68 protein-coding genes, 1 tRNA gene and 2 pseudogenes are annotated in these 84,300 nt (G+C 70.6%); 34 read left to right on the forward strand and 37 right to left on the reverse strand.

The annotated features are described in order from the left end of the window. Nucleotides 1-31 precede the first annotated feature (31 nt). The 4 genes from IE317_RS02130 to IE317_RS02145 all read right to left on the reverse strand — a co-directional run bounded on the left by IE317_RS02130 (nt 32) and on the right by IE317_RS02145 (nt 4,821). Nucleotides 32-1,450, reverse strand: a complete 1,419-nt coding sequence (locus IE317_RS02130; RefSeq protein WP_191306302.1) for a pyridoxal phosphate-dependent decarboxylase family protein — start codon at nt 1,448-1,450, stop codon at nt 32-34. After that, entirely contained in the window at nt 1,437-2,750 is a 1,314-nt protein-coding gene (locus IE317_RS02135; protein WP_191306303.1) for an MFS transporter, read from the reverse strand. The genes IE317_RS02130 and IE317_RS02135 overlap by 14 nt, the downstream gene beginning before the upstream one ends. A gap of 118 nt (nt 2,751-2,868) precedes the next feature. After that, on the reverse strand, nt 2,869-3,894 hold the full coding sequence (locus IE317_RS02140) for an LLM class F420-dependent oxidoreductase (RefSeq protein WP_191306304.1): 1,026 nt from the start codon (nt 3,892-3,894) through the stop codon (nt 2,869-2,871). A gap of 9 nt (nt 3,895-3,903) precedes the next feature. Continuing rightward, the gene (locus IE317_RS02145; protein WP_191306305.1) at nt 3,904-4,821 is read right to left on the reverse strand and encodes an oxygenase MpaB family protein; all 918 of its coding nucleotides are present in this window, start codon (nt 4,819-4,821) and stop codon (nt 3,904-3,906) included. A gap of 86 nt (nt 4,822-4,907) precedes the next feature. Between IE317_RS02145 and IE317_RS02150 the strand changes: the two genes are divergently transcribed. From IE317_RS02150 to IE317_RS02170, 5 genes are all read left to right on the forward strand, one after another. Further along, on the forward strand, nt 4,908-5,498 hold the full coding sequence (locus IE317_RS02150; RefSeq protein ID WP_086849543.1) for a TetR/AcrR family transcriptional regulator: 591 nt from the start codon (nt 4,908-4,910) through the stop codon (nt 5,496-5,498). A gap of 50 nt (nt 5,499-5,548) precedes the next feature. Beyond that, the gene (locus IE317_RS02155; RefSeq protein WP_191306306.1) at nt 5,549-6,322 is read left to right on the forward strand and encodes an IclR family transcriptional regulator; all 774 of its coding nucleotides are present in this window, start codon (nt 5,549-5,551) and stop codon (nt 6,320-6,322) included. A gap of 62 nt (nt 6,323-6,384) precedes the next feature. Then, nucleotides 6,385-8,409, forward strand: coding sequence for a glycosyl transferase (locus IE317_RS02160; RefSeq protein WP_229902407.1), 2,025 nt, complete (start codon nt 6,385-6,387; stop codon nt 8,407-8,409). A gap of 10 nt (nt 8,410-8,419) precedes the next feature. Next, nucleotides 8,420-9,424 carry a GlxA family transcriptional regulator gene (locus tag IE317_RS02165; protein ID WP_191306307.1) on the forward strand — a complete coding sequence of 335 codons (1,005 nt, stop codon included), beginning with the start codon at nt 8,420-8,422 and terminating at the stop codon, nt 9,422-9,424. Beyond that, nucleotides 9,421-10,176, forward strand: coding sequence for a DJ-1/PfpI family protein (locus IE317_RS02170; protein WP_191306308.1), 756 nt, complete (start codon nt 9,421-9,423; stop codon nt 10,174-10,176). Before IE317_RS02165 ends, IE317_RS02170 begins: the two co-directional genes overlap by 4 nt. Here IE317_RS02170 and IE317_RS02175 read toward each other — a convergent pair. From IE317_RS02175 to IE317_RS02200, 6 genes are all read right to left on the reverse strand, one after another. Further along, nucleotides 10,133-11,305 carry an LLM class flavin-dependent oxidoreductase gene (locus tag IE317_RS02175; protein WP_191306309.1) on the reverse strand — a complete coding sequence of 391 codons (1,173 nt, stop codon included), beginning with the start codon at nt 11,303-11,305 and terminating at the stop codon, nt 10,133-10,135. The two genes, IE317_RS02170 and IE317_RS02175, sit on opposite strands and share 44 nt — an antisense overlap. Next, nucleotides 11,302-12,312 (reverse strand): ABC transporter substrate-binding protein, encoded by a 1,011-nt coding sequence (locus tag IE317_RS02180; protein WP_191306310.1) that lies wholly within the window; start codon nt 12,310-12,312, stop codon nt 11,302-11,304. The genes IE317_RS02175 and IE317_RS02180 overlap by 4 nt, the downstream gene beginning before the upstream one ends. Then, complete coding sequence (locus IE317_RS02185; protein WP_191306311.1) at nt 12,299-13,003, reverse strand: ABC transporter ATP-binding protein; 705 nt, start codon at nt 13,001-13,003, stop codon at nt 12,299-12,301. Before IE317_RS02185 ends, IE317_RS02180 begins: the two co-directional genes overlap by 14 nt. Further along, nucleotides 12,988-13,806: an ABC transporter permease gene (locus IE317_RS02190; protein ID WP_191306312.1), complete on the reverse strand. Its 819-nt coding sequence runs from the start codon at nt 13,804-13,806 to the stop codon at nt 12,988-12,990. Before IE317_RS02190 ends, IE317_RS02185 begins: the two co-directional genes overlap by 16 nt. Before the next feature lie 125 nt (nt 13,807-13,931). Continuing rightward, a complete protein-coding gene (locus IE317_RS02195; protein WP_191306313.1) occupies nt 13,932-14,642 on the reverse strand; it encodes an MBL fold metallo-hydrolase in 711 nt (236 codons plus the stop codon). Nucleotides 14,643-14,652: 10 nt separating this feature from the next. Then, nucleotides 14,653-15,534 carry a LysR family transcriptional regulator gene (locus IE317_RS02200; protein ID WP_191306314.1) on the reverse strand — a complete coding sequence of 294 codons (882 nt, stop codon included), beginning with the start codon at nt 15,532-15,534 and terminating at the stop codon, nt 14,653-14,655. A 102-nt stretch (nt 15,535-15,636) separates the two neighbouring features. Here IE317_RS02200 and IE317_RS02205 point away from each other — a divergent pair, with 102 nt between their 5' ends. Beyond that, nucleotides 15,637-16,248: a dihydrofolate reductase family protein gene (locus IE317_RS02205; RefSeq protein WP_191306315.1), complete on the forward strand. Its 612-nt coding sequence runs from the start codon at nt 15,637-15,639 to the stop codon at nt 16,246-16,248. On the opposite strand, the gene srmL is transcribed toward IE317_RS02205, so the two are convergent. Continuing rightward, nucleotides 16,217-17,338 (reverse strand): PheS-related mystery ligase SrmL, encoded by a 1,122-nt coding sequence (gene srmL / locus IE317_RS02210; protein ID WP_191306316.1) that lies wholly within the window; start codon nt 17,336-17,338, stop codon nt 16,217-16,219. The two genes, IE317_RS02205 and srmL, sit on opposite strands and share 32 nt — an antisense overlap. Nucleotides 17,339-17,814: 476 nt before the next feature. After that, entirely contained in the window at nt 17,815-18,327 is a 513-nt protein-coding gene (locus tag IE317_RS02215) for a DinB family protein (protein WP_191306317.1), read from the reverse strand. Between the two features lie 45 nt (nt 18,328-18,372). Between IE317_RS02215 and IE317_RS02220 the strand changes: the two genes are divergently transcribed. The 3 genes from IE317_RS02220 to IE317_RS02230 are packed head-to-tail and all read left to right on the forward strand — an operon-like array spanning nt 18,373 to nt 22,705. Further along, the gene (locus IE317_RS02220) at nt 18,373-19,233 is read left to right on the forward strand and encodes a hypothetical protein (RefSeq protein WP_191306318.1); all 861 of its coding nucleotides are present in this window, start codon (nt 18,373-18,375) and stop codon (nt 19,231-19,233) included. A gap of 53 nt (nt 19,234-19,286) precedes the next feature. Further along, nucleotides 19,287-20,957: an ABC transporter ATP-binding protein gene (locus IE317_RS02225; protein WP_191306319.1), complete on the forward strand. Its 1,671-nt coding sequence runs from the start codon at nt 19,287-19,289 to the stop codon at nt 20,955-20,957. Beyond that, complete coding sequence (locus IE317_RS02230; RefSeq protein ID WP_191306320.1) at nt 20,954-22,705, forward strand: ABC transporter ATP-binding protein; 1,752 nt, start codon at nt 20,954-20,956, stop codon at nt 22,703-22,705. The genes IE317_RS02225 and IE317_RS02230 overlap by 4 nt, the downstream gene beginning before the upstream one ends. Nucleotides 22,706-22,747: 42 nt before the next feature. Here the strand turns inward: IE317_RS02230 and IE317_RS02235 are convergent, their stop codons facing one another. The 5 genes from IE317_RS02235 to IE317_RS02255 all read right to left on the reverse strand — a co-directional run bounded on the left by IE317_RS02235 (nt 22,748) and on the right by IE317_RS02255 (nt 43,475). After that, the gene (locus IE317_RS02235; protein WP_191306321.1) at nt 22,748-23,632 is read right to left on the reverse strand and encodes an RICIN domain-containing protein; all 885 of its coding nucleotides are present in this window, start codon (nt 23,630-23,632) and stop codon (nt 22,748-22,750) included. A gap of 117 nt (nt 23,633-23,749) precedes the next feature. Next, entirely contained in the window at nt 23,750-23,959 is a 210-nt protein-coding gene (locus tag IE317_RS02240) for an MbtH family protein (RefSeq protein ID WP_191306322.1), read from the reverse strand. Between the two features lie 10 nt (nt 23,960-23,969). Continuing rightward, entirely contained in the window at nt 23,970-24,992 is a 1,023-nt protein-coding gene (locus tag IE317_RS02245) for an ABC transporter substrate-binding protein (RefSeq protein WP_191306323.1), read from the reverse strand. Between the two features lie 67 nt (nt 24,993-25,059). After that, nucleotides 25,060-25,473, reverse strand: a complete 414-nt coding sequence (gene panD / locus IE317_RS02250) for an aspartate 1-decarboxylase (protein ID WP_191306324.1) — start codon at nt 25,471-25,473, stop codon at nt 25,060-25,062. Further along, entirely contained in the window at nt 25,458-43,475 is an 18,018-nt protein-coding gene (locus tag IE317_RS02255) for a non-ribosomal peptide synthetase (RefSeq protein ID WP_191306325.1), read from the reverse strand. The genes panD and IE317_RS02255 overlap by 16 nt, the downstream gene beginning before the upstream one ends. Before the next feature lie 135 nt (nt 43,476-43,610). On the opposite strand from IE317_RS02255, the gene IE317_RS02260 reads away from it, so the two are divergent. The 5 genes from IE317_RS02260 to IE317_RS02280 are packed head-to-tail and all read left to right on the forward strand — an operon-like array spanning nt 43,611 to nt 47,426. Then, nucleotides 43,611-44,648: a FecCD family ABC transporter permease gene (locus IE317_RS02260; RefSeq protein WP_191306326.1), complete on the forward strand. Its 1,038-nt coding sequence runs from the start codon at nt 43,611-43,613 to the stop codon at nt 44,646-44,648. Further along, nucleotides 44,648-45,706 (forward strand): FecCD family ABC transporter permease, encoded by a 1,059-nt coding sequence (locus IE317_RS02265; RefSeq protein ID WP_191306327.1) that lies wholly within the window; start codon nt 44,648-44,650, stop codon nt 45,704-45,706. The genes IE317_RS02260 and IE317_RS02265 overlap by 1 nt, the downstream gene beginning before the upstream one ends. A 4-nt stretch (nt 45,707-45,710) precedes the next feature. Further along, on the forward strand, nt 45,711-46,520 hold the full coding sequence (locus tag IE317_RS02270) for an ABC transporter ATP-binding protein (RefSeq protein ID WP_191306328.1): 810 nt from the start codon (nt 45,711-45,713) through the stop codon (nt 46,518-46,520). Nucleotides 46,521-46,540: 20 nt separating this feature from the next. After that, entirely contained in the window at nt 46,541-47,029 is a 489-nt protein-coding gene (locus IE317_RS02275) for a DinB family protein (protein ID WP_191306329.1), read from the forward strand. A 4-nt stretch (nt 47,030-47,033) separates the two neighbouring features. Continuing rightward, on the forward strand, nt 47,034-47,426 hold the full coding sequence (locus tag IE317_RS02280) for a hypothetical protein (RefSeq protein WP_191306330.1): 393 nt from the start codon (nt 47,034-47,036) through the stop codon (nt 47,424-47,426). On the opposite strand, the gene IE317_RS02285 is transcribed toward IE317_RS02280, so the two are convergent. Beyond that, nucleotides 47,413-48,711 carry a lysine N(6)-hydroxylase/L-ornithine N(5)-oxygenase family protein gene (locus IE317_RS02285; RefSeq protein WP_191306331.1) on the reverse strand — a complete coding sequence of 433 codons (1,299 nt, stop codon included), beginning with the start codon at nt 48,709-48,711 and terminating at the stop codon, nt 47,413-47,415. The genes IE317_RS02280 and IE317_RS02285 overlap by 14 nt on opposite strands. Nucleotides 48,712-48,822: 111 nt before the next feature. On the opposite strand from IE317_RS02285, the gene IE317_RS02290 reads away from it, so the two are divergent. Continuing rightward, entirely contained in the window at nt 48,823-49,779 is a 957-nt protein-coding gene (locus tag IE317_RS02290; protein ID WP_191306332.1) for a methionyl-tRNA formyltransferase, read from the forward strand. Between the two features lie 47 nt (nt 49,780-49,826). Here the strand turns inward: IE317_RS02290 and IE317_RS02295 are convergent, their stop codons facing one another. Further along, nucleotides 49,827-50,777 (reverse strand): hypothetical protein, encoded by a 951-nt coding sequence (locus IE317_RS02295; RefSeq protein ID WP_191306333.1) that lies wholly within the window; start codon nt 50,775-50,777, stop codon nt 49,827-49,829. A 281-nt stretch (nt 50,778-51,058) separates the two neighbouring features. Between IE317_RS02295 and IE317_RS02300 the strand changes: the two genes are divergently transcribed. The 4 genes from IE317_RS02300 to IE317_RS02315 all read left to right on the forward strand — a co-directional run bounded on the left by IE317_RS02300 (nt 51,059) and on the right by IE317_RS02315 (nt 56,301). Further along, nucleotides 51,059-53,149: an alpha-galactosidase gene (locus IE317_RS02300; RefSeq protein ID WP_191306334.1), complete on the forward strand. Its 2,091-nt coding sequence runs from the start codon at nt 51,059-51,061 to the stop codon at nt 53,147-53,149. A gap of 112 nt (nt 53,150-53,261) precedes the next feature. After that, nucleotides 53,262-54,533 carry an extracellular solute-binding protein gene (locus IE317_RS02305; protein WP_191306335.1) on the forward strand — a complete coding sequence of 424 codons (1,272 nt, stop codon included), beginning with the start codon at nt 53,262-53,264 and terminating at the stop codon, nt 54,531-54,533. After that, complete coding sequence (locus tag IE317_RS02310) at nt 54,515-55,477, forward strand: carbohydrate ABC transporter permease (RefSeq protein ID WP_191306336.1); 963 nt, start codon at nt 54,515-54,517, stop codon at nt 55,475-55,477. Before IE317_RS02305 ends, IE317_RS02310 begins: the two co-directional genes overlap by 19 nt. Next, nucleotides 55,474-56,301 carry a carbohydrate ABC transporter permease gene (locus IE317_RS02315; protein WP_191306337.1) on the forward strand — a complete coding sequence of 276 codons (828 nt, stop codon included), beginning with the start codon at nt 55,474-55,476 and terminating at the stop codon, nt 56,299-56,301. The genes IE317_RS02310 and IE317_RS02315 overlap by 4 nt, the downstream gene beginning before the upstream one ends. A 533-nt stretch (nt 56,302-56,834) precedes the next feature. On the opposite strand, the gene IE317_RS02320 is transcribed toward IE317_RS02315, so the two are convergent. Both IE317_RS02320 and IE317_RS02325 read right to left on the reverse strand, forming a co-directional pair. Next, entirely contained in the window at nt 56,835-57,317 is a 483-nt protein-coding gene (locus tag IE317_RS02320; RefSeq protein ID WP_229902410.1) for a GNAT family N-acetyltransferase, read from the reverse strand. Further along, nucleotides 57,314-58,951 carry an ABC-F family ATP-binding cassette domain-containing protein gene (locus tag IE317_RS02325; protein ID WP_191306338.1) on the reverse strand — a complete coding sequence of 546 codons (1,638 nt, stop codon included), beginning with the start codon at nt 58,949-58,951 and terminating at the stop codon, nt 57,314-57,316. Before IE317_RS02325 ends, IE317_RS02320 begins: the two co-directional genes overlap by 4 nt. A 163-nt stretch (nt 58,952-59,114) precedes the next feature. Between IE317_RS02325 and IE317_RS02330 the strand changes: the two genes are divergently transcribed. From IE317_RS02330 to IE317_RS02345, 4 genes are all read left to right on the forward strand, one after another. Continuing rightward, entirely contained in the window at nt 59,115-60,026 is a 912-nt protein-coding gene (locus IE317_RS02330) for a PaaX family transcriptional regulator (protein WP_191306387.1), read from the forward strand. 2 nt (nt 60,027-60,028) lie between these two features. Continuing rightward, the gene (locus tag IE317_RS02335; RefSeq protein WP_191306339.1) at nt 60,029-60,808 is read left to right on the forward strand and encodes an enoyl-CoA hydratase/isomerase family protein; all 780 of its coding nucleotides are present in this window, start codon (nt 60,029-60,031) and stop codon (nt 60,806-60,808) included. A 161-nt stretch (nt 60,809-60,969) separates the two neighbouring features. Continuing rightward, nucleotides 60,970-63,183 carry a glycosyl hydrolase family 18 protein gene (locus IE317_RS02340; RefSeq protein ID WP_191306388.1) on the forward strand — a complete coding sequence of 738 codons (2,214 nt, stop codon included), beginning with the start codon at nt 60,970-60,972 and terminating at the stop codon, nt 63,181-63,183. A gap of 319 nt (nt 63,184-63,502) precedes the next feature. Continuing rightward, nucleotides 63,503-63,576 (forward strand) — tRNA-Pro (locus IE317_RS02345). A 275-nt stretch (nt 63,577-63,851) separates the two neighbouring features. Here the strand turns inward: IE317_RS02345 and IE317_RS02350 are convergent. The 10 genes from IE317_RS02350 to IE317_RS02395 form a co-directional block, all read right to left on the reverse strand. Continuing rightward, nucleotides 63,852-64,016: a YegP family protein gene (locus tag IE317_RS02350; RefSeq protein WP_191306340.1), complete on the reverse strand. Its 165-nt coding sequence runs from the start codon at nt 64,014-64,016 to the stop codon at nt 63,852-63,854. Nucleotides 64,017-64,366: 350 nt separating this feature from the next. Further along, nucleotides 64,367-65,479, reverse strand: a complete 1,113-nt coding sequence (locus IE317_RS02355) for a tyrosine-type recombinase/integrase (protein WP_229902411.1) — start codon at nt 65,477-65,479, stop codon at nt 64,367-64,369. Nucleotides 65,480-65,568: 89 nt separating this feature from the next. Continuing rightward, nucleotides 65,569-65,787, reverse strand: coding sequence for a helix-turn-helix transcriptional regulator (locus IE317_RS02360; RefSeq protein ID WP_191306342.1), 219 nt, complete (start codon nt 65,785-65,787; stop codon nt 65,569-65,571). A gap of 13 nt (nt 65,788-65,800) precedes the next feature. Then, entirely contained in the window at nt 65,801-67,396 is a 1,596-nt protein-coding gene (locus IE317_RS02365) for a replication initiator (RefSeq protein WP_191306343.1), read from the reverse strand. Further along, nucleotides 67,396-67,782 carry a hypothetical protein gene (locus IE317_RS02370; RefSeq protein ID WP_191306344.1) on the reverse strand — a complete coding sequence of 129 codons (387 nt, stop codon included), beginning with the start codon at nt 67,780-67,782 and terminating at the stop codon, nt 67,396-67,398. Before IE317_RS02370 ends, IE317_RS02365 begins: the two co-directional genes overlap by 1 nt. Further along, entirely contained in the window at nt 67,779-69,332 is a 1,554-nt protein-coding gene (locus IE317_RS02375; protein WP_191306345.1) for an FtsK/SpoIIIE domain-containing protein, read from the reverse strand. Before IE317_RS02375 ends, IE317_RS02370 begins: the two co-directional genes overlap by 4 nt. Before the next feature lie 334 nt (nt 69,333-69,666). Continuing rightward, on the reverse strand, nt 69,667-69,912 hold the full coding sequence (locus IE317_RS02380) for an AMED_5909 family protein (protein ID WP_229902425.1): 246 nt from the start codon (nt 69,910-69,912) through the stop codon (nt 69,667-69,669). Further along, nucleotides 69,899-70,165 carry a hypothetical protein gene (locus IE317_RS02385; RefSeq protein ID WP_191306347.1) on the reverse strand — a complete coding sequence of 89 codons (267 nt, stop codon included), beginning with the start codon at nt 70,163-70,165 and terminating at the stop codon, nt 69,899-69,901. The genes IE317_RS02380 and IE317_RS02385 overlap by 14 nt, the downstream gene beginning before the upstream one ends. A 246-nt stretch (nt 70,166-70,411) precedes the next feature. Continuing rightward, the gene (locus IE317_RS02390; protein ID WP_191306348.1) at nt 70,412-70,867 is read right to left on the reverse strand and encodes a hypothetical protein; all 456 of its coding nucleotides are present in this window, start codon (nt 70,865-70,867) and stop codon (nt 70,412-70,414) included. Nucleotides 70,868-70,889: 22 nt separating this feature from the next. Continuing rightward, the gene (locus tag IE317_RS02395) at nt 70,890-71,114 is read right to left on the reverse strand and encodes a hypothetical protein (protein ID WP_191306349.1); all 225 of its coding nucleotides are present in this window, start codon (nt 71,112-71,114) and stop codon (nt 70,890-70,892) included. A 237-nt stretch (nt 71,115-71,351) separates the two neighbouring features. Here IE317_RS02395 and IE317_RS02400 point away from each other — a divergent pair, with 237 nt between their 5' ends. Next, on the forward strand, nt 71,352-72,095 hold the full coding sequence (locus tag IE317_RS02400; protein ID WP_191306350.1) for a DUF5919 domain-containing protein: 744 nt from the start codon (nt 71,352-71,354) through the stop codon (nt 72,093-72,095). 8 nt (nt 72,096-72,103) lie between these two features. Further along, nucleotides 72,104-72,574 (forward strand): NUDIX hydrolase, encoded by a 471-nt coding sequence (locus tag IE317_RS02405; protein WP_191306351.1) that lies wholly within the window; start codon nt 72,104-72,106, stop codon nt 72,572-72,574. 7 nt (nt 72,575-72,581) lie between these two features. Here the strand turns inward: IE317_RS02405 and IE317_RS02410 are convergent, their stop codons facing one another. Next, on the reverse strand, nt 72,582-73,445 hold the full coding sequence (locus tag IE317_RS02410; protein WP_191306352.1) for an SIR2 family protein: 864 nt from the start codon (nt 73,443-73,445) through the stop codon (nt 72,582-72,584). After that, nucleotides 73,442-74,428: a ParA family protein gene (locus IE317_RS02415; RefSeq protein ID WP_191306353.1), complete on the reverse strand. Its 987-nt coding sequence runs from the start codon at nt 74,426-74,428 to the stop codon at nt 73,442-73,444. The genes IE317_RS02410 and IE317_RS02415 overlap by 4 nt, the downstream gene beginning before the upstream one ends. 883 nt (nt 74,429-75,311) lie before the next feature. Here IE317_RS02415 and IE317_RS02420 point away from each other — a divergent pair. Continuing rightward, complete coding sequence (locus IE317_RS02420) at nt 75,312-76,262, forward strand: tyrosine-type recombinase/integrase (protein WP_229902412.1); 951 nt, start codon at nt 75,312-75,314, stop codon at nt 76,260-76,262. A 596-nt stretch (nt 76,263-76,858) separates the two neighbouring features. Here IE317_RS02420 and IE317_RS02425 read toward each other — a convergent pair. Continuing rightward, a protein-coding gene (locus IE317_RS02425; RefSeq protein ID WP_373308954.1) for an IS5 family transposase occupies nt 76,859-77,727 on the reverse strand; the annotation gives its coding sequence in 2 pieces (ribosomal slippage) (nt 76,859-77,353 and nt 77,356-77,727; 867 coding nt in all). A 79-nt stretch (nt 77,728-77,806) separates the two neighbouring features. Between IE317_RS02425 and IE317_RS02430 the strand changes: the two genes are divergently transcribed. The 7 genes and pseudogenes from IE317_RS02430 (at nt 77,807) to IE317_RS02460 (ending at nt 81,878) form a co-directional block, all read left to right on the forward strand. After that, on the forward strand, nt 77,807-78,205 hold the full coding sequence (locus IE317_RS02430) for an SRPBCC family protein (protein WP_191306355.1): 399 nt from the start codon (nt 77,807-77,809) through the stop codon (nt 78,203-78,205). Between the two features lie 31 nt (nt 78,206-78,236). Then, nucleotides 78,237-78,530 (forward strand): hypothetical protein, encoded by a 294-nt coding sequence (locus tag IE317_RS02435; protein ID WP_191306356.1) that lies wholly within the window; start codon nt 78,237-78,239, stop codon nt 78,528-78,530. Nucleotides 78,531-79,095: 565 nt separating this feature from the next. After that, on the forward strand, nt 79,096-79,569 hold the full coding sequence (locus IE317_RS02440) for a hypothetical protein (RefSeq protein WP_229902414.1): 474 nt from the start codon (nt 79,096-79,098) through the stop codon (nt 79,567-79,569). A 4-nt stretch (nt 79,570-79,573) separates the two neighbouring features. Further along, nucleotides 79,574-80,020 carry a DUF2255 family protein gene (locus IE317_RS45020; protein WP_191306358.1) on the forward strand — a complete coding sequence of 149 codons (447 nt, stop codon included), beginning with the start codon at nt 79,574-79,576 and terminating at the stop codon, nt 80,018-80,020. Between the two features lie 2 nt (nt 80,021-80,022). Next, the gene (locus tag IE317_RS02450; protein ID WP_191306359.1) at nt 80,023-80,445 is read left to right on the forward strand and encodes a (R)-mandelonitrile lyase; all 423 of its coding nucleotides are present in this window, start codon (nt 80,023-80,025) and stop codon (nt 80,443-80,445) included. A gap of 102 nt (nt 80,446-80,547) precedes the next feature. Next, nucleotides 80,548-80,973 (forward strand): annotated as a pseudogene (locus IE317_RS45365) (SDR family NAD(P)-dependent oxidoreductase); the annotation flags it as partial. After that, a complete protein-coding gene (locus IE317_RS02460; protein WP_191306360.1) occupies nt 80,970-81,878 on the forward strand; it encodes an aldo/keto reductase in 909 nt (302 codons plus the stop codon). The pseudogene IE317_RS45365 and the gene IE317_RS02460, both read left to right, overlap by 4 nt. A gap of 343 nt (nt 81,879-82,221) precedes the next feature. Here IE317_RS02460 and IE317_RS44225 read toward each other — a convergent pair whose 3' ends face one another. Together IE317_RS44225 and IE317_RS45370 are read right to left on the reverse strand one after the other, a co-directional pair. Further along, nucleotides 82,222-82,551, reverse strand: coding sequence for a hypothetical protein (locus tag IE317_RS44225; protein WP_229902416.1), 330 nt, complete (start codon nt 82,549-82,551; stop codon nt 82,222-82,224). A 217-nt stretch (nt 82,552-82,768) separates the two neighbouring features. Further along, a pseudogene (locus tag IE317_RS45370) lies at nt 82,769-83,044 on the reverse strand (Leg1-related protein); the annotation flags it as partial. On the opposite strand from IE317_RS45370, the gene IE317_RS44230 reads away from it, so the two are divergent. After that, on the forward strand, nt 82,925-83,488 hold the full coding sequence (locus IE317_RS44230) for a hypothetical protein (RefSeq protein ID WP_229902417.1): 564 nt from the start codon (nt 82,925-82,927) through the stop codon (nt 83,486-83,488). The pseudogene IE317_RS45370 and the gene IE317_RS44230 sit on opposite strands and share 120 nt — an antisense overlap. Here the strand turns inward: IE317_RS44230 and IE317_RS02470 are convergent. Further along, on the reverse strand, nt 83,462-83,887 hold the full coding sequence (locus IE317_RS02470) for a hypothetical protein (RefSeq protein ID WP_191306361.1): 426 nt from the start codon (nt 83,885-83,887) through the stop codon (nt 83,462-83,464). The genes IE317_RS44230 and IE317_RS02470 overlap by 27 nt on opposite strands. Nucleotides 83,888-84,300 lie beyond the last annotated feature (413 nt).

An 84,300-nucleotide genomic window follows, 5' to 3' on the forward strand; every position in this document is an offset into this window, starting at 1 on the left:
TGAGAAACAGTGTTCTAACACTGTTTCTCACTCACGAGGGGGTGTAGAGCGCGCCGAGGAATTCGAGCAGGAGCCGCTCCCGCAACGGTGCCGGTGCCGTGGCGAGGAGCGCGTTGATCGGGGCCATCCGCTCCGGGAGGCCCGCGCCACCACCGAGACCCGCCGCGGCGAGCAGGCCCGCGAACTGCTCCGAGGTGAGCGTCGCCGGGTCGAGGGCCGCGACGAACTCCGCCACGGCCGGGTCGACGACCACCGGGCCGGAAGCGCGGGCCGCGTCGACCGAAGCCGCGAGGTCGGCCAGGAACTCCTTCTCGCCGCCGTGGTTGGCCGCCGTCACCGTCAGGTGGAGGTTGACCGGGGACGACTCAAAAGCGAACTGCGGCTGGACGTACCAGCCGCGCGTCTTCATCTCGTCCGCCACCGTGAACAGGTCGAAACCGTCGTCGCCGGTGAACGCGATCAACGTCGACACCGGATCGCCCAGCACCCGCAGGCCGGGCAGCTCCTCGATGCCGGAACGGATGCGGGACACAGCCTCGCGCGCGGCGGACGCCAGCTTCAGGTAGCCCTCGGAACCCAGGTGGTTCACCACCGCCCACGCCGCCGCGAGGGGCCCGCCCGAGCGGGTGCTCTGGATCGTCGTGTTCAGCATCGTGTAGCCCGGCCAGGCCGCGCTCGCGAAGTGGTGCGTGCGCCGCAGCTCCGCCGAGGCGTGCAGCAGCACCGACGTCCCCTTCGGGCAGTACGCGTACTTGTGCAGGTCCACCGAGATGCTCGTGACGCCGGGGACGCGGAAGTCGAACGGCGGGACGTCCGCGCCGAGCTTCGCGAAGTACGGCAGCACCCAGCCGCCGATGCAGGCGTCGACGTGCATCCGGACGCCGCGCTCGAGAGCCGAAGCCGCGATCGAAGCGATCGGGTCGAGCACGCCGTGGGCGTACGACGGCGCGCTCGCCACGACCAGGACCGTCGAGTCGTCGATCGCCGCGGCCATCGCCTCGGGGTCGGCGCGGAAGGTCACCGGGTCGACCGGGACGTCGATCCGCCGCAGCCCGAACAGGTGCGCCGCCTTGTGGAACGCCGCGTGCGCGGTCGTCGGGAGCACCAGGGACGGCGAAGCGATCGAGGGGTTCGCGTCCCGCGCGGCGAGCACCGCCAGCAGACACGATTCCGTGCCGCCGGACGTCACCGAGCCGACCACGCCGGGCACCGAACCGAGCAGCGCGGAGGCCGCGGAGACGAGGTCGTTCTCCATGCGCAGCAGGCTCGGGAACGCCGTCGGGTCGAGGCCGTTGGCCGACGACGCCAGCGCGTGCGCCGCCGCCCCCAGGGAGTCCACTTCGGACAGGCCGCTGTCGTAGACGTAGGCCAGGGTCCGGCCGCCGTGCGTCGGCAGGTCGCCCGCCCGCAGCTCCCGCAGCGCCGCCAGGACGTCCTCAGGCGGGTTCATGGCGCGGCTCCAGCACCTTGCGCCGCAGCAGCGGCAGGGCCAGCGCGATCAGCACGCCGGGGATGATCGACGACCCGACCAGGATCGCCACGATCGCGCTGTGCGGCTGGAAGGCCGTCGCGTCGGTGCTCGAGACGTACCCGCCGAACGCGAGGATCAGCGCCCAGAGCCCGCCGCCGAAGGCCAGCCCCAAGGTCTCCCCCGCGGTCCACACCCCCGCCGCGATCCCGGCGCGGGTCTCGCCGGTGCGCTCCTCCTCGGCGGTGATCAGGTCGGGCAGGATCGCCAGCGGGAACACCGAAATCCCGGCGTAGCCGACACCGCACAGCGCCACGAAGACGAACGAGACGACCAGCGGGATCGACTGGGCGAACACGAGACCCAGCAGCCCGATCGCGAACGCCGCCGTCGCCAGGCGGAAGCCGTTGAGCTTGCCGACCCGGTCGCCCAGCCGCGGCCACAGCGGCATGGTGATCAGCGCCGGGCCGACGAAGATGACGAACAGGACGGTGCCGTAGGCGTCGTCGCCGAGGATGCGCTGGGCGAAGAACGGGATCGCGGCGAGCACCGTGCCGATGCCCAGTGCCTGGATGAAGTACGTGCCGAGCAGCCAGCGGAACGGCCGCCAGCCGGCCAGCGTGCGGACGAGTTCCTTCAGGTTCACCGTGTTCGGCCGCAGCGAGCCGACCGGCGCGTCCTTGAGCCCGAAGTAGACCAGCAGCGTCGCGGCCAGCACGATCAGCCCGATCACCACGGCCATGATCCGGTAGCCGGCGACCCCCTCGAACCCGGAGGTGATCGCCGGGGCGCCGCCGCCGCAGACCAGGATCGTCACGGCGAGCACACCGATGCGGACGCTGGTGAGCTTCGTGCGCTCGGTCGCCGACTCGGTCAGCTCGGCGGGCAGCGCGTTGAACGGCACCTGGAACAGCGCGTACGCCGTGGCGCAGGCGGCGAACGTGATCGCCACGTACAGCGCGTCCGGCAGCGGGCCGCCGAACCCCGGGTGGGCGAACATCGCCGCGAACAGGATCGCCACGCCGATGCCGCCGATCAGCAGGAACCGGCGGCGGCTGCCGGTCTTGATCAGGTCGGCGTCGGACAGCCGGCCCGCGATCGGGTTGAACAGCACGTCCCAGGCCTTGGGCACGAACACGATCGCCGCCGCCCAGCCCGCGGGCACGGCCATCGTGTCGGTCAGGTACTTCACCAGCACCAGGCCGGGGACGGTGCCGAAGGACCCGGTGACGAACGAGCCGAGCGAATAGCGGAACCTCGTCCGGCCGGACAGCGTCGCCATGGTCCTCCTCGAAGGCGTACCGGGTGCCCGCATGAGTATTCGATCTCGGCGGACACCCGGTAGGGGTCGAGGGGAATCGTGCCATCGTCGTGACCTGGAGCACGGAGCGACCCGCCGGTCAGCCCAGGGCGCGGGCGATCTTCTCCAGCGTCGCGGCGTCCCCGCGCAGGAGCAGCTGCGTGACCACGGTGTCCTCCCAGGCCTTCAGCTCGTCGCGGATCTTCTCCGCCGGCCCGATCAGCGAGGTGTCCTCCACCAGCGACGTCGGGATCGCCGCGGCCGCCTCCTCCTTGCGGCCGGCGAGGAAGAGCTCCTGGACCCGGTCGGCGACGTCGCCGTAGCCGAGCCGCGCGTACACGTCGTGGTGGAAGTTGACGCTTTTCGCGCCCATCCCGCCGATGTACAACGCCAGCGACGGCTTGATCCAGCTCGCCGCCTCCTCGACGTCGTCGTGCACGATCACCGGCAGGGAGCACGGGACCTCGAACGTGTCGAAGGTGTGCCGCGCGCCCGGCCGCGAGAAACCCTCTTCGAGGGCGGCCTTGTAGAAGTCGTTGCTCTTGGGCGAGAAGAACAGCGGCAGCCAGCCGTCGGCGATCTCCGCGGCGAGGGCCACGTTCTTGGGGCCTTCGGCGGCCAGGTGGATGGGGATGTCCTTGCGCAGCGGGTGCACCGTCGGCTTCAGCGGCTTGCCGAGCCCGGTACCGCCCCGGTACGGCAGCTGGAAGTGCTCGCCGTCGAGGGTCACCGGCGCCTCGCGGGCGATCACCTGCCGGACGATGTCGACGTACTCGCGCGTCCGGGCCAGGGGCTTCGGGTACGGCTGGCCGTACCAGCCCTCGACGACCTGCGGGCCCGACGCGCCGAGCCCGAGCACCATCCGGCCGCCGGAGAGGTGGTCGAGGGTCAGCGCGCTCATCGCCGTCGCCGTCGGGGTCCGGGCGGCCATCTGGACGATGTTCGTGCCGAGCCGGATCCGGCTGGTCGAAGCGCCGTACCAGGCCAGCGGCGTGAACGCGTCCGAGCCGTACGCCTCCGCCGTCCACACCGAGTCGAAGCCGAGCTCCTCGGCCTTGAGGACGGCTTCCAGCGCACCCGGGGTCGGGCCGCTCTGCCAGTACCCGACGTGGAATCCCAGCTTCACGAATGCCTCCTAGACGTTCGGCGCGTAGTGCTCGGGCTTGCCCCGCTCGGACAGCGGCGGCAGGTTCCTGGGTGGAGTCTCGACCAAGGGCGCGTCCGGAGCCACCTCCCCGCGCTCGCGGCGCCAGCCGGCGCGGGCGCGCGGGTGGTAGCGGCGGTCGTGCGGGACGAGCTTGAAGACGGCGTTGACGAGCTTCCCGAACCGCCGGTGCCGGCGTGCGTCGCGCTCGGTCCAGCGGAAGCCGAGCAGGTCGCGGACCTCGCGGTCGTACAACCCGATCGTCAGCCAGACGAAGTGGCGCGCGATCACCCGCTGGGCCGGCCGCCACAGCGCGTCCGGCAGCCACGGCAGGAACGGCGGCTTGCCGAGCCCGCGGATGTCCAGGACGTCCCGGGTGGCCGTGTTGTCCTCGAGGACGTCGGTGCACATGTGCTTCCAGTAGCGCTGGAAGTCCTCCCAGCTCTCCGGCACCGGCCGCATGCTCATGTCGTACATCCGCCACCACCGGACGTGCTCGTCGAACAGCTGCCGCTTCCCGGCTTCGCCGATGCCGCCCATGAAGTGGTCGGCGATGAGGATGGTGCTGACGAAGAAGGTCGCGTGCGCCCAGTAGAAGGTGCCGGGGTCGAGCGCGTGGTAGCGGCGGCCCCGGGCGTCGACGCCCTTGATGCGGTCGTGGTAGCCGCGGACTTCGAGGGCGGTCGCGTGGGCGCGCGGGCCGTCGTAGACCACGCCGCCGATCGGGTAGAGCGAGCGGAACAGCCGCTGCCAGCGTTCTTCGAAGAACCGCGAGTGCTGCTCGACGCCCGCGCCGAGGCCCGGGTGCATGTTCTGCATGGATCCGGCCCAGAGGCCGATGAGCAGGCCGCGCCAGTCGCCGAAGTACTTCCACGTCAGCGAGTCGGGACCCAGCGGCTGGGGCGTCATCGGCGGCTCCTCGTCGAGTCCGGAACTGACTACGGCTGTTGTCAGGCTAGGATCTGACAACAGTTGTAGTCAACCGAGGAGCCGCCATGCCGGGCCGCACGTGGGCGGGCACGACGCTGGACGACCGGAAGGCGCTCCGGCGCGGGCAGCTCGTGGCCGCCGGCCTGGAACTGCTGGGCACCGAAGGCTCGGCCGGGACGAGCGTCCGCGCGGTGTGCCGGCACGCGAAGCTGACCGAGCGCTACTTCTACGAGAGCTTCGCCGACCGCGAAGAGCTCGTCGCGGCCGTGTACGAGCACGTCGGCGAAGAGGCGCGGCAGGCCCTCGTCGACGCGGTGCGGGACGCGCCCACCCCGGTGTCGCGGGCCGAGCACGCCGTGCGCGCGTTCGTCGAGCTGATCGTCGACGACCCCCGCAAGGGCCGGGTCCTGCTGCTGGCCCCGCTGACCGACCCCGCGCTGACCCGCCGCGGCCTGCACCTGCTGCCGGTGTTCGCCGCGCTCGTCGGCGAGCAGCTGTCCCACGGCGACGAGACCGAACGCCGGATGGTCGCCGTCGGCCTGGTCGGCGCGCTGAGCAACGTGTTCATCGCCTACCTCGACGGGTCGCTGAAGGTCTCGCGCGAGCGGCTCGTCGCGCACTGCGTGAAACTCGTCCTCGGCGCCGACAGCCACTGACCTCACCTCCGCTGCTGACACTCGCCCTGCCGATCGGGCACACTCAACCCATGCGTACCGCTGGGCGGAACGACGGCGTGAGCGGCGACGGCCTCGTCGCGGCCCGGCTGGCCGCGCTCCTGGAGGCCTTCCGGCCGGGTGACGAGGTCCTCGGCGTCTCCGAGCTGGCCCGCCGGACCGGGCTGGCGAAGACGACCGTGCACCGGCTCGTCGGGCACCTGACGGAGACCGGCCTGCTCGAACGCGAGTCCGGCGCGGTGCGGCTCGGCCTGCGCCTGTTCGAGATCGGCCAGCTCGCCTCGCCGCGGCGCGGGCTGGTCGAGGCGGCCCGGCCGTACCTGGCCGACCTGCGCGAAGCCACCCGCAACACGGTCCACCTGGCGATCCTCGAAGGCACCGAAGTGGTGTACCTCGACGTGCTGCGCGGGCCGGACGCACCGACGCTCCCCTCCCGCATCGGCGGCCGGTTCCCGGCGCACGCCACCGGCGTCGGCAAGGCGATCCTGGCGTTCTCGCCGGAATCCGTGGTGAACCAGGTGATCGACGCCGGCCTGCCGCGGATGAGCGCGCGGACGATCACCGCACCCGGGCTGCTCCGCCGTCAGCTCACCCGCGTCCGGGAGGACGGGATCGCGTTGGAGCGCGAGGAATCCGGGGTCGGCGTGGTGTGCGCGGCCAGCCCGCTGCTCGACGCCGGCGGCGTCGCGGTGGCGGCGGTGTCGATCTCCGGCTGGGCCAACCGGATGCGGACCGAACGGGTCGCCCCGGCCGTCCGGACGGTGGCGCTCGCGCTGACCCGGACACTCTCCGGCGACCGGAGATAATCTTGCCGGACAAGGGATCCCTGCACTCGGCGGGGCGGTGAGGACCCGCTACAGTCCGTGCAATGGTCCAGCACCGCCCGGTTTCCGCCGCGCACCGGTTGCTGTCGCTCGACATCGTGCTCGCGCTGCTGGCGCTGGCCGGCGGGCTGCGGGTGCTCTTCCTCGCCGCGCCCGGGCCGGCCCTGCCCGCGGAGGCGGCGACCGTCGCCCACGTCTACGCGCTGGGCAACCTGACTTCGTTTGCCGACGCGGGCGGGGCCGGGGTGAGCCCCTTCGGCTGGCTCCAGCTGGCGGCGGCGACGATGGTCTCGGACGCGTTCGGCCGCTCGGCCACGGCGCTGGCCGCGGTCCGCGAGACCGTGCTCGTCGCCGCGCTCGCCGGCGTGGTGCTGTCGTGGTTCCTGGCGCGCCGCCTGGGCCTGAACCGCTGGGCTTCGGCCGCGGCAGTGCTGCTTCTCGCGGCCTCACCGCTGGCGCTCGGGCTGCAGCGGCTGGTCGTCGTGGAGCACCTGGCGGCCGCGTGGGCGCTGGGGGCGCTGGTCCTGATCACCCGCCGGCGCCCCCGCATCCGCCACGACATCGCGGCGGCGGTGTGCCTGCTGGCGGCGGTGCTCACCTCGCCGCTGGCGCTGTTCTTCCTGCCCGCGGCGGGCTGGCTGCTGGCGCGCCGGGCACCGGTCCGGGCGGCGCTGGTGGCGGTGGTGCTGAACCTGGGGCTGGGCATCGCGTTCGGCCCGGCGGCCGCGGTGCTCCGCCCGCACCTGGCCGCGGCCACCCGCCCGTCGGTCGCCGACTGGGCGGCGCTGGATCCGGTGTGGGTGGCACTGTCGGCGGTCGCCTTGGCCGCCGCACTCGGCGTGCAGGCGATGCGGCCCATCGCGCTGACGGGCTTGCTGCTCGCGGCGGCGCTGCTGGTGCCGGGCGTGCCGGCCACGGCGGTGCTGGCGCTGCTGGTGCCGGTGACCCCGCTGCTGCTGGCCGGAGCAGCCCAGGCGGTGTTCCGGCGGCGGCGCCTGCCCCGCCACGGCAGCGCAGGCCGGCCGCCCAGCCGCTTCGCCGTTCCGCAGCCCTTCCCTGCGCAGGGTCAACAGGAAACCGAGACTCCATCGGCCGACGCCATCCACACCGCCACTCCGCGGCCCTTCCCCGCACAGCGTCATCAAGAGACCGAGGCTTCACCGGCCGATCCCGCCTGCACCGCCCACCGCCCGCCCCCCACGCTCCGCAGCGACACACCCCGGCCCGGCCGAGCCGCAACCTCGCCCGCCCCCGCGCCTTTCCCCAGCCGCGCAACCCGCCGCGTCCGGACCGTGCCCCTCCTCGGCGCCGCCGCCGTTCTCACCGCGTTCACCCTCAGCTGGAGCGCCGGCTACCCCGCCCTCCGCCCCACCGTCGACCGCGGCAGCCCCCTTTCCGCCGCCCGGGATTGGCTGCACGGCAACGCTTCCGGCTCCCGTCTCCTCGTCGACGACGCCGCCTGGGCCGAACTCGCCGAGACCGGCTGGCCGACCGGCCTGCTCGCTCCGCCCGCCAGCTGTTCCGTCGCCTGCCCGCCCGCCGAGTGGGCCGTCTTCGGCAGCGACGAGATCCCCCTCCGGAACCAGTACCCCGCCCTGGACAGCGCCTTCACCGGCGCCGGACCCACCGCCGTCTTCGGCTCGGGTGACACGCGGGTCACCGTCTGGCGCCTCGGCCTGCCCCCGCCCGATCCCGCCGCGCCGCCGGAAACCCCCGCCCGGGCCCACGCCGGCCAAGCACTGGCGGCCTCGGCCCGGATCACCCTGTCCCCCGAAGCCGCCGGTGTGCTCCGGGACGGCTGTGCCGATCCGCGGCTCATCGCGACCCTCGCCGCGCTCGCCGCCGTCCAGCCCGTCGACGTCGCCTCCTTCCCCGAAATCCCCGGCGAGGACGCCGCCGGGCAGCCGCGCCGCCGGGTGCTGCTCACCGGCGGCGAAGACGGCACCACCGCCTTCTACACCGGCCAGCGCGAGCTCTTCCGCCCCGCGTCGGTCGTCCGCACCGCGGGCGGCGTCCTCGTCACCTACCCGCTGTTCGCGCCGCCCGGGCTCCTGCCCCGGACCCGGTAGATTCCGGGGCATGGGGCCGGAACGGCGGGTCGTCATCGCCGCCTACGACCAGGTTCAGATCCTCGACGTCGCCTGCCCGAGCGGCGCGCTCGAGCTGGCGAACTCGCACGGCGCCACGCCGCGGTACCGCGTCGAGCTGGCCACCGTGACCGGGCAGGGCGCGCGCAGCTCGGCGGGGATCGTGCTCGCCGGGGCCCGGCGCCTCGCCGCGATCACCGGGCCGCTGGACACGCTGATGGTCGTCGGCGGGGCCGGGACGCGCGCGGCCGTCCTCGACGAGCCGCTGCTGGCCCAGATCCGCCGGCTGGCCGGGCGCAGCCGCCGGATCGCTTCGGTGTGCACGGGCACGTTCGTGCTCGCCGCGGCCGGGCTGCTCGACGGGCGGCGGGTCACCACGCACTGGGGCTACGGCGAACTGCTCGCGGCCGCCTTCCCCGCCGTGACGGTCGACCCGGCCCCGCTGTACCTGCGCGACGGCAACGTCTACACCTCGGCCGGGGTCACCAGCGCGCTCGACCTGACCCTCGCGCTCGTCGAAGCCGACCACGGCCCGACGCTGGCCCGGGAAGTCGCCCGCGAGCTCGTGACCTACCTGCACCGCCCCGCGGACCAGGCGCAGATCAGCATGTTCCTCGCCGCCCCCGCGCCGGGGAACGGGGTCGTGCGGGACCTGCTCGGGTACATCGCCGGCCACCTGGCCGAGGACCTGAGCCCGCCGGCGCTGGCGGCCAGGGCGGGGGTGACGGCGCGGCACCTGACCCGGCTGTTCGCCACCCACGTCGGCACCACCCCGGCCCGCGCGGTCCGTGCGGTGCGCACCGAAGCCGCCGCGTACCTCGTGCGCGGCAGCGAACTGCCGATGGCCGCCGTCGCCCGCCGGTGCGGGTTCGGCTCGGCCGAGACCCTGCGGCAGGCGTTCCTCGACCACTTCGGCGTCACCGGGGACACGCTTCGCAGGATGACGGACATGCCCCGGCCGCCGGGCGCGGCGGCCGTCCAGACTCCGGGGGCATGACCACCACACAGACGACCCGCCGGACGGTGCTGGGCGGGCTGGCCGCGGCCGCCGCGCTGGCGCTCCCGGCCGCCACCGGCACCGCGGCCGCCGCGACCGGCCGTCCCGGCCCGCGGATCGGCATCCTGCTCTACGACGGCTTCAGCCTGCTCGACCCGACCGGTCCGGCGGAACTGCTGTCCCGGCTCCCGGGCGCGACGGTCACCATGATCGGCGAGCACCGCGGCCCGGTGCGCACCGACACCGGCCGCACAGCCGTGTTCGCCGACCGCGCGGTGTCCGAAGTGGACCGGCTCGACGTGCTGCTGGTGCCCGGCGCGGGCAACCGCGGCACGGTCGCCGCGATGAACAACCCGGTGCTGCTCGACTGGATCCGCCGCATCGACCGCCACACGACCTGGACGACGTCGGTGTGCACCGGCGCCTTGGTCCTCGGCTCGGCGGGCCTGCTGCGCGAGCGGGCCACGACCTACTGGGCCGCGGCGCCCTACCTGGAGGCCACCTTCGGCGTCGAGTACGTGCCCGAGCGGTACGTCCGGGTGGGCAAGGTGATCACCGCGGCGGGCGTCTCCGCGGGCATCGACCTGGCGCTGTTCCTGGCGAGCGAGCTCGCCGGCGACGAGGTCGCCCGGGCGGTCCAGCTGGCCGTGGAGTACGACCCGCAGCCGCCGTTCGACGCGGGCGACGCGGCGACGGCGAGCCCGCAGCTCAAGGAACTGGCGCTGCGGCTGCTCGCCGAATCACAGGTGTAGCGCCCGGCGCCGGCCGGGGCCGCGCCGGGACGCCGGCCAGCAGGCCGCGCCGGGCCAGCTCCGGCCGCACGCCGTCGCCGAACCAGTACGCCTCCTCCAGGTGCGGGTAGCCCGACAGCACGAACTCGCTCACGCCGACGCCGTGGTACTCCTCGATCAGGTCCGCGACCTCTTCGTGGCTGCCGACCAGCGCGGTGCCCGCGCCGCCGCGGACCAGGCCGACGCCCGCCCACAGGTTCGGGTGGATCTCCAGCCCGCGGACACCGCCGTCGGTCCGGCCGCCGTGCAGCGCGACCATCCGCTGCTGCCCCACCGACTCGCTCGCGGCCAGCTGTGCCTGGGCTTTGGCGACCTGCTCGGGGCTCAGCGCGTCGAGCAGCTTCTGCGCCTCCGCCCACGCCTCGGCCGAGGTGTCGCGCGAGATCGTGTGCAGCCGGACGCCGAACCGGATCGGCCGGTCGCCGGCCAGCTCGCGGACCTTGCCGATCTTCTCCGCGACCTGCGCGGGCGGCTCGCCCCAGGTCAGGTAGACGTCGGCGTGCCGGGCCGCGACCGGCAGCGCGGCCGGTGACGAGCCGCCGAAGTAGATCGGCGGTACGGGGTCCGGCGCGGCGAGGGTCGTCGCGCCTTCGACCCGCAGGTGCTCGCCTGCGAAGCTGAACGGCTCGCCGGACCAGACCCCGCGCACGATGGTCAGGAACTCGTCGGTGCGGGCGTACCGGGCGTCGTGGTCGTGCCAGTCGCCGAAGCGGCGCTGTTCCACCGCGTCGCCGCCGGTGACGATGTTGAGCAGCACGCGGCCGCCGGACAGCCGTTGGAAGGTCCCGGCCATCTGCGCGGCCAGCGTCGGCGAGATGACGCCCGGGCGGAACGCGACCAGGAACTTCAGCTTGGTCGTCTCCCGGATCAGGGCGGCCGTGGTGAGCCACGCGTCCTCGCACCACGTGCCGGTCGGCGTCAGGACTCCTTCGAAACCTTGGCGCTCGGCCGCGCGGGCGACCTGGGCGAGGTAGCCGAGGTCCGGGTCGCGCTGGGCGGCCGGGCCCGCGGACCGGTTGGCGTGGAAGCGTTCCACGATCGTGCGGCCGTCGCCGCTGGTGGGCAGGAACCAGTGCAGCCTGATGCTCATCCGTTGCTCCTCGCCTGGTCCAAGTCGGGACCGAACCGCCGGTCGACGAAGGCGGCGAAGTCCACCTTGCCCGGCAGAGTCTTCTCGTCGGTGAAGGCGTCCGCGAGCTGCTGTTCGGACGCCACCACGGCGTCGTCCAGGACGATCGGCAGGTCACGGCCCGCCTCGACGGCCTTTTGCGCGACTTCGAGCTTCAGCCCGGTTTCCTTGGCCCACGCCTGCGCCCACTCCCCGCGGTGCGTGTCGGCCCACATCTGCGCCTTGACCACGCGCACCGCGAAGTCGCGCAGCGCCGAGTTCTTGCCCGGATCGCCGAGCGCGGCGGTACTCGCGGTCAGGAAGCCGAGGCCGTTCGACGCACCCCGGCCGTCGGCCAGCACCCGCGCGTGCGCCTCGATCTGCGCCTGTGCGGTGTAGGGGTCCCAGATCGCCCAGGCGTCGATGGTGTGCTGCGTGAACGCCGCGTAGGCCTCCGACGGCTGCAGGAAGCTCAGCTTGACGTCCTTCGTGGACAGTCCGTTGTTGTGCAGTGTGTTCAGCAGCTGCCCGTGCGCCGAGGTGCCCTTGGCGACGCCGATCGTCTTTCCCTTGAGGGAAGCGACGTTCTGCAGCGGCGAGTCCGGCGGGACGAGGACGGCCTCCCGCTCGACGTTGCTGCGCGACACGCTGATCACCTTGATCTTCGCCTTCGCGGCGGCCGCGAAGATCGGCGGCGTGTTGCCGACGCGCCCCGCGTCGATCGCGCCCGCCGAGGCGGCCTCGAGCAGCGGCGGCCCCGACGTGAACGTCGCCCATTCGATCCGGTACGGCGTCCCTTGCAGAAGGTTCGCCGCGGTGAGCAACGACTTGACGCCGCCCTTCTGGTCGCCCACCTTGAGCGTCACCTTCGCCAGGTCGGCCGCGCCCACCGCGGCCGGCACGGCAGCCGGGCCGTCGCCGCTCGCCGTCCCGCACGCGGACACGGCGAGGACCGCCGCGACCGCGATGGTTCCCTTACGCCACAGCATCTTCTGTCACTCCCAGGTCGGCCAGCACGCGGCGGCGGAGGTTGTCGTGGTCGTCGGCTTCGCGCGGCCGGTGCGCGGCCACGATCCGGCCGCCGTCGAGCACCAGGACGCGGTCGGCGAGCCGCAGGGCTTCGTCGACGTCGTGGGTCACCAGCAGCACGCCCGGCCGGTGCCGCCGCCAGAGGTCCTGCACCAGGCCGTGCATGGAAATCCGTGTCAGCGCGTCCAGGGCACCGAACGGCTCGTCGAGCAGCAGCAGGTCGGGTTCGCGGACCAGCGCGCGGGCCAGCGACACGCGCTGGGCCTCGCCGCCGGACAGCGTGAGCGGCCAGTCGTCGGCGTGCTCGGCCAGGTGCACTTCGGTCAGGGCTTTCTCGGCCAGCGCGCGGTTGCGGGACTTCGCGACGCCGTCCTGGCGCAGGCCGAGGACGACGTTGCGCCAGACCTTCCGCCAGGGCAGCAGTCTCGGCTGCTGGAACGCGACCGAGACGGTGCCGGTGACTTCGGCGCGGCCGTCGACGTCGTCGTCGAGGCCCGCGAGGACCCGCAGCAGCGTCGACTTGCCGGACCCGCTGCGGCCGAGCAGGGCGACGAATTCGCCGCGTCCGACGGTCAGCTCGAGTCCGTCGAGGACGGTCCGGTCGCCGAACCGCTTGGTCAGGCCGCGGACCTCGGCTACCGGGTTCGCCACCGCAGCACCTTCCGTTCGAGCAGCCGGACCAGCGCGTCGGTGACCAGGCCGAGCAGGGCGTACAGGACCAGGCCGACGACCACGACGTCGGTGCGCAGGAATTCGCGGGCGTTGTTGATGAGGTAGCCGACACCGGCGTCGGCGTTGACCGTCTCGCCGACGATCAGCGCGAGCCAGGCGAGGCCGAGCGACTGCCGCAGCCCGACGAGCGCCTGCGGCAGCGCGCCGGGCAGGACGACGTGCCAGAGCCGTTCCGCGCGGCTGAACCCGAGCGCCCGCGAGGCTTCGACCAGCGCCGGGTCGGCGCCGCGGATTCCCGAGTGGACGTTGAGGTAGAGCGGGAAGGCCACGCCGAGGGCGACCAGCACGATCTTCGTCTCTTCACCGATGCCGAACCACAGGATGAACAGCGGGATCAGGCCGAGGAACGGCAGCGTGCGCAGCATCTGCACCGGCGGGTCGACGAGGGCTTCGCCCCAGCGCGACAGCCCGGAGACGATGCCGAGCAGGACGCCGGCGGCGGCGCCGAGCGCGAAACCGGCGCCGACCCGGCCGAGTGAGACGGCGAAGGCGTCACCGAGTTCGCCGCTGCGCGCGGCTTCGAGGCCGGCCTGCACGACCGTCCACGGCGCACTGAGCTTGTCGGGCGGCAGCACGCCGGCGGCGCTGGCGATCTGCCAGGCGGCGAGCAGCACGACCGGGCTGATCCAGCGCCGCAGATCGGGCCGCCGCACGGCTTTGCGCGGCGGCTCGTCGGCGCGTTTCCGGGCGCGGGTGAGCACGCCCGTGGTGGAAATCGACACGGATTTCTCCCGGGGACGGGGACGTTCGGGATGGCGTGGTCCCGACCTTCCGGGGAGTGGGAAGCGAAGTCAATCCGCGCCCACTCCGTGAACGCCCCGTGTTTCACCCCGTGGACGCACTTGGCTCAGCCGCCGAACATGACCTTCCATTCGTCGAGCGACCGCGGCCGGTAGACGAAATTGGAGCGCTTGACTTCGGACAGCGCGGCCGACGGCTCGGCCGAGTACTGGTGGCCGGGGTAGACGACCGGGTCGCCGGGCAGGCCCGCGAGCGCCTGCAGGCTGCGGTAGATCTCTTCGGCGTCCCCGCCCGGGAAGTCGGTGCGGCCACAGCCTTCCAGGAAGAGCGTGTCGCCGGAGACGAGCTTGTCCTCCACGAGGAAGCACTGGCTGCCCGGCGTGTGCCCGGGCGTGTGCAGCAGCCGGATCGGGATGGCCCCGACCTCGAGGACGTCGTCGTGGTCGTGGGCGCGCAGGTCGGTGCCGGAGACGCCGGTGACCCGCTTGACCCATTCGGTCTCGGCGCCGTTGACGTGGATCGGCACCTGTTCGACGGCGAGGAGCTCGGCGATGCCGGGCAGGGAGAAGCCGAGCATCTCGCCGCCGACGTGGTCGGGGTGGTGGTGCGTGGCGAGCACGCCGGTGAGCCGCATCCCGTCCTGCGCGAGGACGTCGAGCAGATCCCGCACGGCGTAGGCCGGGTCGACGATGACGGCGTCGCCGGTCTCGCGGTCGCCGATCAGGTAGGCGAAGTTCACCATCTGCGTCGCGACGGGATCCCCGACGGCGAAGTCACGCCCGGCGAGCAGCTGCCGGAAGTAGAGCCGATCAGTCATGCCGGACACCCTACGGTCCGCTCGGCCCCGGCGCGGCGGCCCGGGTGAGGGCGGCCAGGACGGCGGCCACCGCGGGCGGGTCCGGCGGGTCGCCGTAAGTGGCCGCCTGGATGCGGCGGTGGGCGCCGGGGAGTTCGGTCGCGTGGATGCCGGGGTGGCGATGCGCTTCGAGCGCGAGCCCGGGCAGGGTCGCGACCCCCAGGCCGGCCGCGACCAGGGACTGCACGACGACCATGTCGTCGCTGAACGAGCCGAGGCGCGGGCTGAAACCCGCCCCCGCGCAGAGGGTGGTGAGCTCCTCGCGGCACCGGGGGCAGCCGCCGATCCAGGCCGAGCCGCGGTGGTCGGCCAGGTTGTCGCCCGGCTGCCGGCTGATCAGGTGGATCGGGTCGTCGGCGAGGTGGCGGAACCGGAAGCCGTCGCCCTCGAGCGGGGCGCCGGCGTGCTGGAACACGAGCGCGACGTCGAGTTCGCCGCGGCGCAGCATGTCCAGCGCTTCGACGGGGTGCCGGTCGACCAGGCTCAGCTCGAGTCCCGGGTGCACCTGGGCCAGCGACGCCGCCGCTTTCGGCACGAGGGTGCTCAGCGCGGACGCGTTGGCGGCCAGCCGGACGCGCCCGGCCCGCAGGCCGACCTGCGCGGCCAGCTCTTCGGCCGCCGCGTCCACGCGACCGGCGATTTCGGCGGCGCGATCGGCCAGCAGCCGGCCTTCCGGCGTCAGGCGGATCCCGCGGCCGGCCCGCTGCACGAGCCGGGCGCCGGTGGCCGCTTCCAGGCGGGCCAGGTGGTGGCTCACCGACGGCTGCGAGTAGTGGAGTTCCCGCGCCGCCTCGGTCACCGACCCGTGCCGCGCGACCGCCGCCAGGACCTTGAGCTGGACCAGGTTCAGCATTCATCAAGAATATCAATGCTTCGTCGGCTTGATTGGCATTGGACGTCATGTCCGGCCCGGTCCATTCTGGATGTCGCAACAGCCGACGAGGAGGAGACGACCATGACCGGCACGGTGACCTGCGACCTCACGATCACCCTCGACGGGTACGCAGCCGGGCACCACCAGACCGAGCAGCGCCCGTTCGGCGACGACGGTGGTGACGGCTGGGGAGACAAGCTGCACGCCTGGTACGGCGAAGGCCGCGACGAACACCCCGCCGAGTTCGACCGGATGATGACGGCCAAGGCGTTCATCATGGGGCGCAACATGTTCGGCCCGGTGCGCGGCGAGTGGGACCGGCCGTGGACGGGCTGGTGGGGCGACAACCCGCCGTACCACGGGCCGGTCTTCGTGCTCACCCACCACCCGCGCGAGCCGCAGCCGATGGCGGGCGGCACCACGTTCCACTTCGTCACCGACGGCATCGAGGCCGCGATGGCCCGCGCCCGCGAGGCGGCGGGCGACGGCGGGATCTCCGTCCACGGCGGCCCGAGCACCGTCAACCAGTACCTCGCCGCCGGCTTGATCGACGAGGTGCGGCTGCACGTGGCGCCGTACACGCTCGGCGGCGGCGTCCGGCTGTTCGACGGCGTCCCGCCGCTGAACCTCGAGCAGATCGACGCGCGGGCCACGGGCTCGGTCACGCACCTGCGGTACCGCGTGGTCCGGTGAGTCCGGCCCAGTGGTGGACGTTCCCCCGGTGCAGGGCGGCGTAGGCCCGGTCCCGCAGGACGTTCGCCTCGTGATCGGACAGCGTCCGGTCCAGGGGCCGGAGGACCAGGCGGACGAGCAGGTTCTTCTGGTCCGGCGTCGCGCCGAGCCGGGCCCGGGCCTGCGCCGGCAGCCGGGCGTACGGCGTCTCCTGCAGGATCTCGACCGACTCGACGACGTCTTCGCCCAGGGCCTCCCGGACCCGGTCGCCGAGGTCCTCGGCCCGGTCGTCGGCGTCGACGGCGATCGAGAGGTCGCGCCGGACCGGCGGCAGGGCGGAGACCGGCCGGTAGGGCGCGAGGTCCGTCAGCTGCGCCGCGACGGCCGGCTCGGTGGAGCGCAGTAGCCGGATGTCCGGGATGCCCTTGCGCAGCATGACCATCCGATCGAGGCCCATGCCGAGCGCCAGGCCGGACCAGCCGTTCCCGAGTCCGGCCCGCGCGAGGACGGCCGGGGAGGCGAGCCCGCACTCGGCGACCTCGACCCAGCGCCCGTCGTGCCGGACGTCGAGCTGCGCACCGTCCACAGTGTACGGATGGCGGCGCGGTTCGAGCCGCCGTTCCCCCTCCGGCACGAGGGCGGCGACCATGTCCTCGAGGTCGGCCCGGGTGACGGTCCCGCGGACGATCCGCCAGAGGTCGAGCTGGTGCGGAGTGCCGCTGTGCAGCCGGTCGATGCTGTCGCGGCGGTAGACGAGGCCGGGACAGACGAGCAGCACGTCGTCGGCGGGGTTCGCGGCGAGCGCGCGCAGGGCCGCGGGGATCATCGCGGTGGAGTGGCTGCGCAGGACGTGCCCGGCGTCGACGTACCGGGTGTAGCGGGCGTCGCGCGTGACGTCGGCGGGGTCGTAGCCGAGGTGGTCGTAGTTGTCGGCGACGGTGACGACGCGCTCGCCGGGGTGCCGCCGGACCGCACAGGACCACAGGCCGGCGAGGGCTTCGACGGCTTGGTCGACGACGAACTGGACGGCGTGCGGCCCGGCGGCGGGATCGGTGAGATCACGGACGGCGAGGTCGCGGGCGAGCTGGGCGGGGGTGAGGGTGGCGGGCATGGTGGAACCTCCGGGGTCGGGATGGTCGGGGTGGTTCCCCCTGGCCCGGGCGCCCGGTGAGGTTCAGGCAGTGTCGACTGTGGACATGGCACCGGAACCCCGCTGGCTGGAAACGGCCAGGGGGCCGGTAAATCGGCGGGCTTCCGCAACGACGGCCACGGATCCAGGGTAACGGCGCTTGTCATCCGGTTTCCGCTGGACTTTTCCCGGGCACGGCTCTCTGAGGTCGCCGCGGCGGGCCCTGGCTGCCGGGTTGGGCCGTCGGAGGGCGCGGGTCATGCCATGAATGACCCATTCCTGGCGTCGGAGGTAAGGAATGAGTCATTCACGACACCGCAGCCGCCTGCCACCGCACCGCAAAGCCGCCCAACTCGTGGCTGCCAGCCACCGCCTCGGGCCGATGCCGAAACCCGACTGCCGGAACCTCTCCCCTCCCCCTCGCCCACCCACCGCCACCGCCGCCCGTCACTCGCCCGTCACTCGCCCACCTCCCCGTCGGCCAGCTCGCGCAGCACGTCCAGGTGCCCGACGTGCCGTGCCGTCTCCTGGACCACGTGGGTGACCACCCACCGGACGGTGAACTCCGACCGCCGCCGGGTGCGGTCGTCGGGGCTCAGCCCGCGCAGGGCCTTGTCCACCCGGGCCCACTCCGCCTTGTACGCCGCCGCCACCGAGGCCGGGGTGTCGTGCGGCCCGATGTCCCAGCTCGGGTCCGGGCTGCCCGCCCACAGCGACGGCAGGTCCGCCCCGCCCGCCTCGATCGACAGCCACCAGCGCTCCACCGCCGTGAGGTGCTTCACCACCCCCAGCGCGCTCATCCGCGGCGAAGCCGGCAACGGTGTCGCCACCGCCTGCGCGACCGTCAGCCCCGCCAGTTTGTTCACCGCCGTCGCGCGCAGGAACTGCAGGAAATCCAGCAGCAGACGCAGCTCGTCGGACGCCAGGGGCGCGGGCCACTGGCGGTGCGTCTTCGAACTCGTGTTCGACATGCCCGGCACCGTACCCCACGGGTCCGACAAAATAGAGTGACCGGCATGTGGTGGGGACTGCTCTGCGCCCTGGGCGCGGCATGCGCGTACGGGGTGGCTTCGGTGATGCAGTCGGTCGCCGCGCGGGCCACGGACACCGGCGCGGCCGGCGTCGACCCGAAACTGCTGGTCCGCGTGCTCGGCCAGGGGAAGTTCGTGCTCGGGCTGGCGCTCGACGTGCTCGGGTTCGTCGCGCAGATCGCGGCCCTGCACGTGCTGCCCCTGTTCGTCGTCCAGGCCGCGCTCGCCGCCAGCCTCGCCGTGACCGCCGTCTGCGCGCGGTTCCTCGGCGTGCGGCTCGGCCGGCGGGAGTGGGTCGCGGTCGGGGTCGTCTGCGCCGGGCTCGCGCTGCTCGGCGCCGCCGCCGAAAGCGAGGGCTCCGATCCCGTCGGGCTCGGCTTCCGGCTCGGCCTGATCGGCGCGGTCGCCGTCCTCGCCGTGGCCGGGATCGCCGCCGGCAAGGCGAGCCGCCGGATCCGGACGCCGGCGCTCGGGCTCGTCGCCGGGCTGTGCTTCGGCGTCGTCGCCATCGCCGGGCGGATCATCCCCAGCCTCGCGCCGCTCGACCTGCTCACCGACCCGGCGACCTACACCGTCGCGGTCGCGGGCGGGATGGCGATGCTGTTCTACGCGACGGCGTTGCAGCGCGGGAGCGTCACCACCGCGACCGCGATGATGGTCCTCGGCGAGACGGTGTTCCCGTCACTGGTCGGTGTGCTGGTACTCGGCGACCGCACCCGGCCCGGCTTCGCGGTCGTCGCCGTCGCCGGGTTCGTCCTCGCCGTGGTGGCCGCGCTCGCGCTGGCCCGGTTCGGCGAACCGGCGACCGAACCGCGGGCCGACCCGAAGCCGACCGTGTTCCCCTGACTCTTTTACTTAGACTAGCCTTACCTTCCCCAGCTCTGGAGAGGGAGGCGCGGGTGAGCGCGACGGGACGGCAGGTCCTCCGCCGGTCGATCGCCGGGCAACGACGACCGGTGGCGCTCGCGGCGTTGCTGGCCGCGAGCCACCAAGGCGGCGAAGCACTGGTCCCGGTGGTGATCGGCGTGGTCATCGACCAGGCCGTCGCGGGCGGCTCGGTGGGCACGCTGCTGGTCTGGCTGGCGGTGCTGGGCGTGCTCTTCGCCGCGCTGTCGAACAGCTACCGCCTCGGCGCCCGCTTCGGCGAGCGCGCCGCCGAACGCGCGGCCCACGGCCTGCGCATCGACATCGCCCGCCGGGTCCTGGATCCCGGCGGCGTCGCCGACTCCGGCACGCTCGCCGGCGAGCTGGTGAGCATCGGGACGTCCGACGCCAAGCGCGTCGGCACCGTCAACAGCGTCCTCCCCTTCGGCGTCGCCGGCCTGGCCGGGCTGCTGGTCAGCGCCGTGGCGCTGCTCACCATGTCGCTGCCGCTCGGGTTGCTCGTGCTGCTCGGCACGCCGCCGATGCTCTACCTGGCGCACCTGATCGGGAAGCCCCTCGAGCGCCGCAGCGAGGCCGAGCAGGAGCGGTCGGCGTTCGCTTCCGGGGTCGCCACCGATCTCGTCGCCGGGCTGCGCGTGCTGAAGGGCGTCGGCGCCGAACGCGCCGCCGTCGACCGCTACCGGCGCACCAGCCAGGACTCGCTGCGGGCGACGCTGCGCGCCGCCCGCGCCCAGGCCTGGCACAACGGCGCGCTGCTCGCGCTCACCGGCATCTTCATCGCCCTGGTCGCGCTGGTCGGTGGCAACCTCGCCGCGGCGGGCGGGATCAGCGTCGGTGACCTGGTCGCCGCGGTCGGCCTCGCGCAGTACCTGATCACTCCGTTCACGCTCTTCTCGTGGGTCAACGGCGAACTCGCGCAGGGCCGGGCGTCGGCCGGGCGCATCGCCGACGTGCTGAACGCCGCCCCGGCCGTCGGCACCGGGGACGCGATGCTGCCGGTTCCGGTGACCGGGCACGTCAAGCTGTCCGCGCTCAGCCGCGGCGTCCTGCGTGACGTCGCGTTCGAAGCACGGCCGGGTGAGCTGCTCGGCGTGGTGGCCACCGATCCGGCCGCGGCGACGGACCTGCTCGACTGCCTGGGCCGCGCCGCCGATCCCGCGAGCGGCACCGTGTCGGTCGACTCGGTCGATCTGTCCACTGTGGATCCGCGGCACGTCCGCGAGGTAGTGCTGGTCGCCGCGCACGACGCCGACCTGTTCGCCGGGACGGTGGCCGAGAACGTGACCACCGGGCCGAAGACGGCCGAAGCGCTGACCGCGGCCGCCGTCGACGAGGTGGCGAGCGCACTGCCCGACGGTGTCGCGACCCCGGTCAGCGAGCGCGGACGGTCGCTGTCGGGCGGGCAGCGGCAGCGGGTCGCGCTCGCCCGGGCGCTCGCCGCCGACGCGCCGGTGCTGGTGCTGCACGACCCGACGACCGCCGTCGACACGGTCACCGAGGCCCGGATCGCCGCGGGGCTCGCCGCACTGCGGCGCGGCCGCACCACGATCCTCGTCACCACCAGCCCGGCGCTGCTGGCGGCCACCGACCGCGTCGTCCTCCTCGACGACGGGCGCGTCGCGGGCGAGGGCAGTCACGCCGAGCTGGCCGGCCGTCCCGACTACCGAGCGGCGGTGCTGTCATGACCCGCGAACTGCTCCCCGTGGCCGACGGCCGCCGGATCCGCGCCGTCGTCGGCGAGCTCGTCGGCCGGGCGAAAGGCCGCGCCGCGGCCGCGTTCACCGCGCTCGTCGCGGCCACCGCGATCGGCCTGCTGACCGCGCCCCTGCTCGGCCGGGTCGTCGACCTGGTCGCCACCCGCCGCCCGGCGGCCGAGCTGGTCGCGCCGATCGTGGGCCTCGTGCTCGTCGCGGTGGCGCAGGCGGTGGCGACGGCGATCGGCGTGTCGCTTGTCGCGCGCCTGGGCGAGACGATCCTGGCCGAGCTGCGCGAGCGCTTCATCGAACGCGCGCTCGGGCTGCCGCTCGAACAGCTGGAACGCGCCGGGTCCGGCGACCTCACCGCCCGCGTGACGAACGACGTCTCGGTGGTCGCCGAGGGCGTCCGGCAGGCGCTGCCCGAACTGGGGCGCTCGGTGCTGACGGTGGTGCTGACGTTCGGCGCGCTGGCCGTGCTGGACTGGCGGTTCCTGCTGGCCGCGCTGCTGGCCGTGCCGATCCAGCTGTGGACCGTGCGCTGGTACGTGCCGCGCGCCAAGCCGTTGTACGCCGCCCAGCGCGAGGCGGTCGGGGCGCAACAGCAGCAGCTGCTCGACACCATCGGCGGCGCGAAGACGGTCCGGGCGTTCGGGCTGTCGGGTCCCCACCTGGAGCGGGTGCGGCAGCGGTCCGACGGGGCCGTTTCGCTGGCGCTGCAGGGCATCCGCCTGGTGACGCGGTTCTACTCGCGGCTCAACCTGGCGGAGTTCGTCGGGCTGGCGGCGATGCTGGCGCTCGGGTTCGTGCTGGTGGGCGCGGACGCGGTGACGGTCGGCGTCGCGACGGCGGCGGCGCTGTACTTCCACAGCCTGTTCGGGCCGATCATGACGGCACTGGCGCTGGTCGACGACGCGCAGGCGGCCGCGGCCAGCCTCGCGCGGCTGATCGGTGTCGCCGACCTGCCGGCCGAAGCGTCACCTTCGCAGCCGTCACGGCCGGCGGACGCGTCGGTGAAGACGGCCGGGCTCGGGTACTCCTATGTGGACGGTCACCCGGTGCTGCGCGACGTCGACCTGGGGGTCGCCCCCGGCGAACGGGTGGCGCTGGTCGGCGCGAGCGGGGCCGGGAAGACGACGCTGGCCAAGCTGATCGCCGGCATCCACCGGCCGGACGCGGGATCGGTCACGCTCGGCGGCGTGCCGCTGGAGGAGCTGGGGCCCGAAGCCGTCCGCCGGACGGTGGGGCTGATCAGCCAGGAGGTCCACGTCTTCGCGGGGCCGCTGGCCGAGGACCTGCGGCTCGCCCGCCCGTCGGCGACCGACGCCGAACTGCGGGCGGCGCTGGCCAAGGTGGGGGCGCTGACGTGGGTTTCGTCGCTGCCCGACGGGCTGGCGACGGTCGTCGGCGAAGGCGGTCACCAGCTGACGGTGACGCAGGCGCAGCAGCTGGCCCTGGTCCGGCTGGTGCTGGCCGACCCGCCGATCGCGATCCTCGACGAGGCCACGGCGGAAGCGGGCAGCGCGGGCTCGAAGGTCCTGGAGGCGGCGGCCGCGGCGGCCCTCGAAGGACGCACGGCCTTGGTGGTGGCCCACCGCTTGACGCAGGCGGCGGCGTCCGACCGGATCGTGGTCCTCGACGCGGGCGCGGTGGTGGAGTCCGGCACCCACGACGAGCTGGTCGCCGCCGGTGGCCGGTACTCGAAGCTCTGGGAGGCGTGGTCCGGCCAGCGCGCCTGACCCCCCGGTGCCGGCCGAGCCCGGCCGGCACCGGCGTTCCGGTCAAGCGATGGCCAGACTCCACTTCTGCCAGTTCGCCAGGGAAGTACGCTCGTAGGTCGTGATGTCCTTGCCGGTTCCCAGTGGCGTGAGGTAGTTGCCGCCGGCCACGTTGCGCACCCGGACCGTGCCGATCAGGTCCGGCTCGATCCGCCACTGCTGCGCCGGGTCGTCCGCGGCGCAGGCACTCACCAGATCGACGCGGGGCGATCCGAACGACCCCGTGCGCAGGCAGGTACCGGTCGCCAGGCTGCGCAGCTGGACCACGCCGTCGCCCAGCTCGACCCGCTGGAACTCCTGTTCCACCGCAGCGGTGCAGTCGGCCAGCCGCGCGGCGACGCCGCTGGCCGCGGCGCACCCGCGGTCCGAAACGCTCTTGATCCGGATGATGCGGCCACTGGTGTCCGCGGGCGGAGCCGACGCGGTTCCGGTGACCCGGAACTGCCACCGCTGGTGGTCGCTGCCGCCGGCGTCCCACAGGATCACGCCGAAGTCGTCGTCGTACAGGGTAGTATCGGCCACCTGGCCCGCCTTGGCGTTCTTCAGCCGGTCGCCGGCGAGCACCCAGTACTGTTCGACGTTCTCGTCGTCGCATTCGTAGCGGACGAGGTTGTTGAGTCCCATCACACAGCTTCGGTCGCCGAGGTTGCGGAGCATCACTTTGTCGCCGTCCACGGGAATCCGCTCCCACTGCTGGGTTTCCGCGCCGGTGCAGGTCTCCATCGTCACCCACGCCATGGTCGGCGCCCCGACCGCGAGGCATTTGCCCAAGGCGACGCTCTTGATTTCGATTGCCTGATTGGTTTCCGCCATCGCGGGAGCCGTGACTCCCATTCCCATGGCCACGGCTGCCGCGACGACGGCGAAGATGCGCGTTTTGAGGTTCACCTGGCGGAAGGTACCGATCCTCCACGGTAGCCGGACAATGAATTAACCGGCACCAGGGCTGAATGGACGACACGCCGGAAGCCAAATGGCTTCCGGCGTGTCGTGCGGGCAGGAAGGTCAGGCGTCCATGGCGTCGGCCAGTGACTTCGGGCGCATGTCCGTCCAATTCGCTTCCACGTGGTCCAGGCACTCCTGGCGGGACGACGGGCCGAACGCGACCGTCCAGCCGGCCGGGACGTCCGCGAACTCCGGCCACAGGCTGTGCTGGTTCTCGGCGTTCACCAGCACCAGGTACGTCGCGGACGGGTCTTCGAACGGGTTGGTCACGGCGGCCTCCTCAGGCGGTGATGTCCGTGCGGGCACCCTTCACCAGCGCGGTCAGCTTCTGGATGACCGGCGTGGCGAGCAGGTGGTTGAAGCGCGGCTCGGCCGACCAGTCGCCCAGCTGGTTGGCCTTGACCGCGGGCAGCTGGTTCCAGGTCGGGAACTGCGTCATCTGGGCCCGTGGCAGCGCGTACGAACGCGAGTCGGTCAGGATCAGGTCGGCCGGGTACTTGCCCGCCTGCTCCCACGACAGCTGCTCCCAGTAGTCCTCGCTGCCGCCGCCGGAGACGATGTCCAGGCCGAGCTCGCGGTAGTACGCGAGATCCGCGAAGAAGTCCGGCTTTGCGATGTAAAGGCCGTCCTTGTCGCCGTACAGCACGAGGACCTTGAGACCGGCCTTCTCCTTCGCCGCCGCGCGCAGGTCCTCGGACGCCTTCTCGAAGTCCGCCTTGGCCTGCTTCATGGTCGCCGAGTTCGCGTCGCCGCCCAGGGCGACGGCCAGCTGCGCATACCGCTCGATCACCTTGGGCAGCGTGACCTTGTACTCCGAAAGCGCGACGATCGGCGCGACCTGCTGCACCTTGGGGCCGAGGTCGTCGGTGAGCACCCACATGTCCGTCGGCTTGGTGCCGGTCAGGCCGGTGACGACCAGGTCCGGCTTGAGCGCGGCGAACTTCTCCATGCTGAAGTCGTCCCAGGCGTTGCCGATGGAGGTGACCGCGTTCAGGTCGATGTTGCCGGCCTGGATTTCCTTGCCGCCGTCGGCGGTCTTCTGCGGGCCGAACACGCCGACCGGGCGGACGCCGTAGTCCCAGAGCGCCGCGGCCGAGCTGGCGTAGGCCACCACCCGCGCCGGACGCTGGTCGCGCGAGGCCTTCTGACCGCGGTCGTCGGTGAACTCCCACGGGCCGGTGGCGGCACCGCTCGACGGCTTGTCACCGCTGCTGCAGGCGGTGAGGGCCGCGGCGGCGGCGAGGCCACCCGCCCCGATCAGGAATCCACGCCGGCTGAGTCCGGCGGCTGGGAACACGGACATGAGCACCTCTCGCAGGGGTTTAACTTAGGCACACCTTATTTAGGTAAGCCTGTCAAAAGCAACTGTGTCAGCGCCCACGGCCGGACCGCTGCGCGGTGGCGCCCGGCACCGGCTCGGCCGGGTCGTGCCCCAGGTGGACCTGCCGGTTGCCCGCGTCCACGTGCACCACCCGCGGCCGGTGCCCGGCGCGCTCGGACTCCTCCACCTGCGCGTAGGTGATGATGATGACGAGGTCGCCGGGGTGCACGAGGTGCGCCGCGGCGCCGTTCACACCGATCACGCCGGACCCGGGCTCGCCGGTGATGGCGTAGGTCTCCAGCCGGGCGCCGTTGGTGATGTCGACGACCTGGACCTTCTCGCCCTCGACGATGTCCGCGGCGGCCATCAGGTCCGCGTCGATGGTCAGCGAGCCGACGTAGTGCAGGTCGGCCTGGGTGACGGTGGCGCGGTGGATCTTGGCGTTCATCAGGGTGCGGTGCACGGGTAGTCCTCGTCTTCGTTCAGCAGCGCGGCGAGCCCCGCCGCGGTGGGGGTGCGGAAGAACTCGGCGATGGGCAGCTCGGTCCCGAGCCGCTCGGTGATCCGGTTGCGCAGGACCACCAGCAGCATCGAATGGCCGCCGAGGGTGAACAGGTCGTCGTCGGCGCCGACGACGGCCACTCCCAGGACCTCCGCGAAGATCTCGCAGAGCGCCTGCTCCGTGGCCGTCTCGGGGGCCCGGCCGCGGGCTGCGAAGCCGGGCTCCGGCAATGCCGTCCGGTCCAGCTTCCCGTTGGGGGTCACCGGGAACGCGGGCAGGGGGACGATCGCCGCGGGCACCATGTACTCCGGCAGCGACCGGGCCAGGAACTCCCGCAGCCGCACCGGATCCGCGTTCGCCGGCGTCGTGTACGCGACCAGCCGTTCCTCCCGGACGACGACCAGCGCCTCGGTGACGTCGTCGTGCCGGGCCAGCGCCGTCTCGATCTCGCCCGGCTCGATCCGGAAGCCGCGGAGCTTGACCTGGTCGTCGGTGCGGCCGAGGTATTCGAGCTGTCCGTCGGGCCGCCACCGCACCAGGTCGCCGGTGCGGTACATCCGCTCCCCCGGCGGCCCGAACGGGTCGGCGACGAACCGGTCCGCGGTGAGTCCCGGCCGCCCGTGGTAGCCGCGGGCCAGCCCGGCGCCGGCCAGGTACAGCTCGCCCGGCACCCCGGCCGGGACCGGCGCGAGGCCACCGTCGAGGACGTACGCGCGTGTGTTGTGCACCGGGCGGCCGACCACCGGCCGGCCGGCGTCCCCGAAGCGGCCGACCAGAGCGTCCACTGTGGCCTCGGTCGGGCCGTAGAGGTTGTACGCCTGCGTGCCCGGCATCGACGACAGCGTCTCCCACAGCGTCTGCGACACGGCTTCACCGCCGACGCCGACCACGCCGAGGGCACACCGGCCGTCCGCGATCACCCCGGCCGCGGCCAGCTGCGCGAAGTGCGACGGCGTGAGCTCGAGGAAGTCGAGTTCGCGCTCGCGCACCACCGCCGCCAGCCGCTCGGGGTCGCGGCGGGTGTCGTCGTCGACGACGTGCACCTCGTGCCCGTCGAGCAGCCACAGCTGCGGCTGCCAGGACGCGTCGAAGAAGAACGCCCACGCGTGCCCGACCCGCAGCCGTCGCCCGCCCGCCGCGGCGACCGCCGGGCGGTAGAGCGTCTCGCGGTGGCTGTGGAACAGGTTGACCAGCCCGGAGTGCGGGACGACCACGCCCTTGGGCTTGCCGGTGGACCCGGACGTGTAGAGCACGTACGCCGGGTTCGAGGGCGACGGCGGGGTAAGCGCCGCATGACAGTCCACAATGTCCTCGACGAACAACGCGCCCGGAACGAGCGACGCCAGCGAACGGCTGCTCAACACCAGCGCGGCGCCGGAGTCGGCGAGGATCGCCGAGAGCCGGTCCGCGGGCTGGTCCGGGTCCATCGGCAGATACGCCGCCCCCGTCTTGAAGACGCCGAAGATCGCCTCGACGACCGCCGCCGACCGCGGCAACACCAGCGCCACGACCTTCTCCGGCCCCGCGCCCTGCGACGCGAGCCACCGGGCGAGGCGGTCGGTCCGCGCGGCGAACTCCGCGAAGGTGACGCTCGAGTGCGCGTCGCTCAGCGCGGTCGCGTCCGGCGTCGCCGCCACCTGGGCCGCCAGCCGGTCGACCACCGTCGGCGCCGAGACGGTCAGCGGCGCCCCGGCACTCCACTCGCGCAGGACCCGCTCCCGTTCCGGAGCATCGAGGACGTCGAGCCGGCTCAGCGGCCGATCCGGGTCCGCGACGACCGCGGTCATCACCCGGACCAGGCGCTCGGTCAGCGTCCGGGCCGTCGGCTCGTCGAACAGGTCGAGGCTGTATTCGAGGTCGCCGTCGATGCCGTCGGCCGTTTCGACCAGGTCGAAGGACAGGTCGAACTTCGCCTGCCGCAGCCCGGTGTCCCGGTAGGCCGCGTCGAGCCCGAGCAACCGTTCCGGTTCCGGACCCGAGTGGTAGACCGCGAGCATCACCTGGAACAGCGGGTGCCGGGCCAGCGACCGCGGCGGGTTGAGCAGTTCGACGAGGTGCTCGAACGGCAGGTCCTGGTGGGCGTAGGCGGCGAGGTCGGCCTCGCGGACCCGGTCCAGCAGCTGCCGGAAGGTCGGGTCGCCGCCGGTGTCGGTCCGCAGGACCAGAGTGTTGACGAAGAACCCGGCGAGGTCGTCCAGTGCGTGGTCGGAGCGGCCGGCCACCGGTGTCCCGAGCGGGATGTCGGTGCCCGCGCCGAGCCGGGTCAGCAGTGCGGCCAGTGCCGCCTGCAGGACCATGAACGTGCTGGTGTCGCTGCGGTGGGCCAGTTCCTGCAGTCCTCGGTGGACGGACGCGGGCACGGTGAACGGCACCGCGGCGCCGCGGTTGGTCGACCGCGGCGGGCGCGGCCGGTCGGCCGGGAGGGCCAGCTCGTCGGGAATCCCCGCGAGGGTGTCCCGCCAGAACGCCGCCTGCCGCCCGAGGAGGCTGTCCGGGTCGTCGGCGCGGCCGAACATCTCCCGCTGCCACAGTGTGTAGTCCGCGTACTGCACCGGCAACGGAGTCCATTGTGGACGCTCACCGCGCAGCCGGGCCGCGTAGGCGGTGTCCAGGTCGCGCTTCAGCGGGGGCAGCGACCAGCCGTCGCCGGCGACGTGGTGCACCAGCAGCACCAGCACGTGCCGGTCCGGTCCGGCCGAGACGAGCGTGGCGCGGATCGGGATCTCGGCGTCGAGGGCGAAGCAGTACGACGCCGCCGCCGCGACGCTTTCGTCGAGGTCGGCCGCCGCCTCGGTGACCAGCACCGGGTCAGCCTCGTCGAGCACGACCTGCCGTGGCGTGCCGTCTTCTTCGACCAGGAGTGTCCGGAGAACCTCGTGACGTGCGACGACGTCACCCAAGGCGGCCCGCAGCGCGTCGGTGTCGACCGGTCCGGTCAGTTCCCACGCCCACGGGATGTTGTAGGTCGCGGACGGCCCGTCGAGGCGGTCGAGGAACCACAGCCGCTGCTGCGCGAACGACAGCGGCAGGACGTCCGGCCGGTCGGCCGCGACCAGCGCGGGACGGCGGCCTCGCCCGGGGTCCAGGGCTTCGGCGAGCCGGGCGGGGGTCGGCGCGTCGAACACCGCCCGGATCGGCACTTCGACGCCGAGCAGCGCGCGGATCCGGCTGACCAGCTGCGTCGCGAGGAGCGAGTGCCCGCCGAGGGCGAAGAACCCGTCGTCCGGGCCGGCCGACGGCACACCGAGGACGTCGGCGAACAGCTCGCACAACGCCTGCTCGGCCGGGGTTCGCGCGAGACGTCCGGACGTCCGGACCTCCGGGTCGGGCAGGGCGGCGCGGTCGAGCTTGCCGTTGGCGTTCAGCGGCAGCGCGTCGAGCACCACGATCGCCGACGGCACCAGGTACTCCGGCAGCCGCTCGGCCAGCAGCGCCCGCAGCGCGACCGGGTCACCGGCCGGCGCCACGTACGCGATCAGCCGGTTGTCCCGCGCGATCACGGCGGCGCGTGCCACGGAAGGATCGGCCGTCAGCACGGCCTCGACTTCGCCGGGTTCGACGCGGAAGCCGCGGATCTTGACCTGCTGGTCGGCGCGGCCGAGGAAGTCCAGCGTCCCGTCGGCGCGGCGGCGGACGAGGTCGCCGGTCCGGTACATCCGCTCCCCCGGCTGATGCGGCGAGGCGACGAACCGTTCGGCGGTGAGCGCCGGGCGGCCGAGGTAACCCCGCGCGACTCCGGCGCCGGCCAGGTACAGCTCGCCGCGCACCCCCGGCGGCACCGGCCGCAATGCCGCGTCGAGGACGTACGCGCGGGTGTTCGCGACCGGCCGCCCGATGGCCACCGGGCCGCAGACCTGGGCCAGGCTGTCGCCCGCGACCTCCGAACAGCCGTAGAGGTTGACCAGTGTCGCCGACGGCCAGCGAGCCGCGACCTTCTCGGCCAGGGGTTCGGAAAGCGGTTCACCGCTGGTGATCCAGGTGGTCACCGAGTCGAACGCCCCGGCCGGGGTGTCCTCGGCGAAGGTGTCGAGGAGGCTCGGCACGACGGTGAGCACCTGCGCGCCGGTTTCGCGCACGAAGGCGGCCAGTGCCCGGGGGTCGGTGGCCGTCGTGTCGTCGGCCAGGACCACCGGGTCACCCGCGACGAGGCCGCCGAGGAGCTCGGTCGAGCCGTCGATGAACGTCAGCGCGCTCTTCGCCACGCGCACGCCCCGAGCGAGGTCCCGGCCCCAGTGCAGCCGGTTGGCCAGGGCTCGCTGGGTTCCGGCGACGGCCTTCGGGCGTCCGGTGGAGCCGGACGTGAAGATCACGTACGCCGGGTGGTCCGGGCTGATCGACGGCCAGGCCGGTTCGGGTCCGGTATCGCCGGGCCGGACGAGCCGGTCTCCGAAGCCTTCCGACGCGATGACCAGGTGCGGTTCGGCATCGGTGAGCATTAGCTCGATGCGGTCGGCCGGGTGGTTCAGGTCCAAGGGCAGGTAGGCGGCGCCGGTCTTGAGCACCGCGAGGAGGGCGACGACGAGGTCCACCGACCTCGGCAACGCGACCGCCACCACGCGTTCCGGCGCCGCGCCTCGCGCGAGCAGCGCCCGGGCGAGGGCCGTGGCCCGGCTGTCCAGTTCGGTGTAGGTGAGCCGCTCGGACCCGAACGTCAAGGCGAGCGCGTCCGGCGTCCGCGCGACCTGGGCCGCGAAGAGCCCGGCGGCCGTCTCCGCGGGCAGCGGGGTCGCGGGGTCGGCGGCGAGCTGGTCGCGCTCGGCCGCGGTGAGCAGGTCGACGGCGCCGATCCGGGTGTCCGGGTCGGCGACGACGGCGGCCAGGAGCGTCCGGAGCCGTTCCAGGATCGCCTCGACGGTCCCGCGGTCGAAGACGTCGCTGTTGTACTCGGCGGTACCGCGGATCCCGGCCTGGTTCCCGGGCCGCTCGCCGACGAAGAACGTCAGGTCGGCGCGCGCGGTGCCGGTGCGGACCGGCTCTTCCGCGACCGTGAGGCCCGGCAGCGCGAGGTCGGCGACGGCGTTGTTCTGCCAGGCCAGCATCGTCTGGAACAGCGGGTGGTGGGCGAGGGACCGGATCGGGTTCAGCGCTTCGACCAGCCGCTCGAACGGGACGTCCTGGTGGGCGTAGGCGTCGAGGCTGCGGTCCCGCACCCGGGCGACGAGGTCGCGGAACGACGGGTCGCCGCCGGTGTCCACGCGCAGGACCAGGGTGTTGACGAAGAACCCGACCAGGTCGTCGAGGGCGGCGTCGGTGCGGCCGGCGATGGAGGTGCCGAGCGGGATGTCGGTGCCCGCGCCGAGCCGGGTGAGCACGGCGGTGAGCCCGGCGTGCACGACCATGAACACGCTGGCCCCGCAGGCCCGGGCCAGGTCGACGAGTCCACCGTGGAGCTCGGCGTCCCAGCCGAAGGCGAACTGCTCGCCGCGGTAGGAGGCTTCCGCCGGGTGCGGCCGGTCGGTGGGCAGCTCGATCCGCTCGGGCAGCCCGGCCAGTGCTTCGCGCCAGTACGCCAGCTGCGGTTCGATCACCGGCTCGCCGAGGACGTCCCGCTGCCACAGCGTGTAGTCCGCGTACTGCACCGGCAGCGGTGTCCACTGTGGAGTCTCACCGGCCTGGCGGGCGGTGTAGGCCGTCGCGAGGTCCCGCCACAGCGGCGCGGTCGACCAGCCGTCGGAGGCGATGTGGTGGAACACCAGCACCAGGACGTGCTCGCGGGCGCCGAGGCGCAGCAGCCGGGCCCGCAGCGGGATCTCCGACTCCAGCATGAACACCGTTCCCGCCGCTTCGGACACCGCGTCGGCGAGCGTGGCCTCGGTGACCGCGCGGACCGGCAGCGGGATCGAGACGTCTTCGAGGACGAGCTGCCGGGCTTCGCCGTCGATCTCGGGGAAGACCGTGCGCAGGGCTTCGTGCCGCTCGACCACGTCGGCCAGCGCCGTGCGCAGGGCGTCGACGTCGAGAGCGCCGGTCAGCCGGACCGCGGTCGGCATGTTGTAGGTCGCCGACGGGCCTTCGAGGCGGTGCAGGAACCACAGTCGCTGCTGGGCGAACGACAGCGGCAGCACGTCCGGCCGCGGGTCGGCGCGGACCAGGGCGGGCCGGGCTGCTCCGGAGTCCGAAGTGGCCAGCAGCGCGGCCAGCCCGGCGACCGTCGGCGTCTCGAACACCGACCGCACCTGCAGTTCGACGCCGAACACCGCGCGCAACCGGGCGACCAGGCGGGTCGCCATCAGCGAGTGGCCGCCGAGGGCGAAGAAGTCGTCGTCGACGCCGATCGACGCCGTGTCGAGGACTTCGGCGAAGAGGCCGCAGAGGAACTCTTCGACCGGCGTGCGCGGGGCCCGGCCGGTGGTGACCGCCTGCTGGTCCGGGCTCGGCAGGGCGCGCCGGTCCAGCTTGCCGGACGCCAGCAGCGGAAGCCGGTCGAGGACCACGAACGCCGAGGGCACCATGTACTGCGGCAGCCGGTCGCGCACGTGCGCCCGCAGCGCCGCCACCAGGGCGCTCGTGTCCCGCTGCCCGGCCGGGTGGTTGCCCAGCGCTTCGAGGGCGGCGCGCACCGGGCGGCCGCGGTGGATCCGCTGCGGCTCACCGGTGGTGAACACGGCTTCCAGGGCGCCTTCGTCCGCGGTGAGGGTCGCGTAGACGCGGTAACCGTGCCGCTCGCCGAGGTCGTGCAGCGTCTCGGGATCCACCCCGTCCCGTCGGTCCAAAGCGGACAGTGCCGCTTCGGCGTCGCCCGCGGCCAGCGCGGTGACGGCGGCGAGTTCCCCGGACAGCCGGGCGTTCGGCACGCCGGTCACGCGCAACCGGGCCGGGCGGGCGGCCAGGGCCTCTTCCACGTCGTCCAGTGCGACGACCCGCTCTTCGGGGGCGGCGGGTCGCGGGGCCTTCCGCAGGACGACGTCGTAGCGGTGCCGGGTCAGCTCGTTGTGGGCGTGGCCGCGCTTGACCCACAGGTCGACGTCGTCGAAGCCGTCGAGCTGCAGAGCCCGGAAGAAGTCCGGGTCCAGGACGAGTTCGCCTTCGCGGGCGATCGCCTGGTCGACCGCGGCGACGTCGCGGCGGCCGTGGCGCAGCTCGGTCGCGGTCCGGAACGCCCGCAGCGACCGGAGGTTCCGGATGTCGCCGAGGAAGATGACGCCGCCCGGCCGGACGTGCGCGGCGGCCGTGCGGAGGACTTCGGCGAGGTAGCCGACGCTCGGGAAGTACTGCGCGACCGAGTTGATGATCACCGTGTCGAACTCCGGCAGTTCGCCCAGGTCGTGGGCGGGCCGCGCGGCCAGGTGGACCTTGCCCGCGTACGGCGTCGCCGCGATTTCGCGCCGCAGGTTCGCGATGGCCTGCTCGGAAAGGTCGACGCCCCAGTACTCCTCGGCGTCCGGCGCGATCCGCGACAGGATCAAGCCACTGCCGACGCCGATCTCCAGGACGCGCTTCGGCCGCAGGGACCGGATCCGGTCGATCGTCGCCGCGTGCCACTCGCGCATCTCTTCGAGGGGGATCTCGGAACCGTCGTAGCTGGAGTTCCAGCCGGTGAAGTTCTCCTCCAGGCCACCGGACGCGGCTTCGGTGAAGACGTTCTCGTGCAGCTCGCGCCACTCGCCGACGTGGTCCAGTTCGGCTTCTTCGTCCCGCCCGGCCGCGGGCACGGCGTACGCGATGAGCCGCCCGTCCTGCGCGACGACGACGGTCTGCCCGACGGCCGGGTGCTCGGCCAGCACGGACTCGATCTCGCCGAGTTCGATGCGGTAGCCGCGGATCTTGACCTGGTCGTCGGCCCGGCCCAGGAACACCAGCCGCCCGTCCGGCAGCCACTTGACCAGGTCACCCGTGCGGTAGAGCCGTCCGCCGGAACCGAAGGGGTCCGCGACGAACCGCTCCGCCGTCAGTCCGGGACGGCCGAGGTACCCCCGCGCCAGGCCGGAGCCCCCGAGGTACAGCTCCCCCACCACGCCGGGCGGCACCGGCCGCAGCCCGGCGTCGAGCACGTACGCGCGCGTGCCCGGGTCGGGGATGCCGATCGGGACGACCGCCGCGTCCGCCAGCTCGGCGGGGTCGCTCTCGCCGAGCGTCGAGTTGGTGGTCGCTTCGGTCGGGCCGTAGGCGTTGAACATCCGCCGTCCGGGCGCCCAGCGGCGCACCAGTTCCGGTGACACGCGTTCGGTGCCGGCGAGCAGCACGCTGTCGCGAGGCAGGTCGAGGTCCGCCGGCATGGCGTCGAGCAGGGCGGGCGGCAGGATCATGAAGTCGACGCCGTGGGCGTGCGCGTACTCGGTGAGCGCCGGGCCCGCGACCCGCCGCTCGGCCGGGACGACCACCAGGCGGCCGCCCGAGAGCAACCCGAGGCAGAGGTCCCAGAAGGCGACGTCGAAACTCGGCGACGCGAACTGCAGCACCCGGCTGTGCGGGCCCACCCCGAACCGCTCGGACTGGGTGGCGACCAGCTTCGCGACCCCCGAGTGCTGGAGGACGACGCCCTTGGGCCGTCCCGACGAGCCGGACGTGTAGATCACGTAGGCCGCGTTCTCGGGCGTGATCACGACCTGCGGGTCCTCTGTGGACATATCCGCGAGAGCGGTGTCCTCCAGGAGCACCCGCGGCAGCACCGACGGCAGTTTCGCCTCGACCTCCCGGGTGGTCACCACGCACACCGGGGCCGCGTCCTCGGCCATGTAGGCGATCCGGTCGCCCGGGTAGTCGACGTCGATCGGCAGATACGCGGCACCGGCCTTGAGCACCGCCAGCTCGGCGACGATCATGTCCACCGACCGCGGGACGGCCAGCGCGACGACCCGCTCCGGCCCGGCGCCGCGGGCGAGCAGCAGGTGCGCGAGCTGGTTGGCACGCGCGTTCACTTCGGCGTAGGTGAGTTCGACGTCTTCGAACACGAGCGCCACCGCGTCCGGGGCTTCGGCGACGCGGCGGGCGAACATCGCAGGGAACGTCTCGGTGCCCGCCGGTTCGAGGGACCCGGCCCACTCGGTGAGCACCCGGTCGCGCTCGTCTCCTTCGAGGAGGTCCAGGGCGCCGACGGGCCGGTCCGGCTCGGCCAGTGCCGCGCGCAGCAGCACTTCGAGACGGCGCAGGATCGCCTTCGCTCCCGCGTGGTCGAAGACGTCGGCGTTGAACTCGAGGACGCCGGCGATTCCGGCGTCGCGCTCGGTCAGCGAGATCGACAGGTCGAACTTCGACGTCCCGGTGGTCACCGGAATCCCGGTGACGGCCAGGCCGGGCAGGGTCACCTCGGCGCGGGCGTTGTTCTGCCCGGCGATCATGACCTGGAACAGCGGGTGGTACGCCAGTGACCGCGCCGGGTTGAGCACCTCGACCAGGCGCTCGAACGGCACGTCCTGGTGGGCGTACGCGTCGAGGTTGCGCTCGCGGACGCGGGCGAGGAGCTCGCGGAACGTCGGCTCGCCGCCGGTGTCGACGCGCAGGACCAGGGTGTTGACGAAGAACCCGACGAGGTCGTCCAGGGCCGGGTCGGTGCGGCCGGCGATCGGCGAGCCGATCGGCACGTCGGTGCCCGCCCCGAGGCGGGTGAGCAGAGCGGCCAGCGCCGCGTGCACGACCATGAACACACTCGCGCCGCTCTCGCGGGCCAGGTCGGCCAGGCCCGCGTGGAGCCCCGCGTCCCAGGTGAAGGTGTGCAGCTCGCCGCGGAAGGTCGCGGTCGCGGGGTGCGGGCGGTCCAGGGGCAGCTCGATCCGGTCCGGCAGGCCGTCGAGGGCCGTCCGCCAGTAGTCCAGCTGCGTGCTCAGCACGCTGTCCGGGTCGTCTTCGCGGCCGAGCAGATCCTGCTGCCACAGCGTGTAATCCGCGTACTGGACCGGCAACGGCGTCCACTGTGGAGCGTCCCCGGCCCGGCGGGCGGCGTAGGCCGTGGCGATGTCGCGCCACAGCGGGGCCATCGACCAGCCGTCCGAGGCGATGTGGTGGAACACCAGCGCGAAGACGTGCTCCCGCGCGTCCAGCCGCAGCAGCTCCGCCCGCATCGGCGCGTGCCGCTCCAGGTCGAACGAGCCGCGGACCAGCCGGGTCAGGGCCTCGTCGAGGTCGGTGACCTCGCGAACCGGCAGGTCGGCTTCTCCGGCCGGGAGGATGTCCTGGTAGGGCACGCCGTCGCGCTGCGGGAACCGGGTGCGCAGGGCTTCGTGGCGGGCGACCACGTCCGAGAGCGCCAAGCGCAGTGCGTCGACGTCGAGGTCGCCTTCCAGGCGCATGATCAGCGGGACGTTGTAGGTGGCCGAGGGGCCTTCGAGGTGGTGCAGGAACCACAGCCGCTGCTGGGCGCCGGACAGCGGAACCAGGTCCGGCCGTCGTGCGGGGAGCAGGGGCGGCCGCGCGGTGCCGCGGGCGGTGGCGAGCACTGCGGCCAGCCCCGCCGGGGTCGGCGTTTCGAAGACGGCCCGCACCTCGAGCTCGGCGTGGAGTGTGGTCCGGACGCGGGCGATCAGGCGGGTGGCCAGCAGGGAATGGCCGCCGAGAGCGAAGAAGCTGTCGTCCGGGCCGACCCGCGGCAGGCCGAGCACGTCGGCGAACAGCTCGCACAGCTGCCGCTCGACCGGTGTGCGCGGCTCGCGGTCCGAGACCGGGGCGCTCGCTTCCGGGGCGGCCAGCGCACGGCGGTCGAGCTTGCCGTTCGCCGTCACCGGCAGCGCGTCGAGGACGACGATCGCCGACGGCACCATGTGCTCCGGCAGCCGCCCGGCGGCGAAGGTCCGCAGGTCGGCCGGGAGCGCGGTGCTCCGGCGCGACCGCCGGGGATTGCCGGTGTAGCTCAGGATCGGGTCCGGGCCGGGCCGGAACGCGCCGGCCGGGTCACTGGTGAAGAGGACGTCGACCGAACCGTCACCGGCGGCGGACCAGGTGACGACCGCACCCAGTGCGTACCAGTCTTCGGGATTCACGCCGACGGTGATCCGGCCGTTCGGGACGCCTTCGACGCGCAGGCCGTCGCGGCGCCGTGCCGCCACCTCCTCCACGGAGGACACATCGGTGCCCCAGGTCAGCGTCTCCAGAGGCTGCGGCTCGGTGGTCCCCGGGCGCAGGACGACGTCGTAGCGGTACTGGGTGAGTTCGTTGACCGCCTGGCCGCGCTTGACGCGGATGTCCGCGACGACCCCGTCGAGCCCCGCGAAGAACTCCGGTGCCACCAGCAGTTCCTTCTCCCGCAGCAACCGCTGTTCGACGTCGCCGCCGCGCGCCTGGGCCACGGCGGTGTGGAACGCCCGGACCTGCCGCAGGTGGCGGACGTCGCCGAAGAACAGCGCCCCGCCGGGCGCCAGGAGCGCCAGTGCCTTGCGCACGACGTCGAGGAGGTAAGTCCCGCTCGGGAAGTACTGGATGACGGAGTTGAGCACGATCGTGTCGAAGAACCCGGACGGCAGGCCGTCGAGGTCGGCGGCGTCGCCGGTACGCAGTTCGACGCGCCCGGCGAGGTCCGGATCGGCCGCGACCCGCTCCCCCAGCGCAGCGATGACCTCGGCGGAGAAGTCGGTGCCCCAGTACGCCTCGCAGTCCGGGGCCAGCTCGGTGAGCAGCAGGCCGCTGCCGACACCGATCTCCAGGACCCGCTTCGGCCGGAGTGAGCGAATCCGGGCGACGATCGCGTCGCGCCACTCGCGCATCTCCTCGCGCGGGATCGGCTCGCCGGTGTAGCTGGAGTTCCAGCCCGCGAACTCGTCGTCGTCACCGGAGTACATCGAGTCGTACAGCGCGCGCCACTCGCCGACCTGCTCGGTCTCCTCCTCGGCCGAACCGGAGGTGTCGGCGGGCACGACGTACCCGACCAGCCGGACGTCGCCGGGCCGGTCTTCGCGGGCGACGACGACGGCGTGGGCGACGTCGTCGTGCGCGGACAGGGTCGCGGCGATCTCGCCCGGCTCGACGCGGAAGCCGCGGATCTTGATCTGCTCGTCGCCGCGGCCGAGGAACTCCAGGACGCCGTCGGGCCGGAAGCGGGCGAGGTCGCCGGTGCGGTACATCCGGGTGCCGGGCGCGCCGAACGGGTCGGCGACGAACCGCTCGGCGGTGAGCCCGGCCCGGCCGAGGTACCCGCGGGCGAGCTGGACGCCGGCGAGGTACAGCTCGCCGGGCGTGCCCGGCGGGACCGGGCGCAGGGCGGCGTCGAGGACGTAGGTGCGGGTGTTCCACACCGGACGTCCGATCGGGACGGATCTGTCCTGAGTGGACGCCCGCCACGAGGTGACGTCGACCGAGGCTTCGGTCGGGCCGTAGAGGTTGTGCAGCTCGGCTTCGAGGACCTGGTGGAACTGCGCGACCGCGTCCGGGGGCAGGGCCTCGCCGCTGCACAGCACGCGGCGCAGGCTCGCGCACTCCCCCGCCGCCGGTTCCTGGAGGAAGACCTGGAGCATCGACGGGACGAAGTGGACGGTGGTGATCCCGCGGTCGCGGATCAGCCGGGCGAGGTAGGCCGGATCTTTGTGGCCGTCCGGCCGGGCGAGCACCTCGGTGGCCCCGGTGAGCAGCGGCCACAGGAATTCCCACACCGAGACGTCGAAGCTGGACGGCGTCTTCTGGAGCACGCGGTCGCCGTCGGTGAGGCCGTATGCGTCCTGCATCCACAGCAGCCGGTTGACGATCCCGGCGTGCGGGACGACGACGCCCTTCGGCCGGCCCGTCGAGCCGGAGGTGTAGATGACGTACGCCGGGTTCTCCGGCCGGAGAGTGACTTCCAGGGGCTCGTCGGAGACTCCCGCCAAGGTTCCTGGGTCGTCCAGGAGCAGAGCGCCTTCGACAGCGGTGTCCGCGACGGCCAGCACCAGCGCCGGATCGGCGTCTTCGAGCATGAAGGCGATGCGGTCGGCCGGGTAGCCGGGGTCGAGCGGCAGGTAGGCCGCGCCCGCCTTGAGCACGGCGAGGATGGCCGTGACCAGGTGCGTCGAGCGGGGCAGGGCCAGGGCGACCACGCGCTCGGGCCCGGCGCCGCGCGCGGCCAGCACGCGGGCCAGCCGGTTCGAGACCGCGTCCAGCTCGGCGTAGGTGAGTTCGTCGTCCTCGAAGACGAGCGCGGGATGACCGGGCGTCCGCGCGACCTGGGCGGCGAACAGCTCGGGCACGGTGAGCGCGGGAACGTCCTGTGTGGCCCCGGACCAGGTCTTTTCGAGGCCGGCACGCTCGGCGGCGGTCAGCACGTCCAGGGAGCCGAGCCGGCGGTCCGGGGCGGCGGCGACCTGCCGGAGCAGGGTTTCGAGGCGGTCGAGCAGGCCGGCGACGGTGGCCCGGTCGAACACCTCGGCGTTGAACTCGGCCTGGCCGTGCAGGCCGTCGGCCCGTTCGGTGAAGGAGAACCAGAGGTCGAACTTCGCCGTGCCGGTGCCGACGGGCTGCTCGGTGACGGTCAGCCCGGGCAGCTCGACACCGGTGCCGGGGGTGTTCTGCCAGGCGAGCATGGTCTGGAACAGCGGGTGGTGCGCCAGCGACCGGGCCGGGTTGAGCGCTTCGACCAGCCGCTCGAACGGGACGTCCTGGTGGGCGTACGCGTCGAGGCTGCGCTCGCGGACCCGGGCGACGAGATCGCGGAAGGAGGGGTCGCCACCGGTGTCGACGCGCAGGACGAGGGTGTTGACGAAGAAGCCGACGAGGTCGTCGAGGGCGGGGTCGGTGCGGCCGGCGATCGGGGTGCCGATCGGGATGTCGGTGCCCGCGCCGAGGCGGGACAGGAGCGCCGTCAGGCCCGCGTGCACGACCATGAACGGGCTGGCCCCGCAGGCACGGGCCAGGTCGGCGAGGGCGGCCTGGAGCCCGGCGTCCCAGGTGAAGGTGAAGAACCCGCCGCGGTAGGCCGAGACCGGCGGGTGCGGCCGGTCGAGCGGGAGCGGGACGCGCTCGGGCAGACCGTCGAGGGTCTCCCGCCAGTAGCCGAGCTGTGCTGCTTCTTCGGAGGCCAGGAGATCGCGTTGCCAGAGCGTGTAGTCCGCGTACTGCACCGGCAACGGCGTCCACTGTGGAGTCTCACCGTGCAGGCGCGCGCGGTAGGCCGTGGCGATGTCCCGCCACAGCGGCGACAGCGACCAGCCGTCGGCGGCGATGTGGTGCACGACGAGGACGAGCACGTGCCGCCGCGGGCCGTCGGTGAGCAGTTCCGCGCGCACCGGGACCCCGGCACCGAGGTCGAACACGCCACGGACGATCGCGTCCACCTCGGCGTCCGCATCGGACACTTCCCGGACGGTCAGCTCGACGGTCCCCTCGGGGAGGACCTCCTGGTACGGCACGCCGTCGGCGACCGGGAAGACGGTCCGCAGGGCCTCGTGCCGGGCCAGGACGTCGTTGAGCGCTTCGCGCAGCGCCTCGACGTCCAGCTCACCGGCCAGCCGCATGACGAGCGGGACGTTGTAGGTCGCCGAGCCGCCTTCCAGGCCGTGCAGGAACCACAGGCGCTGCTGCGCGAACGACAGCGGCAGCCGTTCCGGCCGTTCCGTGACGCGCGTGAGCGGGCGCCGCGCGGTCTCGGTGACGGCCCCGGCGAGGAGGTGGGCGAGCGCGGCGGGGGTCGGGGCGTCGAACACCGCCCGCACCGGCACCTCGGCGCCGACGGCCGCGCGGATCCGCTGGATCAGCCGGGTGGCGAGCAGCGAGTGGCCGCCGAGGGCGAAGAAGTCGTCGTCCGGGCCGGCCTGCGGCACGCCGAGGACGTCGGCGAACATCTCGCACAGCAGCTGTTCGACGGGGTTGCGCGGCGCGCGGCCGGGCCCGGCGGTGAAGCGTTCCGGGCTCGGCAGGGCCTTGCGGTCCAGCTTGCCGGAGGCGAGCACGGGCAGCTTGTCGAGCACCACGAACGCCGACGGCACCATGTACAGCGGCAGCCGGTCCCGCACGTGCGCACGCAGCGAGGCGACGAGCGCCCCGGTCTCACGCCGTGCGGCGGGGTTGTTGGCGTACGAGCCCGGCGCGCCGGCCGGACGCACCGGCCGGTAGGCAGCGCCGTCTTCGCCCCTCGTGAAGACGGCTTCCAGTTCGCCTTCGGTCGCCAACGTGACGGCGACGCGGTACCCGACCTGCTCGCCGAGCGCATACAGGGCTTCCGGGTCGACACCGTCCCGGCGGCCGAGGGCGGCCACGGCCGCCTCGGCGTCGCCGGTGTCCAGGGCGCGGACCGCGGCCAGCTCACCGGCCAGCCGCGCGTCCGGGATCGCGGTGACCCGCAGCCGCTCCGGCGTCTCGGCGGCCAGGAACCGTTCCACCGCACCGAGATCGCCGAACGCGACGACCTGCTCCCCGGCCACCTCACGCCGCGGCGCCTTCCGCAGGACGACGTCGTAGCGGTGCCGGGTCAGCTCGTTGTGCGCGGTGCCCCGCTTGACCCACAGGTCGACGTCGCCGAAGCCGTCGAGGTCGCGGGCCAGCGCCGGGAAGAAGTCCGGGTCCAGGACCAGTTCGCCCTCGCGGGCGATCGCCTGGTCGACCGCGGCCACGTCGGTCCGGCCGCGGTGCAGTTCGACGGCGGTCCGGAACGCCCGCAGCGAGCGCAGGTTCCGGATGTCGCCGAGGAAGATCGTCCCGCCCGGTGCCAGCGCGCCCGCGACGGTCCGCACGACCTCGGCGAGGTAGTCCGCGCTCGGGAAGTACTGCGCGACCGAGTTGATGATCACCGTGTCGAACTCCGGCAGATGGCCCAGGTCGTGGGCGGGCCGGGCCGCCAGGTGCACCTTGCTCGCGTAGTCCGTGGCCGCGACCTCGCGCCGGACGTTCTCGATGGCGCTTTCGGAAAGGTCGACACCCCAGTAGGTTTCGGCGTCCGGCGCGATCCGGGACAGGATGAGCCCGCTGCCGACGCCGATCTCCAGGACCCGCTTCGGCCGCAGCGCGCGGATCCGCCCGATCGTCGCCGCGTGCCACTCCCGCATCTCGGCCAGGGGGAGCTCGGAGCCGTCGTAGCTGGAGTTCCAGCCCGCGAAGTTCTCCTCGATGCCGGGGGATCCGGCGAGCATCTCCTCGTGGACGTCGTGCCATTCGTCGACGTGGCCCCGCTCGGCCGCCTGGTCGCGGTCGGGCACCGGCACGGCGTAGGCGATCAGCTGCCCGTCCTGCGCGACGACGACCGACTGGCCGACGCGCGGGTGTTCGGCCAGCACCGATTCGATCTCGCCGAGCTCGATCCGGTACCCCCGGATCTTGACCTGGTCGTCCGCCCGGCCCAGGAACACCAGCCGCCCGTCCGGGAGCCACTTGACCAGGTCACCGGTCCGGTAGAGCCGCCCGCCGGAGCCGAACGGATCGGCGACGAACCGCTCCGCCGTCAACCCCGGACGGCCGAGATAGCCGCGCGCCAGGCCGCTTCCGGCGAGGTACAGCTCCCCCACCACCCCGACCGGAACCGGCGCGAGGTGCGCGTCGAGGACGTACGCGCGGGTTCCCGGGTCCGGCACGCCGATCGGCACTGCGGACCCCGGCGCGATTTCCGGGTCGCAGAGCCCGAGCGTCGAGTTGGTCGTGGCCTCGGTGGGGCCGTAGGCGTTGAACATCCGCCGGCCGGGTGCCCAGCGGCGCACCAGCTCCGGCGACACGCGTTCCGTGCCCGCCAGCAGCACGCTGTCCCGCGGCAGATCGCAGTCTTCCGGGAACTCGGCCAACAGGGCAGGCGGCAGGATCATGAAGTCGACGCCGTGGGCGTGCGCGTACTCGGCCAGTTCGGGGCCGGGCACCCGGCGTTCGGCCGGGACGATCACCAGGCGGCCACCGGAGAGCAGCCCGAGGCACAGGTCCCAGAACGCGACGTCGAAACTCGGCGACGCGAACTGCAGCACCCGGCTGTGCGGACCCACCCCGAACCGCTCGGACTGCGTCGCGACCAGCTTCGCGACACCGGCGTGGGAGACCACGACACCCTTGGGCCGCCCGGTGGAGCCGGAGGTGTAGATGACGTAGGCGGCGTTGGCCGGGACGATCGCGGCGGCCGGGTCCGCCGCCGGGTCCCACGAGACGTCGTCGAGCAGCAGGACGTCGCCGTCGAAACGGTCGGCGAGAGCGCGCGTGGTCACCACGCAGACCGGGCGGGCGTCGGCCACCATGAACGCGATGCGCTCGGCCGGGTAGTCCTGGTCCAGCGGCAGGTAGGCGGCGCCGGCCTTGAGGACGGCCAGCTCGGCGACGATCATCTCGATCGAGCGCGGCACGGCGAGCGCGACGACCTGTTCCGGCCCGGCGCCACGGCCGATGAGGAGGTGGGCGAGCCGGTTCGCGCGCACGTCCAGCTCGGCGTAGGTCAGTTCCCGGTCCTCGAAGACGAGCGCGACCGCGTCCGGTGCCTCCCGGACGCGGGCGGCGAACAGCTCCGGCAGGGTCGACAGCGGCGCCCCGAAGTCCGTCGCGTTCCATTCCTCGCAGATCCGGCGCAGTTCCGGTGCCGTCATGAGTTCCAACCGGGCCACCGGCCACTGTGGACGATCGCGGGCGTCGGCGAGGAGGTTTCCGAGGTGGTCCAGCATCCGGTCCACAGTGGATTCGTCGAGGACGTCGGCGCGGTAGTCCGCGCCGTCCCGGGTCAGGTTCAGGTCGAGGGCCAGGTCGGTCTCGGCGCCGAAACCGACGTTGACCAGCACCGATCCCCCGCGCCCGTGCTCGGGTTCCAGTTCGGCGACCAGGTCTTCGAACGGAACTTCGTGCGCCAGGGCTTCTTCCCGCGCCTCGCGCACGCGCGCCACCACCTCGTCGAACCCCGGCGAGCCGCCCAGATCCACCCGGAGGGGCACCAGCGCGCCGATCCCGAGCACGACGTCCGCCGTTCCCGTGTACCGGGACAACAGCACCGTGAACGCCGCGAGGAGGGTCAGCTCGTCGACGGCGGGCAGCGGCCGCTCCAGCCGGGCGAAGACCGGCTGCCCGAGGTACGGCCGGTCGACCGGCAGCGGCAGCTCCTTCGAGGCCGAAGCGAGGCGGTCACGCCAGAACCCGAGCCTCGACCCTTGTTGCTGCACAACGTCACCGTTGCTCACCGGTAGACCAGCCTCCCGCTGCTCACGGCGCCCCGATCGGAGCGCGAACTTAGGTGACCCTAACAAACAGATGGTGAGGATGCACTCCTGTACCATCGGTTAGCCTTACCTAAATCAGTACCAGTCGGAGGTGCGGTGCGAACAGACCCCGGAGGGATCGCTCTCAAGCGACGCCCGCCACACACGGGCCGCGCGCTCGGTCTGCTGGCCGCTCTCGGTGTCCTGGTTTTCCTGTGCCTGCTGAGTGTCTGGCTGGGGTCGAAGGAGATTTCGTTCGGTGCCGTCTGGCAGGTGCTGTGGCACGACGACGGTTCGGCCGACGCGGTGATCATCCACAGTGTCCGGATGCCGCGGACGCTCCTGGCCGTGCTGGTCGGCGCCGCGCTCGGCCTGGCCGGCACGCTCATGCAGGCGCTGACCCGCAACCCGCTGGCCGAGCCGGGCCTGCTCGGCATCAGCGCCGGAGCCGCGTTCGCCATCGTCTTCTCCATCACCGTGCTCGGCGTCAGCTCGCTCTACGGCTACATCTGGTTCGCCTTCGCCGGCGCGCTCGCCGCGACGGTGGTCGTCTACTTCCTCGGCACCCGCGGCCGCAGCGGCTCGAGCCCGGTCAAGCTCGCCCTCGCCGGAGCCGCCGTCACGGCCCTGCTCGGCTCGTTCACCAGCGCGATGGTGCTCTCGGACCCGGTGGCGCTCAACCGCTTCCGGTTCTGGTCGGCCGGTTCGCTCGCCGGCGTCGACAGCGGTTCGCTGCTGCGGGTCCTGCCGTTCCTCGTCGTCGGCGTGGTGCTGGCGATCGCCAGCGGCCCCGCGCTCAACAGCCTCGCGCTCGGCGACGACGTCGCGGTCGCGCTCGGCCGCCGGCTGGGCCCGCTGCGGCTGCGCGGCGCCCTGGCCATCACGCTCCTGACCGGCGCCTCGGTCGCGGTCGCCGGTCCGATCGTGTTCCTCGGCCTGATCGTCCCGCACGCCGTGCGGTTCGTCATCGGCCCGGACCACCGGTGGCTGCTGCCCTACACCGCCGTCCTCGCCCCCTGCCTGCTGCTGGCCGCCGACATCCTCGGCCGGGTCATGGCCCGCCCCGGCGAAGTCCGGGCGGGCGTGATCGTCGCCTTCCTCGGCGCGCCCTTCTTCATCTGGCTGGTCCGCCGCCGCAAGCTGGTGGAGTCCTGATGAGCCTGCTGCAGGTGCGGCGCGACCGCGTCACCTTCCGCCTCGCGAAACCCGCGGTGTCCGGGCAGATCCGGCTGCGGCTCGTGGCCGTCTCGCTGGTGCTCGCCGTGGTCGCGTTCGCGTTGTTCTGCGTGGGCATGACGATCGGGGACGTCCCGCTGAGCGTGTCCGACGTCCTGTCGGCGGTGTTCGGCGGCGGCGACAGCGGCACCGGCTACATCGTCCGGGAGCTGCGGCTGCCACGGGCGCTGACCGGGCTGCTGGCCGGGCTCGCGTTCGGCGCGTCCGGCGCGGTGTTCCAGACCATCACGCGCAACCCCCTGGCCAGCCCGGACATGATCGGCATCAACGCGGGCGCGGCCACCGCCGTCGTCGCCGGGATCTCCTTCGGGTTCGGCGGCGGCCTCGGCACCACCACCCTCGGCCTGCTCGGCGGGCTGCTGACCGGCCTGCTCGTGTACGTCCTCGCCTGGCGGCGCGGCACCACCGGCTACCGGATCATCCTGGTCGGCATCGGCATCTTCGCGATGTGCACCAGCCTGACCGACTACCTGCTCAGCCGCGCGCAGATCACCGAAGCCCAGGCCTCGATCGGCTGGCTGGTCGGCAACCTCGCCAACCGCGGCTGGGAGCACGTCGTCCCGCTGGCCGGCGCGCTGGCGGTGCTGCTGCCGCTCGTGCTGGCCCTCTCGCGGTGGATGCGCACGCTGCAGCTCGGCGACGACGTGGCCGCGGGGCTCGGCACGCCGGTGCAGCCGGTGCGGCTGGGCCTGCTGCTGTCCGGTGCCGGGCTGGTGGCCTTCGCGACGGCGTCCGCGGGCCCGGTCTCGTTCGTCGCGCTGACCGCACCGCAGATCGCGCAACGCCTGGCGCGCCAGGCTTCCCCGCCGCTGACGGCATCCGCGCTCACCGGCGCGGTCGTGGTGCTGGGCAGCGACATCCTGGCCCGCACGATCACCGCGTCCCCGCTGCCGGTCGGCATCGTGACCGGCGCGCTCGGCGCCCCGCTGCTGCTCTGGCTGCTGGCCAGGGCCAACCGATCCGGCTCCGGAGGCTGAGAAGATGACACCGTCCCTGCGCGTGCAGGACCTGCGCGTCGCCTACGACGACCGGGTCGTCATCGACGGCCTCGACCTCGACGTCCCGCCCGGGCGGATCACCGCGATCGTCGGGGCGAACGCGTGCGGGAAGTCGACGCTGCTGCGCACGATGGCCCGGCTGCTGACCCCGAAGTCGGGCGCGGTGTACCTCGACGGCCGCTCGATCCAGGACCTCCCCACCCGCCAGGTCGCCCAGCGGCTCGGCATCCTGCCGCAGTCCCCGGTGGCGCCCGAGGGCATGACGGTGGCCGACCTCGTCGGCCGCGGCCGCGCCCCGCACCAGAGCTGGTGGCGCCAATGGTCCACATCGGACGAAGACGCGGTCCGCGCCGCCCTGGAGGCGACGTCGATGACCGACATGGCCGACCGCCCGGTGGACGAGCTCTCCGGTGGCCAGCGGCAGCGCGCGTGGATCGCGATGGCGGTCGCCCAGGGCACCCCGGTGCTGCTGCTCGACGAGCCGACGACGTACCTGGACCTCGCCCACCAGATCGACGTGCTGGACCTGGTGGTCGACCTCAACCGCGCGGAGGGCCGCACGGTGGTGATGGTGCTGCACGACCTCCCGCAGGCGTGCCGCTACGCCGACCACGTGATCGCGATGAAGGCGGGCCGCGTGGTGGCCTCCGGCGAGCCGGCGTCCGTGATCACGGAGGAGCTCGTCGAGGAGGTCTTCGACGTCCGCTGCCAGGTGACCCCGGACCCGGTGAGCGGGACGCCGATGGTCATCCCGATCAGCCGCCACCACCCGGCACCGGTGCACCAGGGCTGATTCTCGGGCAAGCTGGCGGCATGTACGTGCTGCCCGACAAGACCACCGGCTCCGAGCGTGACCTGCTGGAAACCATGATCGACCGGGGCCGCCTCGCTCTCGTCGAAAACCTGCGAGGCCTCTCGGAAGCCGACGCCCGGCGCCGGCTCGTCCCGTCTCTGACCACGCCGATCGCCCTGGTCAAGCACGCCGCCGTCGCCGAGCGGCGGTGGTTCCAGTGGCTGATCGCCGGGCTCGACGAGACCGAGATCGACGGCCCCTCGACCCCCGGGGACGTCAGTTTCGCGGTCGCCGACGACGAAACGGTCGACGGCGTGATCGCCGAATACGAGCGGACCAGCGCGCGCTCCCGCGAGATCGCGGCCGGTTTCTCGCTCGACGACCGGTGGACGCACCCGGTCGTCGGCGAGGTGACCCTCCGGTTCGTCTACCTGTTCCTGATCGAGGAACTCGCCCGCCACACCGGCCACGGCGACATCCTCCGAGAACAGATCACCGCGGCGGGCTGACGGCGTGCTCGCCGAGCGCCTGCTGAGCACCCCGCCGGCGAACCTGCGCGTCGAGCGGCTCGCCGTGCTCGACTGGTACGACGGCCCGATCGAGGGCTACCTGCGGGTCGCCGATCCCGGTTCGTGCTGGCACTTCGAGGTCGTCGCGGCGGCGCACCCGGACAAGGGTCCCGGCGAGCGGCACTACGCGCTGTCCGCCGCTCCGGACGACGTCTTCGAGCGCCTGCGGGAGTTCCTCGAGCCACCGTCGACCGGACGCGTCTGGGTGCCCCGCGGGCCCTCCGGCGCCGAGGAAGCGCTGGACCGGCTGAAGCAGGCGCTTCCCGGTCCGGCGCTCGTCGTGCGCTCGACGTACCTCTACGACCTCACCGCCGTGTGGCCCTTCAGCGCGCGCTGACCGCCAGCTCCCCGGCCGGCTCCGCGACCACCCGGCGGTCCACGACCGACTGCAGGATCTCCCCCACCCGCACCGCGGTGTTCGACAGCAACGACGACGTGATGCCGTGCGTGTGCTCGGTGCCGCCCTGCAGGTAGATCCCGCCGCGGACGGGCGCTTCGGTCACCAGCCGGTAGTCGCGCTCGACGCGCAGGCGCCCGGACTCGTCGCGCAGGCACCGCGGGCCCAGTTCGCCGAGCAGCGGCGTCGGGTCCGCGGGCCGGTAACCCGTGGCGTAGACGACGGCGTCGGCGTCCAGGACCGTGCGCTCGCCGGTGGTCAGGGACTCGACCGTCACCGTGCCCGCGTCGGTCACCTCGGCCGGGCGCGAGACGTTGAACAACCGCAGCCGTTCCACGCCCAGCACCTTCTCGCGGTAGACGCGCCGGTAGAGCTCGTCGATCAGGTCGAGGTCGACGGCCGAGTAGTTCGTCGCGCCGTGGTAGCGCATCAGGCGGTCCTTGACCGGCTCGCCCGCGCGGTAGAACTGGTCGACGGCGTCCGGGTCGAAGATGCGGTTGGCGAACGAGCTGTCGTCGGCCGGGCTGTAGCCGTAGCGGGCGAACACCGCGCACACCTCGGCGCGGGGGAACTCCTCGTGCAGCAACGCTGCGACCTCGGCGGCGCTCTGGCCGGCCCCGACCACGACGAACCGCTTCGGGTCGGCGCCCCGCAGGGCGTCCACGCGGAACAGCAGTTCGCTGTTGTGCCAGATCCGCGGCCCGGCCGTGACGCCCTCGGGCAGCTGGGGCCGCAGACCCGTGCCCATCACCAGGTTCCGGGCACGCAGCGTCGACCCGTCCGAAGCCCGGACGTCGAAGTACGCGACCTCGGCGCCGTCGTACACCGGCGTCACGGAGACGACCTCGGTGCCGTAGGAGACGACGTCGTCGACCTTCGCGGCCGCCCACTCGAAGTAGTCGTGGAACTCCACGCGCAGCGGGAAGAGGTTCTTGTGGTTGATGAAGTCGACCAGCCGCCCGGCCGCGTGCAGGTAGTTGAGGAAGCTGAACTCGCTGGTGGGGTTCCGCATGGTGACGAGGTCCTTGAGGAACGACACCTGCATGGTCGCGGTGTCGATCAGCATCCCGCGGTGCCAGCCGAAGCGCGGCTGCCGCTCGAGGAAGTGCGCGGTCACCGGTTCCCCGTGACCCGCGTTGTGCTCGGCGAGGGCGATCGCGAGAGCGAGGTTCGACGGCCCGAAGCCCACGCCGACGATGTCGTAGATCGGGACCTCTGCAGTCATGGTGCTCCCTCGCGCTCCAGTACGGTTCAGGGCACCCTAACCTAACTTAGGCGAGCCTGTCCTAGTACGTTCGTGGTGATGTTCGTCCCCGACCATGAAAGGCACTCTCGAATGCGCGTGGCGATGTTCGGCTACCAGACCTGGGGGCACCGGACCCTCCAGGCGCTCATCGACGCCGGCCACGAGGTCGCCCTCGTGGTCACCCATCCGAAGAGCGACCACGCCTACGAGCGGATCTGGGCCGACTCGGTCGCCGACCTCGCCGCCGAGCACGACATCCGCGTCCTGCTGCGCACCCGCCCGGACGACGCCGAGCTGCTGGCCGAGCTCAAGGCCGCCGACCTCGATCTGATCGTGGCGAACAACTGGCGCACCTGGCTGCCGCCGGAGATCTTCGAGCTGCCGCGCCACGGCACCCTGAACATCCACGACTCGCTGCTGCCGGCGTACGCGGGCTTCTCGCCGCTCATCTGGGCCATGATCAACGGCGAGCCCGAAGTCGGCGTCACCGCCCACATGATGGACGGCGAACTCGACGCCGGCGACATCGTGCTGCAGCGCGCGATTCCGGTCGGGCCCGCCGACACCACGACCGACCTCTTCCACCGCACGGTCGACCTCATCGCGCCGATCACCGCCGAAGCCCTCTCGATGATCGAGACCGGCTACACCCCGGTGCCGCAGGACCGGTCCAAGGCCAGCTTCTTCCACAAGCGGGCCAAGCGGGACAGCCTGATCGACTGGACGCTGCCGCCCGCGGACCTCGAGCGGTTCGTGCGCGCCCTTTCGGACCCGTACCCGAACGCGTTCGCCTACCACCGCGGCGAGGAGCTGCGGATCCTGAAGGCGTCGGTGTCGCGGGGCCACTACGGCGGCACGCCGGGCCGGATCTTCATCCGCGAAGGCGACGGCGTGGTGATCGTCGCCGGGCCGGACGCCCGGCGCGGGCAGTCCCCCGGCCTGCTGGTCGAGCGCGTCCGCACGGCCGACGGGACCGAACTGCCCGCGCACGAGTACTTCAAGACGATGGGCGGCTATTTGTGCAGTGACGCGAAGCGTCTCCGTTGAGGGTGGTGGCGGGGGCATGGATGGACTTACCGACCGGCCCTGACCGGTCAGCCGTCCTTGCCCCGCGCCGGCTCGACCGCGTTCCGGTCCACGGCGCCGGGCAGGGTGCGGACGATCGTGTCCTGCGCCCAGCGTTCGCTGAACCCGGCGAGGAAAGCGAGGCCGGCGAAGAACAGCTTGACCTGTTCCGGGCCGGCCGGGACGGCGATCGGCAGCAGTCCGGCGCCGACGAGCACGAACATCGCCGCGCCGAAGATGGCGCCGATGATCAGCCGGAAACCGCCGGAAAGGAAGACCACGACCCGGCCCTGGTCGAGGCCCACCCGCACTCTTTCCCGGTTCGCCGTGCGCGTCATGACGCTCAGGATCGCGCCGACGGCACCGGACACCAGGCAGGTGAGCAACCGCGGGCCGAATTCGGCCTGCATGGGCACGAAATTGAGGCCGACCACGACGGCGAGGGCCAGCACGGCACCCACGGCCAGACCGCCGAGGTAGCGGATGAGAGCGCGGTCCAAGGCGGCGTCGCGCGCGTTCTGCTCGATCTGGCGGATTTCCTTCCGGGCCGAAGCGGCCGCGGCCGGCACCCGCTCGGGCTTGTGCGGCGAACCCACCATCGCGTCGAGCACGCTCAGGAGGACCACGGCCGTGGTGTAGATGCCGCGCGCCAGGATCTCCTGGGTCTCCCCGCGAAGCAGGACCGAGTACTTCCGCTCCACCCGGCGGGCCGACTGGAAGACGTCGTCGACTTCCGTGGTGCTCTCGAGCGGGTCGTAGTACAGCCTCATCTTGAGGACCGCCCGCTCCGCACCGCCGTTCACCTCCTTCCGCTCCTTGGCGGCGACGAGCAGCACCGCCGCCCGGAAATCGAGCGCGTAGAACTCTTCCAGGATCTTTCCCTGCTCGCGCTCGTACGCCGCCCGCATCGCCGCGAACCGCGGACCCCCGGCGCGCTTGGCCTCGATGAGATCGGGCAGGCACGGGCAGTCGTCCGGCATTTCCAGGACTACCGGCGTACCCCTCAACTCGCTTTCCGCCACCACGGCAATCTCCCCTCGTCGACGACAGCCGGCGTCGCCGCCACGTCGCCACCCCTCGAATCTTTCCGATCTCACCCATTGTTACGAGAGCCACCCGACGGAACCAATGTCATTTCCGGAAAGCCACTCGAACAGCCGCAGGAAATAACACTCCGGGGGCTTTGGCGTCACATTTGCGCGGTGCCCGGTGGGCGGGACATCCCTTGGCGGCGGCCGCGGCGGTGAGCAGGATGGCCCGCATGGCCGTGATCAGTTTCCTCGAAGAACACCGCACCTGGGTGCTCACCGGGGAGTCGTGCACGTACGCGCTGCGGCTCGACGAAGACGACGTCCCCACCCACGTGCACTGGGGCCCTCCCCTGCCCGAAGCTGACGTCGTCGAGCTGATGGAAAGCACACTTCCCTGGTGGGACGGCTTCAACGACCCGAACGAAGGGCTCGGGGAACTCGCCGCCGACGGCGGCACCCGGTACTGGACACCCGCCCTGCAGGTCCGGTTCGCCGACGGGACGCGGGCCCTCGAATGGCGGTACGCCGACCACGACGTCACCGACGGGCACCTGCGCCTGTTCTTCGAGGACCGGCACTATCCGCTGCGGATCACCCTGCACTACCGGCTGCGCGGTGCCGTCCTCGAACGCTGGACCGAGCTCGGCGCGGACACCGACGTCGAAGTCGTCCGGGCCGATTCGGCCACCTGGGCGTTGCCGGTGTTCGAGGACTACCGGCTCAGCCACGTCACCGGTCGCTGGGCGGCGGAGACACAGCTGCACCGGTCGCCGGTGCCGCACGGCGAAACCGTCTTCGGCAGCCGCCGCGGGATCACCAGCCACCACGCCAACCCGTGGGTGATGGTCGACGACGGCACGGCGACCGAGGGCCACGGCGAGGTCTACGGGATCGCGCTGGCCTGGAGCGGGTCGTGGCGCCTGACCACCACCCGATCCTCGACCGGACGGCTGACGGTGAGCGGCGGCTTCGGCCAGGACGGCGTCGTCCACCGCGTCGGCCCGGGCCGTCCGCTGACCACCCCGGTCGCGGCCGGGCTGTACACCGACGGCGGGTTCGGTGCGGCGAGCCGCGCGTGGCACGCCTACGTCCTCGCGCACGTCCTGCCGCACCCGGACGAGCTGCGCCCGGTGCTCTACAACTCGTGGGAGGCCACCGGGTTCGACGTCACCGAGGCGGGGCAGCGGGCCCTCGCCGAGCGGGCGGCGGCACTCGGCGTCGAGCTGTTCGTGATGGACGACGGCTGGTTCGGCGCCCGCACCGGCGACCACGCCGGGCTCGGCGACTGGCAGGTCAACCGCGAGCGCTTCCCCGACGGGCTCAAGCCCTTGGTCGACGCGGTGCACGGGCTCGGCATGCGGTTCGGCATCTGGGTCGAGCCCGAGATGGTCAACCCGGACAGCGACCTCCACCGCGCCCACCCGGACTGGGTGCTGCACCACCCGCACCGGCGCCGTTCGGAGCTGCGGCGGCAGCTGGTACTCAACTTCGCGCGCCCGGACGTCGCGGCGTGGGCGCACGAGTGGCTTGACCGGCTCGTCGGCTCACAGGGCATCGACTTCCTCAAGTGGGACATGAACCGGCCGTTCAGCGAAGCGGGCTGGCCCGGCGAACGCGACCAGGACCGGTTGTGGGTCGAGCACACCCGCGCGGTGTACGCGCTGCTCGACCGGCTGCGCGCGGACCACCCCGGGCTGCGGATCGAGGCGTGCGCGGGCGGCGGCGGGCGGATCGACCTCGGCGTGCTCACCCGCACCGACCAGGTCTGGACCTCCGACAACACCGACGCGCTCGACCGGCTGCGGATCCAGCACGGCTACGGGCAGGTCTACCCCGCCCGCGCGATGTCGGCGTGGGTCACCGACAACCCGAACTTCGTGACGGCCCGTTCGGTGCCGCTGGAGTTCCGGTTCCACGTCGCCATGGCCGGCGTGCTCGGCCTCGGCGGTGACATCGTGCACTGGCCCGAAGACGATCTCACGCTCGCGCGGGAGCTCGTGGCTCTCTACAAGGACATCCGGCCGGTCGTGCAACACGGCGCGCTGTACCGGCTCCGGCCGCCGGTCGACGACGGCGTGACCGCGCTCCAGTACGTCCACGGCGATCGCGTGGTCGTGTTCGCCTACCGGCAGGCCGCGCACTTCAACGCGCCCGAGCGACCCCTGCGGCTGGCCGGTCTCGATCCCGCTCACCGGTACCTGGATCCCGATTCCGGCGTCACGCACAGCGGCGCCGTGCTCCTCGCCCGCGGACTGCCGCCCGGCCTTCCGACCGGCGACTTCGCCAGCAGAGTCGTCCGGCTCGAGCGAGTAAAGATCTGATCTATCCGGCCGCGTGGTGCCCTTTCGACGGGATTCGATGCTTGACACTGCGTTAAACGTCCGATCGAATGCCTCGTACATCACATATGGTGGGTGACGGAAGGCGGCGGTCATGAGAAGGTCACTGGCGCTGGGCGCAGCGGCGCTCCTGGCGGTGAGCGCGTGCTCGGTCGGGTCGAACACCGGCGGCAGCGGCGGCGCGGAGATCACCTTCCTGACCTTCGAGACGCCGAACCTCACACCGTCCTATTGGGACGCCGCCATCAAGCGCGTCACCGACAAGAACCCGGGGATCAAGGTCAAGAAGCTCGTCGCGCCGACCGCCGACGGGCGGACGTCGTACGCGAAGCAGCTTCTGCAGTCCGGGCAGTTCCCGGACGTGATGATCGCCGTCGACTCGGCCGGCTTCGCCGAAGCGGGCAACCTCTACGCCTGGACGCCCGAGGAACTGAAGGACTTCCAGTTCCCGCAGGCCAATCCGGTCAACGGCAAGTACTACCAGCTGCCGGCCAACACCCAGACCATCCCGCCGATCTACTACAACAAGAAGATGTTCGCCGACGCGGGCATCGCGGCGCCGCCGAAGACGTGGGACGAACTCGTCACCGACGCCGGCAAGCTGAAGGAAAAGGGCTTTCCGCCGTTCACCATCGGCGGCGGCAAAGACGGCTTCCCGTCGTCGATGATCCTCTCCGGGCTGGTGAGCACCGAGGTCTACGACACGATGCCGGACTGGCTCACCCAGCGCCGCCAGGACAAGGTGAAGTTCGCCGATCCCGCGTTCCAGCACGCGTTTTCGAAGCTCGCCGACCTCGCGGCGAAGGGGTACGTCGACAAGACCAGCGTGTCCCGCGACTACGCGGCGACCGAGCAGGCGTTCCTCGACGGCCAGGGCGCGATGTACCCGATGGGCAACTGGTTCGCCGCCAACGCCGACTCGAAGAAGCACGATTTCGAGGTTGGCGTGTTCAACTTCCCCACCGAGGACGGCAAACTCGTCGTCCCCGCCTACACCGGCGGCGGCATGATCGTGAACGCCAAGGCCGCGAACCTCGAAGCAGCCAGGAAGTTCGCCCTCGGTTTCCAGCTCGACAAGGACCAGCTGGACGCGTCGGTGAAGGCCGACGGGCTGTTCCCGGCGATCAAGGGCTACACGCCGCCGTCCGACGTCGGGGCGACGTTCAAGGCGGGCTACGACCTGTACGCCCAAGCCGTGCAGCAGAACGCCGTGGTCCACGCGTTCCGGTGGGAGACCGCCGACGACGGGCTGCTGCCGGGCATGAAGGACAAGGTCGACCAGGCCGCCCAGGACGTCATCACCGGCCGCAAGTCCGTGGCCGACGCGTGCACGTTCCTGGACACCGAGTGGGCGAAGGCGGGCTGACGTCCTTGACCGCCGTCGTCGCTCCCCCCGCCCCGTCCCGCCCTGCCGTCCGCCGCCGCCGACGTCGGCCGGTCTGGCCCCGGCTGGCGCACTTCGCGTCGTTCGGCGCGCCGGGCGTGCTCGTCTACCTGTGTTTCGTGATGGCGCCGATCTTGATCAGCTTCGGCTACAGCCTGACGAACTACAACCCGTTCAACCCGCCGGTGAAGTTCGTCGGCCTCGACAACTACCGGCTGCTGTTCAGCGACGAGCAGTTCCTGACCGCGCTGAAGGTGACCACGATCCTGACCTTGATCGTGGTGGTCGTGCCCAACGTGCTGGGCCTGGGCGTGGCGTTGCTGCTGGACCGGAAGGGCTGGCTGTACAACGCTTTGCGGAGCGTGTTCTTCACCCCGGTGATCCTCAGTTCGGTGGTGGTGTCGATCGTCTGGTCCCGCTTGCTCGACGACCGCGGGCCACTGAATTCCTTGCTGCGCGCCGTGGGCGTCTCGCACCCGCCGGGCTGGCTGTCCGATCCGGACGTCGCGCTGTATTCGGTCGCGTCGATCGTGTGCTGGCAGATGCTCGGGTTCTGCGTCGTGGTCTACCTGGCCGGGTTGCAGGGGGTGCCGGCGGAGCTGCTGGAGGCCGCGGAGATCGACGGCGCGGGGCCGCTGCGCCGGTTCCGCGCGGTCACCTGGCCGCTGCTGGCCCCGTCGCTGACGATCAACACGGTGGTGCTGCTGATCTCGGCGTTCAAGACCTACGACTACGTCAAGGTGATCACCAACGGCGGCCCGGGTTCCGGCGCAACGGCCACCATCGCGTTCGACGTCCTCCAGACGGGCTTCGACTCCAACCACGTCGGTTACGCGTCCGCGATGGCCGTGCTGATGCTGGTGATCGTCGCGCTGGTGACGACGGTCGTGCTCAGTTTCCTGCGCCGCCGGGAGGTGGACCTGTGACCCACCCCCGTTCACCGGCCCGGCCCGCGGTGGCGTTGCTGGTCAGCGCGGTGTTCTTCGTGCCGTTGTATTTGGTGCTGGCCAACGTGTTCAAGCGGGGCGAGCTGATCGCGAAGGAGCCGGCGTCGCTGCCGCTGCCGCCGACGTTGGCGAACATCCACGCGGTGCTGACCCGGCCGGACGGGTTGTTCTGGGTCAGCCTGACGAACAGCATCGTGGTGACGGTGCTGTCGATCCTGGTACTAACGGTGCTCTCGGCAATGCTGGGTCACTACCTTGCGCGCTCGGGCAAGCGGTGGACGAAGGTGCTGACTTTGGTCCTGCTGGCCGGCTTGATGATTCCGCCGCAGGTGATCCTGATCCCGATCACCGACGTGCTCCGGGTGACGCATCTGATGGCGACGCTGCAGGGGCTGATCCTGTTCAACGTCGGGTATTACGTGCCGTTCGGGGTGTTCGTGTTCACGGGCTTCATCCGCGGTGTGCCGGTGGAATTGGAGGAGGCGGCCCTGCTCGACGGAGCGAGCCGCATGCAGGTGTTCTGGCGAGTGGTGTTCCCCCTCCTCCGCCCAGCGACGGCATCGGTGTTGATTTTTCTGGGTGTGTGGATCTGGAACGACTTCATCGATCCGTTGATCATTCTGGGACCCAGCCAGGGAACCACGATCACGACGGGCATCTACCGGTCGATCGGGCAGTATCAGGCGGATTTGGGCAGCGTGTTCGCGCTGATGTTCTTGGCGACGCTGCCGGTGTTGATCTTTTATCTGGCATTGCAGAAGCAGTTCGTGAAGGGCCTGACGGGCGGGGCGACGAAGGGTTGAGCAGTGCTCTCCCGCGAGAGCAGTGCTCACTCAGGAGATGCGCAGGGCGCTCCCTTTCGAGAGCACCGCTCTCGAAAGGGAGCATCCTTCGCACCCAAGCGGGAAGCAGCAATCAGCTTCGAGAGCACTGCTCACAACCCAGACGCGTCGGCACACTCCAGAGCACCGCTCACCGCAACAACCATCACCATCCACCGCCGAGAGCACCGCTCTCGCGCAACAGCAGCCACCGCCCACCACCCAGAGCACCGCTCACACGCGGCGGCGACCGCTGCTCGCCACTGAGAGCACCGCTCTCCCAAAGCGCGCGCCTCCGCGTGCCGAAGAGAGCACCGATCAACTCAGCGAGCACCGCTCATGCGCCACTGCCGACCGAGCCCGCCGGTCGAGAGCACCGCTCTCCGACCGCTGCTCGCAACAGCGGGCAGTGTTCCGAGGCGAGAGCACCGCTCTCGCGAGTCGCCGGTACAACGCTCCAAACCGAGAGCACCGCTCTCGCCGCGACAGTGACCGACCAAAGAGCGGCGCGCGCGTCAGAGCACCTTGACCATGGTGTCCGACTGTGCCGACCCGGCCCCCACCATCTCGTAGCCCTCCGCCAAATAGAGCCGCTGCGCGAAGTTCTTCCGTTCGACACTGAGACTGATCCGCCGCACACCAGCCTCACGAGCGCGACCTTCGAGAGCCCGAAGCAACGCGCGCCCGACACCCCGGCCACGCCAGGCAGCAGCCACACCGATCGTCAGCTCGGGAACGTCGGCAGCCACGAACCCATACCCCGGATCCTCGGCAGAAAAGAACCGCAGCCAAGCCGCGCCAACCGCTTCCCCATCCACATCGGCAACCACACCGAGATCCCCACCCCGCGGCCAGTCAGCAACGTAATGCCCGGTATCCGGAGCCGCCAGCACACGACGGCGCGACTTCCTCTTCCACTCGGACGACCAGTTGACCGCGGCCACGAGCATGTCGGCGAGGAAGTCCCCGTCCGACGGCGTCGCCTCGCGGAGGATCAAAGCTCGCTGACCTTGCCGCCGTCGACGACCAAGCGGCGCGTCACCTGCACGGCGTCGAGCATCCGGCGGTCGTGCGTCACCAGCAGCAGCGTCCCCGGGTACCTGTCCAGCGCCGCCTCGAGCTGCTCGATCGCCGGCAGATCCAGGTGGTTGGTCGGCTCGTCCAGCACCAGCAGGTTCACCCCGCGCGCCTGCAGCAACGCCAGCGCCGCCCGCGTCCGCTCCCCCGGCGAGAGCGTCGCCGCCGGGCGCAGGACGTGGGCGGCCTTCAATCCGTACTTGGCCAGCAACGTCCGGACCTCCGCGTCCGCGAGCTCCGGCACCTCGCGCGCGAACGCCGAAACCAGCGGGACGTCACCGAGGAACAGCCGCCGCGCCTGGTCGACCTCGCCGACCACGACACCCGGCCCCAGCGCCGCGGCCCCGTCCGACAACGCGATCCGGCCCAGCAGCGCCGCCAGGAGCGTCGACTTGCCGGAGCCGTTCGCCCCGGTGATGGCGACCTTGTCCGCCCAGTCGATCTGCAGGTCCACCGGTCCGAGCGTGAACTCGCCCCGCCGGACCACCGCGCCGCGCAGCGTCGCGACCACCGCGCCCGCCCGCGGGGCCGCGGCGATCTCCATCCGCAGCTCCCACTCCTTGCGCGGCTCCTCGACGACCTCCAGCCGCTCGATCATCCGGTCGGTCTGCCGTGCCTTCGACGCCTGCTTCTCCGTCGCCTCGGTGCGGAACTTGCGCGCCGCCTTGTCGTTGTCGGGCTGCTTCCGGCGGGCGTTCTTGACGCCCTTCTCCATCCACGCCCGCTGCATCCGCCCGCGCGCCTCCAGCGACGCCTTCGTGTCGGCGTACTCCTCGTACTCCTCGCGCGCGTGCCGCCGGGCGACCTCGCGCTCTTCGAGGTAGGACTCGTACCCGCCGCCGTAGACGTTCACCTGCTGCTGGGCCAGGTCCAGCTCGACCACCCGGTCGACGGTCCGCGCCAGGAACTCGCGGTCGTGGCTCACCAGCACCGTCGCCGCGCGGAGGCCGGACACGAACCGTTCCAGCCGGGCCAGGCCGTCCAGGTCGAGGTCGTTCGTCGGCTCGTCGAGCAGGAAGACGTCGTAGCGGCTCAGCAGCAGCGAGGCGAGCCCCGCCCGCGCTGCCTGGCCGCCCGAGAGCGACGTCATCGGCTGGTCCAGGTCCACGGCCAGGCCGAGGTCGGCGGCCACTTCGGCGGCCCGGTCGTCGAGGTCGGCGCCGCCGAGGGCGAGCCACCGGTCCAGCGCCGCGGCGTAGAGGTCGTCCGCGCCCGGTGCACCGTCGGTCAACGCCGAGGTCGCCGCGTCGAGGTCGGCCTGGGCCGCCGAGACGCCGGTGCGCCGCGCCAGGAAGGCCCGCACCGACTCGCCTTCGCGCCGTTCCGGCTCCTGCGGCAGGTGCCCGACGGTCGCGGCCGGCGGGTTCAGCCGGACCTCGCCACTGTCGGGCTTCGCGAGTCCCGCGAGGGTGCGCAGGAGCGTGGACTTGCCGGCGCCGTTGACGCCGACCAGGCCGACGACGTCCCCGGGGGCGACGACGAGATCGAGGCCGGAGAAGAGGATGCGGTCACCGTGGCCCGCGGCCAGGTCCTTCGCGACGAGAGTTGCGCTCATGAGGTAGCCGAGTCTACGACCTCGTGGTGAACTGTCAGATCAAGGTCAAAACCACCGACGGTGTGTGTCCCGTGGCGCTTTGATCACTCACTGTGGGTACCCTGTTCGGTTGTCAGTGCCGCGACACAGTAGTGCCACAACCACAGTGAGGTCGGTGAACAGCATGGGCGAGCCCGCTCCCCCGGTCACCCTCGGCCGCAGGCCGAAGCCGAGGGAAGGCCGGCCGTCCGCGCCGCGGCCCACGGTGAGCCGGCGTCGCGAGGTCAGTCACGCCAGCGCGCGATCGCTGCTCATGACCGTCCTGGGCGAGTACGCGCTGCCGCGGGACAAGCCGGTCTGGACGTCGATGCTCGTCGAGGTGCTCGGCATCCTCGACATCGAGGAGAAGTCGGCGCGGCAGGCGCTGGCCCGCTCGGCCGCCGAAGGCTGGGTGGTGTCCGAGCGCGTCGGGCGCCGCGTGCGCTGGTCGCTGACGCCGCCGGGGCGCCGCCTGCTGACCGAGGGCGCCGACCGGATCTACGCGTTCGGCCGCGAGGAACGCCGCTGGAACGGGCAGTGGCTGATGCTGATCGTCTCCGTCCCCGAGGCCAAGCGCGACCTGCGCCACCGCCTGCGCACGCGGCTGACCTGGGCGGGCTTCGGCTCGCCGGTCGCCGGCGTGTGGGTCAGCCCGGACCTGTCCCGGCAGCGGGAGGCCCAGCAGATCGTCAGCGAACTCGGCCTCGACGCGCAGGCGATGTCGTTCACCGCCGCGTACGGCGAGGTCGGCGAGCAGGAGTCGATGGTCGCCCGGTCCTGGGACCTGACCGAGCTGAAGGACCGCTACGAGGACTTCATCGACCGATTCACCGGCCTGCACCCGACCGGCGGCCGGGCGGTGCTGCGCGCGCAGACCGAGCTGGTCCACGAGTGGCGGCGGTTCCCGTTCCTGGACCCGCAGCTGCCGGCCGAGCTGCTCCCGGCGAAGTGGAGCGGGACGAAAGCGGCGGAACTGTTCCATCACAAACACGTCGACTGGCGCCCCGAGGCCCAGCAGTATTGGGACGACATCGTCGAAGCCGAAGAAGCAGGGTGAACATGACTCAGCAGGTCCGCCTCGATCGTGACGGCGGGCTCGCCGTCCTGACCGTCGACGCTCCGCCGTTGAACCTCTACACGGCTTCGCTGCAGTCTTCGCTGTCCTCGGCGATCGGCGAACTGGAGACCGAACCCGCGCGGGCGCTGCTGATCCGCGCCGAGGGCAAGATCGTCAGCGGCGGCGTCGACGTCTCCCTGTTCGACGCCCAGGGCTCGCCCGCCGAGGCGAAGGTGCTCTTCGACGAGATGCTGGCGGTGCCGGACCGGATCGCGGCGCTGCCGTTCCCGACCGTGTTCGCCGCGCACGGACTGTGCCTGACCTGGGCGTTCGAGGTCGCCGTGGCCTGCGACATCATTCTCGCGGCCTCGCGCGCGAAGTTCGGCCTGGTCGAGAAGGTGGTCGGCCTGACGCCGACCATGGGCGGCACCCAGCGGCTCGCGGCGCGGGCGGGCGTCGGGCGCGCCAAGGAGTTCGTGATGACCGGCGACACCTACGACGCCGCCACGCTCGAGCGCTGGAACGTCGTCAACCGGGTCCTGCCGGACGAGGGTTTCGATGATGCGGCGCGCGCGTTCGCGGCGAAGCTGGCCGAGGGACCGACCCGCGCCCACGCCGCGACCAAGCGCGTCCTCGACCACTTCGCCGTCGGCGGCGTCCCCGAGGCGAACGCCCACATCACGACGATCGCCGCCGAGCTGTTCGAGACCGAAGACCTCCGCGGCGCCGTGAAGTCGTTCCTCGCCGACGGACCGGGGAAGGCGACCTTCTCGGGACGTTAACCGTCCGTTCGGACACCGGTTGCCGCCGTTCGGGCGGGCGCGGTTCTCCTCGCACCGGGTTACATTCGATGTGGTCTAGACCACATCGTCCCCCGCCTCGTGCCGCTTGGAGAACCGCCATGAGACGCACTCCCGCACGACTACGCTCCGCACTCGCCGCCTTGCTCGTCGCACTCGGCGGCACCGCGGCGCTCGCGCCACCCGCCGCTGCCGCCGGTTCGCTGACCGCCACCCTGGCGATGAGCGGCACCACCGGCACGTACACCGTCGCCAACACCGGGACCGCCTCGGTGAGCAACTGGGCGATCACCTTCACGCTGCCCGCCGGCATCACCGCCTCGACGGGCGAAAACGGCACGGTGACCCAGAACGGCACCCAGGTCACGCTGACGCCCGCGTACTACATCGCGACGCTGGCACCGGGCCGGAACACCTACCCGTACAGCCCGACGTTCCGGCTCAGCTCCGTGGCGACGCCGACGCAGTGCCGCGTGGACAACGCCAACTGCGACGGTTCACCGGACACCCCACCGGGCGCGCCGGCGAACCTGCGGCTGGTCGCGAAGACGACGAAGTCGGTCGCGCTGGCGTGGAACGCTTCGGCTGCGGGTTCCCTTCCGGTGACCGGGTACGACGTCTACCAGGGGACTTCCCTGGCTGCTTCGGTGACCGGGACGAGCGCCACGGTCTCCGGGCTCGCGCCGGGCACGGCCTACTCGTTCACGGTGAAGGCCAAGGACGCCAAGGGAAACACCTCCCCGGCGAGTGCTGCGCTGGCCGTGACGACGAACAACCCCGCCGACGACACACAGGCGCCGTCCGCGCCCACCGGGGTGCGCTCGACCGGCGCCGATTCCGGTAGCGTTTCGCTGGCCTGGACGGCGTCGACGGACAACACGGGCGTGGTCAGCTACGACGTGTACCGCGGTTCGGTGCTCGCCACGACGGTGACCACGACGTCGGCCGTGGTGACCGGACTGGCACCGTCCACTTCGTACACGTTCACGGTCCGGGCCCGCGACGGCTACGACAACGTTTCGGCGCCGAGCGCCGCGGTGACCGCCCGGACCGGCGACATCGTCTCGGGCTACGCGAAGGTCGGGTACTTCGTGCAGTGGGGCATCTACGGGCGCCAGTACTTCGTCAAGAACCTGGAGACTTCCGGTGCGGCGGCGAAGCTGACGCACCTGCTGTACGCGTTCGAGAACATCGACCCGGTGAACCTGACCTGCCTGTCCGGGGTCACGAAGGGCACCACGGCCAACCCGCAGGACCCGAACCAGGGCGACGGCGCCGGTGACGCCGAGGCCGACTACTCGCGGCCGTTCTCGGCGGCGCAGTCGGTCGACGGCGTGGCCGACACCGGCTGGGAGTCGCTGCGCGGCAACTTCAACCAGCTCAAGAAGCTCAAGGCGAAGCACCCGAACCTGAAGGTGCTGGTTTCGCTCGGCGGCTGGACGTATTCGAAGTACTTCTCGGACGTCGCGGCCACCGACGCGTCACGCAAGAAGTTCGTCTCGTCCTGTGTGGACACGTGGCTCAAGGGCAACATCGCGCCCTACGGCGGCGCGGGCGGACCAGGCACCGCGGCGGGCATCTTCGACGGCATCGACCTCGACTGGGAGTGGCCGGCGAGCGGTGACGGGCACCCGGGCAACCACTGGAGCCCGAACGACAAGGACAACCTGACGGCGCTGATGGCGGAATTCCGCGCCCAGATGGACGCCTACGGCGCGACGACCGGCAAGCGGTACCAGCTGCACGCGTTCACGCCGGCGGACCCGGCGAAGGTCGCGTCCGGGTGGGACCTGTCGAAGGTGTTCAACTACCTGGACGTGGCGAACGTGCAGGGGTACGACTTCCACGGGTCGGGCAGCGACAACTCGTGGGAGCCGAACCGCACCGGCCACCAGGGCAACCTGTACGCCGACGCGGACGACCCGTACAACTTCCACTTCAGTGCGGAAAGCGCGATCAACGCGTACACGAACGCCGGCGTCGACCCCCGGCGGCTGACGCTCGGCCTGGCCTTCTACGGCCGCGGCTGGCAGGGCGTGGCCGACGGCGGCAAGAACGGCGAGTGGCAGTCGGCGACCGGAGCGGCGCCGGGCCAGTTCGCCGAGGAGGCGGGCACCCGCGGCTACGCGAACCTGGTGGCGAGCGTGCCGGGCTGCACGGTCCACCACGACACGGCTGCGGTGGCGACATCCTGCTACACGGGCAACGGCGGCCAGTGGTGGACGTTCGACGACGCGTGGTCGATCGGGCTGAAGATCACGTGGCTCAAGTCGCGCGGGCTCCTCGGCGTGATGGCGTGGGAGATGTCGGGTGACACCGGCGCGTTGATGAACGCGGTCAGCGCCGGGCTCGGCTGAGGTTCTGTTCAGCCCGCTGAACGCTCCCGTTCAGCGGGCTGGACACACTGAGCCGACTCCCGGCAGCGTCAACGACCGGGGCGGGCCAGCTCCTACACGAAGACGCGATCCGACCTACCAAGGACACATATCCGGGCTGGCCGAATTCGAGCCGTTTCGCAACGATGCTGCGCAATCACATGGCGACCTGACCCACGCAAGCAACCCGACCTGATCTTGCCAGCCCTGTTTTCGCAGGTCAGAGAGACAGAGGACCCTGGTTACAGGGCCGTTCGGCGGGCACGCTAAAGTACTTCCACGCACTCAGGGAGTGCGAGTCCGGGCTGTGGCGCAGTTTGGTAGCGCACTTGACTGGGGGTCAAGGGGTCGCAGGTTCAAATCCTGTCAGCCCGACGGACACAGAAGCCGCTTGGCTTGGGTGAAAGCCCAGGTCGGGCGGCTTCGTTGTGTCAGACCACAAAGTACGCTCACCGCCCGCATCCGTGAGCATGGGGACCACTTGGGGACCGCAGCCCGCCGCGACGGGCGCCGCGTCGACTCGCTAGCAGCACTCCCACAAGAATCCATCCTGACGCTGATCACCGATCTCACGAAACCTGCTGTAGATTGACCGCGCCCCTGCGGCCCGAGGTGCTGATATCACTTCGGACCGCAGGGGCTTCGATCGTTCAGTAAACGATCTTGGCTCCGCCAGCCTGGTTGACGATGGACTGGGCGGCAGAAACAGCGTCCGACTGGTTCCAGTAACGCTCACTGGTTGCCAGCACCTTGTGGTTGACCGAGTTGATCGTGAAATACCACTGGTTGCCGCTGGCGAGGATGCGAATAGTCATCGAACTGATCTTTCTATGCGTTGTGATCACGCAACGTGTCGTTGCGCTCAATGGACGGTAGCTCACCTGAACTTCATGCCGCAACCCACCAAACACTACATATGGCTAATTACGGATCTGCAAGTTGGCACATCTAGGGTTCTGAAAGGTAAGGCAACCCTTCAAGTCTTATGAAATTTCAAACATTAAGCTTCAACATGGCTACCGTAAGTGAATGTCTTACGTTGTCGTTTGACAACCCTTGCCTAACCTCTCCGAATTTGTTTAGTTCCCCAAACAAAAAAGGTTCACTCTTCTGGGTCTTTACGGTGTGCCTCGTTGCGATTGGGCCCTAGATCATCGTTTCACGATCAGTAAACGGCGCGTAGCTGGTTGTGTCTGGGTGATCGCAGATGCCGGGTCAACAGTTCCCCAGCATTCGTTACGGATTGCCGGTCTGGATGGAGGTACCGCTGCGTCGTAGACAACGAGCCGTGCCCCGCGATCTTCCGAAGGTGGTGCACCGGCACGCCCGCGTCCGCCATCCAAGTCAGGCCCGTGTGCCTGAGGTCGTGACGCCGCAGGTGGTCGTACCCGAGCTTTGCCACTACCTCGTCCCACACCGTCGCGTCTCGCAGCACGGCAGTCGTGATTCGGCCACCGCGTGGCCCCTTGAACAGCCGACCGTCCGGGTCGTTGTCGGCGAGTGCGATACGCCGCCGAACCAGCTCCCGGATGTCCTCGATCAGCGGCACCGTCCGAGCCCGCTTGCCCTTCGTCCCCTTGTCCACCAGCCCACCAGGTGACGGCGTCGTCTGCCGGCGAACCGTCCAGGTCCACGACGAGGTGTCGATATCCCCCACCCGACAGCCCGAGACTTCCCCAATCCGAGCCGCTGTGCAGGCGGCGAACAGAACCACGTCACCCCAACCCCGGTACTCCCCCGACGACCGCGCCACCAGAGCATCAGCCAGCGTCGTGAGCGAGATCCAGTCAGGCAGCGCCAGCGACCGCGGATCGTCCAACTCGTCCTCGGCGCGCTTGTACTCCTGCTGCCAGCCGGTCACCCGGGCTGGGTTCCGGTCGATGATACCGTCCCGAAGGGCCTGCTCCATGACTCTGACCAGCACCGCGATGCTGTTCTTCACCGTCGACCGGCTGCACTCGTCCGCGATCCACGCGTGCACCGCTCGGTCGACTGCCCCGTTCGTGATCATGTTGACCGGCAGGTGCCCCAGCGTAGGGACGACCCGCTTCCGCCAGCCGGCCAAGTATGGATCGGTGGTCTTTGCCTCCAGCCCACGCAGGGCGAACGTCATGTTCGTCGTCCCGTAGTCGGCCAGCCTCATCGTCGCCGTGTTCGGATCGACGCCCTGAGCGGCGGCGCGCTCCATCCGGATGATCCAGTCGCGGGCGTCGTCCTCGGACGCGAACGCCTCCGACTTGCTCGGACGTTTCTTCGTCACCGGGTCGATCCACCGCACCCGAGCGCGGTACGGGCTGGCCCGGCCAGGCCGATATTCGACATCGGACGACAACGAGACGCCGAGCGGCAGACGCACATCACCCGCCATCACGCCGCCGCCTGACCTGGATCAACGCGCTTGCTCCGGAGCCATGCTTCAACGTCCGACGCGCTGTACACCGTCACCCGCTCGGACAGCTGCACGAAGGCCGGCCCCTGCGGCGGCCGGGAGGTCCGCCACCTGCGAACAGTCGACGGGTCAACGCCGAGTAGGGCGCCTAACTCCTCGGTAGTGAGCCACCGCCCATCCACCAGACGTAGTTCCATGTCCACTCCCCTCTCAGGCCGCGAGTCCAGTTGCCGAAGTTTCTGGAGGTCTCTCCGCCGCCAGTAGCGCCCGGTCGTACTCGGCTTTCCATGTGATCCGTTCCGCGATCGCCCGCATCACGAGGTGCGGCCGGGGCGGGACCTGCGGGTCTCCGGGCTCGACCTTCCGCCACACCTGCTGTGACCGGTCGACCTCCGGCTTCTCGATCCCGACCGCCGTGAGCGCCTGCAGCACGAACGCCCGCCGGTCGGCCTTGTGGTCGACAAGGGTCTTGCCCGACCACTTCCGCGAGACCAGGACACGGCGACCGGGCAGCCCGAGCGTGCTCCGGCGGTGAGCCCGGCCTTTGCAGTGCCCCGGAGTGGTCTTGCCCGTGACACCCTTGGGTTGAACGCCATAGAGCAGCCAGACCGCGCAGCGCGGCGAACACGGCGTGACCGACAGCTCGGCATGGAGCCGGTCGTGGTGATCGGCCTGGGCCGCGCTGTAGGCCTTGACCACTTCGCCGGTGGACTTGGTGAGGTACTTGGTCAGGTAGCCGATGTGGCGGCCGGCCTCTTCGGTGCCGCCGAGGATGCCCTTCGAGTGCACCTGGCGGCCGAACGTGACGACGTGCGCCGGGTGCTCGACGGCCTCCACCGCGTCGTCCCACCGGGTCAGCGGCTGACGCGTCTCCGGGTCGACGAAGCCGGTATCCGGGCCGTCCCAGACCGGGAGCCGGTCGGCGTAGACGATCTCTTCATGGGACGGCCACCAGACCTGGTGGTAGGTGGCTTCGGTGACCTGGCGGATCACGTCGTGCGGTACCGAGCCTCGGATGGCGGCGTGCAGGTGCGGAGCGGCCCGACGCTGCGGCTCGACCGTGGCGAAGTACTGCGCGTCCCAGCCGACGACCCGGCGGAGGTTCTGCCACCAGCGGTCCACCAGGGCGGAGAAGTGCACGGCGTCCCGAGCCGCCCGCCGGTAGTCATACCGGGCCGGGTCGACCGGGGCACCATCACCGCGAACCGGCCCATAGGTGTCGCAGGTCAGCGTCACGAACATCGACGGCCGGAACTTCCCCGCGAACTCCCGCCCGACCGTCGTCTTCGCCACCTTCCGCCGAGGCAGGTTCGGAGCATCCTGCCGACGACGAGTCGACCGCTTCACCGCCCGCTTCGTAGGCACGTCGACCGATGGCAGGCGACCGCGCATCCCGAGTTGCCGAAGTTCCGCGTCAACCCCGGCAACCTCCTGCCGCAGTTCCTCAGCCTCCGCCTGGTCGTGCTCGACCACCTCCCGGTACGCCGCCACCAGGTCCGCCCGATAGGTCAGCAGCTCCTTGTGATCCTCCGAGGGCGGCTCAGCGGGGAGGACTGGTTCTTCGGTCATGTGCCAGCCCTCGCGGCACTGGGCCTGCCGCAACGCCTTCGCCTTCCGCGCGCACGGCAGGCACACCGATTCCACGGTGGAGCCGCAGGGGACCGGGACGTAGCGGAGTTCGCCGGTCGTGGTGTCGCCGACCTCCATGGTGAAGGGCCGGACGCAGACGCCGTGCTTCTCCGCCGTCGCCCGGATCACGTCGGCAGCCAGCGGGGTCCGCATCCGCTCGGCGCGTGTGTCGCTCATCAGGCCGCCACCTCCCCGGGCGAAGACCAGCCACGCAGCAGATAGACGGGCATGTCCTGCTTCACTCCCGCCGGGAGGTCCGGAAACACGCTCGGTTCGAACCGCACCACACCGAACACCAGGACGGGAATGCCGCATGGGGTCCGGCCAGTGATCGATAGGTGCACCCACTTGCCGTCGCACAAGCGCCACAGCCGCGCCGACACATCCTCGAGGGTCTGCGTCCACACCACCAGCGCCCGGGAGACCTCCGGCAGACCGTCCACGTCGAGCTGGACGGTGATCGGGCTGGACCAGGCGTTGACGTCGACCGACGCGGCTGGCGGCAGCTGATGTGAGTCGAGGTGGTCGCGGATGGCGTCGAGGAAGATCATCAGCCGGTTCACGCGGCCACCCCCTCACTGCCGTGTCGCAGATCCGCGACACCCCCGTTGGTCACGTACGCCTCCAGCGCCTTGACCGTGGCGTCGGAGACCCACCCGGCCCGGATGCGCAGCGGCTCGCGGATGCCCTCGCCCCACACGTAGCCGACGCCGGCCTCTGAGTCGCCGATGCGGTTGGCCCACGCCCCACGCTCATACGCGCCGTCACCGAGGACCATCCCGACGTGCGTCTTGGACGTGACCCGCAGGCATACGCGCCGGGTGAATAGCTCCCGGACCGGGACGGTGTCTTTGGTGGGCTCCTGCACATAGCCACGGACCGAGATCCCCAACGCCCGACCCTGGGTGGTCAGGAGCGCAACGCGTTCCACAATGGCCTCACGGGTCTTGCGGTCGGTGTACTTGGTCAGCGCGCCGATCTCGTCGAACTCCAGCAGCTCCAACGGATACTCCGTCGACACCGGGATAGTCCGCAGCCGACCGGCGAACGCGCGCTTGCGGGATTCCATCTCCTCCACCAGGCCGTCAAGCAGCTCGACGGCGTCTTTCCCGCTGACCGCGTAGCGGGAGAAGATTCCACGCCCGTAGGCCAGCTCCATGCCCTTGGGGTCGATCCCGGACATGCGCACCACGCCGGCCCGAATCGCCGAGACCGCCGCCACGAGTGGACACCACATCACCGAGTTCTTGCCCGCACCCGACGCACCAGCAGTCAGGCAGTGCGCACCCGACCCCAGCAGCGGCACCCGCCAGTCACGCCCGTACTCGGTCCGCCCCGCCCAGACGTTGCGCAGGTCCACACCGGTCGAGTCGACGCCGTCCGGAACCTGGGGGCCGGCCACACCTCCGGCGAGCAGGTCGCGGCGCTGGAAGTCGATCGACACGACGTTGGGGGCCAGCTCGCGGACCTGGCAGCGAGCGACCTTCCTCGCAACGGCCAGCGCCCGGGCGGCCTCGTCGAAGTCCTCCGGCTTCTGCCCGGCCACCAGCTCCACCCGCACCTCATCCCACGACGCGCCCGACCGCACGCCGAGCACCTTGGGCAGCCGCGCGTTCGGCCGGTTCGACGTCGAGCGGGACAGCGCGCGTCGACGACCGACGAGGTTCACGTTCACCACCAGCGGCAGCGCCTCATCCCGCACCGACAGGCCACAGGCGTGCAGCCACTCCGGCAGCTTCCGCCCGTAGACCACCCACCGCGCCCACCACGAGCGCAGGAACCGCCCGCACCACTGATCAAACGAGACGGCGTCGATCGCCCACCACGTGAACAGGAGCACCGCGACGCTGCCGAGGGTGATCATCAGGGACAGCCAGCCGAGCAGCGCACACCAGCCGTAGACCGCGATCACGGCGAGGCTGGTCCGCCACCGCGTCACCACCTGCGCGAGCATCCACACGACCGCCTTGCACAGCCACCAGAGGGCCACGAACACGACGGCCGCCGCAGCCAAGCCTTCGACCACGGTCGCCAGGGCACGACCGATCTTGTGCAGCATCCACACGCCGAGTCCTAGCCCAGCCAGGGCCACTACCGCGAAGCCGGGAGTCATCACCGACCACCCCGCTTCACGTCGAGGTCCAGCGGCAGCATCCCCAGACAGGGAGCGCACTTGGTCTCGCCGGGCAAGAGTTTGGCGAAGCGTTTGCAGGAGGCGCAGCGCGTTCGGGTGACCCCCGTTGACGCTCGCCGGTTGGCGTCGTTTAGCGTTGTCATTGTTCACTTCCGCTGGTTGTGGACAGCGCAGGAGCGGCAAGGTTGGTAGCCAGGCACCGCTTCTGCGCCTTAACGGATCACACGCACCGCAACAGGACGTGTTTCATCACCGCACGTCATAGCGTGCGTTTTTCGCTGATACTGTTAACTTTTCGCTTGTCTACGTGCGACTAATCAGCAGGCGTCCCTTCCGCCTGAAGCTCCGCCGAGATCTCACCTGCCTTCCGCTCCTCGTATCCCGCCCAGTACAACGCCTCGTGATGGTGACCCCGGTCGACATCGGCGACGGCCTTGTACAACCGTGCGTTGCCGAGCCGGAACGCCAGCCACGCCGACGGGTTCGCATCCTTCGGTGGCCGGCGGTCCATCACGACCTCGTGGGCGTCGCGCAACGTCTTCGGCTCACCCCTGCGCACGGTCACGCCTCTCCGCGCGGCCTTCCAGCAGCGCCGCCAGGTCCTGGGCGTGGTCGCGGAGCCGGCGAAGGAACACCGCGCACCCCGTCCACGCGGTCTGGTCCTCCGGCGGCACCAGCGTCACCACGCACAGCCCACCAGCCAGCACCAGAACCGGCGGATGCGACGCGCCCGTCCCGGTCTCCTCCACCGTCACCTCGGTACCCGCGCCCACCGTCCAGCGCAGCCCCAGCCCGTCCCACGTTGCCGTCATGCGATTCCCATTCCCGGGCCAGGTCGGCGAACCCCTCGGCCGCCGACTCCAACGCCGCCACACACCACCACGGCAACCCGCGCACCTGCGCCAGCTCGTGCCACGCCCGCGACACCCGCCGAGCAGCATTCGCCGTGTTCGTCGCACTCACCGGCGACAACACCGCACGGCCGTGCTCCCACGCGGTCATGTAGTCCCGATACGCCTGCTCCCACGCCTCGACCCGCTCGCGGAAGCCCATCCCTGTCACGCCGCCTTCGCCGTCTCACCGGACCCACCGGACCCACCGGACCGAGACGACTTGCTCGCGGCCTGCTTGAACCCGGTCGCCCGGAACACGTAGGACTGGTACTTGAACTCGCCCTGACCAGCCACGCGCGGCTCCGCCGTGAGGCCGTCCAGCTCGATCGGCCGCATCCCCGGCAGCGCTTCCGACGTGGTCGGGACCGGCTGGACGTCGGCGAGAAGGGTGATCTCGAAGGAGGCTCGCTTGGCGCGGGTCTCGGCCGGGTCGGTGACCATGACCTTCCACTGGCGCTTACCGGTCACCTCGTCAACTCGTTGCCGCACCGGACGATTGGCGGCCCGGTCCTCACGCGACTGGTACTCGTTGTCCGGCGACACCTCGCCCACCATCACCAAGCCCTGCGGAAACGCGTCGTCGAAGTCGATCCCGAACCGGTGTCCCTTATCGATAGCCATGCTGAATCCCTTGTGTTGTCTGTTAGTTGGTTTCTTCGGGCGGTTCTCCGCCTCGTGCTGCTGCGGCGTCCAGTGCCGCGCTCACCTCGTCCAGTTCCCTTCGCAGTAAGGCGATGGCGTCGGAGTCCACGAGCAGGACCACCGGGAACGCCTTGCCGAACCGGACTTCCGCGCGGTTTGCGTACGTCAGCGCCCGGACACGAATCGGCAGATCAGCCGTGACGTGGATCTGAACCGTGTCGCGCATGCCACGCCGCGCCTACGCCGCACGTCGGCGAGGTACCGCCCGCTTGTCCAAGCCAGCCGGCCGGATGGCGGTTGCAATCGTCACGCCTACCTCCTCGGTGTCCTGGCCACCGGGCATGCCCCGGCAACCTGACACCCAGACTCCGCCAAAACGCGGGACGTGATCACCACGTGGCGGGACATCTTGGGACGTCCCTGGTACCGTCGAAGACGTCCCTACACGTCCCAAGGGGTGCCGATGCCGAACGAACGCCTGCGTGACGCGCTGCTGCGCAACGGCCTGACGTTGGAGCAGGTCGCCAAGGCTGTCGGGGTCGATCAGAAGACGGTCGAGCGCTGGATCACCAAGAACCGGACGCCCTACCCCAAGCACCGGCACAAGATCGCCGCGATGGCGCGCGAGTCAGAGACCTATCTGTGGCCGGACTCCGTCGCCCCGGAGCGCAAGGCAGAGACGGCCGCCGCCGAGCTGGTGCAGGTTTTCCCACACCGCAACGCCGTCCCCGTCGAGCTGTGGGACCGGCTGATCAAGGAAGCATCGCAGACCGTCGAAATCCTGGTCCACGCTGCGTTGTTCCTGGTGGAACGCCCGCGGTTCATCAAGGACCTGGCAGCCAAGGCAGAGACCGGCGCGAGGATTCGGCTCGCGTTCGGAGACCCCGAGGGTGACAGCGTCGCACTGCGCGGCGAGGAAGAGCAGCTCGGCGACGGGACACTTGCGGCGCGCATCCGCAACGCCCTGGCGTTCTACCGGCCACTGGTCGGAGTCGACGGCGTGGAGATGCGGTTCCACAACACGACGCTCTACAACTCGGTCTTCCGGTTCGACGACGAGATGATCATCAACACGCACGTGTACGGCTTCCAGGGCGCCCACGCCCCATCCCTCCACCTGCGGAGACTGTCCGCCGGGGACCTCTTCGAGACCTACTCAGAGAGCTTCGAGTCAGTCTGGAACCTCGCCAAGCCGGCCACCTTCTAGGAGGCAGCATGACCCGAGTCGACTACTACAACGACCCGAACGCACCCAAGGCCAACAGCATCGCCGTCGCAGTATCAGCGTTCATCCAGGACGACGAAGGCCGGATCTTGATGATCCGGCGCACGGACAACGACCTGTACTCCATCCCAGGTGGCCAACTAGAGCTCGGCGAGACGCTCGCCGAAGCAGCGGTCCGAGAAGTTCGGGAGGAAACAGGCATCTCATGCGAGGTCACAAGCGTGATCGGTCTGTACTCAGATCCTAAACATGTCATCGTTTACGACGACGGCGAGATTCGACAAGAATTCTCTATCTGCTTTCGTGCATCACCCATTAGTGGCGAACTGACCACTAGCAATGAGAGCAGAGAAGTTCTTTGGGTCCCTCCAGCGAGGGTTAAAGACTTGAAGGTACACCCCTCAATCTCTCTCCGCATTGGACATGCTCTCAGACTCAGCACGGAAACCTTCTTCTCATAAGCATCAGCTACCAATCCTGTCTTTCCGCTATGTCTTCACGCTTGTCTTCGACAAGATCGACCAACTCTTTGACACTTGCAGTCAGTTCATGATGACCGTCAGAACCCGAGTAGCGCAGAAGCCTGATATTCATGTTCGACTTTATTGACACATCAAGGTCCGTGCTAATTTCACCTTCTGGCGACGTCATGTAATGCACCGGAGCCGACGGTTGATTGTGCGCATGCTCCTCAAGAAAGAGTCGCAGGTCGGGATCATTTAGACCGCACCCTAGAAAAACGAAGGTGTGAGTCAGAAAAAGAGCGTCGACCAGATTTTGAAAGCCGCGGTAACGGTGACGAACTAGCGCGTAGTCACCCCGAGTAAAGACCGTCTTTGACGGCTCGTCGATACTTCCATGAACCTTGACCACAGCGCGGTAATTACGCCTCATCACAAGCGGCGTGTCGTCATCGTAGTAGTTTTTAACTACCGTGTCGCCCTGAGTTTCATTTAAAGCATAAACATCAAATATCTTGTCGAAATTCTGAGTTAAGACTAGGCGACAGTCGAGCTGAAATAGCGACTTATGAATATCAGCTGCCCGATATCGAGGGCGCGAGAACTCATTCGCGAGAATTTCGTTCCATTGGTCAGCCAACCTGACTTTCAGCAACTCGCATGCCGTAAGGTAGTCCTTAGACTTGAGTAGTTCTTGTATTACCTCTTTGCCATCCTCGCATTTATCTAGACAGGCCAGCAGGAATTGCTCCCAATTCGGAGGGCGCTTGCCGTTGTCTGCGACAGAGTTGGCCGACACCCCGGCACCCAGGAAGAGAACAGCCTTGCGTCTAGCGACATCTTCAATCAACTCGCTTGGCCATTTGATCATGAGAGTGTTCCCAGGTTACTAGTCAGCCTGTCGGCAATGTTCTGAATAATCTCGTGATATTCTTTAACCTTCGCGAAGTGAGCACCGACTACGCCATCGGCCCCACGTAGACTAAAAATTGGCTTCCTGCTGGTCTGAGACATTGGTATGAGACTGTGAAAAGTAGGAATACTACCCAAAGCAACGTCGTCCAAAGAAAGAATACTCTCATCCAGAAAGTTGTCCTTGATCTTACCTGCGACTTCATTCATGATATTGTCGTAGGCTCTAACCGGTCGACGCTCCCCATCGGCATTCCTCTTTGCCGTGTACTGCTGTGTCACATACCCAAGGAACTGCAGCTTCCACCGCGGATCTTTGACCTCAAGGTCGTCTTTATTCTCGTTTTGCGCGAGACCATTATGCAGTTGCTTTCTCCAGTTTTTGATAGAGATAGCAATATTATCAATAGCGCGCAAACTGAAAATGTCGATTGACATGGGCGTAACGAAGAAGTCGGCACCTATTAGCACGGAGCGATTTATAGCGCCCAGCGAAGGGCCCATATCAAACATAACGAGGTCGTAGTCTTGACACCTCTCGAGTAGTTGCGTGAATGCGAAGCTTGTTCTCAACCCCCGGGTTTCACCTCCTCGCGCTTGCGCCCAATCACTCGCTAGGACATCTTCGGTCAAAGCTAGGCGTGGGTCCCCCGGAATAACATCGACGCCAAAGGCTTTAGAAAACGTCGGACTCAACTCGTTCGAAAATCCTTTACCAAGCGCGAGAGGCTTGATGATGCTGTCGACCGTGAAGTTATCTTGCTCGTAGATGTTATCAACGTCTTCATCACTGAAGATGTTTTGAGTTGCGTTGCATTGCGGATCGGCATCCACAACAAGGACACGCTGCCCTCTTTCGAGCGCCAAGAATCCAGCCAGGTTACAAAGGAGAGTGGTCTTCCCCACGCCTCCTTTGTTGTTGAACACTGCAATAGACTTCACAGCTTAAGTCTCCTTGAGTACTACAGGACTGCCGAACTTGGCTCTATGGGATCAAGGGCGCGCCGCCGGTGGCGGCGCGCCTGTCGCCTATGCAGCCCCTCGCCTTGGCGGCCGCATCCGCTTCCGACACGGCGGGCTGCCGCTCCGCTTCGCCCGCCGGCCGGGCGGTGCGGCCGCCAGCGGGTCACCTGGCGCAGCGCCGCACGGCGGCGGCACACGAGTTCCCTGAGCCATCCCGGCCTCCTCGACGAGCTACGAGCGGTGGTGACATTCGGGTCGCTCGTGAGTCGATCTCTGTTACGCAGGGTCGTGAGAGACCTCCATCCCGAAGCCTGATCGTGACAACGGCCGGTAGCACCGGCCGCATGGAGGCTTCGTATCGGGATGCAGGGCAGGGTGTGGCTGGGTCCGCCAGGCCGTCTCCAGGCCGTCAGAGGTCAGGAAGAGGCAAGCACCCGCGAGAACTGATGACAGACAAAAACCGCAGCTCAGAGCACCTAGAATGCGCCAAAGTCAAGGTCAAGAAGAGGCCCGGAGCAGATCATCGCGATCTGGTCGGTCAAGCCCGACCTTGGGGACCACCGGGGGACCACACGTCGTGCGCGTCGATGAACGACCAGGCGTTTCCGCCACGCCAGTTGATCACACGCACGGACCCTGAGCTGCGAAAACCCCGACTCCCCCGTCCTGGGGGTCAAGGGGTCGCAGGTTCAAATCCTGTCAGCCCGACCGGACAGCGGGTTTCCGCAGCTCACAGCTGCGGAGGCCCGCTTTTTGCTGTGGTCATGGGTGTCGTTCCGGTCTAGCACAGCGCTCGGTGACACCTTGACTGGAGGCTCTCCCCATGCCGACGAATTTGACCAAACAGGGTCTGCCCAGGCCCGTGGACGACACGTGGCGTTCCTACGTCGAAGAGTGGGACCGTAGCCTGCGCGCCGCGAACCGTCCGCACACGACCCGCTACAACTACGAGCTCGCGGTCACTCAGCTCGCCGACTTCCTGGGCGGCTCCGAGCTACCGGAGTTCCTCGCGAAGATGGACATGTCCCCCGACGACGACAGCGACGCCGCAGAAGACCCGACCGACGTCGGACGCAAGCACGTCGAGTGGTTCATCGCCTGGATGATCGACAGCCGCTCCGCTTCGACGGCTCTCAACAAGTACAAGGGGGTCCAGCAGTTCTTCAACTACCTCCTCGAGTGCGAGGAGATCGATCGCCATCCGATGGAGAAGCTCAGTCAACCGAACACACCGGACAAGCTGGTGCCGGTGGTGTCCGATGACGAGCTGACCCGCCTGCTTGCTACGTGCCGAGGAAAAGGCTATCGCGACCGGCGCGACCTGGCGATCATCCGCCTCTTCCTCGACACCGGCGCCCGGCTCACAGAGGTCGCCAACCTCAAAGTCCAGGACGTTGATCTCCGACGGGACGGCATCCTCGTCCACGGCAAAGGTGACCGCCAGCGGTTCATCCCTTTCGGCGAACACACCGGCCAAGCCATCAGCCGCTACCTCCGCACTCGCAGCCGCCACGCGGCAGCAGACCTCCCTTACCTGTTCCTCGCCGAACGCGGACGCGAGCAGCTGAAACCGAATGGCATCAAAATCATGATCCGCCGCCGCGGCAACGCCGCCGGCATCCCGCACATGCACGCTCATCGGCTCCGCCACACCCTGTCGCACGTCTGGCAGCGTGAACAGGGAAACGAGTCCGACCTCATGGCCATCATGGGCTGGCGCTCCCCCGAAATGCTCCGCCGCTACGGCGCGAGCGCCGCCGCTGAACGAGCAGAAAATACCCATCGAACGCTAAACCTGGGCAACCGCGTATAAGCAGCGGTGCTGCCGCTGCTCAACCTCCGAGCAGCGGCAGCACGGCAAGAACACAAGGACACGTCACCTCGCACGCCAGGGATTTCTCCGGCACGATTGCTGGCACATATCCCCGGACACCTGGGTCGGGGGTGGCCAGACCGACAGCACACCCGAAGTATCACGAGGCGTGTTCTCAAAGGGGGACTCGAACAAACGTTCGTGGCATCCCTGCGGGGGATGCGTGTTCATGCGACCGACCATAGCGCTGCAAACCGGCCGGACGCCAGCCGGTTCATGTCTGTGTGCACCGTCGGAGGCCCTCTGCCAACCGTCGCACAGCTGCGAGTCTCGTCTGCAGCCTGCTGCCCACGTGCAGGAGCTGCTCGATCGACTTCACCAGGGAGAAGAGGCGGTGAGGCGACGGCGGCCGAGGGGACCACACCGCTGCGGCATGGCGTCGCCGGCCGGACTCCCCAACGCGGGCGGCCCTGAGCGCCCCGACTGCTGCGGTGCGGAGCGACCGCACGATCACCCGTTCGCCGGCCGGGGAAGCAGCTTTCGACCGCCGGCCCGGCAGCGAGGTATGACGCGGCGACTAGGAGCTGTCCTGTAAGTCATCGGAGCCAGAGGACGATGGCGGCGATGGTGAGTTCGGCCTGGTAGTAGGCGGCCCGTTTGGCGTAGCGGGTGGCCAGGTCACGGAACTGCTTGAGCCGGTTGAAGCAGCGTTCCACCACATTGCGCTGCTTGTAGACCTCGGCATCGAACGCGGGTGGTCGCCCGCCGCGGGCACCTTTGGCGACGCGGCGGGCGATCTGATCGTCCCGCTCCGGGCTGACGAAGCTGATCCGCCGGTCGCGCATCGCCTCGCGCGTCGAGGGATGCGAATAGGCCTTGTCCGCGATCACCGTCTCCGGCCGGCAGCGGGGCCGCCCTGGCCCGATCCGGGCGACGCTGATGCCGTCCAGCAGCGGTAGCAGCTGCGGATTGTCTCCCGCTTGGCCCGGGGTGAGCAGGAACCGCATCGGCAGACCACGCCCCTCGACGGCGAGGTGGATCTTGGTGCTCAGCCCGCCGCGGGACCGGCCGAGTCCTTCCCCGTCACAGGAGAGGGCTTCGATTCCGTCGCTGCATCCCCCTTTTTCCGGGCACCAGCGGCATGCTGGTGCGCCCGGACCACGCTCGAGTCCACCGAAATGATCCACTCGAGATCACCGACGGCGTCGTCTTTGACGATCACCCGGTCGAGGATCTTTTCCCAGGTGCCGTCCTTGGTCCACAACCGCAGCCGTTCATGCGCTGTTTTCCACGGCCCGTAGCGCTCTGGCAGGTCACGCCACGGGGCACCGGTGCGCAGCTTCCACAAGATCGCGTTGATCACCTGACGGTGATCCCGCCACCGCCGGCCACCGCCTTGCTGCGGCGGCAGCAGCGGCTCGATCACCGCCCACGCCTTATCCGTCAACTCACCCCGACCAACCACCGGGCACAACTACCAGAGAACCAGCTCAACCACTTACAGGACACGCCCTAGCCGGCAGCGGGCGGGGTATGTGGACTTGGTGACCCAAGTTCGAGGCACCAGCCGCGCGATGGCCGCGGACGCCGACATCGTCCTCAACACCGCCTCCGACCTCACCCGGGCCCCGGCGTGGCTCCCGGCCCCGGTGGAGGTCGTCGGCACCGGAACAGGCACGGTCGATCTGCGGTGGCGCGACGACCGGGTGCGCCGCTACGAGGTCGACCTCAAGGCGGCCGAGCACCGGCTGGCATGGCACCCGGCCGGGGACGGCGGTTGGGCGGGCGAGCTGCGGGTCACCGAGCAGGGGGCCGGGTCCAGCCGCGTGGAGCTGCTGGTGGAGGCCGACGACGACGTCGACGCCGGAGAGGTGCGCACGGTGCTCGACGCGGCACTGCGGGCCTTGGCCGCCGAAGTCGACCAGAACTTCAACGTCAGCTGACCACACCACCAGCACGGAAGGTGAGGCACAGATGCCCAGGCGGTCGGATCCCGCGGTAGCCGCGTCCAGCCGGTGGACCGACGACGAGGGCGTGCGCGAGCCCGGCGGATCCGTGCACGCTTGGCGGCCGGGCACCAACCAGACCCTGTGCGGACTGCCGTTGCACAGGGCCGGCTTGGAGCGGTTCCCCCACGTGCTGTGGATCGACGCCCGTTGGCTGGCCGACACCACCGACGAGCGCATGGTGCTCTGCCACCGGTGCGCCGCCGCGGCCGGCGACCGTCCCGGGCGCCGGCGGTGGACGCGGGAGCGGCCGAGGCCCTGACGCGCGGTCCGGCGGCCCCCGCTCGTCGCTTCGAAGGCGGCGGGACACCATCCCCCCTTCGGGCGCGCCCGAAGTCCGTCGCCACGGTCGGATCACGGTAACGCGGACCATCGCCTCGACCACTCGCAGCCCGGACGAAGATTTCGCGCCCCTCCTTCCCCCGTGCCGGGTGCGGGAATCGAGATCACACCGGCCGTCAGCCGGGCACGACGATGATCCCCCCCTGCGCCCCTCCCCGGCGCTACGCCAACGATCCGTTGGCGTTCTCCACGCTAACGACCAAGCTGGTCAACAAACAACCGTGCAGCAGGTGAGATAACCGCAGTGGAGTATGAGGCGCATTCGCGCGCACACGCAGAGTCGATCACCGGGCTGCGGAGTAGGCCATACGTGGCTTGCCGACCACCCGCAGCTCTTGATGTCCGTGTCATAATCCTGGCCGCATACATCACATCGACAACATGACACTCAACGCACTGTCCTGCCGACGAGCGGGCCGCTACAGCCAGCAGCCCACGATAGTAATCGGATGACGGGACCATCGTGTCCGGCCACAATGCTGGACGTGCGACTTACCTGGGCCATCAAGCACCACGGTTGGGCTCTCTGCTCCGTCGAAGACGAGCACACCAGCGCCGAGGTGTTCGCTTCCTACATCGCTGATGGTCCCGAGCAACTGCTGAGAGCTGTCGCCAGGATCATCCTCCACGAGACCCACACCCAGGCCGAATTCGAAGCCGAACCGACCGTTTACCGCTGGTTTCTCCATCGTCGCGCGAACACGGTCACGATCCGCCTCGTCGAAGGTGCCGACTGGAAGACACCTGAGCACGAGGGAAGCCTGCTCTGGCAAAGGGAGCAGCCAACGACCACGCTCGCCAGAACCGTGCTCAGAGCATTCGACACCGTCGCCGACGAGATGGGCGAGGTCGGCTACCAGACCCAGTGGGGTCGTCCGTTCCCCCGACACGAACTGGAAAGTCTCCGTTCGGCCTGGCGCAAAGCGGTCCAGCCCTCACCGCGGTCGACCGCCAACTGAGCCAATGACGTCCCGCTGCCGATCCGTCGTCCTGGACGCGTCGGGTACTGCGTTACCGCCCTCTGCCCGCCCCGTCGATCATCCGATTGCCCTGTCATGCCGACGGGCGGATGAGCGGAGCCGGGTAGGACCACCGGGCCACATCAGTGGCATCAAGCCTTGGGCCGTCGAGCACGACGGCGATCTCTACGTGCGTTCGGTCAACGGCCCGGACGCGGCCTGGTACCGCGGCACCCGCACCCGCCACGAAGGACAGATCACCGCGGGCGGGCACTCCGAGGACGTCACCTTCGTCGACGCTGCCGCCGACACCGCGCTCAACGACGCGATCGACCGCGCCTACCGCACCAAGTACCGGCACTACGCCGCGAACATCATCGACCACATCACCGGCACCCAGGCACGGTCCACCACCATCCGGGTCGTGCCTCGCCACTCCACAAAGGACTAACCATGCAGTTCCTGCCGAAACCCGCGTCGGCCAAGGGCCCCGCGGACTGGTTCACCGGCGATGTCCACTTCGACGTCATCGCCGCGGGCACCGAAACCCGCGGCAAGGTCAACGCTGTGCACTTCGCCCCCGGCGCCCGCACCGCCTGGCACCGGCACGTCAACGGCCAGACCCTGCACGTCACCGAAGGGGCCGGCCTCACGCAATCCCGCGGCGGCGACGTCGTCGAAATCCGCTCCGGCGACACCGTCTGGTGCCCGCCGGGCGAGTGGCACTGGCACGGCGCCGCGCCCGAGTACTTCATGACCCACCTGGCCATCTGGGACGGCCTCGCCGACGGCCAGGACGGCCCCGAAACCGAATGGGGCGAGCACGTCACCGACGCCGAATACCACGCCGCAACCAGCCGGCCCCAATCCTCCTGAAAGGCCGGTCCCATGCCCCAGCGAACTTGGCTCATCACCGGCGTCAACAGCGGCTTCGGCCGTGAACTGACCGGCGCGGCCGAATAACTCAGCGACGCCCGGGTCGAGCACATCGTCGCCACCAACCTCACCGGCTCGATTCACCTCATCCGCAGCGCACTGCCCCGCCTACGGGAACAAGGCCACGGGCGAATCATCCAGATCTCCTCCTACGGCGGGCAGGTCGCCTTCCCCGGCAACTCGCTCTACCACGCCACGAATGGGACATCGAAGGCTTCGCCGAATCCCTCGGCCGCACTCGCCCCCGGCGACCCCGCCCGGACGGCCACCCGCATCATCGAATCCGCCGACCGCGACCCGGCGCCGATGCGCATCGTCCTGGGCTCGCAAGCCCTGCACGTGACACTGCAGACCCTGCGCGCGGATCGCGGACTTCGAGAGACAGCACGAACTTGCGGTGTCGACCGACGAGCTGCCCGGCGAATAGCAGGCAGCTCCCAGACCTTAAGAAAGGACCACTCCCGATGACCACAAGGGTCACCTCCCCGCACGATACGTTCGAGCTCAACAACGGGGTCCGGATTCCCGTGATCGGGCTCGGGGTGTTCCAGACCCCGCCGGAGCGGACCGTGCAGGCGGTGCAGGCCGCCCTGCAGGCCGGGTACCGGCACATCGACACCGCCGCCGCCTACCGCAACGAACGCGAAGTCGGCGAAGGCATCCGCCGCTCCGGCATTCCCCGCGAAGACGTGTTCGTCGAGACGAAGATCTGGGTCAGCGACTACGGTCACGACCAGACACTGCACGCGTTCGAAAAGGCCACAGCCAAGCTCGGCTTCGACACCATCGACCTGCTGTTGCTGCACCAACCCGCCGTCGGCGCGTTCGACCGCACCATCGGCGCCTACCGGGCGCTGGAGAAGCTCCTCGCCGACGGCCAGGTGCGCGCGATCGGAGTCAGCAACTTCACCCCGGCCGTGCTGGACCGGCTGCTCGCCGAGGTCGACGTCGTGCCCGCGGTGAACCAAATCGAGCTGCACCCCTACTTCACCCAGGCCGCCACCCAGCGCGCGGATGCTGAGCACGGCATCCTCACCCAGGCGTGGTCACCGATCGGCGGGATCACCTTCTACGGCGGTTATGACGGTCCCGGCAAGAGCACCCTGACCGACCCCACGCTGCGCGAGATCGCCGACCGGTGCGGGAAGACCCCCGCGCAGGCCATGCTGCGCTGGCACCTGCAGCAGGGCCGCTCCGCGATCCCCAAGTCCACCAACCCGGCCCGCATCGCCGAGAACACCGACATCTTCGACTTCGCCCTCGGCCGTGAGGACCTCGCCGCGATCGACGCGCTCGACACCGGAGTGCGCAGCGGACCCGACCCCGAACAGCCCCAGCCACAGTTCTTCGAATTCCGTATCCCCGAAGCTTGAGTCCGCGCGCTACTTCCCAAAGGTCACACTCGTGACTGAGGAAATCGCCGCCCTGATCGGCACCGGAAGCATCGGCGTGGCCGTCGCCCGCCGCGCCGCGGTCGGCCGCACTCTGCTGCTGGCCGACTACAGCCCCACCCGGCTGGAGACCACTGCCGACCTTTGCGCGGTGAAGGCTACGACGTCCGGACCCACTCACCGATGTCGGCGACCGCGCCGCCGTCACCGCGCTCGCCGACACCGCCGCCGGCCTCGGGCAGGTCACCCGGGTGGTTCAGGCCGCCGGACAGCTACCGCCATACAAGCAACCCGATGTGGGTGCGGTGCTGACGGCGGTCCGGGCTCAGCGGCGCACGAGGTAGACCAGCAGTTTGCGGCGATCGGCCGAGTTGTCCGTTCGCGGGTTGAACACTGCGTCGAGCAGCGGCAGCACTTGGGCGCGGGCTTCGCGGGTGCGCATGATCCGTTGCCACAGTTTCAGGTTGAGCCGGGAGCGCCACCTCGGGGTGTCGGCCAGCTTGAGAACGTTGTCGACGTTGCCGCGGACCTTGGCCGGCAAGGTGCGCAGGTCTTCGGGTGTGCCGAGCAGCGGCTCGGGCAGCACGTCGAGGCCGTGTGCGGTCATGAAGTCGAAGTCGGTCGGCCAGGCCGCCGCCCACAGGTAGTCGACCATCCGGCACCAGCCGCGCAGGGAACCTGACCTCCAGATCCGGCCAGGGGGCCGCGTCGATGCCGCCGAGTACTTCGGCCACCACGTCCAGGCACGTCTTGTGCGCTTTCCACAACGCCAGGCGCGCCGGTTCCGGGTCCGTCGGCCCGTCGCTTCCGCCCACCAGGGCGAAGTAGGCGCGCCAATCGGCCATCGCGTCGGTGAACTCCGCCGGCACGACCCCGCCCGTGACGTACCGGAACCGGGACGGGGTCGGCGGGTCGGCGATCGGCAGGGCCGGTACCACTCCGGCGGCTCCGGCCGCCAGCCACGGGATGACGCTGAGCGTGTAGTTGCCGTAGCCCCACGGAGAGTCCGGATCGATCCGCCCGTCCTGGTGGGCGGCGGCGCCCAGCCGACCGGTGCGGAACTGCCACTGGTGCTGAAACGCCAGGCCCCACAGGGGGTTGAGCCGGTTGTCGGCGCCGAACCGGCCCACGTGGTTGGTGTGGTCGATCATCATCCGGTAAGCGGCCATCCGCTGCTCGAACCGGAACGGATCGAAGACCTCCACCAGATCTCCCGCCGACGTCCAGATCGAAGACAGGTCCAGGGCCGTCAATTCTTCGGGATACGCCATGACCGGGATCCTCCGCGGTGGTGTGATCATCTGTTCGGTGCGTTTGCCGGAGTGCTGTGGGTCGCCGTGGTCGGCGATCACCACTTCACTCCGTGCGCCCCCGTCGCGCCAGGACACGATGTGGTGAAGCGAGGCGTGACAACGCTGAACCGTTCCACCGCCCCTTCGCTGGTGACCGCGCGGTCGGACGCGCTCAAGGTCGGGGTGGGCAGCGGCCGCGGCGCGCTGTGGAAGACGCGGGTTTTGTTACCCCACTGGAGCCCACGTGAGCGTACGATCCCGGCCCGGGCACGCTCAGGGGATCGCGTGCCAGCGGGCTGAACGATCACCGGTGCGCAGGGAGTGGACACGGTGGTGCAGTTCCGCGGCGGCCGCGGGTTTGCCGGGGGCGAGGCGGACGTAAGCACCGAGGGCGTGCGGTTCGGTGATGTCGCGCCGCAGGGGCCAGCCGGGCGAGTCGAGGATGTGGTAGCCGTAGGCGGCCACGAACCGTCTCCGGTCGGCTCCAGGTTCGTGGAAGTGGTCCGGGATGCCGGTGAGCAGATCCAGCTCGCGCGGGCCGAGGCAGGCGCCGTCCCAGTCGACCAGCAGCCAGCTGCCGTGGCCGGGGTCGCGGACCAGGTTTCGCTGTGCGCGTCGGCGTGGACGAGCTCGTCGCGGAGCGGGAACGTGGTGGCGGTGAAGGTGCTGGCCAGGGTGCGGCCACGGTGGAGCAGCCACGTCCGGTCATTGGTGAGGGCTGGGCGTCGACGTCCGTGGTCGAGGTCGAGTGCTTCGAACAGCTGCCAGGCGGAAGGAGCCGGGCGTCTCCCCCGTGACGTGCGTCCGACCGCACGGCGGTCCAGCTGCGATGTGTCGAGCCAGGTTCCGGTTGGCCGGTCGGCCGGCGGGTATTCGGTCGCCGGCACGGCCCGTGGGGCCGCGCCGGCGACCTGATCGCCACCGCGACACCTCTAGCAGCCGACACCGCCGAGGCCGCGACCACACCATCGCCCAGTGCAGGTGGCCGAGCACAAAAGGAGAACCGTGATGGGTGCGTCGACACCGGCCGGACACGGCACGCGGCGGTCGCGGCCGTGGCTGCGGATGTTCTTTCTCGGCGCGGCGCTGTGGGTGGCCGCGGTCGTGATCAC

This window comes from Amycolatopsis bullii (assembly GCF_014654205.1).
GTDB classification, from domain to species: Bacteria; Actinomycetota; Actinomycetes; order Mycobacteriales; family Pseudonocardiaceae; genus Amycolatopsis; species Amycolatopsis plumensis.

What these genes read in the sequence shown, in the direction of transcription:
- IE317_RS02145 (WP_191306305.1), bottom strand. Translation starts at nt 4,821, where the DNA reads ATGACGCCCCAGCCGCTGGGTCCCGACTCGCTGACGTGGAAGTACTTC.
- IE317_RS02245 (WP_191306323.1), bottom strand. Translation starts at nt 24,992, where the DNA reads ATGTCCGTGTTCCCAGCCGCCGGACTCAGCCGGCGTGGATTCCTGATC.
- IE317_RS02275 (WP_191306329.1), top strand. Translation starts at nt 46,541, where the DNA reads ATGTACGTGCTGCCCGACAAGACCACCGGCTCCGAGCGTGACCTGCTG.
- IE317_RS02230 (WP_191306320.1), top strand. Translation starts at nt 20,954, where the DNA reads ATGACCCGCGAACTGCTCCCCGTGGCCGACGGCCGCCGGATCCGCGCC.
- IE317_RS02405 (WP_191306351.1), top strand. Translation starts at nt 72,104, where the DNA reads ATGACCCGAGTCGACTACTACAACGACCCGAACGCACCCAAGGCCAAC.
- IE317_RS02330 (WP_191306387.1), top strand. Translation starts at nt 59,115, where the DNA reads ATGGGCGAGCCCGCTCCCCCGGTCACCCTCGGCCGCAGGCCGAAGCCG.
- IE317_RS02400 (WP_191306350.1), top strand. Translation starts at nt 71,352, where the DNA reads ATGCCGAACGAACGCCTGCGTGACGCGCTGCTGCGCAACGGCCTGACG.
- IE317_RS02300 (WP_191306334.1), top strand. Translation starts at nt 51,059, where the DNA reads ATGGCCGTGATCAGTTTCCTCGAAGAACACCGCACCTGGGTGCTCACC.
- IE317_RS02205 (WP_191306315.1), top strand. Translation starts at nt 15,637, where the DNA reads ATGACCGGCACGGTGACCTGCGACCTCACGATCACCCTCGACGGGTAC.
- IE317_RS02285 (WP_191306331.1), bottom strand. Translation starts at nt 48,711, where the DNA reads ATGACTGCAGAGGTCCCGATCTACGACATCGTCGGCGTGGGCTTCGGG.
- IE317_RS02220 (WP_191306318.1), top strand. Translation starts at nt 18,373, where the DNA reads ATGTGGTGGGGACTGCTCTGCGCCCTGGGCGCGGCATGCGCGTACGGG.
- IE317_RS02135 (WP_191306303.1), bottom strand. Translation starts at nt 2,750, where the DNA reads ATGGCGACGCTGTCCGGCCGGACGAGGTTCCGCTATTCGCTCGGCTCG.
- IE317_RS02365 (WP_191306343.1), bottom strand. Translation starts at nt 67,396, where the DNA reads ATGAGCGACACACGCGCCGAGCGGATGCGGACCCCGCTGGCTGCCGAC.
- IE317_RS02360 (WP_191306342.1), bottom strand. Translation starts at nt 65,787, where the DNA reads ATGGAACTACGTCTGGTGGATGGGCGGTGGCTCACTACCGAGGAGTTA.
- srmL (WP_191306316.1), bottom strand. Translation starts at nt 17,338, where the DNA reads ATGCCCGCCACCCTCACCCCCGCCCAGCTCGCCCGCGACCTCGCCGTC.
- IE317_RS45020 (WP_191306358.1), top strand. Translation starts at nt 79,574, where the DNA reads ATGACGTCCCGCTGCCGATCCGTCGTCCTGGACGCGTCGGGTACTGCG.
- IE317_RS02195 (WP_191306313.1), bottom strand. Translation starts at nt 14,642, where the DNA reads ATGACTGATCGGCTCTACTTCCGGCAGCTGCTCGCCGGGCGTGACTTC.
- IE317_RS02155 (WP_191306306.1), top strand. Translation starts at nt 5,549, where the DNA reads ATGCGTACCGCTGGGCGGAACGACGGCGTGAGCGGCGACGGCCTCGTC.
- IE317_RS02180 (WP_191306310.1), bottom strand. Translation starts at nt 12,312, where the DNA reads ATGCTGTGGCGTAAGGGAACCATCGCGGTCGCGGCGGTCCTCGCCGTG.
- IE317_RS02165 (WP_191306307.1), top strand. Translation starts at nt 8,420, where the DNA reads ATGGGGCCGGAACGGCGGGTCGTCATCGCCGCCTACGACCAGGTTCAG.
- IE317_RS02335 (WP_191306339.1), top strand. Translation starts at nt 60,029, where the DNA reads ATGACTCAGCAGGTCCGCCTCGATCGTGACGGCGGGCTCGCCGTCCTG.
- IE317_RS02270 (WP_191306328.1), top strand. Translation starts at nt 45,711, where the DNA reads ATGACACCGTCCCTGCGCGTGCAGGACCTGCGCGTCGCCTACGACGAC.
- IE317_RS02130 (WP_191306302.1), bottom strand. Translation starts at nt 1,450, where the DNA reads ATGAACCCGCCTGAGGACGTCCTGGCGGCGCTGCGGGAGCTGCGGGCG.
- IE317_RS02160 (WP_229902407.1), top strand. Translation starts at nt 6,385, where the DNA reads ATGGTCCAGCACCGCCCGGTTTCCGCCGCGCACCGGTTGCTGTCGCTC.
- IE317_RS02305 (WP_191306335.1), top strand. Translation starts at nt 53,262, where the DNA reads ATGAGAAGGTCACTGGCGCTGGGCGCAGCGGCGCTCCTGGCGGTGAGC.
- IE317_RS02175 (WP_191306309.1), bottom strand. Translation starts at nt 11,305, where the DNA reads ATGAGCATCAGGCTGCACTGGTTCCTGCCCACCAGCGGCGACGGCCGC.
- IE317_RS02435 (WP_191306356.1), top strand. Translation starts at nt 78,237, where the DNA reads ATGCCCAGGCGGTCGGATCCCGCGGTAGCCGCGTCCAGCCGGTGGACC.
- IE317_RS02325 (WP_191306338.1), bottom strand. Translation starts at nt 58,951, where the DNA reads ATGAGCGCAACTCTCGTCGCGAAGGACCTGGCCGCGGGCCACGGTGAC.
- IE317_RS02450 (WP_191306359.1), top strand. Translation starts at nt 80,023, where the DNA reads ATGCAGTTCCTGCCGAAACCCGCGTCGGCCAAGGGCCCCGCGGACTGG.
- IE317_RS02375 (WP_191306345.1), bottom strand. Translation starts at nt 69,332, where the DNA reads ATGACTCCCGGCTTCGCGGTAGTGGCCCTGGCTGGGCTAGGACTCGGC.
- IE317_RS02150 (WP_086849543.1), top strand. Translation starts at nt 4,908, where the DNA reads ATGCCGGGCCGCACGTGGGCGGGCACGACGCTGGACGACCGGAAGGCG.
- IE317_RS02460 (WP_191306360.1), top strand. Translation starts at nt 80,970, where the DNA reads ATGACCACAAGGGTCACCTCCCCGCACGATACGTTCGAGCTCAACAAC.
- IE317_RS02350 (WP_191306340.1), bottom strand. Translation starts at nt 64,016, where the DNA reads ATGACTATTCGCATCCTCGCCAGCGGCAACCAGTGGTATTTCACGATC.
- IE317_RS02395 (WP_191306349.1), bottom strand. Translation starts at nt 71,114, where the DNA reads ATGCGCGACACGGTTCAGATCCACGTCACGGCTGATCTGCCGATTCGT.
- IE317_RS02200 (WP_191306314.1), bottom strand. Translation starts at nt 15,534, where the DNA reads ATGCTGAACCTGGTCCAGCTCAAGGTCCTGGCGGCGGTCGCGCGGCAC.
- IE317_RS02410 (WP_191306352.1), bottom strand. Translation starts at nt 73,445, where the DNA reads ATGATCAAATGGCCAAGCGAGTTGATTGAAGATGTCGCTAGACGCAAG.
- IE317_RS02295 (WP_191306333.1), bottom strand. Translation starts at nt 50,777, where the DNA reads ATGCCGGACGACTGCCCGTGCCTGCCCGATCTCATCGAGGCCAAGCGC.
- IE317_RS02390 (WP_191306348.1), bottom strand. Translation starts at nt 70,867, where the DNA reads ATGGCTATCGATAAGGGACACCGGTTCGGGATCGACTTCGACGACGCG.
- IE317_RS02170 (WP_191306308.1), top strand. Translation starts at nt 9,421, where the DNA reads ATGACCACCACACAGACGACCCGCCGGACGGTGCTGGGCGGGCTGGCC.
- IE317_RS02385 (WP_191306347.1), bottom strand. Translation starts at nt 70,165, where the DNA reads ATGACGGCAACGTGGGACGGGCTGGGGCTGCGCTGGACGGTGGGCGCG.
- IE317_RS02290 (WP_191306332.1), top strand. Translation starts at nt 48,823, where the DNA reads ATGCGCGTGGCGATGTTCGGCTACCAGACCTGGGGGCACCGGACCCTC.
- IE317_RS02265 (WP_191306327.1), top strand. Translation starts at nt 44,648, where the DNA reads ATGAGCCTGCTGCAGGTGCGGCGCGACCGCGTCACCTTCCGCCTCGCG.
- IE317_RS44225 (WP_229902416.1), bottom strand. Translation starts at nt 82,551, where the DNA reads ATGGTCGACTACCTGTGGGCGGCGGCCTGGCCGACCGACTTCGACTTC.
- IE317_RS02215 (WP_191306317.1), bottom strand. Translation starts at nt 18,327, where the DNA reads ATGTCGAACACGAGTTCGAAGACGCACCGCCAGTGGCCCGCGCCCCTG.